Here is a 115,343-nt window from a genome sequence, read left to right as displayed (position 1 = left end):
GTGTCCAGTCCGTCGGGCAGTGCGGCCAGGAGGCTGCCGAAGCCCAACTCCTCGAAGGCGGCGATGAGTTCGATGTCATCGGCGTCCGGCCGGGCGAGCCGGAGGTTCTCGCGCACGCTGCCGGGGAGCAGGAAGCCCGGCTGGCCGACCCAGGCCACGTGCGCGGGAGTTGCCCGCTCGGGCCCGTGCAGGGCGCTGCCCCGGTCGGGCAGCAGCAGGCCCGCCGCCACGGACAGCAGCGTGGACTTCCCGGCGCCGCTGGGGCCGGTCACCACGACGAACTCCCCTGCCCGGACGTCGAGTCCGACCCGGTCCAGCGCGGGCCGCGCCCGTCCGGCATGGATGACGGACACCTCGCGCAGGCGGACGGACAGCGGGGCGGCATCGCGGACGGCCGGGCGGAGCCGACGCTCGGGGACGGCCCCCCGCATCGCCCCGGCGAGCAGGTCGGCCGCGGCCGCCGCCTGGGCGCGGGCGTGGTAGCCGCGGGCCAGTTCGCGGGCGGGCGCGAAGTAGGCGGGGGTGAGGGTGAGGACGAACAGGGCGGTGGCCAGGCTCATGTGGTCGGGTACGCCGGGCAGCCGCAGGTAGTCCAGGAGCACCAGGCCGCAGTAGGTGGCGACGACCGCGAGGGTGCCGGTGACGAGCAGCTCCACCCAGGCGGTTGAGAGGAACGCCACCCGCAGCACGAGGGTGGTGCGGCGGGCGAGTTCCTCGTCGTCCCGGCGCAGGGCCCGCGCCGCCTCCTCCTGTGCGCCGAGCCCGACCAGGGTGGGCAGCCCCCGCAGCTGGTCCAGGAGCCGGGCGTGCAGGGTACGGACGGCACCGAGCTGCGCCTGTACGGCCGCCTTCGTGCCCATCCCGATGACCTTGAGGTTGGCCGGCAGCAGCGGGGTGGCCAGCACCAGCAGGAGCGCCACGAACCAGCTGCGCAGGGCGATGGCGGCGAGGACGGCACCGCTGCCGATCAGCATGGCGCGGCGGGCCGGGACGTAGTCGGTGAGCCAGTCGTCGAGGCGGGCCGTCTCGGCGTCGAGGGCCTCGGCGTAGGCGACGTCCGCCAGTCCGCCGCGCGGTGCCCGCCCCGGCAGGGCCGCGCGCAGGACGCGGGCGCGCAGCGCGGACCGGACCCGGGCGGCGCCCGTCGCCGCCGCCCGGTCGGCCGCCGCCAGCAGTGCGGCGCGCAGCGCCAGGCCACCGGCCACGACCCCGGCGGCCGGCGCGACGGCCGCCGGGGCGGTGTGCAACTGCTGCGCGGCGAGCCCCCGTTGGGCCGCCCAGCCCAGGCCCGCCGCCCAGATCACGGTGCCGAGCTGGGCGAGACCGCGCAGGGTGCCCGCCCGGCGCAGCTCCGGTTCGCCGATCCGCGCCCAGGCGCGCAGCCGGCGCGTGGACGCCCGCTCGGCCGCGCTCTGGCCGTCCTCGTCGGCGAGCGCCGCCACCAGGGCCGCGGTGTCGCTCACGGGCGTTCGCCGCCGGGCAGGGCGCCCGGCAGATCACCGGGAAGGCCGCCGGACGGGCCGCCGGGCAGGTCGTACTCCCCGAGCCGCCCGGCCCGGCGGTCGCCGAGGATCCAGGCGACGAGGGCGGTACCGGACAGCAGGGCGACGCCGAGCGGGTCGACCCACGTGGACTCGCCGCCGAAGATGTCCTGGGAGACGGCCGCCAGCAGGATGCCGAGCAGGGTCAGCAGCGTCCGGCGGACGATGACGACGACCCGGGACTCCGGCCGGGATGTGAAGGGCGCGGCCGTGCCGTCGGCCGACCGGTCGTCCGAGGCCGTCGTCGCGGTCGGCGCCTGCCGCGCGGGCTCCCGGAACTTCCCCCGGAAGACCCACCAGGCGTAGATGTTGTAGGCCAGCACGAACGGCATGCACAGCCCGACCCCGACCACCAGGAACACCTGCGAGCCGTGCGGGCTGGACGCCTCGTGCAGGGTCAGGGACGGCGGTACGACGACCGGTACGGTCGCCGCCACCAGCGCCAGCAGTCCCGCCGCCTCGGCGCCCAGCACCGCCGCGAACGGCCGCCAGTCCGGCCGCCGTCCGAAGCCGTACCAGGCGACCGCGCCGCAGACCGCGGCGGCGGCCACCGCGAGCCAGAACAGCGTCGCGCGCAGGGGCTGTTCGAAGGGGAAGTGCTGCGGGTCGGCGACCTCCAGGCCGAAGCCGAGGACCAGCGCGGCCACGACGGTCGCGCCGAGCAGCGGACGGCCGAGCCGCCCCGCCCACGCGTGGGCCGTGCCCTCCGTCTTGTCCTGGAGCCAGGCGGCGCCCGCCAGCAGGTACACGCAGACCAGGCCGAGCGCGCACAGCACGCTGTACGGGGTGAGCCAGGCGAGCGCGTCGCCGGTGAAGTGGCCGCCCTGCTGCGGGAGTCCGGACAGGACCGCACCGATCACCAGGCCCTGGCAGAGGGTCACGGCGAGCGAGGCCCCGCCGAAGAGGCGTCCCCAGCCGCGCCGGTAGGTGCCGGCCGCGCTCTGGAACTCCAGGCCCATGCCGCGCAGGATCACCGCGAAGAGCATGGCGATCAGCGGCGGGTACACCCCGGGCAGGACGGTCGCGTACGCCCCGGGCAGCCCGGCCCACAGGGCCACGCCGGCCAGGATGATCCAGCTCTCGTTGGCGTCCCAGGCGGTGGCGATCAGTTCGTTGTACTCGCGGCGGCGCCGCTCGTCGCGGTCGAGGAGGCTCAGCATGCCGACGCCGAGGTCGTAGCCGTCCAGGACGACGTAGGCCCCGAGCGAGAGCAGGACCAGGGCGTAGGTCAGGTACTCAGGCAACGGAGGCCTCCGGAGCGGGGGTTCGAAGGTCCGTGACCGGTTCCGGACCGGCCTTGACGGTGCGGACGATGTAGCGGATCCAGAGGGTGAGCAGGGTCGCGTAGAGCAGGACGAACCCGGTGAGGCTGAGGGCCGCCTCGGTGAGGCTGAGGTGGGAGACGGCGTCGGCGGTGCGCAGCCTGCCGTAGACCACCCAGGGCTGGCGGCCGGTCTCGGCGGTGATCCAGCCGCCGGTGATGGCGATGATCCCGGCGGGGGTCATCCAGACCAGCCAGCGCAGGAAGCGCGGCGAGGTGAACAGGCGGCCGCGCAGACGCAGCACGAGCCCGGCGAAGGCGGTGGCGAACATGGCGAGGGCGGTGAAGTACATGGCCCGGAAGCCGTAGAAGGCGGCCCACATGTTGGGGCGTTCGGCGGGCGGGGTCTGGAGCAGGCCCGGGACCTGGGCCTGGCCGGTCAGGTCGTGGCCGATGACGGCGCCGAGGTGGGGTATCTCGACGCGGAAGTCGTTCTTCCCCTTGTCGGTGTCGGGGATGACGACGAGGTTGTAGCCGTTGTTGTCGGTCTTCCAGTTGCCCTCGAACGCCTGGAGCTTGGCGGGCTGGTGGCCGCCCATGAAGACGGCGGTGGCGTCACCGGCGTAAAGCTGGACGGGCATCAGGATCGCGAGCACGCCCAGGGCCACGGAGAGGGTGCGGCGGGCGAACGGCATGGCGGACGCCCGGCGTTTGACCAGGTACCAGGCGCTGATGCCGGCGACGAACCAGGAGGCGGAGATCAGGACGGCGATCAGCATGTGCGGGAAGCGGTAGCTGAAGGCCGGGTTGAGGAGCACCTGCCACCAGTCGGTGACGTGGAACTGCCCGTCGACCTCCGTATAGCCCGCCGGGTCCTGCATCCAGCTGTTGGCGGAGAGGATCCAGGTGGTGGAGAGCAGGGTGCCCGCGGCCACCATCCAGGAGGCCAGCGCCATGGTGCGGGGCTTCACCCGGCCGTCGCCGTACAGCATGATCCCGATGAAGCCAGCCTCCAGGAAGAAGGCGGTGATCACCTCCATGCCGATGGTGACGCCGATGACCGGGCCGACCGCGTGGGCGTAGATACCCCAGTTGAGGCCGAACTCGAAGGTCATCACGGTGCCCGCGACCACGCCGAGACCGAAGCCGACGGCGAAGATCTTCTTCCAGAAGCGGAAGATCTGCAGGTAGAGCGGGTTGCCGGTGCGGACGTACACGGTGTACGCGACCGCGAGGAGGAGGGACAGGCCGACGGTCAGCGCCGGGAAGGTCATGTGGAAGATCGCCGTGATCGCGAACTGCCAGCGCGACAGCTCCACGACGGAGGACGAGGCCATGAGGGGTCTCCAGGAGTTCGGTCAGCGGGTGCTGCTGCCCTGGTGCAGTTCGGCGACGTAACCGCCGGGGAACTGCACCATCGCGGTGTCACGGCCCTTGCCGTCGTACGGGCCCCACAGGACCCGGGCGCCCGCCGCCTCGGCCCTGTGCAGGGTGGCCGTCAGGTCGTCGACCGCGTAGCCGGTGGTCTCCCGTCCGAACGGGTAGGGCAGGTGGCCGTCGGTGACGCTGACGACCGTGTTGCCGAACGGGGAGGCCAGGGCGATCCGGCGGTAGGTCTTCCCGGTCAGGCCGAGGTCGCCGCCGTCCGCCGTACGGTCGTCGGAGACGATCCGGCCGCCGGTGAACCGCAGGTAGGAGCGGAGGAACGCGGACGCCGAGTCCGGCGTGAGGTAGACCCGGTTGTCGGGCACGGTCGCCAGGGGCGCGTACGAGGGGGCCTTGGTGTGCCAGTACAGCTGGGCGTCGATCCCGCCCGGGAACTGGACGACCGCGTCCTTCCCGATCGGGTCGTCGAACGGCGCCACGACGACGTCCGCGCCGCTCTGCCGGGCCAGCCGGACGCCCCGGTCGAAGTCGCTCATGAGCCAGCCGGTGCGTTCGCTGCCGAACGGATACGGCACGGGCGTCCTGAAGTCGAAGACGGACAGCGTGCCGACGGGCGAGAGCACCAGTTCCGACTCGGTCTCGCTGGGGGTCGGCGTGACGTCCGTGACGACCTTCGCGGTGTGGGTGCCGCCGAAGGTCGCCACCCAGCTGTCCGCGAAGGCGTCCTCCTGGCCGGGGGTGACGTACACGTGGGTGGTGTCGTACTGGGGGCCGACCGCGGTGGTCGAGGCCCGGGCGCCGGTGCCGCCGCGGGCCGAGGACGGGGCACCGGCGCCCACCACGCTCAGCGCCACCAGCAGCGCCGGGAGAGTCCATGCCATCGCCTTGCGCTTCATGCGCGTCCCCTTCCGTCGAAACCCGGTGCTCCGGACGGTAGGCGGGGAGGGCGGGGGCGACCGTTCCGAGAGCGCCCGGGGTGCGGTCCCTCAGGGAACAGCCCCGGTGTCAGTCCGCCCGGACCGCGCCCGCCGCCCGCCGCCACTGCGCCGGCGACATCCCGTACGTCTCGCGGAACGCCCGGCTGAAGTGGGAGGGGCTGGCGAAGCCCCAGCGGGCGGCCACCGCGGCGATCGACCGGTGGGCGGCGCCGGGCAGGGCCAGCTCCGCGTGGGCCGCCTCCAGGCGGCGCGCCCGGACCCAGGCGCCGACGGTGGTGCCCTGGCGCTGGAAGAGCCGGTGCAGGTAGCGCAGGGAGATGGCGTGCTGGTCGGCGATGTCCTGCGGGGCGAGTCCGGGTTCGCCGAGCCGGGCCCGGACGGACGCGGTGATCCGCTCCCACAGTGCCGACTCGGGCGGCCCGCCGATCCGCTCCAGGGCCACGGTCGCGAGGACGTCCACGACGGTCCGGGCGAGTTGTTCGCGCCGGGCCGCGGCGACCCGGGGGACCTCGTCGACGAGTCCGTCGAGCAGCGGCAGCAGCAGGGCCGCCGCACCCCCTTCGGCCTCGTCCACCGCCGTCGCCGTGAGGGCGTGCAACTGCCGTTCCTCCAGGCGCAGCAGCGCGCGGGGCACCATGAGGATCCGGGCCCGCTGCCGCTCGGGGAGCACGATCCGGAACGGGCGCCGCGCGTCGTGGAAGGCCAGGCCGCCGGGGTGGAGTTCGGCGGTGCGGCCGTCCTGGAGCAGCAGGGCGGTGCCGGTCAGCTGGCGGCGGACCAGGATGTGGGTGCGGGGATCGGCGGCGGCCGTGCGGGCGGCGCGCAGGATCGTGCCGGGGCCGAAGTCCTCGGTGGCGATCTGGAGGGCGCCGAGCCGTTCGGCGGCCAGTTCGCCGGTCCACGGGCGGTCCCGGTCGACGGTGACCTCGACGTCCACGAAGGTCCGGGACAGGACGCGCTGCCAGGCGTCGAGGCGGTCGCCGGGGGCCAGGTCCCGGGTGGCGCAGGACACCGCGGTCAGCACGGCGGACCGTCCGTCCGCGCCCGGTCCAGCCAGTCCGTCGGGGACAGCCCGAAGGAGCTGCGGAAGGCCTTGCCGAACCCGGCCGCGCTGGTGAACCCCCAGCGCCGGGCGACCTGGCCGAGGCTGACCGAGCCCGCCGGGCGGGCGGCGAGTTCCCGGCGGCACTCACGCAGCCGCAGGTCGCGGATCCACTGGCAGACGGTGGTGCCCTCGGCCTGGAACAGCCGGTGCAGATAGCGCACCGAGATGCCGTGCACGCGGGCGATGGCGGTCGGGGTCAGTGCGGGGTCCGACAGGTGCCAGCGGATGTACGTCCTGATGCGCAGCAGCAGCACGCCGTCGGCGCCGGGCAGGTCGGCGGGTTCCGCGCCGAGCTGGTCCGCGGCGGTGGCCGCCACCAGGTCGACGACGCTCTCGGCCAGCCGCTCGGCCGCCGGTGCGGTGTACGACGCGGAGGTGTCCGCGAGCCGTTCCAGCAGCGGCCCGAGCAGAGCGGGGAGCCCGTCGCCCGGGTGGACCGCGCGGCCGGTGAGCTGCCGTACGTCGGCCTCCGACAGTTCGAGGAGCGAGCGGGGCACCGCGAAGATCTTCAGCCGGAAGCGTTCCGGGAAGGTGGTGCGGAAGGGGCGCAGGGTCTCGAAGAACCCGATGTCGCCGGTGTGCAGCTCGGTGCTGCGGCCGTCCTGTTCGACCCGGGCGCGGCCGGTGCTCTGGACGGTCACGAAGATCTCCCGGCCGTCGCCGCGGGCGATGAACCTGGGCGCCCGGTGGACCCGGCCGGGGTCCGCCTCCACCGTGGTGATCCGCAGGCCCCCGAGGCGGTCGGTGCGCAGGGTGGCGTCGTAGGTACCGCCCTCGGCGGCGATGTCCATCCCCACCAGGGTGTCGAACACGGCGTCGTGCCAGTACTCCAGGCTCTCCTCCGGGGGAACCGAGCGCGTGGTGAGCACCCTGCTCCGTTCGCTCGTCGCGCCGGTCGGAGGCCGGCGTCTCTCCTCGTAGGAGCCGATCGCGGTTGCCATGCCGTCAGCCTCGCCGGACGACCGGTACCGGCGCATCAGTCGGCCGACTGGTCCTCGGCCGGTGCCGGGCCCGTCACCGCAGACGGGCCCGCAGAAAGGCACAACCGGTCAGCAGGGCCGCCCGGGTGGGCGCACTGTCGGCGAGGGCGTGCAGCGCCACGAAGTCGTGGATGGTGCCGAGGAACCGCACGGACAGCGCGTCGACACCGGCCTCGGACAGCCGCCGCGCGTACTGCTCGCCCTCGTCGCGGGCCACGTCCGCCTCCGCGGTGACGACCAGGGCCGGCGGCAGCCCCGCCAGCTCCTCCGGGTTGGCCCGCAGCGGAGCCGCGGTGGGCTCGCTCCGGTGCGCCGGGTTGGCGAGGTACCGCTGCCAGTAGGTGCGCAGCGCCCGGCGGGTGAGCAGGTAGCCGGTGGCGAACCGGTGCTGCGAGGGGCTGTCGCAGCGGTCGTCGGTGAGCGGGTAGTAGAGCAGCTGCGCGCTGATCCGGGGCCCGTGCCGGGTCTTCGCCAGCATGGTCACGGCGGCCGCCAGCGTGGCGCCCGCGCAGTCGCCGGCCACCGCCAGCCGGCCGGGGTCCAGCGCGAGCGCGTCGGCCTGGGTGGCCGCCCAGGCCAGCAGGGCGTAGCACTCCTCCAGCGCCACCGGGTAGCGGGCCTCGGGGGCGCGGCTGTACTCGGGGACGAGGGCGCACACCCCGGCGCCGGTGACGAGTTCGCTGATGAGCCGGGCGTGGGTCTGGGCGTCGCCGAGCGCCCACCGGCCGCCGTGCAGGTACAGCAGGGCCGGGAGCGGGCCGCGCGCCCCGGCCGGGCGTACGGTCCAGAAGCCGAGCAGCCGCGCGGGGCCGACGGGCGCCACGTGGAAGACCGCGTCCACGGCGAAGTCCTCGAACCGGTCGGCCTGGCTCTCCCGCAGCGCCTGCCGCGCCGCCTCCGGGCCGAGGTCGTCGAGGGCGGGCGGCACGGCGGCGGCGGTGACCAGGCGCTGCACCACGGGGTCGAGGACGACGGCGGTCCCCGGTCCTGCGGATGTCATGGGCGTTCCTCCGGCCGGCCCTCGGGTGTCCTCACCGGCCCTGCACCAGGTCGCGGAGCTGATGGCGGCTGCTGATGCCGAGCTTGGGATACACGTTGTACAGGTGCGAGCCGACGGTACGCGGCGACAGGAAGAGCCGCTCGCCGATCTCACGGTTCGACAGGCCGCTCGCGGCCAGCTGGACGATCTGCTGCTGCTGCGCGGTCAGTTGCTCCAGCAGCCCCGCGTCCGCCGGGGCGGGAGCCGCGCCGCTGGCGCGCAGTTCGCTGCCGGCGGCGGCCGCGAGGGCGCCGGCGCCGAGGCGTTCGGCGGTCTCCAGGACCGTGGTCAGCTGCTGGCGCGCCTCCAGGGTGCGGCGGCAACGGCGCAGCCAGATCGCGTAGTTGAGGCGGACGTGGGCGCACTCCCAGGGCCAGCGGTTCGCCCCGTGGTTGACGAGCGCGAGCTGGAAGTGCTGCTCGGCCTCGCAGTCCCGGCCGACCAGGGCGGTGGCGTGGTGCAGGAGCAGCGTCATCCGGGTGCTCGGGCGGTCCCCCTGCTCGGCGCGGACCCGTTCCAGGATCGGCAGCGCCTCGGCCGACCGGCCGGTGCGCTGGGCGGTGACGGCGAGTTCGGCGACGGCCCGCGCGGACAGGAAGGGGTGCAGGAGCGCGCCGTCGGCGGTGAACAGGCCGCGCAGCTGGCGCCAGGCGTCCTCCATGTCGCCGCGGGTGACGGAGGCGAGTCCGCGGGCGCGCAGCAGCCGGGCGTGGGTGGCCCGGTTCTCGTCCAGGCAGACGGCCCGCCACACGGAGGGGGTGAACCAGGGCTCCGGCGGCAGGGTGCCGCGCAGCGCCCGTACGGTCAGCGCCTGGGTCTCCAGGTCGGCGCGCAGGCGCGGCAGGCGCAGCACCGCAGCCTCCGTCAGGGCGTCCTCGACGACGCTGCCGGCCTCCGCGAACCGCCCGGTGGCCAGCAGGGTGTCCACCAGCGGCAGCACCGACCAGCCGCGCAGCCCGAAGGCGCGGGCGCCGCGCAGCCGTTCGTCGGCGGTCCGCGACTGCCCCAGGTCCACGTCCGCCTCGTCGGCCTGGTGGGCGACCGCGGCGAGGACCGCGTGGGCCGCGGGGGCGGGGCGGGTGGCGTGCGAGACGTCGGGCGGGGTGGCGTGGGGGGCGTCCTCCCGGTGGCCGGGACCGGGTGGGGTGCCGTGCGGGGTGCCGTGCGGGCGGCCGAGGACGGTCGGGGCGCCGGTGGCGGAGCGCGGCCGGGCCACCGCGGTGACCAGCGCGGCCATGGCCTGCCGGGTGTGCGGGGTGTCCAGGCGGGCCAACGGTCCGGCCGTGGCGGGCTGCCACCGCCCGGACGCCTCGGCCTGCCGGGCCCGGTCGAGCAGCGCGGGCAGGGCCGCAGTGTGCTCCGGCAGCCCGGACTGGGCGGCGATGCCCGCCGCCAGGCCGGCGAGGGCGAAGGCGAGGGACCGGTCGACGACGGGAAAGTGAGCCGAGGCGTCGGCCAGCAGCTCGAAGGCCTCGCGCTGGGCCGACTCGTGGGAGAGCGCGGAGGCCAGCGCACCGGCCGCGGCGCAGCCGAGCTCCGGCTCGGCCCCTTCCTGGACGAGCCGTTCGTACAGTTCGCGGACCCAGCCGGGGTCGCCCGTCGCGTGGGCCGCGGTCAGGGCCTCGGCCAGCCGGCGGGCGCGGTCCGACGGCCGTGGGCTGAGCCGGGCCGCCTGTTCCAGGGCGCGTGCGGCCTCCACCGCGTCCCCGCGCCGCCAGGCGGAGACCTCCAGGGCGGCGGCGACGAACGCGTTGGCGCCCACGGTGGCGGCGGCCAGGTGCCGGGCCCTGTCCTCGGGCTGCACGGCGACCCTGGCGAGTTCCCGGTGGGCCTCCTGGCGCTCGCCGGCCGGGCGCCCGAGGTAGGCGGCCGAGCGGGCCAGCGGATGCCGGAAGTCGAACCGGTCCTCGGCCAGCGCGATCAGCCCGGCCGCCTCCGCCGGCGCCCACACCGCCAGGTCGCCGGTGCCGAGGGCGGCCATGACGGCGGCGACGGTCCCGCCGGGGCCCGCGGCCGCCGCGTACAGCAGGGCCCGGCGGGTCGCGGCGGGAAGCGCGTCGACCCGTGCGCCGAAGACGTGCGTGTGCCGCACCGGGGTGGCGGGGCCCGGCGTACCGCGGCCCAGTTCCACGAGGGCCAGCGGGTTGCCCTCGGCCTCCGAGAGGATCTCCAGCCGGTGCCGGCCGGTGGGCGCGGCCGGCTGCCGGTCGAGGAGGGCCGCGGCCGCGGGGCCGCTCAGCGGGCCCAGCCGCAGGGTCTCGGTGCCGGGCGGCGGACCGGGCAGGGCCGCCTCGTGGCGGGCGGCGAGCAGCACCGTGAGCGCACGGCCGGCCAGCTGCCGGACCGCGGCGAACAGCGCCTCCGGGAAGGCGCGGCCGCACAGGTCGGCGTCGTCCACGCACACCAGCACCGGACCGGCCCCGGCGAGCCGGTCCAGCAGCGCCGTCACCGCCGCGTGCAGCCCGGCCTCGTCCGCCGGGCCGTCCACCCGCGGTACGGCCGTCAGCGCCCGTTGCCGGTCGGCGGGCAGGGCGGCCAGCTCGTCCCGCACCGGCGGTGTCAGCAGCTGCTGCAGGCAGGCGTGCGCATGCCGCGGGTCCTCGGCCCAGCCCTGTGCGGCCAGCACCAGCACGCCCTCGGCGGCGGCCCGGTCCCGGACGTGCCGGAGCAGTGCCGTACGCCCGGTGCCCTCCTCGCCGAGGAGCAGCAGGGTCTGGGGCGTGCCGGGCTCGCGCGTCGCGCACCGCAGGATCCGCTCGATCTCACCGTCCCGGCCCAGTACGGCGCTCTCGTCGCCGGTCGTGGACTGCTGGGGTGGGTGGACCGTCATGCACGTACTCCCCGGATGGTGCGCGTTTTCCCTGGCCGGGGCCATCATCGCGGACACCGGGGAGGGGCGCTTCTGTCACATGACCAGTCACCGGCGCCCGCGGCCCGGCCGGAGCGCGCGGGCCCGCGGTTCCGGTCCCGCCGCCGGCCGCTGGCAGGATTGCCGTATCAGCGGCTCGACGCCATCGCCGTTTCGGCGGCTGGACGCCATTGCCCTATCAGCGGCTCGACGACAAGGACGGTTCATGCACGCCGGCACCACCGACCACCCCTCCGATCCGGGCATCCTGGGCCGGGCCGCCGAGCTGGCCCGCCTCGACCGGCTGCTGGAGGCGGTGGACGGCGGCGGCCCGCAGGTGCTGGTGCTGACCGGGGAGCCGGGGACGGGCAAGAGCACCCTCGTGGACCGCGCGGCCGAGCGGGGCCGGGACCGGGGCCTGCGGATCCTGCGGGTGCGCGGCAGTGAGGGCGAGGCGGGTCTCGGGCTGTCGGGCGTGCACCAGTTGCTGCATCCGCTGCTGCCCGGCGAGGGCCTGGCCGCGGCGCACCGGGAGGTGCTGGACCGCGCCTTCGGACCGGAGGCGGCGGAGTACGAGCTGAAACTCGACCAGTTGTCCCTGTGCGTCGGCGTGCTCGGCCTCATCACCGAGGCCGCCGCACGCGGGCCGCTGCTCCTGCTGGTGGACGACGCCCAGTGGCTGGACCTCGGCTCGGTGGACGTGCTGGCCTTCCTCGCCCGGCGGCTTGAGGGCAGGCCGGTGGTGCTGCTGCTCGCGGCCCGCGAGGACGGCGTACCGGCCCGCTTCGACCGGGCCTTCCCGCAGATCACCCTGGGTCCGCTGAGCCGTTCCGCGGCCGGGCAGCTGCTTGACGCGCAGCCGGATCCGCCGCGCGGCAAGGCGCGGGCCGAGATCCTCCGGCAGGCGGCCGGCAATCCGCTGGCCCTGATCGAGCTGCCCCGCGCCCTGGCCCGGGGCCGGACCGGGGACATGGGGGCGGGCGGCGCCGGGGGTGCCACGCTGCCGCTCACCGCGCGTCTGGAGAACCTGTTCGCCGCCGACCTGCCCGGTCTGCCCGCGCCGACCCGGGCGGCCCTGCTCCTGGTGGCCGCGGCCGGCCCGGCCCGGCTGACGGACCTCATGCGGGCCGCCCCCGGGCTGGACGTCGTGGCGGCGCTGGACCCCGCCGAGCGGGCCGGGCTGGTGCGGGTGGCGGACGGCGGGGTGCTGCTGCGGCATCCGCTGGTGCGCTCGGCCGTCTACCACGCGGCCTCCTTCCACGAGCGCCGGCAGGCCCATCTCGCCCTGGCCGCCGCGCTGGCCGGGGAGCCGGACCGCCGGGCGTGGCATCTGGCCGCCGCGGCGACCGGCCAGGACGCGGAGGTCGCCGACGCGCTGGCGGAGAGCGCCGAACGGGCCCGGGGCCGGGGCGGCTACGCGGCCGCCGCGACCGCGATGGAACGCGCCGCCGAACTGACCCCGGCGCCGGACCTGCGGGCCCGGCGCCTGCTGACGGCCGCGCAGGCGGCGATGTTCGCCGGCCATCCGCAGTGGGTCGGCGAACTGAGCGGCCGCGTCGGCGGATTGACCGAGGATCCCCGGCCGCGCGCCGAGGCCTCGCTGCTGGGCGGCTGGGCCCTCGGGGTGACCCTCCGGCACGAGGAGGCGCTGGCACTTCTGCTGGGCGTCGCCGAGGCCACCGCCGCCTCGGCACCGGAACTCGCCCTCGGCGCGCTGAGCACCGCCGCCACGTCCGTCTACAACTCCGGTGCACCCCGCCACCGCGCCGAACTCGACCGGATCAGCGGCCTGATCGGCGGGGCCGACGACCCGGCCGGCCGCGTCTGGGCGCTGTCGGTCATCGACCCCGTTCACGAACGGCCGCTCCTGGCACGGCACTTGGCGGACGGACTGGCCGCCCTGGCGCGGGAGGAGTCGCTCGGCAACCTCACCGCGCTGGGCGGCGCGACCTGGATCCTGGACGAGACCGAGCAGGCCGTGCGCATCCTCGGGCTGACCATGGACCTGCTGCGGCGGGCCGGCAGCGCGGGCACGAACGCGACCGTGACCCAGGCGCTCGCCCTCGCCCTGTTCGAGAACGGCTCGTGGACGGCGGCCGAGGACGCGGCGCACGAGGCGTTCTGGATGGCCACGGAGGCGGGGGCGGACAACGTGACCGTGGGCGCCGGCCTCCTGCGGGCCACCCTGCGCGCGCTCCGGGGCGACCCCGCGACCGCCCGGGCCGAGGCGCAGCAGGCCGTGCGGGGCGTGGACCTGCGCCGCTCGCTGAGCCTCCAGGTCCGCCACCGGCACGCCATGGGCATGGCGGCGTTCGCCGGGGGCGACCACGCGGACGCCTACGACCAGTTGCGTGCGACCTTCACCCGGGACTTCCGGCCGGCCCCCGTCCATTACCACGCCTCGCTCTACTACCTGGGCGACCTGGCGGCCGCGGCGGTGCGCGCGGGGCGGGCGGACGACGCGCGGACGGTGGTCGACGCCGTGCGGCAGGACCTGAAGCCCGACCCGTCCCCGCGGCTGGCCGCCGTACTGCACCGGGCGACCGCCCTGCTGACCGAGACCGACGAAGCCGAACAGCACTTCCGTGCCGCGCTCGACGACCCGGCCACCGATTGCTGGCCGTTCGAGAAGGCCCTCGCCCACCTCGACCTCGGCGAGTGGCTCCGCCGGCGCCGGCGCAGCGCCGAGGCCCGCCCGCACCTGAACGCGGCCCTGGAGTGCTTCGAGCGGCTGGACGCCCGCCCGTGGACCGAGCGGGCGACGGCGGAGCTCCGGGCGGCCGGGGCGGCGACCGCCCCGGCCCCCTCCGGCGAACTCACCCCGCAGGAACTCCAGATCGCCGAACTGGCCGCCCAGGGCCTGACCAACCGCGACATCGCGGCCCGCCTCTACCTCTCCCCCCGCACGGTCGGCTACCACCTGCACAAGATCTTCCCCAAGCTCGGCATCACGGCCAGGGCCCAGCTCCGGGACGCCCTCACGCAGGGGGGCCAGGGCTGACCTACCGCTTCCGGGAACCCGTGGCGGGCCGGTCGCACAGGGCGTGGTCGACGAGGGTGCCCGTGGCGCGGTTGAGGGCGGCGAGGTCCGGCGGCGCGGTCGTGGTGGTGACGGAGACGGTCACCGCCCGCCTGCCGTCCGCGCTCACCGCGGGGCGGGTGTTGACGCCGGCCCCGTCGCCCTCGTGGGTGTAGTAGGAGCCGCCGCAGGAGAGCGGGATCCTGCGCAGCCCGAGGCCGTAGGTGCCCTCGGGCATCTCGGCGACGTCCTCCGGATCGTCGGTGCGCTCGACGGTCCGCCGCATCTCACGCCACTGCTCGGCGGGGAGCAGCCGGCCGCCGGCCAGGGCGCGGAAGAAGGTGTTCAGGTCGGCGGTGGTGCTCACCACTCCGGAGTCGGCGGTGTGCTGGAAGCTGTGCTCGGTGACGTCCAGACGGCTGCCGTCCGCGGTCGTCAGGTAGGCGCGCACATACGGGTCCGGGAGATACGGGTCGAGCCCGGGGACGGAGGTGTTCCGCAGTCCCAGCCTCGCGATCACCCGGTGCGCGACCAGGTCCTGCCAGCTCGCGCCGCCGGCCTTCTCCGCGATCATCCCGGCGACCAGGTAGTTGGTGTTCGAGTACGCCCACCGGGTGGCCCCGCCGGGCTGCGGCACGAACACCGGCCGGTGCCTCGTCGCCACCGCCACCAGGTCGGCGGCGGGAGTGGTGTCGTAGCGGTTCTCGTCGAAGTGGTTGATCAACCGGTCCTGGATCTCCGGGTCGTCGACATAGTCGTACAGGCCGCTGGTCTGGCGGAGCAGGTCGCGGACGGTGATCCGGCCGCCGTCGTTGCCGTTGCCGGCGACGACCCCCGGCAGCCAGTGCTCGACGGTGTCGTCCAGCGACAGCTTCTTCTCCGCGGCGAGCTGGAGGACGACGGTGGCCGTGAACGTCTTCGTCGTGCTCGCCACGCGGAAGTGCGCGTTCCACGGGACCGGGTCCGCGGAGTCGGCGCTCCGGGTGCCGATGCGTGCCATGAGCGGGGCGCCGTCCGCCCGGTCGACCCGGGCGAGCACGTTCACATCGCCTCCCCCGGCCTGCCGTACGGCCGCCAGGTCCTGGCGCAGGGCGGCCGCGTCGTAGGAGTGCCGCGCGGCCGGGCGGTGTCCGGCGGTGACGGCGGTCGCGGTCATCGGTGAGGCGAGCGCGAGCAGCGCTGCGGTCAGCAGGGCGGCTCCGGCCCTCTTCGACGGCGGCAGGTGCATGTTCGAATCCCCCGTTGCTTCTGGGTGTCCCGGTCGGTGACCACCACCAGCCAACCGGAACCAGAGGCGCGCGGGGATGGGACATCCCACCGGATGAGGGGTGTACATAACCCCCCCTGCCCACCGAACTGGAGATCGCATCTCCGCTTCATGCTACGGTGGCCGCGGAACGAAACGGAGATTCAATCTCCGTATCAGTCTGCATTCGAGATCGGCAACCGGCGGGAGAAGGCGCGATGCACGGACACGAAGCGGCCGCGGACCACGGCGAGGGAGAGCGGCGGCGACGGCCCCGGCGCCCGGGGCGGATCGTCGCCCTGGCGGTGGTCGCCCTCACGGCCGGAGCCGGCCTGACCGGCTGCGGGAACGACGGCTCCTCGGCCGCGTCGTCCACCGCGCCGGCATCGGCTTCGGCCTCCGCGTGCCCGGCATCCACGTCGGGCCCGGGAGCGGGAGCAGGCCCGGGCGGCGGCACGCAGTCCGCACCGGCAGGAGGCGGCACCACGAAACTCGTACAGGCATCGACGATCAAGAAGACCGACAACAGCACCAGCACGGTCATCGACCCGGCCGGCCCGGCGATCGCCTGCGACACGTCGGCGATCACCACCACCGACGACATCACCTACTCCTCACCCACCACCGAGGGCAGGAAGACCGACCTGAAGCTCGACATCCAGGTACCGAAGACCTCGGGCAAGAAGCCCCTGGTCGTCTATGTCACGGGCGGCGGCTGGGTGACGGCGGACCGCACCGGCAACCTGGACCAGCGCACCTACGTCGCCGACCAGGGCTACGTGGTCGCCAGCGTCCAGTACCGCACCACGACCGGCGGCGCCACCTACAAGGACGCCCTCGCCGACGTCAAGTCCGCCATCCGCTACCTGCGCGCCAACGCCGGCACCTACGGCATCGACACCGACCGCGTCTTCGTCTGGGGCCAGTCGGCGGGCGGATACCTGGCCGCCATGACCGGAGTCACCAGCGGCGACACGAAGTACGACGTCGGCGCCCACCTCGACCAGAGCAGCGCGGTCCAGGGAGTCGTGGACGAGTTCGGCCCCGCGAACCTGTCGGAACTCGCCGCCGACTACGACCGGGCCGCCCAGGACTTCAACTACGCCAAGGGCAACTCCGCCGCGCAGTGGGTCTACGGCCCCGGAACCACCAAGTCCGTCGCGCAGTACACCAGCCAGGTGGCCGCGGCCGACCCGGCCACCCACATCACCTCGTCGACCCCGCCCTTCCTCCTCATGCACGGCACGGCCGACCCCCTGGTCTCCCCCAGCCAGACGCTGAACCTCTTCACCGCCCTCAAGGACAAGGGCGTCGACGCCCAGCGCGTCGTACTCACCGGAGCCGGCCACGGCGACCTCAGCGTGGCAGCCCTCACCGGCGCCCCGTCCGGTACCCCGTCGAGCACCTCGTCGCCCGACAGCGCCACAGAGCCCTGGTCCACCGAGAAGACGATGAGCCACATCACCGGCTTCCTGTCGGCCCACAGCTCCTGACCCGCCGTCCGGGACACAGGAGCCGCCGGACACAGGAGGGCTCCCGCAGGCATCCGGCCCGCGGGAGCCCTCCCTTGTACCGCCTGCCGCCGTGAAGGGTGAGAAGACGATCACGAGGCAGGACGCCCAGGGTGTGTCACGGCGTCACGGGCGGAGCAGCAGGCTGTCGCCGCGCTCCTTGGCGGCGGCGTAACGGCGGGCCACGTCCTGCCAGTTGACGACGGCCCACATGGCGTCGATGAAGTCGACCTTCTGGTTCCGGTACTGGAGGTAGAAGGCGTGCTCCCAGGCGTCGAAGACGAGGACCGGGGTGGAGCCCTGGCCGACGTTGCCCTGGTGGTCGTAGACCTGCTCGACGATCAGGCGGTCACTGAGCGGCTCGTAGGCGAGGACGCCCCAGCCGGAGCCCTGGGTGGTCGCGGCGGCCTTGGTGAGCTGTGCCTTGAAGCCGGCGAAGGAGCCGAAGGACTCGGTGATCGCGTCAGCGAGGTCGCCCACGCCGTCGGCGGCCAGCGGCTCGCCGCCGCCGTCCTTCGGGCCGGTCATGTTCTGCCAGTAGATGCTGTGCAGGATGTGGCCGGAGAGGTGGAAGGCCAGGTTCTTCTCCAGGCCGTTGATCGAGCCCCAGGTCTCCTTGTCCCGCGCCTCCGCGAGCTGTTCGAGGGTGTCGTTGGCGCCCTTCACGTAGGCCGCGTGGTGCTTGTCGTGGTGCAGCTCGATGATCTCGGGGCTGATGACCGGGGCGAGCGCCGAGTAGTCGTACGGGAGCTCCGGGAGCGTGTACACCGGCATGTCCAACGTCCTCCGACATAATTGCGAATGATGTGCAACTGCACGCTAGCAGCAGGAAGGGCTTCTGCCGATGAGGCGTTGGACCCGGGTCTTCCCGCCGCGCTCGCCACGCCCCGACTCCACCGGCGCACCCCTCACCCACGGACGCCGCGCCGACCGCCACGTCCGAGACGGGTGCGGGGCGACCCTCTCCGAAGGGACGCTGTCAAGCGGAGCCACCCCGCACCCGGCGGGCCGGGTGCGGCCGCCCGCCCGCATGCTGCACTCTATTCGTTATTGCGACATCTATGCAATAAGCCGCCCCGTCCGCCAACTCGCCCGATCGGGGGAAAGCGGTCCGCCGCCCGCCCCTCAGGTCATCAGTAAGGGGAGAACTGGGATCATGGCCGTTACCGCACAGATCGACAGCGTCCGCCCCGTGGCGACGCTCATCAACGTCTTCACCGTCCCGCCGGACCGCCAGGCGGAACTCCTCGCGCTGCTCGCCCGCGCCACCGAGGAGACGATGAGGCACCAGCCCGGCTTCATCTGCGCCAACTTCCACGCCTCCCAGGACGGCGAGCGCGTCATCAACTACGCCCAGTGGGAGTCGGAGGAGCACTACCGGACGATGCTCGCCAACCCCGAGGCCCGCGTCCACATGGACCAGGCGGCGACGATCGCGACCGACGTGCAGCCGCGGCTGTTCAAGGTGCGGTCGACGCACGGCAGCGGCGCACGGTGACCCCCCGTGGCCTGCCGGGCCACTCGCCTCACCGCCGCCGCTGGTCGGCGCGCAGTTCGAAGTCGCCGTAGCTGTTGTCGACCGGGTTGACCGTGACACCGGGTGCGACGATCTCGTCGATGGCGTCGAGCAGGTCGGCCGGCAGCGTGACGTCTGCGGCAGGCAGGAACGCCTCCAGCTGTGCCATGGTGCGGGGCCCGATGATCGCCGAGGTGACGCCGGGGTGGTTGACGACGAAGGCGACGGCGAGCTCGATGAGCGTGAGACCGGCCTTCTCCGCCAGGACGGCGAGTTGTTCGACGGCGTCGAGCTTGCGCTGGTTGGCCGGGGTGCTCATGTCGAAGCGGGCCTGCGGACGGGCCGCGGAGGCGGGCCCCTCGGTGGCGTGCCTGCGGTAGCGGCCGGAGAGCCAGCCTCCGGAGAGCGGGCTGTACGTGAGGGTGCCCATGCCGTGGCGGCGCGCGGTGGGAAGCACGTCCTCCTCGATGCCGCGGACCAGGATCGAGTACGGCGGCTGCTCGGTCACGAACCGCTCCAGGTTCCGCTCGCGCGAGACCCACTGGGCCTCGACGATCTGGGAGCCGGAGTAGGACGAGGAGCCGAGGTAGCGGACCTTGCCCTGGTGGACGAGGTCGGAGAGGGCACCGAGGGTCTCCGAGACGTCGGTGTCGGGGCTCGGGCGGTGGACCTGGTAGAGGTCGATGTGGTCGGTGCCGAGCCGCCGCAGGGAGTTCTCGACCTCGCGGATGATCCAACGCCGTGAGCCGCCTCGCTGGTTGGGGTCGTCGCGGTCCATCGGCATGAAGAACTTGGTCGCCAGGAACACGTCCTCGCGGCGGTCCTTGAGCGCCTTGCCGACGATCTCCTCCGAGACGCCGGCGGAGTACACGTCGGCGGTGTCGACGAAGTTGATGCCCGCGTCGAGGGCGCGGTGGATGATCCGGATCGAGTCGGCCTCGTCCTCGTTGCCCCAGGGGCCGAACATCATGGCGCCCAGGCAGAGCGGGCTGACCCGGACGCCGGTGCGCCCGAGCGGTCGGTACTGCATGAAACGGTTCTCCTAGATCGTGTGGCGGTCAGTCGTCCACGGCGGGAACGGCGGCGCCGGAACCCGCCCAGCTGGCGAGCAGGCCCAGGGCCTCCCGCTCCCGGGAGTCCGGTTCCGGGGTGTAGAAGTTGAGGCGCAGGCCGGGATCGGCCGGCAGGTCCATCGCCTCGTAGGGCAGCGCGAGATCACCGACCAGCGGGTGGTGAAGGTGCTTGACGCCGGAGCGGTGGAACTTCACGTCGTGGCGGGCCCACCGGCGGGCGAAGTCGTCGCTCTTGGTCGTCAGCTCTCCGACCAGATCGGTGAGCACCTTGTCGTGGGGCGCCCGGCCCGTCTCGGTGCGCAGGAAGGCGACCGCGTCGTTGGCGCCCTTGTCCCAGTCCGTCCAGAACTCCTGGCTGGCCGGGTCGAGGAACATGAAGCGCGCGGTGTTGACCGGACCGCGCCGGGCGAACAGCGGCGAGTCGAAGACGGGTGCGTACAGCGCACGTCCCAGTGAGTTGGCGGCCAGGACGTCGAAGCGCGCGTTGCGCACGTACGCCGGCACGTCGGTCATCGAGTCGAGCAGCCGCAGGATCGTGGGCCGCACCCGGGACGCGGTCACCGTGGGCCGTCGGCCCGACGGCGTCGCCGCGCGGGCGAGGTCGTAGAGGTGGGTGCGTTCGGCCTCGTCCAGCTGGAGTGCCTGTGCGAGGGCGTCGAGCACCGAGTCCGAGGCGCCGGTGAGGTTCCCGCGCTCCAGCCGGATGTAGTAGTCCACGCTCATGCCCGCCAGCAGGGCGACCTCCTCACGGCGGAGGCCGGCGACCCGGCGGTTCCCGCCGTAGACCGGCAGCCCGGCCTGCTCCGGGGTGATCCGGGCCCGGCGGGTGCTCAGGAACTCGCGGACCTCGGCGGCCAGGGTCTTCCGGTCGGTGTCAGCCATGCTCGGGCCCCGGAGCTTCTGCGGTGGCAGCGCGGGCGGACATGCGGCGGCTCCTTCTGATCGTGGTGAATCCTGCGCCGGTCTCCTCACGGTAGATCCGTCGGCAGGCGCCTGCGAGGTACTGCCATTACCTGGAAGAGCAGTGACTCCCACCCGCGGCGCGGGGCGCGGTTCTCTGGAAAGGACCGAGGTCCCGGCCGGCCACGACCGGGCCCGGACCGGAGACCGACCTGTTCCGCCGACCTGTTCCGCCGACCTGTTCCGTCAGAAGGAGTTCCGTGCCCACAGCGTCCTTGTCCGCAACCGGCGGGGTCCACGCCGGGGACGCCCACGCCGCGGCTGTCCGTGCCGGGCGTGCGGCCGGCCCGAGTCCTCGGGGACACGCGACGGTGATCCTGACGATCATCTGCGTCAGCTATTTCATGGTCATCCTCGACAACTCGATCGTCTTCACCGGGCTGCCGCAGATCCGCTCCGACATGGGGTTCTCCGAGACGGGTCTGTCCTGGATCACCAACGCCTACGTCCTGGTCTTCGGCGGGCTGCTGCTCCTCGGCGCCCGGGCCGGCGACCTGTTCGGACACCGCAGGCTGTTCCTCTCCTCCCTGGTCGTCTTCTCGCTGTCCTCGCTCCTGGTCGGGGCCGCGCAGAGCCAGTGGTGGCTGATCGGGGCCCGGGCGCTGCAGGGCGTCGGGGCCGCGGTTCTGGCCCCCTCCGCGCTGTCGCTGCTCACCCGCAGCTTCCCCGAGGGCCGGGCCCGGGACCGCGCGATGGCCGCGTACAGCGCGGTCGCGGGTCTCGGTGCCTCCCTCGGCCTGGTCGTCGGAGGTCTGGTCGCGGACCTGGTCTCGTGGCGGGCCGGGTTCTTCCTGAACGTGCCGGTCGGCATCGTGATGATGGTGCTGGCCGTGCGTTTCCTGCCGGAGACCGACCGTCGGCGGGGCCGCTTCGACATCCCGGGCGCGCTCCTGGCGACGCTGGGTTCGACCGCTCTGGTCCTCGGCATCGTCGACGCGTCCGACCTCGGCCCGGCCGCGCCGGCCACCCTGGTTCCGCTGGTGGCGGGTGCGGGGATGCTGTGCCTGTTCGTCCGGGTGGAGCGGCGGGCCGCGCAGCCGATCGTGCCACTGCGGCTGTTCGCGAGCCGGGAGCGCAGCGGCGCGTACCTCACCCGGATGCTCTACATGGGCGCCATGATGGGGTTCTTCTTCTTCACGGCGCAGTTCGTGCAGAGCGTCTACCACTGGACGCCGTTGCAGGCGGGGCTCTCCTTCCTGCCGATGACGCTGGTCAACTTCGTCCTCGCGGTCCAGGTGCCGCGGTTGCTGGAGCGGGCGGGCAGACAGAGAGTGCTGCTCACCGGGGTCGTCCTGACCGCGGCCGGCCTGGCCTGGCTCAGCCGCCTCGGCCTGCACACCCCCTATGTGACGGGAGTGGCACTGCCCATGGCGCTCATCGGCGCCGGACAGGGGCTGGCGCTGGCCCCGATGACCTCCAGCGGTGTCGACGGCGTCGCGCCCGCGGACGCCGGCGCCGGCTCGGGCCTGGTCAACACCGTGCACCAGATCGGCAGCGCGCTGAGCCTGAGCATCCTGACCGCCGTGGCCGCCACCGTCTCCACCGGCCACGACGCCGCCGGCATCGCGGCCCGCTCGGGCGCCGCCCTGACCGGCTCCGCCGTCCTGCTCTCCCTGGCGGTCCTGGCCGTCGTGACCCTCGTCGTGCCCTCCCGGGCCACCCGTACCGAAAGGTCCCTGTGATGCAGACCCTCACCCTCAACAACGGCGTCGAGATGCCGGCCCTCGGACTCGGCGTCTTCCAGACCCCGCCCGACGAGACCCGGGCCGCCGTCACGGCCGCGCTCGACCTCGGCTACCGGCACATCGACACCGCCGCCGCCTACGGCAACGAACGCGAGGTCGGCCGGGCCGTCCGCGAGTCCGCCGTGCCCCGCGAGGAGATCTTCGTCGAGACGAAGATCTGGATCAGCGACTACGGGTACGACGAGACCCTGCACGGCTTCGACAAGAGCGCCGCCAAACTGGGCGTCGACCGCATCGACCTGCTCATCCTGCACCAGGCCCTGCCGTCGGACTTCGACCGGACCCTCGCCGCCTACCGCGCCCTGGAAAGGCTCCTGGCCGACGGCAGGGTGCGCGCCATCGGCGTCAGCAACTTCATGGTCGACCACCTGACCGCCCTCCTCGACGCCACCGCCGTCGTCCCCGCCGTCAACCAGCTGGAGATCCACCCCTACTTCCAGCAGCGCGCCCTCCTCGACTTCGACGACCGGCACGGCATCCTCAACCAGGCGTGGTCCCCCATCGGAGGCATCACCTTCTACCCGGGATACGGCGAGAGCCGCAGGAGTGTCCTGGCGGACCCCGTCGTCACCGGCATCGCCGAGGCGCACGGCAAGAGCCCCGCCCAGGTGCTGCTCCGCTGGGGCCTGCAGCACGGCCGCTCCGTGATCCCCAAGTCGACCAGGCGCCACCGCATCGCGGAGAACATCGACGTCTTCGACTTCGAGCTGACCGCGGACGAACTGAAGGCCCTCGACGCCCTGGAGACCGGCCGCCGCGGCGGCCCCGAGCCGGAGAACATCACCCTCGCGAACTACGGCCGTGCCATCCCCGAAGCCTGACACCACCCCGTAGCAGCCCGGCACCACCTCGTACCCGCGCAAAGGAACCACCATGCCCACCACCGTCAACGCGTTCGGCGCCCACGAAGCGGGCAAGCCGCTCACCGCCGTGGCCGTCGAGCGCCGGGACGTCGGCCCGCACGACGTCAGGCTCGACATCCTCTACTGCGGTGTCTGCCACTCCGACATCAACTTCGCCGGCGGCGCGTTCGGCCCGCTGCCGGTCAGCCCGCTCGTCCCCGGCCACGAGATCGTCGGCCGGGTGACCGAGACCGGGTCCGGGGTCACCCGCCACCGCGTCGGCGACCTGGTCGGCATCGGCTGCATGGTCAACTCCTGCCGCGCGTGCGAGAACTGCAAGGCCGGGCAGGAGCAGTACTGCCTCAAGGGCCACACCCTGGTCTTCGGCAGCCCCGACCCGGCCGAACCGGGCGCCCACACCCAGGGCGGCTACTCCGAGGCGATCGTCGCCCCCGAGGACTTCGTCGTCCGCGTGCCCGAATCCCTCGACCCGGCGGCCGCCGCTCCCCTGCTGTGCGCCGGCATCACCGTCTACGCCCCGCTCAGGCGGTTCGGCGCCCGGCCCGGCACCAGGGTCGCGGTCGTCGGCCTCGGCGGCCTCGGCCACCTCGGCGTGAAGATGGCCAAGGCCATGGGCGCCGACGTGACCGTGCTGTCCCGGTCCGGCGACAAGCGCGAGGCCGCCCTGGCCCTCGGCGCCGACCACTACGCCGTGACCGGCGACGGCTCGGCGTTCACCGAACTGGCCGACACCTTCGACATCATCCTGAACACCGTCAGCGCGCCGGTGTCCCTCCCCGACCACCTCGGGATGCTGCGGCTGCACGGCACCATGGTGAACGCCGGGGTGACGACGGAGCCGATGCCGGTGGACGTCCTCACCCTGTGCCAGAACGGCCGCTCCTACGCGGGCTCGCTGTTCGGCGGCATCGCCGAGACCCAGGAGATGCTCGACTTCGCGGCCGTGCACGGCGTGGGCGCCGACATCGAGCTGATCGCCGCGCGGGACATCAACACCGCCTACGAGCGGATCCTCGCCTCCGACGTCCGCTACCGGTTCGTCGTCGACGGCGCGACCTTCGCCGATCCGAAGGCATGACGCGCTCCTCCCTGCACGAACAATCGCCTCCCGTCCACGAAAGGTGCGAACCATGACCGCCTGGAACGCCTCCGACCTGAGCAGGATCGGCGCGGCGGAAGAACTGGACCTGGAGTCCGAACGCGCCGACGGCACCCTCCGCACGCCCGTGACCATGTGGGTCGTCCGCGCGGGCGACCGGCTCTACGTCCGCTCGGTCAAGGGCGTCGACGGCCCCTGGTACCGCGGCACCCGCTCCCGCCACCAGGGACGCGTCGAGGCCGCGGGCGTCCGGGCCGACGTCGCCTTCCACGACGCCGATCCCGGCGAGTACGCCGAGGTGGACGCGGCCTACCGGGAGAAGTACGGCCGTTACACCGGCATCGTCGGACACGTCCTGACCGACCGGGCCCACGCCTCCACCCTGCGACTCGAACCCCGCTGACCCCCGCCCCCGCCCACACCCGCCCACACTCACCCTCAAAACGGCCCCGCCAAGGCCCTCCAAGGAGCACCACCGTGCGAGCCACCCTGATGTACGCGGCCGAAGACGTACGCGTCGAAGACGTCGCCGACCCGAAGATCCAGCAGCCCACCGACGCGGTCGTCCGGATAGTGCTGTCCTGCGTGTGCGGCAGCGACCTGTGGCCCTACAAGTCGCTGGAGCCCACCGACAACCCCCGGCACATGGGCCACGAGTTCCTCGGCGTCGTCGAGGAGACCGGACCCGACGTGCGCACCCTCAGGCCCGGCGACGTGGTCGTCGCCCCGTTCGTCTGGGCCGACAACACCTGCGGGTACTGCCGCGAAGGCCTGCAGACGTCCTGCCCGCACGGCGGCCCGTGGGGCGTGAACGGTGTCGACGGCGGCCAGGGCCAGGCCGCCCGCGTCCCCCAGGCCGACGGCACCCTGGTCCGGCTGCCCGTCGCCGAGGACTCCGAGCTGCTCCCCGATCTGCTCACCCTCTCCGACGTGCTCAGCACCGGCTATCACGCCGCGTACACCGCCGGCGTCCGCCGCGGCGACACCGTCACCGTGATCGGGGACGGTGCCGTGGGCCTGTCCGCCGTGATCTGTGCCCGGCTGCTGGGCGCCGAGCAGGTCATCCTGATGGGCCGCCACCGGGCCCGCACCGACCTGGGCCGCGACTTCGGCGCCACCGACGTGGTCGCCGAACGCGGAGCCGAGGGCGTCGCCCGGGTCCGCGAGCTGACCGGCGGCGAGGGCACGCGGAAGGTACTGGAATGCGTCGGCCTGAAGGACGCCCTCGTGCAGAGCTTCGGCGTGGTCCGCGACGGCGGCACGGTCAGCCGCGTCGGCGCCCCGCAGTTCACCGACGTACCGTTCGGGTTCGCCGACTTCATGCGCAACATCACCCTCACCGGGGGCGTCGCGCCCGCCCGCGCCTACATCGGGGAGCTGATGCCGCACATCCTCGACGGCTCGATCCGGCCGGGCCGCGTCTTCGACCGCACCGTCGCCCTGGAGGACATCGCCGACGGCTACCGCGCGATGAACGACCGCGAGGCACTGAAGGTACTGGTGCGCCCGTGACCGCCCGCAGACCGGGACCGGCCGCCACGGCGCACGAGCGCCTGCGCCCGGGCCCTCTGGCCACCCTCGCCGTCACCGGCCCGGGACTCATCGAGTAGTCCGACGGGGCGGGACGGGGCATCGGCGTCGGAGGCGGTGGCCGGCGCACCCCGTGGGCTACGGGACGCGGACCGCTTCGGCGGTCTCCGACCCCGACTCCGCCTCGGCCGCCGCCAGTTGCCGGTTGCGTCGCACGGAGGACCAGAAGGACCAGCCGATCAGGACGACGCCGACCAGACCGGTGACGACCTCGTTGATCTGGTACTGGATGGTGACCATCAGGATCACGGCCAGCGCGCCGATCGCGTAGTGGGCGCCGTGCTCCAGGTAGACGTAGTCGTCCAGGGTGCCCTGACGGACGAGGTACACGGTGAGCGAACGGACGTACATCGCACCGATACCGAGGCCCAGGGCCATCAGCACGATGTCGTTGGTGATGGCGAACGCGCCGATCACGCCGTCGAACGAGAACGACGCGTCCAGGACCTCCAGGTAGAGGAACATGAAGAACGCGGCCCGGCCGGCCAGCAGCACCGCCGAGCCCCCGCGCCGCCGCTGGCTCTCCTCGTCCTCCTCCAGCTGGTTCTCGAAGTAGCCCGACAGGCCGCCCACGACCAGGTACGTGATCAGTCCGGCGATGCCGGAGACCAGCACCGTCTGCGCCTTGTCGGCGTGCGCGCCACCGTGCTGGTGGGCGTGGGCGGCGAAGGTGAAGGACGTGACGAGCAGGACGATCAGGGCGATGCAGACCGACAGCATGTCGACCTTGCCGAGCCTGGCCAGCGGGCGCTCGATCCAGCCCAGCCACTGCACGTCCCGGTCCTCGAAGACGAAGTCCAGGAAGATCATCAGCAGGAACATGCCGCCGAAGGCGGCGATCGCCGGGTGGGCGTCGGTGACCAGTTGCTCGTAGCGGTCCTTGTCGGTCAGCGCCAGGTTCACCGCGTCGTACGGATTGAGCTGGGCGGTGATCGCGACGATGACGACCGGAAAGGCGAGCCGCATGCCGAACACGGCGATCAGGACGCCCACCGTGAGGAAGACGCTCTGCCAGAAGGCGTTCATCTTCTTCAGGATCCCGGCGTTGACGACAGCGTTGTCGAACGACAGGGAGATCTCCAGGACGGCCAGGATCGCCACGATCCCGAGGGCGGTCCAGCCGTCGTACAGCACCCCGGCCGCCAGGCCGACCACGGTGACCAGGAACGCCCAGCGAAAGGTCCTCAACAGCACGGCTGCACTCTCCTGTCATCCCGCGAACGCCAACGGCCGCCCGTCACACCGGCGTTGTCTATCACGGCCAGCTGTCCTCGGGGTGTCCCGGCGGGTACCCGGCCGCGATCCGCCGGTGCACGTCGTGAACACGACGTTCCTCCGGTCCCGGGCCCGGGACACCTGTCCGGCCTCCTGTCGGGCGTGAGCCCTGCTCAGGCGGTGGCGGCGGCCGTTGCGAGGTGTATCGCGGTCAGGAGCGAGGCACCCGCGATCATCGTCCACTTCCTCGTGGCGACTCCGATGGCGGCGTCGCCCACCTGGGCCGCGGCGGCCGCGCAGAGGATGAGCGAGCCGGCCGGGCCCGACCACGCGAGCGGTGCGACGAGGGCCGCCGCCCCCAGGGGCACTCCCCTGGTCGCGTACATCCAGCCGTAGAAGCGTTCGCCGGCGGTCGGCGTACCGCTCTCGCTCAGCGCCGCCGGGCGCACCCCTCCCACCAGCGCGAAGACGATGCCGGCGACCGCACCGACGGTGTTGGCCCCCAGGAGAACGTTCACGGGGCGTACTCGGTCGACGGTTCGGTGCCGTACTTCGTCCAGACCTCTGCGACGGCTTCGGGTGACAGCGGCTGCCCGGACTCGACCATGGCCTTGAGGTCACGGAAGTACTGCACGTACAGGTCCGGAGTGAAGGTGTTGAGCATGACCGCCGTGTCGTCGGTGACGTTGGCGAACGTGTGCGGTGCACCCGGCGGGACCATGACCCACGTACCGGCTCCGGCGTCGTGGTCGTCCTGCCCGACGGTGAACCGCACGCTGCCCGAAAGTACGTAGAAGCCCTCGTCGTGCTGTGCATGGCGGTGCTGCGGAGGACCGGCGGTGTGCGGGGGGATGGTGATTTCACCCATCCCCAGGCGGTGGTCGGTGTTGCTGCCGTCCTCAAGGATCCGGATCGTCGACGGGCCGTTGACGATGAGCTCGCCCTCGCCGGGACCGGTGATCGACACCTGGGCCATGGGATCTCCCTGACTGGTGGGGTTGCCAACGCCAGGACCCTATGATCGATCCGAACCTTTATGCAAGTCGACTCTCAAAAAAAGAGTCGACTCTCATTCAATGTCCTCGCCCGATATGATTTCGGCCGGCACGGAAGGATGATCATGGCCGAGCGGAGTCGCCCGAGCGGGCTCAGCAAGACGATGGAACGGACCAGGTCGGCGATCGTCACGGCCGCCCGCGACCTCGCCGACACCGGGGCGGAGATCACGATGCCGGCGGTCGCGGCCGAGGCAGGGGTCTCCGAAGCGACCGCCTATCGCTACTTCCCCGACCTCGTCTCACTCCTGCGCGCCGCCGTGATGACGGACGATCTGGTCGCGGTCCTGCGAGCGGCGACGCACAGCGACGACCCGGTCGAACGGATCGGCCAGGCCGCGGAGATCCTCGGCCGGGCGGTGCTGCGCAGGCAGGGTGCCGTCCGGGTGGTCGTCTCCTCGGCCATCGCGAAGCCCTCGACGTCCAAGGACCGTCCCGCCCGCCGCTTCGGACTCATCGAGCACGCCCTTGCCCCGTGGGCCGACAGGTGCGGCTCCGCGCAGCGCGCGGACGTGGCACAACTGGTCCGCGGCCTCGCCCTCGTGATCAGCGCCGAGTCGCTGTTCGCCCTGCTGGACCTCTGCGGCCTGACCCCCGACGACGCGGTCGCCGGCCTCGTGACCACCGCACGGCAGATGACCGCGGCGGCAGTCGCGGCCATCCCCACGGGACCCGCCACCGGCTGAACCTCCGCAGGCCGGCCGTGCTTGCCGCACGGGAGGTTACTGGCACTGCGTAACCCCGCAGCCCGCAGCCCGCGCGGCAAGCGGCGAGCCGGAGGGGTCCGCGAGCGGCGTCCGGGACGCCCGGCCCAGCGGGTCGGCCCTGACGGCGTGAACCGTCCCGGCGGTTGAGGGCACCGGCCAGGCCCTCCTCCCCGCCGCCCCACGCAACCGCCGACGGGAGGTCCAGGAGGACTGTCCTGCGTCGTGGACGGCCCGGGGCACGGGGTTGTGCTGTTCGACAGCCGCCGCATCGGCGCTACCGTCAAGCAGTTCGCCACCGACGGCTTTCCAGTCACCGATGGCTTTCCCGTCACGGATGGCTTTCCCGTCACCGATGACTTTCCCGTCACCGATGAGCTGCTCACCCGGCCCGGGGCGCCTGGCCTGCGCCCGTCGCGTGGCCCCCGCGCCCACGACGAGTCGGACGACCAGACCGAGTAGCGGAGCTGCCGCACGAGGCTTGCCCGCTTCCACCAGTGCCCGGACTGTGGCCGTAGCCGTCCGGATTCTCCGCCCGGGTCCTGACCGGGCTCTCCCCGAACGCGCCCGGCGCCAGCAGGTGGCGGGCCAGGGCGAGTGCGGCAAGCAGCGCGACGAGTAAGCACACGCCCCACCAGCCGGCCCGGCTCCAGACGCGTACCCCGAGCCAAGAGCCTGCGCTGCCGCCCAGGTAGGCGCAGGTCATGTACGCGGTGTTGAGCCTGCCGCGGGCGTCGGAGCGCAGGGCGTAGACGCGGACCTGGTTGGCGACCATGCCGGACTGCATCGCGGTGTCGAGGAGCAGCGTGCCGAGTGTCAGGGCGGCCAGCCCCAGGGTGCCGCCCCAGGCACCGGCGGCGAGGATCGCGGCCGCGGCGAGGACGCCGAGCATGCAGACGAGGTTCACCGGATCGGGGCCGTGGCGGTCCACCAGACGGCCGGCGAGCGGGGTGCAGACCATGGTCGCCGTACCGGTCAGGGCGATCATGCCGACCGCCTGGGCACCCAGCCCGTAGGCCGGTCCGGTGAGCAGGAGCGCCAGGCAGGTCCAGACGGCGGAGAACCCGGCGAAGACGGTTGCCTGGTAGAAGCAGGAGCGGCGCAGTTCCGGCTCGGTGCGCAGCAGGCGCAGTGGCTCGGCCAGGAGTGCCGTGTACCGCTGGCGGGAGGACGGGGTCGTGACGGGCACCGCGAACGCCAGGACGGTGGCGAGGAGCAGGGCGAGGACCGCGGCGATCAGGTAGGGGGCCCGCCAGCCCAGCCCTTCACCGAGCGTGCCGCTGAAGGTCCGGGCCAGCAGCATGCCGCCGGTCGATCCGCTCAGCAGGGCACCGAGCACGGCTCCTTGGCGGTCGGCGGCCACGAGACCGGCCGCCAGCGGGCCGACGACCTGCGCGCCCACGGTGGTCAGACCGACCAGGGTGCTGGCGGCGATGAGGGCCGGCAGAGCCGGTGCGCAACCCGCGGCGAGCAGCGCCAGACCGGTCAGGACGAGAAGGGCGACGAGGAACGAGCGGTGCGGGAGCCGGTCGCCGAGCGGCACCAGCAGGACCATCCCGGCCGTGTAACCGATCTGCGTGGCGGTCACCACCGCGGCGGCCGAGTCCGGGGACACGTGCAGCCCGGCGGCGACCAGCGGACCGATGGCCTGCGGAAAGTAGATGTTGCCCACTGCCACGGCGCACGTGACAGCCAGTATCAGGACCATCCGGCGGCTCATTCTCGGTTCACCGGCCCGACCGCTACGCAGCTGACCCGGCCGGAGACGGACCCCGGCACGAATCCCGCCTTCGCGCCGGCGCGGTCCTCGCGGCCGGCATTTGTGGGGGCCTCCGCAGTGGCGACGCGGTCCGCCTCGTCCGGATCGACCACGCCGGACGCCGGGCCGTCGCCCGCCGGGCGCCTGGTCACCGCGGCGCCGGTGCCCCGTGCCGCACCGGCGACAACCGCCGTGCGCCGCACATGAGTTGTGTGTGTCATGAGAGGAAGTCCACGACATCGACGTGGCGCCGCCAATCGATGTAGCGTATGGCTTAATGATCAGCTTTGTGCTCGGCGTCGAGGACCTAGCGGACACCCGCTTCGCCCTTTCCCCCCTGCACGAAACCCTCTTCAGCCTGCGCGTGCTCCAGGACCCGGGCCTGTCCGCGCTGCACCTGCCCTGGCGCAGGTCCGTACTCGGCAGACTCGGCACGCTCGACACCGGGCTGCTGATGTCCCTGGTCGCCCAGCGGCGCACTCTCCCCGACTTCCTGACCCCGAATCCCGCGGGCTTCGCACCGGCCTTCGAGGAAGAACTCTCGGTCGTCCGCCAGGCGTCCTGCGCCCGGGTCCGCCACGACCTGCGCCTTGCGCACGCACCCGACCCCGTTCCCGAAGCCCTCCGCGACGCCACCGCCGACGAGGACGCACCTGTCGCCAGGCTCCGTGACGCCATCTGCGATCTCCTGCGGCGGTACTGGGAGGTGGCCGTCGAGCCGATGTGGCCGCAGATGCGGCTGGTGCTGGAGGCCGACATGACCTACCGTGCCCGCCAACTCGCCCTGGGGGGCGCCCGGCTGCTGTTCACCGACATGCACCCGAACCTGCGCTGGCAAGCCGGAGAGCTCCACATCCACCAGATGATCAGCAGGCACCGGGTCGCGGCCTCCGGCCGGGGGCTGTTGCTCATGCCGTCCGTGTTCGCGCACAAGCCCGCGCCCCCCGTCAGTCCGGACGAGCCGCCGAGCCTCGTCTATCCCAGCCGGGGAGTGGCCACGCTGTGGGGCTCGGAGATCCCGGTGGCCGACGCGACCGCCCTGGTGTCCCTGCTCGGCGCGTCCCGGGCCAGACTGCTCAGCCTCCTGGAAGAGCCGCTGCCCACCGCGGAGCTGGCCCGCCGGCTCGGGGTCACCCCGAGCGCCGTCTCCCAGCACCTGCGGGTCCTGCACGCCACTGGACTGGTCACCCGGACCCGTGACGGCCGGTATGTGCTGTACCGGAGAAGCACGCTCGGCGACCGGCTCACGGCCACCGCTTCCAGAGCGCGAACCCAGGACAGCTGAGGATCAGCAGTCCGCCGCCGCCCAACCCCACCCGGCCGGGCGCCTCGTCACTTCGCCGAGCCCCCTCGGCTCGTCCTGTCGGGGGCGGAGGCCGCGGGGGCGGAGGCCGCGGGAGCTGCCGGGGCGGCGCGGAGCATGGCCTTGTAGAGGGCCTCGTGCTCGGGTGAGGCGGGCAGCGGGCCCCGCGCGGGGGCCACGAAGGACTGGACGAACAGGGCAAGGACGCGGCGCCAGGCGTCGGGCGCGGCATCTCCGGTGGCGTTGACGACTCCGGCGTTCGCCATGTGCAGCAGGACCAGGTCGGAGGGGTCGAAGTCCGCGCGCAGCCGGCCTGCCTCCTTGGCGCGGCCGATGAGCCGCACCATGCCCTCGTACGCCGCGTTGCGCCGGGTCACGCCCGCACCCGAGGGACGTCTCGGGTGCGGGTCGCCCAGGGCCTCGCGCTCTACCGGGAGAGGTCTCGGCAACGTTTGCCGGCTTCGCCGGGTACGACGACCAGCTCCGGTATCTCGACCGCGGCCTGCTCCGCCAACTGTGGCCGGTGCTGCCCGAGATGCCGGGGCCGCACACGCGGCCCCGGCCGACGTGATCACGTCCGGCTGTCCCTGTCCCCTGGTTCCCACCGGCGGGTATGCCGTGCGGGCACACCGTCTCCTGAACCGCCACAGCCAGGGCCTCGATGTCGCTGTCGAGAACCCGGCACCCATGACCGGCATCGCCGCCGGGCTCCGCGCCGGCCGGAAGCCCGCAGCTGTGAGGAGCACACCCTGGAGACCGCCCCGCCGTCCCCCCTCTTCACCGTGGCCGCCCGGCCACCGGACACCTCAGGGGTTGTGGTCGTGCTGGATTCGGGGGAAGTGGCCGTTGTGGTAGATGAGGGGCGTGTGAGGGCTGTGACCGATCTGGTGGATTCGGAAGGTGATGATGGTGTGGTCGCCCGCCGGGAGCTCTCCGGTGATTTCGCAGTCCATCCAGGAGCTTGCGCCCTCGATGAAGAGCGGGCCGTGCGGGGTGGTGTGGATGTCGAGGTCGGCGAACCTGTCCACGCCCTTCGCCGCGAGCTGGTGGCAGGCCGCGCTCTGGTGTTCGGCGAGCACGGAGGCGCCGACCCGGCCGGCTGTCTTCAGGACGGGCCACGTCGAGGAGTCGTTGTGTGCGGAGAACAGGGCCATGGGCGGGTCGTAGGAGACACCTACGGTCAGTGATGTGGCGATCATTCCGTAGCGTGAGCCGCCGACCTCCGCACAGAGGGCTACGACCGCTGCGGGGAATCCGCCGAAGACGGCACGGATCTGGTCAGAGTGGGCGACCGCTGGTGCGAGGGCGGCGGCGTCGGTGCCGAACCGGCGGTTGAGGCCCGCGATCGTCATGGCGTGCCGGCCTTGGGGCGGGCGGTGGCACGGATGTGACGGGGCCCGGCGGCAGGTGCCGCAACCCGTGCGCCGGCCCTCTCGTGGGCGCGGTCCGTGAGCGGGAGCTCGTAGCGGAAACACCTGGCGGGTGCCAGGGCATCGGGTGCGACCAGGAGTGCGAGTGGGCGCGGGGGCATCTCGGAGGCCTTGGAGTGTCCCCCGTCTGCCCCCGTCATCAGCGGGATGACGTGCATGTGCTTCGGACCGGGGTCCGGGTGGCGGTCTGGGAAGCAGTGCGGCGGGCCGGTGCCGGTCGCCGCGCAGGTGGGCGGGGCGAAGATCTCCGCCACGTGCCCGGCCGGGCCGGTCGTCGTGATCTCGTCACCGGGAACGGCAACGGGGGGCGCAAGTGTGCGGGCCGGGCCGGGAGTTGGCGGACCTGCCGTGGGGATACCCGCGACAACGCTGACTGTCACGACCGCCTCCAATCGTCATCACGGTGTCGGCGAGCAGAACCCGTCGGCTGTCTGCTGTGCGAGGGAATCCGGCCGTGCGGCCGGCGCGGAGGGTGCCGGCGAGGCCGCGTGCTCCAAGGGGTGCAACTCGTCGGCCCACGGCGCCCCTTGGGACATCGGCCCGGGGCGCCGTCCGGTCGGCACCGGCACGTCGGCCGTGGACTGCGCCGACTCGCGACGCATCGTCGGCTGCCCGCCGCTCGCCGACCGGGTCCGGCTGATGCCCCGTAAGGTCTCCCACGCACGGGGCGACGGCCTGTGCTGCACGGGTTCGGCTTGCCGGGCGGCCTGCCTGACGGACCGAGGTCTTCGGCCGCGCCAGGCAGGCCGATTCGTTCACTGCCCGGCAGACCGAGGTCTTCGACCACGCCAGGCAGGCCGAGTGCACCTGCGGGGTACTGCGGGTGTGCTCCGAGGTCAGTCCCTGCCGGCCTGCCCGGCGGGCTGTGCCCCGGGAGCAGGGGCCGGAGCAGGGGCCGGGGCGGGGGCTGCCTTCACCAGGCCGAACAGCCCGATGAGCAGGAGGACGGCGATGAAGACCGCGCCGCCGCCCAGGGCCTGTCCCGCGGCGTCGGCGACCGCACCGTGCGCGGTGCTGCCGGTCGCGAGCGCATCGTCCAGCCGGGAGATGTAGACCGTGCCGAGGACGGCGATACCGAGCGCACCGCCGACCTGCTGCATGGTCTGCAGCATGCCGGCCGCGGCGCCGGCGTTCTGCGGTGGCAGGCCCGCGAGGACGGTGAAGTTCAGCGCCGTGAAGGCGATGCCGACGCCGACGCCGCAGAAGACCGTGGGGACCACGACGAATCCGTAGCCGGTGGAGGCGGACATCTGGCTGAGCCAGAGCAGGCCGACGATGATCAGTGCCGCCGCGGCCGTCACGAGGTTCTTCGGGCCGAACCTCTTCACCAGCGGCGGAAAGGTCCACCGGGAGGAGAGGACGCCCAGGGTAAGCGGGACGACCGCGAAGCCGGCCCTGACGGGGCTGTATCCCAGTGACTCCTGCGCGTACACCATCAGGAAGTAGAGACCGGCGAACATGGCCGCGGGCAGCATCAGCATGCCGCCGTAGGCGACGGCCCGGTTGCGGACGGAGAACAGTGCCAGCGGGATGATCGGCTGGGCCACCCGCTGTTCGCCGATCAGGAAGGCGACGAGCAGCACGGCTCCCACGGCGAAGGCGGTGATCGTCTGCGCGTCGCCCCAGCCCTTGTCAGCGGCATGGGTGAACCCGTAGACGATGCCGATCAGACCGGCGGTGCCGGTGATCGCGCCGAACACGTCGAGCTTGGCCTGGGTGTGCGCCAGGTGCGGGATGAACCGGATGGCGAGCACGATGATCGCGATGCCGATCGGCACGTTGACCAGCATCACCCAGCGCCAGTTGGCCCAGGAGGTGAGGATGCCGCCGGCCAGCAGACCGAGGGAGCCGCCCGCCGAGGACGCGGCGGTGTAGTAGCTGAGGGCCCGGGCCCGGGCGGCCGGTGCGGTGAAGGTGGTGGCGATCAGGGACAGCGCGCTCGGGGCGGCGACGGCCGCGCCGATCCCCTGGATCACCCGGGTGGCCAGCAGCCAGGTGGCACTCTGGGCGAGACCCCCTGCGAGGGAGGCGGCCGTGAACACCGCCACGCCGGTGAGGAAGACCGTGCGGCGGCCGAAGACGTCGCCGAGCCTCCCGCCGAACAGCAGCAGGCCGCCGAAGGCCACCCCGTAAGCGTTGATGACCCAGGTGAGGTTGGCCGAGGAGAAGCCCAGCGCACGCTGGATGGTGGGCAGGGCGGTGGTCACGATCGTCAGGTCCAGCATGATCATGAGCTGGCAGGTCACGATCACGAAGAGGGCTATCGATAACCGGCGCTCGGCTGACCGGTCGGCCGTCTGGGGCGGCGTGGTCGGGCTGTTCGACATTGCGTTCCTTCGGACAGGGGGACGGATGCCGGGTGACGGCCCGCCTTGCGGAGCCGGTCACCCGTCAGGAGCGGTGGCCAGGGGCCTGCGCCGAGGTCAGACGGCCCAGGGGATCGGGTTGGCTCCTTCGGTGCCGGGAATGCTCACCAGCGCCCCGGCCTGCATGGCGACCAGCGCCTCCAGCGGCTCACCGGTGCTGCGGAACCGGCGCACGGACCCGGCCGGTACCACGAGGGCCTGGCCGGCCGAGATCTGCTCGGTCTGGCCGTCGACCGTGAACTCGAACGAACCGGCGATCGGCATCCAGATCTGGTCCTTGTCGATGACGTGGACGGGGGACTCGCCGCCGTCGATCACCGAGACCTTCCAGGTCGCCACCTGCTCGCTGCCCTGGCTCGGTGCGGCGAGGGCGTACATCACGGCGGAAGCTGTCTTGATTGTCCGGTCTTCGGTGGGATTGATGATAATCATGCTACTCTCCCTGTGTCAACTTACTTGACACAAGTCTAATGGGGACGGGTGCTCGTGTGTCAATATGGACCCATGGAAAACGCGGATGACCTGACCGACTACGAGCTCATCTACCTTGTCGGGATGACGTTCCAGCTGTTGCTCGGGGAGTTCGTGGGCAGACTCAACGAACTCGGTTACGAAGACATCAGGCCAATCGACGGAATGGCCCTTCAGGTACTGAAGGGCGAAGGCGCCACCGGCACCGAACTGGCCGCCGCATTGGGAATTACCAAGCAGGCGGTCAGTGGAATGGCCACGCATCTTGAGGAACACGGCTATGTGGTGCGCGTGCAGCACCCGTCCGGCGGCCGCCGCCAGCTGCTTCAGCTGACCGAGAAGGCCTACGTGCACCTTTCCGAGGCCGGTGCCGTGCTGCACGATCTCGAAGCGGAAATCATCGGCCAGACCGGGAAGATCCCGATGTACACCCTGCGGATGACATTGGCCGAGATAATCAAGACGCTGAGCGGCGGCCATATTCCTCCGCTGCGGCCCACGTGGTGACCAGGGGCGACATTCTTTCCGGAGATTGCTGACCGCCGGCCGACGGGACCGCTCTCGCGTGCGGGCTGAAGTCGTCATTTTCACCGCCGACCGTACGACATGACCGGTTCGACGTCCCTGGCCCTGTCCCTGTCCCCGTCCCCGTCCCCGGATGTCACGGGCGCCGCTGTCTCACGGCGCAGCCCTGTCTCGATCGCGTCGATGATCGCGGGGCGCAACTGCGCCGCGCTGATGATCCTGTCGACGGAGCCGACCTCGACGGCCCGCTGGATGGTGTGGATGCCGTCGAACTCGGCGGCGACCTCGCTGAGCTTCTCCGCCCGGACGGCCTCGGTGATCCCGGCCAGTTCCTCGTCGAGCGCGGCGCGGTCGGCCGCCACCGCCCCGGCCGCCTTCGCGCGCAGGCCGGCGACGCGCTGGTCGGCCGCGGTGCGCTTGCCGACCTCGCCGGAGAAGACGACCGCGGCGGCGGGGGCGCCCCCGAGGACGGAGGCGTACGAGCCCTCGACGGCGAGGATCGTCATGTCCGGGTTGAGCGCCTTGGAGAACACCGCGAAGGTGCCGCCGTGGCAGCGGGAGACGACGCAGAACACGATCGGGCCCTCGAAGTTGACGACCGCCCGGCCGATCTCGGCGCCGTACTCCAGCTGAAGCCTGCGCATCGACTCCGGGGAGCCGTCGAACCCGGACATGTTCGCCAGGACCACGAGCGGCCGGTTGCCGGAAGCGGCGTTGATCGCCCGCGCCGTCTTCTTCGACGACATGGGGAACAGCGTGCCGGCGGTGTAGGTGTCCGGGCCGTCGGCGGGCGGGAAGCCCCGCCTGGGCACGGCGTGGGACTCGACGCCGAGCAGGCAGACCGGGCGTCCCCCGATGTGGGCGTCCTGGACCACGGAGGTCTCGGCGTCGGCCATGCCCGCCCACCGCTCCAGGACGGGGTGGTCCTGGTCGGCGACGGCCCGCATCACGGTGCGGATGTCGAAGGGCTTCTTGCGGTCCGGGTTGGACGCGTCGGAGAAGATCTCCCCGACGGTGGCGAAGTCGCTGCCGTCCGCCGGGTGCGGGTAGCCGCGGATGTCCCGCTCGGCCGGGTCGGTCGTCGGAGCCGGGCGCGGCGCCTTCTCGCCGGGCGCGATGTAGGCGTGGTCGTAGTGGGTCATGAGGAGCGCGGCCGCGGCGGTGAGGTCCGGGGCCCAGTACTGGGCCTGGCCGTTGGGGCCCATGATCCGGTCGTGTCCGCCGATGCCGAAGTTGTCCTCGGCGGACACACCGCCGGAGAAGTCGAGGGACTGCTTGCCGGTGAGGACCATCGCCGAGTCCGGGGTCATGACCAGGACGCCCTTGGTGTGCATGAGCATCGTCGCCTCGGCGTTCCAGTACGGCTGGCCGCCGACGGTGATCCCGGCGATGACGATGTTGATCTCGCCGCCGGCCTGGGTGAACTCGACGACCCGTTTGAGGGCGGCGGCGACCCAGTCCATGTTCTCCGAGCCCGACGTCATGGAGATCTGCGCCCCGGCGGAGATGGCGATCCACTCGATCGGGACCCGCAGCTCCTCGGCCAGGTCGAGGGCGGCGATGACGCGGGCGCACTCGGGCTCGGACAGGGCACCGAGGGACTTCGTCGGATCGCCGAGCAGCACCACGCGGGTGATGCCCTCCGGGTACACGGCGGTGGGCGTGCTGACGACGCCGACGACGATGCCCGCGGTGTTCCCGCCCTTCGGCCGGTCCACCGGGACCAGGCACCTGCGCCCGGCGCCGGGCCCGACGGCGCTGCCGGGCGCGCCCGGTTCGAGGTCGTACTCGGTGAAGACGCCCCTGTCCCCGGCGAGCAGGCCGGTGAGCTCGTAGGGGTAGACGGCGCCGCGGCGGGCCGCGGACAGGACCTTGCGCCGGTAGTCGTCCAGTGGCGGGACGACGTCGGTCGGCGGCGTTCCGGCGTGCAGCACCGGGGCGCCCTGGGTGTCGCCGGTGATCCGGAGGGACATCTCCGCCGGTTCCCCGGTCGCCCGGCGCTGCCGGACGACGAGCTCGACCTCCTCCAGGCCGGCGCCCGACACGGACGGGCGGAGCCGGCGGACGAGGCGGCCCAGTTCCGGCGCGCTGACGTCGCTGGGAGGCCACACGTACATCAGGATCCGGTTGGTCCCGGTGCCCCCGGCGCCGGGCTGCCGTGACCGGGCGGTGCGGAGCGCGTCGAGGCAGGCGGCGAGGGTGTTCTCCACCTCGGGCAGGGCAAGGAGCCGGCCCCCGGCGTCGCGCTGCGGGGTCAGCTTGCGGACCTGGCCCATCGCGATCAGCCGCTCGTCCCCGGCATCGGTCTTCGCGACGGCCCGGAGCAGGTACAGGTCCTCGTCCGTGCAGGGCAGCCGGGTGAGGCCGAACTCGCGGAAGCGGCCGAGCCGCAGGCGCTCGGCGAGCCGCGGGTGCAGGCCGCGGACCTGCCGGTCCTCGGCCGGACGGTCGTCGCCGGGCCGGAAGGTGAAGTGCTGGGACAGGACGCCGGCCGCGGTGGCGGCGACCGTGACGGTGATCCGGACGACCCCGGGGGGCGCCGGACGCGCCGCGACGGCGCCGGCGACCGCCTCGGCGAGTTCGTCGGCGGCTGTCCTGCCGGGCCAGGCGAGATGGATGTCGGCGGCCAGGCCGCCGCCGGGCGTCCGGCCGGCCAGGGCGCCGATGGCCGCGACCGCGTCGGACAGGCCGGCGAGGTCCGCGGTGGTGGCCGCGACGCGGGTCACGGCTCCGACGGGGGTGCCGACGTGCTCCGCGGTGACGAAGCGGTGCCCGGCAGCGTCGGCGACGGTGACGTTCGCCAGGCGGTCGTCGCCGTAGCGACGGCGGGTCAGGACCTCGACGAGCGGCGCGTGGTCCAGGCCGGGCCGGCCGACGGATGCCAGGCGCGCGGAGCGGGTGAGCCGCTGCCCGAGCAGCCGGACGAGGGGCTCGGGGGCGTCGGCCATCGCCCGGATGCGGTCGGCCCGGTCGGCCGCGTCCGGGTGCGCGTCGAGGTGGCGCAGGTCCGCGCGGACGGCGGCGTACACGCGGGCCCGGTCGCGGAGCAGCGATGGCAGGGTGAACCAGCGGAACACGGCGCCGCGGGCGAGATCGGAGACGGCGGAGAACTGGTCCCGGGCCGCTTCGACGAGCCGGTCCAGGGCCTGGCCCGCCCGCGCGCGGACGGGTCCGGCGGGCGGTGCGTCCGCCTGCCACCGCCGCAGCACCTCGCAGACGGTCCCGGCGCTGTCGGCCAGCCGCTGCTGCGCCAGGTAGATCCGGAAGACCGCCGTCTCGAGCTCCGGAGTCCGGTCCGGCCCCGTGACGCCGTAGTGGGCCAGGACCCGGTGCAGCACGGCCCGGACCGCCTCGGGGAGCCCGGCGCGGTCGGTGTCGAGGCTGCGCAGGTAGACGTGGAAGTGCTCGCGCGGGCTGTGCACGGCGCTCGCGGGGCCCGTCGCGGCCGGGTCCGCATCCGCCTGACCGGCATGCCGGACCGGCCTGCTCCGGCTCAGCTCCGCCAGGTCGGCGAAGACGGTGAGCAGGTCCAGTTCCGCGGCAAGGAGCTCGTCGCCAGGATCGGCGCGGGCGTCCAGGTACCGAGCGAGCAGGGCCTTACGGTCGTCGGCGTCGCCGTCGAACCCGAGCAGCAGGCCGCGCAGGTCCCGCAGGCACGCGCCGGCCGGATCCTCGGCCGGCTCCTCGTCGGCCCGCGCGGGCAGGCCGACGGCCTGCTCCCGCACGGTCGGCGCGGTGGCGGCGGAGCCGTCGCCGGGCGCACCGTCCCCGTCGGGCAGCGGCTCCAGGCGCAGCAGCGGCGCGCCGGTCTCGACCTGGGTGCCGACCGGGGCCGCGCACTCGCGGACCAGGGCACGGAACGGGGCCCGCAGCACCGTCTCCATCTTCATCGACTCCAGCACCAGGACCGGGGCCCCTTCGGCGACCTCGTCCCCGGCGGCGACCGGGGTCGCGACCACCAGGGCCGGGGCGGGAGAACGGACCACGCCGCCCTCGTCACGGCTGACCCGGTGCGCGACGCCGTCGACCTCGACCAGGTGCACGGGTCCGTGCACGGAGGTCGTCAGCCGGAACCGCTGCCCGTTGACCGTGAGCGCCCCGCTGTAGCCGTCGAACCGCTCGAACACGGCGTCGGCCACGGCGAGGTCGCCGCCGGCCCGGATCTCGACCCGGAACCGGTCCGGGCCGCGACGCGCGACCCGCACCCGGTAGGAGACGTCGCGGAGCTTGTAGTCGACGGCCTGCCCGGGGTTGTGGCGGACGTGCGGCCGCCCACCGCGGGCGGTGGCCAGCAGCGCCCGCCGGCCGGCCGCCTCCTCGTCCTCGTAGGCCCCGACGGCCGCGGCGACGAGGGCGATGCCGGAGTGCTCGCGGGCGGCCAGCCGGCCCTGCGCGCGGACCCGGTCGATCCAGCCGGTGTCGGCCCAGCCGGCCCCGGGGCTGCCGTCGGTCACCTCGGGCTGGTCCAGCAGGTCGAGGACGAAGGTCTTGTTGGTGGCACCGCCCTCGATGACGACGCTGGTCTCGGCCATGGCGCGCCGCAGCCGGGCCAGGGCCTCGTCCCGGTCGCGGCCGTAGGCGATGACCTTCGCGATCATCGAGTCGAAGTCCGCGGGGATCGTGTCGCCCTCGCTGACACCGGTGTCGACGCGTATCCCCGGCCCGGCCGGCAGGACCAGGCGGACGATGCGGCCGGGCGCGGGCGCGAAGTCGCGGTCCGCGTCCTCGGCGTTCAGCCGAGCCTCGACGGCGTGCCCGGACTCGGCCGGCCGGTCCCCGACGAGGCGCCCGCCGGAGGCCACGTGCAGCTGCATCCGCACCAGGTCGACGCCGGTGGTCAGTTCGGTGACGGGATGCTCGACCTGCAGGCGGGTGTTCACCTCCAGGAACGCGAACTGCTTGTCGTCCGGGTGGTAGAGGAACTCCACGGTCGCGGCACCCCGGTAGCCGACCGAGAGGGCGAGCCGCTCCGCGGCCGCCTTCAGGTCCGTGACCTGCGGCGCGGACAGCAACGGGGAGGCGGACTCCTCGATGACCTTCTGGTTGCGGCGCTGCACCGAGCAGTCCCGCACGCCCAGGGCCCAGGCCGTGCCCCGGCCGTCCGCGATGACCTGGACCTCGACGTGCCGCGCACCGGTCACGAGCCGCTCCAGGAAGACCGTGCCGTTTCCGAACGCCCGCAGCGCCTCGGAGCTGGTCCGCTCCCACGCCGCGGTGAGGTCGGCGGCCGAGGCGACGACCCGGATGCCGCGCCCGCCGCCGCCGGCGGTCGCCTTCAGCATCAGCGGGTAACCGATGCGCGCTGCCGCCCGGTGCGCCTCCTCCAGGGTGGCGACCGGGCCGCGGCTCCACGGGGCGACCGGCAGGCCGACGCGCTCGGCGATCAGCTTCGCGCCGATCTTGTCGCCCAGGTTCCGCATCGCCTCGGCGGACGGGCCGACGAACGTGACCCCGGCCTTCTCGCACAGCTCCGCGAACGCCGGGTCCTCCGCGACGAAGCCCCAGCCCGGCCACGCCGCGTCCGCGCCCGACTCCGCCAGAGCCCGCTCCAGCACCGCCAGGTCGAGATAGGGGCGGTCCGCGGCCGCGCCGAGGAAGACCCTGTGGTCGGCCTCCCGGACGAACGAGGCCCCGCGGTCCGCGTCGGTGTACAGCGCGACCGTCTCGGTGGTACTTCCGGTCTGTGCGGACAGGTCGCGGACCGCGTGGATCAGCCGCATCGCGGCCTCCCCGCGATTGACGATGGCAATACGCCTGAACACCGGCCAGGCCTCCTTACGGGTATGCGTGGGGCGCCGGGAAATGTTCTTCGCCGGCGAAATGAGAGAAAGAAGGGAGGGACGAGAAACAGGAGAGAGAGGAGGGGGAAAAGAAGGGGAAATTACCGGCGGCGCTCGAAGACGCCGAACTTCCACTCGATGTTGTAGCCGAGACCGGTTCCGGCCGGCCCCTTCGAGAGTTCCGGGAAGACACATTCGCGCATGATGAAGCGGATGACTTCCTCCCGGGCCGCCCGGTCGGTGATCTCGGAGAGGTATTCCGCCTGGTTCGACGGGACAAGGGCGGTCGCCAGGTTCTCCTCGGCCAGCAACTCGAAAGTCTGGCCGAACGACGTACCGGTCATGAAGGGTTCGAGAGCCTCGACAACGCCTTCGACGGACTGCGGCGTGGGCAGGATCCGGCGATCCGCACGCTTCTGGGCGTCCGCTCTGCCGGCGGAACGCGCGCGGGCGACGGCCTCGCGCAGCGGCTCGTGGCAATCGGCCGGGTCGGCCGCGTCCAGCGCCTCCAGCCAGTACTTCCTGAGCAACCGGTTGGGATCGTGGAAAAGGATGGAGTTCCCGGTGGCGGGTCCGAGGTCGGGCGCGTTGAAGACCAGTTTTCCGCCGGGCGCCAGCACGTCCGCGATCGACCCGGCCGCGTGCCGCATGGGGCCTTCACGGAGCAGGTGGAACACCATGTTGGCCATGACCACGTCGACGTGGTCGCCGCCCATGACGTCGAGAAGACCGCGGAATTCACCGCCCTCTCCCCGCAGGGAATGGAACCTGACCCACGGGACGTCCTTCAGGAGTTCGTAGCCCTGGGCGAACCATCCGGTCGGCAGGTCGACCAGGTGGAGCTGGAAGCCGATGCCGCGACCGGCGAGACGTTCGGGCAGGTCCTGCGCGATGCAGACCTTGGCGAGTTCGATCGACGCCAGGCCCGTGCCCGCCCCGTAGTCCAGCACCCGGATGACGTCGTCTGCGCGAGCCCGCTCGGCGCGCGCGTTGATCGCGGCCATGACCTCGCGGACCACGACCCCGGTCGCGCCGGCCGACCACCTGCGGGGCTGGGACAAGTCGCCGTCGAAGTAGAGCAGTTCGTGCAGGCCGCGGCCGTCGTCCAGGTCGGAACCCGGTGCCGGGCACCAGTCGCCCGCCCGCCTGGCCGTCGCGGTCCCCTGTTCCGTGCCCGTCCCCGCCCGGATCACCTCCAGGGGATTGGGCTGCGCGCACACGAAGCGGTTGACCGAGACCGCGACGAAGGGCCGCGTCGCCGGGTGGCGGCGTTCGAGGTGACTGCTCGCGGTCAGGCCGGCCCGCCGGCAGCAGGTCATGAACGTCGAGTACTCGACCGGATACCGGTGCGTCAGGCCGCGGTACGCGTCGAAGGCGGCCGCGTGCAGCGTGCCGAGGTGCCGGGACGCGACGTGCGTGGGCACGGTGTGCGCCTCGACGAGGACCATGCCGTGCTTGCCGATGTACGGCTTCCAGCGCTCCAGGTGGGCGACGAGGTCCGCCTCGACCGAGGCGGCGGACAGGGGCGTGCCGTCGGGCGCCACGTACGCGCCGGACGCCGTGGCGGGGACCTCGGACGGCGGTCCGCCGCGCAAGCCCGGGCCGTGGTCGGCGAACGCGCGGATGTGCAGGCCGTCCTCGATCGACAGGCCGTGCTCGGCCAGCCGGTCCCGCAGTTCCCCGGGCGCCGCCACGTCGCCCAGGAGCAGCAGCGGGTCGGGTACCCCGGCGGCCCGAAGCTTCCGCCGCGCCGCGTCGAGAGCGACCTGGTCGGTGTCGATTCCGACGTACCGGACGCCGTCCCCGAGCAGGGCGTGCAGGTGGACGAGCCAACTGCCGTCACCGCACCCCATGTCGGCGATGAACGCCGGCGGCCGGCCGTACGCGAACATCTCCCGGAAGATCGGGTCCGCGTCGGCGAAGTACCGTCGCCGGGCCGCCGAGCCGGTCTGCACCCGGAGCGCGCGCTCGCGGTGCCAGGCGTCGTCGCCGGGACTCACCACGAGTTCGCCGCGAAGCAGTTCCTCCAGGCGGGCCAGCAGGGGGAGGTACGAGGCCGCCAGGCCGAAGTGGTCCTCGAACTCCCGCAGGGCCCGGCCCTGCGGGGTCCACCGGCCCTCGGCGTCGGCAAGGCCGAGCAGGGCCAGGAAGCGCCCCGCGTCCGCCGGGAGCCGGTCGCCGTCCTCGCCGGCCTCGCCGGCCCGCAGGGACAGCATGACCGGTACCAGCAGCGCGCCTGCCAGACAGGCCCCGACGAACTCGTCCCGCCCGGTGTCCGCGTGCCATTCCTCGAAGCGTCCGACCCCGGCCGAGAAGGCGGCCGAGGTCTCGTCGTCCCACGGGGTCCGCCGCACGTCGGAGCCGTCGGCGAACCGGGCGAGGAGCCGGCCCGCCTCCACGAGGGAAGCGCGGTGGCGCAGCGCCGCCCGCCCGGACGACGTCCAGGTCGCCGGCCCGGCGTCGCCGCCGAACCAGCCGACGCCCGCGAGGCAGCGCCGTACGACTGCCAGGTAGCCGGTCCCGGGAAGGCCGCACCCCGGGCCGGGGCCGGCGTCCAGGAGGCCGAGCGAGTCGAGGGCGCGGATGACCGAGGAGACGACCACGCCGTCCTGGTAGAGGAATTGGCGGCGGCGCGCGTCGGCCCGGTGAGCTGCCGGCACCTCACTGCCGGTCGATGGGCGCGTGCTGGATATCGTCGTCCCAGAAAGCACTGAGGACCCCCCGTGGTCAGCTGATGAGGCGAGCCTGATAGCCGCATTGAGTCTGCTGCTTGGTGCGTGGGCGGGAAGGGGCCGCCAGGGGCCCTGCCCGTTCCCGGACCCGTCGTCCGAGGCCGGCGAGGTCCTGTCAGACCCTGGCGTTCGCCGCGGCCTTGGCCGCCTCGCGGACCTGCGCGGAGAAGTCGTCGCGGTGCGACGCCTCCCAGGCCTGCGAGTCGCGCAGGCTCTGCACCGAGCCGGTGAAGCGGGGCGCGACCTCGGAGGCGAACAGCTCGAAACTCTCCATGGTCTGGCGGCGGTTGGCCCAGTTCTGCACGGTCAGCAGCAGGCTGCCGAGGCCGCCGCTCTGCTCGACCAGGTGCTCGATCGCCTCGATCGCGTCCTGCGGGGAACCGATGATGGCGGTGCGCGTCTCCACCATGTGCTCCACCTCGCGGCCCTCCGGCAGGTCGCCGACGGCGCCGAGGGTGCCCTTGACGTAGCCGCGGAACCAGCTCGCGGCGCCCTCGCGCACCTGCCGGTACGCCTCCTCGCGGGTCTCCGCGACATGGGTGCAGATGGCCACGCGCCACTTGCCGCGGTCCACCGTCGTGCCGTTCTTCGCGGCCTCGTCCTCGGCGGCCTCCCACAGTTTGCCGAGCGGCGGGGCCTCGCGGCCGGCCAGTCCGGCGAAGGTCAGCGGGTTGATGCCGTACTTGCCGGCCAGCCGCATGCTGCGCTCGGTGCCCACGCCCGCGGCCATCATCTCGAAGCAGGGCTTGGTGTACGGCCGCAGCTGGAGCCGGGCCTCGCGCAGCTCGAACCAGTCGGTCTTGCGGGTCACCGGCTCGGTGCTGGTGAGCAGCTGGTGGATCGCGTCCAGCGACTCGGCCATCATCCGCCGCTGGTCGCCGGCGGAGATGCCCATCATGTACGCGTCCGAGGGGTGCACCCCTGCGCCCATGCCGAACATGATCCGGCCGCGGGTCTGGTGGTCGAGCTGGACCATCCGGTCGGCCGCGGTGAGCGGGTGGTGGTAGGGCAGGCTGACGACGCCGGTGCCCAGCATGATGCGCCGGGTGCGCTCGGCGGCGGCGGCCAGGAACAGCTCCGGCGAGGCGATGGTGGACCAGCCTCCGGAGTGGTGCTCGCCGACCCAGGCCTCGTCGAAGCCCAGTTCGTCGGCGCGGGTGATCAGCTCCAGGTCGTGCTGGAAGTTCGCGGTCGGGTCCTGGCCGAGCTTGTGGAAGGGAGGGAGAAACGCTCCGAATCGCATGCTTGGGTGTCCTCTCGGATTTCTTCTCGGATTGCGTGCGCCAGTTCGGTCAGGAGTGCAGGGCTCGACGGATCGCGTCCGCGACGACGTCCACGGCGGGCGGCGCGACGACGGAGTAGTGGTTGCCGGGGACGGCCTCGACGCTGGTGACGTCCGCGCCGAGGAGTTCCGTCCAGGCCGCTGCCGTCTTCTCGTCGGCGCCGCCGTCCGCAGCGCGCAGCAGCAGGGTGCGGACCCCGGACGGGGCCGGGCGGTGGGCCTCCAGGAGGCGTGAGTTGGCCATGAAGCGCTCGACGATCCGCTGGAAGGCCTCGGCGCCGATGTCCGCGGGCAGCACGCCGCCGCTCACCAGGGACTCGCGCAGGGACTCGACGCGGTCGGCATCGGACACCGCCCCGTCGTCGTCCGCCGCGGGGGACGGGATCCGGTCGAGGCCCGAGAGTCCGGCCAGGTCGCGGGCGAGCCAGTCGAGCAGCTCGCCGGTGCCGAGCGGTCCGCCGGCGGCCGGGCCCGGCTGTTCGAGCAGGTCCACCGCGACGACCAGTTCCGCCGTGCGGCCCGACTCGGCCATCAGCCGGGACATCTCGATGGCGACCACGCCGCCCATCGACCAGCCGCCGAGCACCCAGGGGCCGTCCGGCCGCACCGCGAGGACTTCCTGGACGTAGTGGGCGGCCAGTTCGGTCAGCGTCGGCGCGTCCGGGCCGTCCGGGGTCTGGAGCGCGTAGAACGGGCGGTCGCCGTCGACCCGCGCGGCCAGTTCCGCGTAGCAGAGCACGTCGCCGCCGACCGGGTGCACGAAGAACAGCGGCGGCAGCGCGCCTTGGGTACGCACCGGCACCAGGGCCTCACGGCGGGCCGTGCCGCCGGCGTCGGTCAGCGCCTCGGCCAGCTGGGCGATGGTGGGCCGGGCGAACAGCAGGGAGACGGGCAGCACGCGCTCCCACTCGGCCTCGATGCGGGCCATCAGCCGCACCGCGGTGAGCGAGTCGCCGCCCAGGGCGAAGAAGCCGGCGTCCGCGGTGACCAGCGCCGGGTCGAAGAACTCGGCCCAGATCGCGGCCAGCCGGGTCTCGGTCTCCCCTTCGGGCGCCCGGCCTGCGGCGTCGCCGAGGGCCAGGGACGGGTCGGGCAGCGCGCCGCGGTTCACCTTGCCGTTGGCCGTGAGCGGCAGCTCGTCGAGCAGCACGAACTGCCTCGGGACCATGTACTCCGGCAGCACGGCGCGCAGCGCCGACTCCAGCCTGCCGGTGTCCGGGTCGGCGCCGGGCCGGTGGACCACGTAGGCGACCAGACGCTTGGGGCCCTGCCGGGAGCCGAGCGCCTGCACCACGGCCGCGCGCACGCCGTCGCAGTGCGAGATCGCCGCTTCGATCTCGCCGAGTTCGATGCGGTAGCCCTGCACCTTGACCTGGTTGTCCTCGCGGCCGAGGAACTCGATCACGCCGTCGGGCCGGTAGCGGCCCAGGTCGCCGGTGCGGTAGAGCCGCTCACCGGTGGCCGGGTGCCGGACGAACGCGGCGCGCGTCTTCTCCCCGTCGGCGTGGTAACCGCGGGCCAGGCCCTCGCCGCCGATGTAGAGCTGACCGGGCACCCAGGCCGGGCGCGGGCGCAGCTGCTCGTCGAGCACGTGGAACTGCTGATTGCGCATCGGCGTTCCGTACGGAACGCTCGTCCACTGCGGGTCGACGCTCTCGATCGGGTACCAGATCGACCAGATCGCCGCCTCGGTCGCGCCGCCCAGGCTCCATGTCGCCGCGCCGGGCAGCACCCGCCGGATCAGCTCCGGCAGGGTCACCGGGATCCAGTCGCCGCTCATCATCACGACGCGGACCCCGTCCGCCGGCCGCGCGGTCGGCGAGGCGAGGTGCTGGGCGAACAGCTCCATCAGGGCCGGGACGCTGTTCCAGATCGTCACGCCGTGTTCGCGGACGAGTTCGGCCCACCGGGACGGTTCGTGCGCGGCGTCCGGCTCGGGCAGCACGATCGCGCCGCCGGCCGAGAGCATGCCGAACACGTCGTAGACGGACAGGTCGAAGTTGAACGCGGACAGGGCCAGCACGCGGTCCCGGTCGGTGACGGCGAATCGGTCGTTGACGTCCGCGACGGTGTTGCCGGCCGCCCGGTGTTCGATCATCACCCCCTTGGGGGTTCCGGTGCTGCCGGAGGTGAAGATGACGTACGCCAGGTCTCCCGGGTCCGCCGCGGACGGCGGGGGCGGCGCGTCGGAGAGCGCGGCGAGCGTCTCGTCGTCGATCACGAGCCGTGCCACGCCTTCGGGCCAGGACTCGCCGGCCGACCCGCCGGGCTGGGTGAGCGCCAGGGTGATGCCGGAGGTCTCGCAGAGCCTGCGGAGCCGTTCGGCCGGGACCGAGGCGTCGATCGGTACGTAGGCGGCGCCCGCCTTGAGGATGCCGAGGGCGCCGGCGACCTGCTCCCAGCCCTTGTGCATCACCACGCCGATCAGCTGCTCGGAGGTGGTGCCGCGGTCGAGCAGCCAGTTCCCGATCCGGTTCGAGAGGGTGTCGAGTTCACCGTAGGTGAGGCTGCGGCCGGGCGTGATCACGGCGACCCGGTCGGGCCGTTCGGCGGCGTTGGCGAGGAACCCGGCGTGCAGCAGCCCCTCGGGCCGGGGGCCGGTGGTGGCGTTGACCCGGTGGCGCGCGGCGAGGTCCTGCCGGCCCAGGAGGGGTGCGGTCGGACCGTGCCAGGCCGCGGGCGAGGCGGCCAGCTCGTCGAGGAGGCCTACGTAGGCGGCGTGCATCGCGTCGATCAGGCCGGCCGGGAAGAGCTCTTCCACCACGTCCCAGTTGACGATCAGCTCCCCGTCGTCCTCGATCACCTGGTGGTCGAGCCATACCTGCGGAGTGCGGATGGCGCTGGAGACCTCGTGTCCGCTGTCGCCGAGCGAGAGCAGGTGCTGGACCAGGCCGACTCCCGCGGCGCGCGTGTCGCGGGCGGCGAAGTTCACCGTGCTGGCGAACACGACCGGCACGGACGCGCGCACCGACTCGCCGCGCTGCTGGTTCATCTCGCGCAGCACCCGGACACCGCTCACCCGGCTGTGCCCGAGGTCCTGCCACAGCTGCTGCTGCACCTTGACGGCGCGGTCGGCGAACGGCGTGCCGCCGCCCGCGTGCACCTCCAGCAGAATCGTCGAGCTGAAGTTGCCGACGATCGAGTCCACCTGCGGGTGCAGCGGCATCCGGTTGAAGAAGAGCACGTTCAGGGTGAAGTCGGGGTTCGTGCTCCACTGCGCGATCACCTCGGTGTACGCGGCGCAGACGGCCGCGGACGCGGTGACCCCGGCCGCCTTCGCGTGCTCCCGGAACGCCGTCCAGGCCTCGCGGCCGAGCCGGTGCGAGCGGTGCACGAAGTGCGGCCGGCGCACGGTGGCGGGGTCGCGGGCCAGCGGCAGTTCGGGCGCGGGCGGCATGTCGGCGACCCGGTCGCGCCAGTATGCGAGGGAGGCCTCGTACTCGGGGCCCTGTTCCAGTTCCTTCACGGCGGTGACGTAGTCGCGGAAGGTGATCTCCGCGGGCTCGCCCAGGTCCTCGCCGTTGACGGACTGTGCCCACTCGCGGAACACCGTCGACGCGCCCCAGGCGTCGCTGATCAGCGCCTCGTGCGCGACGTGCAGACGGATGCGCCCCGTGCCGAGGACGGTGGCGCGGACGTCGAACAGCGGCCACACGGCCGGGTCGAAGACCTGGTCGCGCATCTCGTCGTGGACCGCGGTCAGCTCCCGGTCGCGCGCCTCGGCCGGGAGCCCGGACACGTCGTAGGTGCGGATCTCGTACCGCGGCACCTCGGGCAGCACCCGCTGGGTGCTGTCACCGTTCATCACCGCCCTGAGCATGTCGTGGCGGTCGATCAGGTCGTTGAGCCTGTCGGTCAGGAGGCCGAGGTCGGCGCCTTCGAGGTCGACCTCGGTGAAGAAGTAGGTCGAGACGTTGCCGAGTTCGAAGGCGTCCGTGCGGCCCATCATGTAGGCCTGCTGGAGGTCGGTGAGCGGGAAGGGTTCGAACCGCGCGGCCGGGTCGGGCACGATCCGCGGCGGCTCGTCCGCCCCGGCTTCGGGGCTCGTCTCCGCGCCCCGGGCGGCGTCCTGGACGGCTTCGGCGCCGGCCGGCTCGCCGAGCGCGTCGAGGACCAGCCCGGTCAGGCCGTTGATGTCGCTGCCCTCGATGAAGGCGACCAGCGGCAGCGAGACGGACAGCTGGCGGGTCAGCTGGTCGTTGGCCTGCAGCGCCATCAGCGAGTCGAGCCCCAGGGCGGGCAGCGGCTCGTCGAGGGCGAGGTCCTCGGCGCTCGCTCCGAGGACGCCCGCGATGGTTCCGGCGACCACCTTCAGGGTCTCGGCCGGGCGCTCGTCCGACGGCAGGGCGAGGATGCGGGCGCGTGCCGCACCGCTCGCTCCGGCCGGCCTGGCGGACGGCGCCGCGCCGGGGCGCGCCGCATTCGTCCTCGCGCCGGTCTGCTGCCGCGTGACCGCGTCCTTGTCGGCGCGCTTCATGTACACGCCGTCGGCCGACACCACCGGGTTGCCCTCGGCGTCCCGCACGTCGAGCGTCGCGGTGAGGACGTCCCCGGCGTAGCCGGACCGGGTCACGGTGGCACGGCAGTAGAGCGCGCCGCCGTCGTGGCCGTGGAAGGTGAGGCGGTCGATGCCGAGGAGCATGTACGCCTCGTCCGGCGCGCCGCCTTCGGGCATGCAGCTGATCAGCATCTGCAGCAGCGAGTCGGTCACGCCCGGGTGCAGCAGATACGGGTCGGCCTCGCCCGCCGCGGCCGGCCTGAGCCGGGCTACGGCCTCGCCGGGCCGGTGCCAGAGGTGGTCGATCCAGCGGGCCGCCCCGCCCAGGTAGATCTGGCGCTGCCAGAGCCGGGTGTAGTGCTCCTCGCCGGTGGTCTGCTGGGCGAACTCGGCGGCCAGCCGCGCCTCGTCGACGGCCTCGGAGGCGGTACCGGGCGTGCCGGGGCCGACGCGTCCCTGGGCGTGCAGCACCCAGGGGGCGGAGTCTCCGGCGCCCTCCGGGCGGGCGAAGAAGCGGTAGGAGTGGCGTGTCCCGTCGAGGGGTTCGAGCGCGAGCTGTCCGGCACACACCTCGTCGGCGATGAGGCTCCGGGGAACCGAGTAGTCCTCGACGGCGATCGGCCCGGTGACGCCTTCGCGCCGCGCGGCCGACATGGCCAGGTCGAGGTAGACACCGGCGTTGACCACCGGCAGCCCGTCCATGACGCAGTCGCGCAGGACCGCGTGGGCCGCGGGGTCGATCCGCGCGTCGTAGAGCCGGCTGTCCAGGGCGCACGGGACGGAGGCGCCGAGCAGGGCACCGCCCGCGCCGCCCGCCGAGGCCCCCGTCGGGGCCGGGGAGGCCGGGGCCGCCGCCGCGGCCCCGGTGCGCGTGCTCGGGGTGTACCAGTGCCGGTCGGCCCGGAACGGGTACGTGGGTACGGCGATCTTGCGCCGGCCCCGCCCCGCGTCGACCTTCTCCCAGTCGACCGGAACGCCGCGGGTGTGCAGCGCGGCCAGGCTGTTGAGCATCACCCGGTTGTCGTCCTGCCGCTGCCGCAGCGAGGGCAGGAAGAGGAAGTCGGGGCCGGAGTCGGACTGCGGGGCGAACCGCGAGGCCATCCCGCAGAGCACGGGGCTCGGCCCGACCTCGACGAAGACGGTGCAGCCGGAGTCGAACACGGCCTGCATCCCGCGCAGGAAGTCCACCGGGGCCAGCGCGTGGCGGCGCCAGTACCCGGCGCCGATACAGCCGTCTCCGTTGAGGGATTTACCGGTGACGTTCGAGAACAACGGGATCTGCGGAGTCCGGTACACGATCTTCTCGGCCTCGGCCTCGAACGCGTCGAGCATCGGTTCCATGAGCGGCGAGTGGAAGGCCTTGGCGGTGTTGACCGGCCGTGAGCTGACGCCCGCCTCGGCGAGGACCGGCAGGAAGCGTTCCATCGCTTCCGGCGCGCCGGCCACCACGATGCTCTGCGGGCCGTTGACGGCGCTGAGCGAGAGCCCCGGCCCGGCCTGCGCGAGCAGTTCGCGCACCCGCTGGTCGTCGGCGAACACGTTGAGCATCGCGCCCTCGGGGGTCAGCTCCTGCATGAGCCGGCCGCGGTGGGCGGCGAGCAGGGCGCCCTCGGTCCAGTCCATCGCCCCGGCCACACAGGCCGCGGCGAGTTCGCCGATGCTGTGGCCGAGCAGGGCGGCCGGCTCGACGCCCCAGGAGCGCCACAGCCGGGCGACGGCGTACTCGACGACGAACAGGGCCGGCTGGGTGAAGCGGGTCTCGTCGATGAGCCCGGTGTCGAGCGAGCCGTCGAGCAGCAGCGGCAGCAGGCGGCGGCCGAGCACCGGCTCAAGGAACTCGTCGGCCTGGTCGAACAGTTCGCGCACCAGCGGCTCGGTGCGGTAGAGCGTGGCGGCCATCGGCGCGTACTGCGAGCCCTGGCCGGTGAACAGGAAGGCGACGCGGGGCCGGCCGGAGGCGCTCACCCGGCCCGTGTGCACGTACGGCGACGCGTCCTCGTCCGGCTCGACCACCTCGGCGAGCCGTTCGCCCAGTGCCTCGGCGGTCGGGCCGACCACGGTGGCCCGGTGGGGCAGCACGGCGCGGCCCGCGGTCGAGGTGTGGCACAGGTCGGCCAGCTCGCCCTCGTCCACGGCCGCCAGCCGGTCCTGGTAGGCGCGCACCAGCTCGCCGAGGGCCGCGGGGCTCTTCGCGGACAGGGTCAGGACGTGGTCCTTGCGCGGCTCGGGCACGTCCGCGCTCGCTTCCGGCGCCGGCGGCTGGCCGACGACCACGTGCGCGTTGGTGCCGCTGACGCCGAACGCGCTGACGCCGGCGACGCGGGTGCCGGTCCCGGCGGGGAAGGCGGTCGGCTCGACCGGGATGCGCAGGTGCAGCTGGTCCAGGTCGACCGCGGGGTTGACGGTGTCCAGGTTCAGGTGCGGCGGCACGGTGCCGTGCCGCACGGCCATCAGGGCCTTGATGAGGCCCACGACGCCGGCCGCGGCCTCCAGGTGGCCGAAGTTGGTCTTGGCGGAACCGACCAGCGGCGGCTCCGCGCCGGCTGGCGTGCCGAGGGCGGCGCGCAGCGCCCGCAGTTCGATCGGGTCGCCGAGCGGGGTGCCGGTGCCGTGCGCCTCGATGTAGCCGACGCGGCTGCCGTCGACCCGGGCCGCGCGCAGCGCCGCCCGTATCACGTCGGTCTGGGCCGCCGGGTTGGGCACGGTGATGCCGCTGCTGCGGCCGTCCTGGTTGACGGCGGAGCCGAGGATCAGCCCCTCGATGCGGTCGTGGTCCGCGAGCGCGTCGGACAGCCGCTTGAGCACCACCACGCCGCAGCCCTCGCCGCGGCCGTAGCCGTCGGCGGAGGCGTCGAAGGTCTTGCACCGGCCGTCCCCGGCGAGCATCCCGGCCTGGGTCATCAGCAGGAACCACTCGGGGCTCAGCAGGACGTTGACGCCGCCGGCCAGGGCCATCGAGGTCTCGCCGGAGCGCAGGCTCTGGCAGGCCAGGTGCACCGAGACCAGCGAGGAGGAGCAGGCGGTGTCCACGGAGAGGCTCGGGCCGCTCAGGCCGAGCCAGTAGGAGAGCCGGCCGGCCGCGAACGTGGCGGCGTTGCTGGTGGTGCAGTACATCTCCAGCTCGTCCGGGACGACGTGCTGCATCTGGTTCTGGGTGTAGTCGTACGTGGTGACGCCCAGGTAGACGCCGGTGGGGCTGCCGGACAGGCGGTCCGGCGCCTGGCCCGCGTGCTCCAGGGCCTCCCAGGCCACTTCGAGGAACATCCGCTGCTGCGGGTCGAGTGCGGCGGCCTCGCGCGGGGAGATGCCGAAGAACCCGGCGTCGAAGCGGTCGACCTCGTCGAGGAAGCCGCCGCCCTGCACGCCGCCCCACCGCTGCGGGTCCCAGCGGTCCGAGGGGACCGGCCCGGTCCCGCTCCGGCCACGGAGCAGGAAATCCCAGTACTGCTCCGGGCTCCGCACTCCGCCGGGCAGCCGGCAGCCCATGCCGATCACCGCGATGGGCTCGGTCTTCGCCTGCTCGGCGGCGTCGAGGCGTTCCCGCAGCTTGCGGATCTGCACCAGGCTCCGGGCCAGCACCTCGCGGGCCTGGCTGGACTGAGCTGTGTCGATGGTCATAGCCCTTCGCCTAACCCTCACTGTCGATTTCCGCGTTCAGCAGAGAGATGAGTTCTTCTTCCGACAGGCCTTCGGCCTCGGCGAGATCCAGTGCCTCCACGTCCGGGGCTTCGGGAGCGGGCACCGGGACGGCCTCGGGAACGGCCCCGGCCGCGCCCTCGACCTCGCCCTCGGGAACGGCCACCTCGGCCAGGTGCCGGGCGAGCGCGTTGACGGACCCGTGCTCGAACATGACCGTCGCCGGGATCGGGATGCCGAGGGCGGCGACGATCCGCCTGTGCACGTTCGTCGCCATGAGCGAGTCCATGCCGAGCTGGAAGAAGCCCGCGTCCGGGTCCAGCTCCCGGGGGTCGAACTCCAGGGCCGTGGCCACCAGGCCGAGGACGAACTCCGCGGCGGCCGGCACCCGTTCGGCCGGCGGCAGGGTGCGCAGTCGCCCGCCGAGCCCGGCATGGGCGGCGGCACGGCGACGCTGCGGCGCGGCCGGTTCGGGCGCCTGCGCCACGGCCCGGGTGTCGCGCTCGCGGTACCAGAGCCGCTCGTGCTGCCACTGCTGGGGTACCGGCGGCACCGCCCGGGCGACCGGGCCGAGCAGCGTGTCGAACCGCATCGGCAGGCCTGCGCAGTGCAGCGCCGCGGCGCCCAGCAGCAGGGGTTCCCCGGCCGCCGGGCCCGAGTTGGGCGCGGGCACGGCCAGCCCCTGGACTCCGGCGTCGGCGAGGGCCCGCTGGAGGCTGCTGGCGAGCGGCTGGCCCGGACTCAGGTCGACGAACAGGCCGGCGCCGAGGCCGAGGGCGGTCTGCGCCGCGTCCCAGAAGCGGACCGTGCGCCGCATGTTCTCGAACCAGTGCCCGGGCCCGAAGTCGGTGCCTTCGCGGACCTGTCCGGTCACCGTGGAGACGATCTGCGGACCGGCCGGCCGCGGAGTCAGCCCGGACAGCGCGTCGAGCAGCCTCTCGCGCATCGCGTCCATGGCCGAGCTGTGGGTCGCGACCGCCTGGCTGACCAGCCGTGACGGGACGTTCTCCGCCTTCAGCTCGGCCGCCGCCTTCTCCAGCGCGTCCTGCGGGCCGGAGAGCGCGGCGGACAGCGGCCCTTCCGACGAGGCCACCACGAGCCCGTCGTGGCGCCGGACCAGATCGGCGAGCCGGTCGGCCGACGTGGCGACCGCGAGCATCCCGCCGTGGCCCCGCCGTGCCTCGACGGCGGCGCTCTGCGCGCAGATCACCCGGGCGCCGTCGACGCGGTCGAGTACCCCGGCGAACCGGGCCGCGGCCGCCTCACCGAACCCGTGCCCGACGACGGCCTGCGGGCGGACCCCCAGCTCCGTCCACCAGGCGGCCAGGCCGAGGGTGATCGCGTACCGCACCGGCTGCACCAGGTCGATCCGCCGCTCGTCGTCGATGCCCTCGATCAGGTCGTGGATGCTCCGGCCGAGCCACGGGCGCAGGGCGTCGTCGCAGTCGTCGAACGTCTCCCGGAAGGCGGGGCTCTCCTGCGCCAGCCGCCGCGCGGTCTCCGCCCAGCCGCCCTGCGCGTGCGCCGAGAAGGCGAACACCGTGCCGTTCGGCGCGTCGGCGGCCCGCCCGCTGGTCACTCCGGGAGCGAAGCCGGACTCCGACCAGTCGCCGAGCCGCTCCGCCGCCTCGCGCGCGGTGCGGGCCACCACGGCGAGGCGGTGCTCCTGGTGGGTGCGCCGGACGGTCGCCGTGTGCGCGACGGCCCGGTACTCCGCGTCGCCGGCCGGGGCCCCGTGCAGGAAGTCCTGGTGCGCCGCCGCGGTCGCGGCGAGGAGGTCCTCGGTGCGGGCGGACATCGCCACGACGTACGGGGGCGGCGGGGCGGGCGCTGCCTCGGGCGCCGGTGCCGGTGCGGGGCCGAGGATCGCGTGCGCGTTCGTCCCGCCGGCGCCGAAGGAGCTGACCGCCGCGTGCCGGAAGCGGTCGGGCACCGTCCAGTCCTGGGCCTTCTCGGCGATGGCCAGCCGCGTACCGTCCAGGTCGATGTTCGGGTTGAGGCGTTCGAAGTTCAGATTGCCGACGATCCGGCCGTGCTTGATGCACAGTGCGGCCTTCACGAGCCCGGCGAGTCCCGCGGCCGGCTCCAGGTGGCCGATGTTGGTCTTCACCGAACCGACCAGGCAGGGCGGCGCCCCGTCCGCGCGCCCGTAGGTCGCCGCCAGTGCCTCGACCTCGATCGGGTCGCCGAGCACCGTGCCCGTGCCGTGCGCCTCGACGAGGGTGATCTGGTCCGGCTGGAGGGCGGCGGACCGAAGCGCCTGGCGGATCACCTTCTGCTGGGCCCGGCCGTTCGGGGCGGTCTGGCCGTTGCTCAGCCCGTCCTGGTTGACCGCGGTGCCGTTGATCACCGCGATGACCGGGTCGCCCGCGGCCACCGCGTCGCCGAGCCGGCGGAGCGCGACCGCGACCACGCCCTCGCCTCGGGTGTAACCGCTCGCGGCGGCGTCGAAAGTGCGACATCGGCCGTCCGGCGAGAGCGGCATGCCCTTGGCATGGGCGATCGCCACCGAGGGGGACAGGATCAGGTTCACACCGCCGGCCACCGCCAGGTCGCTTTCGCCGCTGCGCAGGCTCTGGCAGGCCAGGTGCACCGCGACGAGCGAGGAGGAGCAGGCGGTGTCCACGGTCAGGCTCGGGCCGTTGAGGTCGAGCAGGTAGGAGAGCCGGTTCGCGATCAGCGAGTTGGTGCCGCCGGTGATCGTGTAGGTGTCCGCCCAGGACGGGTCGGCGACCTGGAGCTGGAGGTAGTCGGCGGAGTTCACCCCGACGAACACGCCCGTCGAGGTGCCGGCGAGCGTCTCCCGGGAGAGTCCGGCCCGGTCCAGCGCCTCCCAGCCGACCTCCAGGAAGAGCCGCTGCTGCGGGTCCATCCGGGCGGCCTCGCGCGGCGAGATACCGAAGAAGTACGGGTCGAACTCGTCGACCCCGTCGACGAAGGCGCCGTACCGCATCCGCATCCGGCCGGGCGTCTCAGGGTCGGGGTCGTAGTAGGAGTCCCCGTCCCACCGCGAGGCGGGGATGGGCGTGACGGCGTCCACACCGCCGGAGAGCAGGTCCCAGTAGTCCTCCATGGACCGGACGCCGCCGGGCAGCCGGCAGCCGATGCCGATGAGGGCGATCGGCTCGCTGCGGGCGCGCTCCAGCTTCTCGATGCGTTCCCGGAGGCGTGCGACGATGCGCGCAGCGTCGGGTGCCGGCGCGGGCCGAGCCGCGACGGTGGGGGAATCGGTCATGTCAGAGGTCCTCTATGCGTGCTTCGAGGAGTTCGAGCTCCCGCAACAGGCTGTCTGCGTCGTCCGCACCGGGCTGGAGCACGGGTCCGTCGGGTGGGCCGGGCGGCAGCGGCTCGGGCGGCCGCTGCGCGTCGGCGTCGTGCCGCGGCGTGTTCAGCCCGGCCTTGTCGATGAGGTAGGGCACGAGTTCCTGGACCGTCGGGTAGTTGAAGGCGAGGCTGGAGGACAGCTTCACGCCGAACTTCCGTTCCAGCCTCTTCCGGAGCTCGACCGCCATGAGGGAGTCCATGCCGAGCTCGCGGAACGGCTGGTCGACCCGGAGACGCTCGGGGCTCGTGTCCACGATCCGTGCGACGGCCGCCCGCACGACGGACTCCACCTCGGCCGTCGGGTCGGCCGCCGTGAACGGCTCCGGCCCGCTTTCGTCCGCCGCCGCGGGCCGCGCGGACTCCGGGGCCTGCGCGAGGCCCCCGGGTTCCGCGGCAGGTGAGGCGATCCGCAAGGCGTCGGACCGGCGCACGCGCAACCCGCGGAGCTCCATCAGCTCTCCGCCGGTGGCGTCCAGCACCCGCACGTCGGCCAGGGTCCCCGCGGGGCCGTCCGCTGCGAGCCGCACGTGCACGGAGACCGTGCCCGACGGCTTGCCGGAGAAGGAGATCGAGTCGGCTCCCTCGACCACCACCACACCCGTCCCGCCCGGGTCGCCGCCGAGGACGGCGGCGGTGGCGGTCTGGAAGGCGGCGTCGTGGACGGCGCGCGGCAGTCGCGTGCCCGCCATCGCGAGGTCCTGTGCCGTGAGCGTGGCCTGCGCGACGGCGCCGCCGTCGAGAAGCCGGAAGGCGGTCACCCGCCGGTACTCCGGACCGCACTCGACGCCGTGGTCGGCGAGCAGCCGGTAGAAGCCGTCCTCCGTGAGCGCGTCCGGCGCGGAGAGCGCCGTGTCGTCTCGCTTCGTGTCGTGGCGCCCTGTGTCGTGGCGCCCTGTGTCCTGGCGCCCCGTGTCCTGGCGCAGGGGGCCGTGCCCGTCCGGCGCGCGGTCCTCGGCCCGGAAGACGGCCTCGGCGAGCAGGACCGGGGTCGCGCCGCCGCGGTCGAAGACCCGGAAGCGGGCGCCGCCGGCCTCCTCGGCCAGCACCGACTGCACGAGCCGCGGCCGTCCCGCCTCCGGCGCGAGCGCGGAGGCGAACAGGAGGTCGCGGACACCGAGTTCCGTCCCCGGCAGCACCTCGTCGACCGCCGCCGCGGCCAGCGCGAGGTAGGCCGATGCCGGCACCACCGCGGTGCCCCGGACCCGGTGGTCCGCGACCTCCGGGAGCTCCGCGGACAGCCGCGTCTGCCAGTAGTGCACCCCGGGTTCGACCGCCGAGTCGAGCCGGGCGCCGAGCACCAGACCCGTACCGGCCGCGTACCCGGAGCGCGCCCCGCGATCGGCGGCGGACAGGCCGGGAATCGGGAAGTGCTCCCGCTGCCAGGGGTACGCCGGCAGGTCCGCCTGACGACGGGCGCCGGGTCGTAGCGCCGCGCTTCCGTCGACCTCGACACCGGCGAGATGGGCGGCGCCGAGCGACCGCAGCATGACCGTGCGTCCGTCCTCGCCGCGGCGCAGCGACGGGACGACCGTCACCTGCCGCCCCGCGTGCGCGGCGGCCTCGTCGATCGAGGTGGTGAGGACGGGGTCCGGGCTGATCTCGACGAAGAGGGTGCTGCCGTCGTCGAGCAGCGACCTGACACCGTCCGGGAACGGCCCGGGCTCGCGCAGGACGTCGCCCCAGTACGCGGCGTCCATGCCGGAGCCGTCGACGCGCCGGTTCAGCACGGCCGAGTGGATCGGGACCCGGCCGGCGGCCGGCCTGAGCTCGCTCAGCTCCGCCCGCAGCTCCTCCGGCGGGCCGTCCGGCAGAACCGTGCCCAGGCAGGCGATCCGCAGGCCGTCGTCCAGGGTGAGAGCCCCGCTCGTACACGCCGCCGCCACCTCGCCCGTGCCGTGGCCGAGCACCACGTCCGGCTCCACTCCCCAGGACCGCCACAGCGCGGCGAGTGCCACCTGGACGGAGAAGAGCAGCGGCTGGACAGGACCGTTCGGCTGCCCGTACGCCGTGCTGGAGTTCAGCTCGTCGAGGAGCGAGCGGCCGAGCAGCGGCGCCGCCTTCGCGTCGCACTCGCGCAGCACCGCCGCGAACACCGGCTCCTCGACCGGCAGGCTACGGGCCGTGGCGGACCACTGCGAGCCGGGACCGGGGAACACGAACGCGGTCCGGGGCCGGCCGGCCGCAGGCTGCCCGGAGGCCCATGCGGCCTGCGCGTCGCCGCTCCGGGCGAGCCGCTCCAGGTCGGCGGCCAGGCCGGGCAGATCGCACCCGACCGCGGCGAGCCGGTACGGGAAGGCGGTGCGGCGGGCGGTGGCCAGGCAGACGTCCGCCGCGGTGGTCTCCGGCGTGGCCGTGCGCAGCGCGTGGGCCGTCTCCCCGGCGTACTGGAGCAGCGCCTTCGGGCTTCGCGCGGAGAGGGTCAGCAGGTGCGCCGTCCGTTCGTCCCGCGCCGGCGGCCGCCGGCCGAGCGCCCGCAGCGCCGCGAGCGCGTCGGAGAGTCCGCCGCGCGGGTCGCCGCGCCGCATGGTGCCGAGTGCGACAGGGGTGCGGCCGTCGCCGGTGGCACCGGCCGTGGCCTCGTCGGTGAGCTGCGTCAGCGCGTGCAGCAGCACGGCATGGGCGGTGATCTCCAGGAGTACCGAGGCGCCGTCGGTCATCGCCCGGCGTACGGCGTCGTCGAACCGGACCAGGCGGCGGAGGTTCTGCGCGAAGTAGGCGCCGTCGACCTCACGCCAGTCGAGCGGTTCCGCGGTGACCGAGGAGATCAGCGGGATCCGCCCCGGGCGCGGGCGCAACTCGCCGATGTCGCGCACCAGGTCCTCGATGACCTGCTCGATCGCCGGGCCGTGTCCGGCCACGTCGACGTCGATCATGCCGGCCTGGGCACCGGCCGCCCTGGTCTCGGCGACCAGCTCTTCGAGCCGGGCGCGATCGCCGGAGATCACGGTGGAACGCGGCCCGTTGCACGCGGCCACGTGCACCCTGTCGTCGTCGCCGACGAGCGCGTACGCCTCGGCCGCCGTGTACTCCAGCGCGGCCATGCCGTGGTCGGGCCGGGCCATCTGGTATTGGTACCGGCTGTATTGGTAGACGAGCGCCGTCGCCTGCTCCACGTCGAGGATTCCGGCGATCACGGCCGCCGGGATCTCGCCGATGCAGTGTCCGACCACCGAGGCCGGGCGCACGCCGTGGTGCTCCAGCAGGCGGGCCAGGCCGACCTGCACGGCGTACAGCAGCGGCAGGACCACGTCCAGGCGTTTCCTGGACTCCGAGCCCGTGGCGAGCTTCTCGGCCAGGGACCAGCCGGCCAGCGGGACGAAGTAGCGGTCGCACTCCTCGACCGCGGCGCGGAAGACCGGCTCCGCGCGCATCAGTTCGACGCCCATCTCCGGGTACTGGTGCCCGTGCGGAGAGCAGACGAAGAGGATGTCCGGGTTCGGCCCGTCCGCGGGTGGGGCGGTAGGCCGCCCGACCGGCTCCTGGGTGCCGGCCGGGGGCAGTTCACGGAGCCGCGGCTCGTCGCGTCCTTCGAGAACGACGTGCACGTTCGTGCCGCCCCAGCCGAAGGCGCTGACTCCGGCGAGCCGGCGCGCGTTCCGCGGCCAGGCCTCGTTCTCGCGCGGGACGCGCAGGCGCATTCCCTCGAAGTCGATGTGCGCGTTCGGGATGTCGAAGTGCGGGTTCGACGGGATCCGGCGGTGCCACAGGCAGAGCGCCGCCTTCATCAGCCCCGCGATGCCCGCGGCGCCTTCGAGGTGGCCGATGTTCGCCTTCACCGAACCGAGGACCAGGTCGGGCGCGTCCTCCTGCCGCCCCGCGGTGAGCACCGCGCCGAGCGCCGAGGCCTCGATCGGGTCGCCGAGGGCGGTTCCCGTGCCGTGCGTCTCGACGTACGCGACCTCGCGTGGGTCGACCGCCGCCGTCGCGTACGCCCGGCTGACGACTTCCTGCTGGGCGACGGGGTTCGGCGCGGTCAGGCCGTTGCTCTGCCCGTCGTTGTTGGCGGCCGATCCCCGGATCACGCACCAGATCCGGTCGTTGTCGGCGAGCGCCCGCGACAGGGGCTTGAGGACGACGACGCCGCAGCCCTCGCCCCGGCCGAACCCGTCGGCACTCTCGTCGAAGACCTTGCACCGGCCGTCCGGCGCCAGAGCGCCGAAGCCCTGCAGCGCCTCCGTGGTCCGCGGGTCCAGAAGCAGGTTGACCCCACCGACGACGGCCACCTTCGACTCCCCGGTGGCCAGGCTCTGGCAGGCGAGGTGCACGGCCAGCAGCGAGGACGAGCACGCGGTGTCGACGACGAGGCTCGGACCGCGCAGCCCGAGTGCGTACGAGAAGCGGTTGGCGATCATGTTCAGGGAGCGCCCGCTCGCCAGGTAGGCCGAGGCCGGGCCGTCCGGCGCCGCACCGAGGTCGGCGTAGTCGTGCCAGATGGCGCCGACGAACACGCCGGTGCGGCTGCCGGCGAGGCTGCCGTCGCCGAGCCCGGCGGCGTCCAGCGCCTCCCAGGCCACTTCGAGGAAGAGGGACTGCTGCGGATCCATCTCCTGCGCCTCACGTGGGGAGATGCCGAAGAAGAGCGGGTCGAACCGGTCGACGGGGCCGCGGAGATATCCGGCTTCACGCGGCCCGGACCTGGGCGTGAGCCGCCCCGGCGGTACAGGTCCGGTCAGGTCGGCGCCGTCGCTGAGGAGCTGCCAGAACTGGTCGACGTCGTCGGCGCCGGGGAAGCGGCAGGCCATGCCCACGACGGCGACGGGCTCGCCGCTCACGGGTGCCCCGGATTCCTCCGTCCCGCCCAGGGCTGTCGAATCCGGTGCCGTCGAATTCGGTGCCGGTCCGCCGAGCAGCCGCGCGACCAGTCGCTCGACCGTCGGGCATTCCCACGGGAGCGTGGCCGGAAGCTTACGGCCCATCAGTTCGCCGAGTGCCTCGACGAATCCGACGGCCTTGAGCGAGTCGAGTCCATAGGAGGAGAACACGATGTCGTCGCGCAGAGCAGCGGGATCCATGCCGAGCCGGGCGGATAATTCGGCGCGCACCGCAGCGGCCAGGTCGGCAGACGGATGATCGGCCGACTTTGTCGCTTCCATTCAGAGCTACCCTTCCCCCGAAAGGTTGACCGGAATATGAAAACTTCTTTTGTGCGACCTCGTTCGGCTCACCAAATACGGGCGAGAGCCAATATGACCTGAAGAGGGGGTGTGCAACACTGCCGTTACAAAAGTGGCCGTGGCCGTCCGTAGATCCCCTGAAATTCGAATTCCCAGCTCTTGAGCCGTGACGCGACTGACCTTTGCAGGCCCCGCGTTGGCTTGTCAAGCTCCTTTACATGAGCATGGGACAGGCCCGCCGACCCCTGGCACGGAGGCCAATTCCGCTTGGTGACGCCGCGGGTGGGCCCGCACAGCGGCCGACGGAAGCCCCACGGCGGGTGGCCTGGAGTGGCCGGATGTCGCGCCCGGGAGCGACGTCGCTCGCGGCGGCCGCCGGGATCACTCCGCTTGATCGGGCGTGGGGCCGGTCCGGCGGCGGGAATTAACAATTCCGGTCCCGGCCGGGTCGAGGAGAGTGGCGAGCAGGTCCACCTCCTCACCGTCGCGTTCGGGCACGGCGAGCGCTTGCCCTACGGGATGCGCATATCAGGGCCGACAATTCTCGTGGATGCAGATCCACAGCACAGCCCTCGCCCGCGCGGGGGCGCCTTCCACCGCCGACACACCTGACACCTCATCAGACGATCGCCGCATGATCGTCAAGCTGCCTGGGCGAGCGTCGTTCCAGAGTCAGGACACCGCCCGTAACACCCACGACACACATCATGCGGGCCGCGACGAACGGCCGCGCACGGCGTCACGGACATTGATCACGCCGGTCCAGATCCGGGTCACCCGATCCGTCTTCCCGTGGGTACCAGCCGCGGCCGGGTCGTACGTTCCGCGGAACAACGCCGGTGCGCTCCAGGACGACCGCTGCCCTGGTCGATCGCAGCCCCGTCGTCTCCTTCCGCCGGGACGCCACTCGCTCAGCCCTCGCAGTGCGCGCCGGCCACCGGGAGGACGGTGACGGGGTCGCTGTCACGGGAACCGGTGTGCCGGACGAACCGGTAGCACTGCTGCTGCCCGGAGGCGTACACGAGGACGGTGACGGTGATGTCGGTGACCTGGCCGGTCACCCTGATCACGTCGTAGGCGTAGGCGTCGGAGGCACTGCCGGCCGACGCGAGGAGTTGCCGGACCTCCGAGCGGGTCGCGCCCGGTCGGACGAGGGCGCGCAGGGCTTCCTGGGCGGACTGGGCCGCGCCGGTGACCGGCTGCCGCCGCGCGCACTCCGCCTCGGGCCGAGCCGTGACGTCGGCCCGCCGGCCACCCGTGCCGCGCCGGAACGCCAGGGCCTGGCAGCGCGTCTCCGACTCCGTGCGGACGGCTCCCCACAGGGCGGGGCGTACCTCGTACCCGCCGGAGAACGGTGTGACGACGGTCAGCCGGCCTGTGCTGCGGTCGTACACGAGATCCGGTGCCACCGCACTCCCACCGGAGTCCGGGTCTCCTGCGTCGCGCAGCACGATGTCCTGCGCCGCCGCACCGCCTGCGGCCGTACGCGCCGCGGTCAGCGCCCGTACGGTCGCCGACACGGCCTGCCGGGCCTGCCGTTCCACCGCGGCACGTGCCTGCGTACGACGGTCCGCGTTGCCCTCTCCGACCCGGTGGAACGCGTACGCCGTCCAGGCGAGGCCGGTCCCGAGGACGAGGACCAGGACGACCAGCACGGCCAGGCAGCCGCCGGTCACCACGCGGGCTCCTCGCCCCGTGAGGTTCTGGTCCGTCACCCCGGCACAGGCGTTGGTCCCCCGGCCCTTGGGCAGCGCCGACTCCCGTACGAACAAAGGCAAGTTCACCCTCCCGTTCGGTGACAACTTCACCTATTTGCGCAGCGACGGCAGTTGGCGGGCCAGGTCGGCATGAACAACGCCGACGCGAAGCCCACACACATGTACAACGTAAGCCGGGCGAGCAGGACCAGGACGTCGCCTACGATGCCGTCGTCTTCCAGCCGACGACCCACCGCGGCGAGTTCGGACCACCGCTTCACCGACTCCTGATCTCTCCTGCCTCCTCACCCACTACGGCGATACACCCGCGCCCCGGCTCCGGCCGGCCCGCACGGCGCACCGCCGCCCCCGTCCTCGCCCCACCTCCCGGAGCCCCGACCATGCAGCTGCCCGCCAGCCGCCTCCGCCAACTCGCCTTAGCAGCAGCGGCGTTGGCCCTGCCCCTCACCGGATGTTCATCCGCACACCACAGCACCACCTCCGCGGCCGCCACCGGCCCGACGGCCGACTCCTCGCCCTCCTCCCCTGCCTCCGGCGAGCCGTCCGCGTCGCCCTCCGCGTCCTTCGACCTCTCGGCCTGGCCGACCGCGCCGACCGACGTCGACGAGACCGGGTTCCCCAGGGGCCACTCCTACGGGGTGCTGTCGCGGCACTACACGGGCAAGGACTTCATCGGCGCCCTGACCCGGCAGTGGCACATCAGCCTTGCCGCCCGAAAGAAGCTCGGCCCCATAGGAAAAGGCGCCGGGCCCGCTGTATGGCATGCCGCGGGAGCCACGCATCCGTCCAACGGCACCGAACTCTGGGTGGCTGGGCTGTGGGACCTGGCCGGCGATCTGGAGTACCTGTCCTGCGGGGCCACCGCGAAGGCACCCGGCCGGGCCGCCTTCCTGCACGCCTGCGCCCGGTTCGACCACATCGGCGCCCGCCCCGCCGCGGCGGTCCGCCGGCTCGACGGCGTCACCGGCCCCGTGGACCGGAAGTACCGCGAGGACCACCTGCCCGTGGACAGCCCCCTGTACCGGGCGGGACCGGCCGCCGCCTATCTCTTGGAGTACGGCGGCGGCCCGACCCCCGCCACCTACGAGCTCACCTTCTTCGGCGTCAGGAACTGACCGCGCCCGGGACGGCACCCGAGCCGGAGCCGACACAGTGGGCAGCCCGAGCCGGACTGGGCCGAACCGTCGAGCGGGTCGGTGATCCTTTTCCGAAGGCGCGAGGATCGCGACGCACTCCGCATGAGGCGTCATCGGAAGAGGGCCGGCTTGAACGGATCCCAGAAATTACCTGGTCAGAGCCGTTTCTCGACTCATCGTCCTTCGTGCAGGCGCCCAGACGTGCCGGCGGCAGCCGGCGGCGGTCAGGTCAGAATCCGATGGCCTCACGCAGCAGCAGGACAGTGCTGCGCCCGGACTGCGGCTCGGCGTTGAGGACCAGCAGACGGTTGACGGCGCTCGACTGCCCGTAGACCGCCTGGGCGCGCACGTTCTCCAGCGCGAGGGCGTGCTCCTCGACCCGGCGCAGTGCGGTGCTCAGGTCGGGCACCACCTTCTGCGCCCCGACGATCCAGATCGCCTTTGCGGCGCCGCCTGCGGCGGCGGGCAGCTGGCTGCCGCTGCCCGAGGCGATGACGAGCGAGCCGGTCTCGGTCACGGCCGCGACGCTGGCGACGAAGACGTCCGGAGTGGCCACCAGCCGGCGGATCCGGTCGAACTCGGTGGCGCGGTCCATCTTCAGGACGCGCGGCCGGATGGCCTGGCAGCGGTCGTCCTCCTCGATGTCCTGCGCGATGCCGGAGAGCCTAAGCGTCTCGCTGGCCCCGGTGAACACGCCCGCACCGTCCGGTATCAGTTCCTTGACGCGGGCGCGCGCCGCCGCGGCGTCGTCGAGCAGTTCGGCGGTGAAGCCGTTCGCCCGCAGCGCCGCCACCGCCCGGTCCAGCCGCTCGGCGGACGCCGGTGCGCCGAAGTCGTCGGCCGCACCGGCGGCCGACACGTCCGCCTCAGCGGCCGCCGCGGCCAGGACGACGTCCCGGACCTCACCGGAGCCGTGCGACCGGCCATCGGGGCCGGGCGCGGAGCCCCGCAGCGGGGTCGTGTCGACGTACCTGACCTCGTAGACCCGCTCGGCGAACTTCCAACCCTCCGGCGTTCGCCGGTAACTGTCGTGGTAGACGGCGAAGTTCAGGCCCGATCGGCCGTCGAGCACCCGCGCGATCTCCTGAATGTAGGTGCGGCCCGCGGCCGTGTCTCCGTCGAGACGGATCGTGCCCGGGTGGCTGTTCTGCACGAAGAAGTCCCACTGGGCCTGCAGGCGTTCGCCTCCGGTCCGGATCTCCTCGCGGCCCACGAACTCGACCGGGATGTCGGGCATGCGCAGCACGCCGTCGGGGGTGAACAGCGCGGCGAGGCGGGCACGGTCGCGCATCATCGCCGCGTCGGTGAACTCCCCGCGCAGCGCCTCGATCTCGACGCGGTCGGCGATCTCCTGGAAGTCGTTCATGTTCGGCGTCCTGTCCTGTGGCCGGTGTGTTCCTCTTCACCCGGTCCGACAACGCAGGCCCGCCGAATGTGAGGCGAGCCACCGACCTCACATTCCGCCGCGCTGATGTGTCGTCATGGAGAGGGACCGCGAACGAGGGAGCCGGAGAGCGTATGACCACCCCGTGGGAACAGTCACAGCGGCAGGCGGAGGAGCAACACGACCCGATCCTGGGCGCGATCATGAGCGAGCGGCGGCAACTGCTCAATCTCGCCTACCGACTGCTCGGGTCCCTGGCCGACGCGGAGGACGTCGTCCAGGAGACCTACATCCGTTGGTACGCGATGTCCCGGGCGCAGCAGGAAGCCGTCGAGTCCCCGGGCGCCTGGCTGACGACGGTGGCCAGCCGTATCTGTCTGAACCTGCTCGGCTCGGCGCGCAGCCGACGGGTGACCTACGTCGGGGAGTGGGTCCCGGAGCCACTGCCCGACCCGGCCGAGTGGATCGCCGGGGCGGCGGGCGGCGCCGGCGAGGACCCGGCCGACCGGATCACCCTCGACGAGTCGGTGACCATGGCCTTGCTGGTCGTGTTCGAGTCGTTGACCCCGGCCGAGCGCGTCGCGTTCGTGCTGCACGACGTCTTCCGCTACCCGTTCGCCGAGGTGGCCGAGATCATCGGCCGCAGCCCGGCGGCGTGCCGCCAGCTGGCGTCCTCTGCCCGCCGCCGCATCGCCACGCGCGCGGAGGCGAGCCCGGACGCGGCCCGGCAGGCGAGCGTCGTCCGGCGGTTCAAGGCGGCCTGGGAGACCCAGGACATCGACGCCCTGCTCGGCCTCCTCGACCCGGGCGCCACCGCGATCGCCGACGGTGGCGGCCGCGCCATCGCCCACCTGCTGCCGGTCGAGGGCGCGGAACGGATCGCCCACCTCTATCTCACGATCGCCCGGCTCGCGCCACACCGGACGATCCTCGAACGCACCGTCAACGGGCTGCCGGGCCTGGTGATCGAGTCCGAGGGCCGGGTCGAGACGGTGTTCGCGTTCGAGGTCGCCGAGGACAGCCGGATCACGCACATCTGGGCGGTACGCAACCCGGACAAGCTCCAGCCATGGCAGCCGACCTGACCATCCCCCGCCGACGCGGAGGTGCTTCCCTGCCGGCCCCCCCCCTCAAGAAGGAGGCCACCGACCGAACTCCCCTCGGGTTCACGCCCGGCCGCAGGACTGCCGGCACCGTCCGCCGAGGAGCACACCGCACGGTCTCCGGGCGACCGGCCCGTCGCCGTCCGAGACCGGCCCACACCCATGCCAGGCAGCCGGTCCCGTGCGCCCCTGGCAGGATCTCCCGCATGCTCGAAGAAAAGCTCGACGCGCTCTCGCAGCTGATGGCCAGGCACATGGCCGCCCCGTTCCCGCCGGGCTTCCGCAACCGGGATGTCGAGGACCAGGACATGGTGCTGCTCGACGCGGACGCCTACGGCTACGCTGCCGGCGCCCTCGAAGGCCCGCTCGACCAGCGGCGCCGCGCGGGCCTGACGAGAGTCACAGCGGTGCTCGCGAAGGTTCTCCCGGCGATCGACGACGAGTACGCGGCCAGGTACTTCACGCACGTGCGCGACATGGCCGCGCTGGCCGCCGAGATCGAGACCTTGCGCGACAAGCGGACCCCTGGATGAAGAGGTTCGCCAAGGTGACGGCCGGGCGGTCGAATGTGCGCTGACGTCCGCTCCGACAGGGGGCGAGGTGGCCGTACCTGTCCGTGTGCGCGGTCGAGGGTTCAGCACGTGGTTTTGACCGGGCAGCAACGCACTGCCCCTCTCGATTCCGCCAGACAGCAACGGCGTCCGGTCGCAAACAGGCGAGTACGGCCCTATCGGGGCCAGTAAGCGGCAGGCCGAGGCGGGCGTGACCGGGATGCGCTGGGATGGACCGATTCACCGCAACCTGACAGTCAGTTGGGGCCGCCATGAGCGACACGGTCACGTCAGAGCCGATAGACGGGGCAGGAGCTGCCCGGCGGGCCCACCGCCGACGCGGTACCCCGAGCCGAACGGGTGAGCCCGGAGCGGCCGAGGACCGGTTCCGGGGACTGCTGGAAGCGGCGCCCGACGCGATGGTCATCGTGGACGACACCGGAACCATCAAGCTCGTCAACGCCCAGACCGAGACCCTCTTCGGCTACCACCGCGACGAACTCCTCGACCGTCCCGTCGAGATCCTCATCCCCGGCCGGTTCCGCGACCAGCACGCCGCCCATCGCGACGACTACGCCACCACCCGTCAGGTGCGTCCCATGGGCGCCGGACTGGAACTGCACGGACTGCGCAAGGACGGCACCGAGTTCCCCGTCGAGATCAGCCTCAGCCCACTGGAAACCACCGACGGCCTCCTCGTCTCCGCCGCCGTACGCGACGTCAGCGAACGCAAGGCCGCCGAAGAAAGGTTCCGGGCGCTGCTGGAAGCGGCCCCCGACGCGATGGTCATCGTGGACGACACCGGAACCATCACCCTCGTCAACGCCCAGACCGAAGCCCTCTTCGGCTACCGGCGCGACGAACTCCTCGGCCGTCCGGTCGACTTGCTGGTTCCCGAACGGTTCCAGGTCAACCACACCCGGCATCGCGACGGATACACCACCAACCGTCAGGTGCGTCCCATGGGCGCCGGACTGGAACTGCACGGACTGCGCAAGGACGGCACCGAGTTCCCCGTCGAGATCAGCCTCAGCCCACTGGAGACCACCGACGGCCTCCTCGTCTCCGCCGCCGTACGCGACGTCAGCGAACGCAAGGCCGCCGAGGCGCGGATCACCGAGCTCGCCGCGCTCGTGGAGTCCTCCCAGGACGCGATCCTCGCCAAGACCCTCGACGGTCGCATCACCTACTGGAACACCGCCGCCCAGCGCCTGTACGGCTACTCGGCCGAGGAAGCCATCGGGCAGCACGTCTCCATGCTGGCGCCGCCGGAACGCAAGGACGAGATCACCCACTTGCTGGAGCGGTTGAGACAGGACGAGAAGATCGAGCACTTCGAAACGCTCCGGGTCACCAGTACCGGCGCCCTGCTCGATGTCGACGTCACCCTGTGGCCGACCCGGGACACCACCGGAACCGTCGTCGGCGCCTGCGCCATCGTCCGCGACATCAGCGACCGAAAGCGCGCGGAGGCCGAACTCACCGAGTTGTACCGGCAGCAGCAGCACATCGCCCTTACCCTGCAGCGCAGCCTCATGGGCACCCCGCCCGCCATTCCCGGCCTGGCCGCCGCCAGCCGCTACCGGCCCGCCACCCAGGGCGCCGGCGTGGGCGGCGACTGGTTCGACCTCATCCCGCTCGGCGCCGGCCGGGTCGGGGTCCTCATCGGCGACGTGATGGGCCGCGGTCTGGAGGCGGCGTCCGTCATGGGCCAGCTGCGCTCCGCCGCCCACGCCCTGGCCAAGACCGCCATGCAGCCCCGCCAGTTGATGCAGGCCCTGGACGCGGTCGTCGCCGACCTCGACGTCCCCGACCAGCTCGTCACCTGCTGCTACCTCGTCATCGCTCCGGACTCCGGATCCGTCACCGTGTGCTCCGCCGGTCATCTGCCCACCCTCGTCACCGATCCCGAAGGCGGCTGCCGCAGACTTCCCGCGCCGGTGAACGCGCCTCTCGGCGTCGGCGACATCCTCTATCAGCAGTCCAGCTCGGCCATCGCGCCCGGCGCCACGCTCGTGCTGTACACCGACGGGATGGTCGAGACTCCGGGCAGTGACATCGAGCACCAGATCGACAAACTCACCGCGGCTCTCGACGACGCCTTCACCCGCACCAGCAGCCTCGACGCCGCCGCCGACCACGTCCTCACCGCGCTGCTGCCCGATGCCGAGGGCCACGACGACGACGTCACCCTGCTCCTGACCCAGCTCCCAGCCGCCCCGCTGGAAACCGCCCGTACAGAACTGCCGGCCACCGCCTCCGCGGTGTCCGCGGGCCGCTCCTTCGTGGTCGAGACCCTTGCCACCTGGGGCTGCGGCCACCGGGCCGACGACGCGCGACTGCTGGTCTCCGAGATCCTCACCAACGCCGTCCAGCACGCGGAAGGTCCTGTCGTCCTCCGCCTCCGCCGCAGCGCCTCCGAGTGCGCCGTCGAGATCAGCGACCTCAGCCCACACCTGCCCCAACCGCGTCTGGCCGCCCACGACGACGAATCCGGACGCGGTCTCGTCCTCGTCGACACCCTCGCCGACACCTGGGGCGTCCGCCCCGACGAACGCGGGAAGACCACCTGGTTCACCCTCAGACTGTGACCGGCAGACCCCCAGCGCCCGGCACCTGAACGGCCGGCCCAGCACTCCGAAGGAGGTCGAGCAGACCTGCCAGATCCACGAAGGCGCGGGTCAGTGGCCCTTCGCTACCGGTTCGAGGATCGCCACGCACTCCACGTGATGCGTCGATGCGTCATCGGAAAGATGCCGGTCCAAGTGGGCCTCGAAAAAGGCCAGGTCAGATCCCATTTCCAGGCTCGCCGTCCCACGCACTGGCGCCCAGGGCGTCAAACGGGCGTCACGACCAGCCGCCTACCCGTCCTGCTCCAGCCTGCACACCCGGCCATGCGGCTCCCGATACCCGCACCGCCACACGGCTGCCCGGACAGCAGGCCAGTGGCCTGAGTGACTGCGGAACGACGCGTACAGAGAGGGCCGTCCACCAGAGGTACGGTGTCCGGCCCGGCCTCCTTGTACGCCTGAGTGCGTAGAACCGCGACTGCGCGCTCACCGCGTCGGCACCGAGGCCACGCCCAGCCCGTCGCCTTCGGCGCACCGGGGTGGCAGCGCACCAGTCCTGCCGCGCGACCGGCGACGAACGCGAAGCCCTCCTCGCGATCCGAACCGTCTTCGACCGCGAGAAGACCGCCGCTCGCCACCTGGCCGGACTACACAACGCAGGCGTCTTCCACCGGCCCGACCGCCGGCCCGAACGAAACCGCCTGAACCCGGGCTCACCGCGACCACCGCGCCGACGGCCGCTGTAGATCGTGTTGTTCATGTCTGGTATGCGGCTTGTCGCCGGCAATGGCTGGCGCGTGATCGCTCCTGATGGCGGCGGCGCCAGTGTGACCAGCTGAGCCGGTGGGCCGCGTCGTGGAGAGGCTGGACGACGACGGTGATGAACAGGCGCTGGATCTCGTTGCAGGACAGCGGAACCAGGCCGCCGTCTGTGGACTGGCGGGTGTGTTCGTCGGCACGGACTACGGCCAGGAAAGCGTGGGCGAGCATCGAGAGGGTGCCCCAGCGGATCCAGGAGGGGTAGCGGCGGACCTGGTGCCTTCACCAAGGTAGTCAGCGGTACGGGATCGGGTGAGTAGCAGCGGCAGTAGGCGAGTTCACGGGTGGTGCGGTTGCGGCGGATCAGTAGGTGACGGTGGCCCGGCGCCGGTGGTCGCTTCGGCCGAGCAGGGCACCGCGAGCACATGTCCCAAGCCACCTTCCTCCAAGGCGCCGCGCAACTTCGGGTTGCCGCCGTAGACCTCGTCCCCGGTGACCCAGCCCACGTGGTGTCCGGCGTCCAGGAACCGTTCGATCATCCGGCGGGCCAGTTCCGGCTTGGTTCCGAAGACGGTGTCCTCGCCGAGTCCCGCGGCCTGGCAGCGGGCCGGGGCAGACGTCCAGGAGCGCGGGATGTACAACTCCCGGTCGACCGCAGCGTGTCCGCGCGGGCTCGCGTAGACGAGACAGACGGCGATTTGGGAGTTCTCGATCCGCCCGGCCGTGCCGGTGTACTGGCGCTGGACTCCGACGGTGCGGGTGCCCTTCTTCAGGTCGCCGGTCTCGTCGACAACCAGTACCGCGGCCTTGTCGTGGAGGTGTTCTGTTCGACGATGTACTCGCGCACATCGTCGCGGACCGCGTCGGCGTCCCAGGAGACCCGACACAGAAGGTGCTGCATGCCGTGCGGAGTCGCTTCCCCGGCCCACTCCGCGATCGTCCAGCAGTTTTTGCGCGGGAGGTCGGACAGCAGGCCCAGCACCAACCGCCCGGCTCGCAGCCGGGGTTCGACCCGCACGAACCGTCCCGCGATCCGGCCCAGGGCCACATCGAACGCTTTCCGCCAACGGCCGGGATCTCTGCTGTGCCCTGCGGCCACCGTCTCGTCGTTTGTCCACACAACTCACGATGATCAACGGTGGCTGCACCCGTCTCCGCACCAGCCCCTGCACAGCACCTGATGATCACGCGGTGGCCGCGCCGTGCCCGGCCGCGACACACCGCCCGATCGCTTACCCGGCAACGGTTTCGTCGAAGAGCCGGTTCCGACCTGGTGGGTGGGGCGGGTTCAGTCGCGAGCGCCGATCGTACGGCCGGTGGCGTGGAACAGACCCATCGGCAGCGCACCGACGGCCATGCCGAGCAGCGCCCAGCCGGGATGCCGCACTGGATGCGCGCCCCAAAGACATAGCCCGGCAAGCGCCAGGCCAGACCAGCCGGCGAGCACGTTGACCACCGGGGAGGATCCGAACACGGTCGGGAACCGTTCCGCCGCGATGCCCTTGGCGAAGTGAGGATGCGCGTTGGCAGCCAGCATGCCGGCCAGGAACGCGAGCAGTACCGCCTGCCACATGCCGGTCTCCATCCCGTTGCCGTGGAATCCGTTGACCCTAGAATCGGACTTGTGACTCCGATTAGAGGATACGGACTGACCACTCCGGTTGCAAGGAACGGCCGATGACCACCGCCCGGCCCCTGCGCGCCGACGCGCAGCGCAACCGCGCACGGGTGCTGGCCGCGGCAGAGAAGGTCTTCGCGGAACGAGGTACGGCCGCCTCGACCGAGGAGGTCGCCCGCGCGGCCGGCGTCGGTGTCGGTACCGTCTTCCGGCATTTCCCGAGCAAAGAGGCTTTGCTGCGGGCACTTGTCGTGGAGCGCCTTGCCAGGATCGCCGCCGACGCCCGCGAACACGCCGCATCGTCCGATGCAGGGGCGGCCTTCTTCGACTTCTTCACCTCCGTCGTCCGTGGCTCGGCAACCAAACTCGAACTCGTGGACGCACTGGCCGAATTGGGCATCCACCCGAACGAGGCCGTCGCGACAGTCGCCGAGGAGGTGACCGAAGCCCTGTCCGCTCTGCTGCAGCAGGCGCAGCGGGCAGAGGCAGTGCGCACGGACATCGGAGTCAGTGATGTCATCGCGCTGCTCGCCGGCGCCTCTCAAGCCCGCCGGTACGCTCCCGACGACCGGCCGCTGGCCGTCATTCTCGACGGCCTGCGCGTTCCGAGCGCCCAGTAGCGCCAACCCCCCGACGATCCGATGCCGGGCTGTCAGCCACGGGAAGTCAGAGCCTCATAGATCTCGAACTGCGGCTGTCCTACTACTTCGGATCAGTCGGCACCGGTGTGGCGGGGGCGCGGTAAGCAGTTCGTGCGGGCCGCCCGGCGGCACGCGCGGCTTGTCAGGGCAGGGACGTGCCGCCGGACGGGGCGGGTGGGCAGCGGCTGTCGACGGGCGCTGCTCGATGTATGGCTGGGACCGTCCGGCGGTACGTCTTGGTGGCAGAACAGGGCGCGTACCGCCGGACGGAGAAGGAAGGGCCGCCTGATTAGCTTTCACACCGGCTGACCGGAACGGGAGTTATGCGCTCTTGGTACCCGGCCAGAGGCCGGAGTGTGGAGTGCCCGCTCTCCAGCGCCACGGACCACACCAGGTCGTCGGCCAGGGAGTTCCAACCATCCGCGGCAGGTTCTGGTACCAGGCCGGAGGAGACGACCGCCTCGAAGCCCGGGCGGCGGGTGTGCAGCATCGGGTGGTAGGGCGGCCAGGTCACGCCCGTGGCGCGTTCGTCGTCCGGCCAGACGCGGACGTGGCCGGTGCCGGCGGTCGGGTCGTGGTGGCTGATGACCGCCAGGATGTCGGGGCCGAGGAGGATCGCGTTGAGGCTGGAGGCGTGGAGTCCCGCGTCGGTGGTGCGGGCGATGACCCGGTCGGCCGCGGTCACGAGGTCGCCCGCGGTGTGGTCCATCTCCTCCAGGAGGGCGAGGAAGTAGATCTCGCTGTCGGTCTGGCCTTCCGGTTTTCGCTCGCTACCTGGTGGCAGCAACGCGTCGATGTGGCCGGCGGGCAGGATCGCGCCGTTGTGGGCGAAGGCCCAGCCGTCGCGGACGAAGGGGTGGACGTTGGCGAGGCCGGTGCCGTAGCCGGGGGTGCCGAGGCGCACGTGGACGAAGCAGGCCCGGGTCTCGGTGCCGGTCATGAAGTCCGCGAAGCCGGGGTCCGTGTGGGCGGGCAGCACGGAGCGGTGGGTGTGGTGTGCGCCGGCCGGATCGACCCATGCCGCGCCCCATCCGTCCGCGTGCACGGTGGAGAGGTGGGCGATACGGTCGACCACTTCGCGGCCCAGTGCGGTCACGGGGGTGGTGGCGCGGTCAGTGAACCATGCGGCCATGCGGCACATCGGTGGCTGCTTCCTGTCGTGCGGCGGGTTGGTTCGACGGGGCAGGGGTGTGCCGGTCCTCCGGTGGGTGGTCGGGGTCCTCGTCTCCCTCGTCCGGCAGGATTCCGGTGACGTCGGCGGGAGGGGTGACCACTCCGATACGGCCGCCGACGACTCGGTTGCGGGGGCCGGGCTGTTCGGTTGGAGGCGCCGGCCGGGGCGTGGTGCGTGCGCCGCCCCATTCCCTGTCTATGCCGCTGAGTGCCTTCATCGGTTCCTCCTTCGGTTGCGTCGTTCGTGGTGTGGGTTGCGACCCGCTGTCGGCTCAGCAGGTTTTGCGGGTGTGGTAGGTGGCCAGTCCCCACTGCTGGTCGACGACCAGTTCCAGGCCCTGGTCGGTGAGGGAGGGCAGGAGCCGCTGGAGTCGGGCCCTCAGTGCTCGGAGGGTCATGGGCAGGTCCGGGGTGCCGAGCAGGAGCCTGAGGTGGTGGCAGCAGACGGCCGACCGCGCACGGGAGAGGACGTCGAGCAGCAGTCGCTGGCTTGCGGTGCCCGTCGGCCCGTCCGGGTCCGCGAGCACGGGTGGACATCGTCTGAGGTCGGCGCGGATGCGCCAGGCGAGTTCGGCCGTGGGGGCGTCGGGGTCGAGGACATCGCAGGCTCCCGCGTCGAACGCGGCCACGGCGTCGCTCCCGCCGGGTCGCAGGACTGCCACCGGAGCGATGCGCGCGGCTGCCTTGATGAGGCGGGTGAGGGTCTCCGCGTCCTTGTCGGGAGCGCTCAGCACGATCATCGGCGGCCGCCGTTCGAGGAGGGCCGCGCACGCGCTCTCGCTTCCCCAGGGCAGGGGGCCGGTGACGAAGAGGCCGGTGCGCTGCAGCCGCATGACCACGTCGTGGGGTTGCGCGCCGACCGAGAGCATCAGCGGTGCGCGGGGAGAGGCGGGCTGCCCGTACGGGACGCTCCGCGCTGCGGAAGGGTGCATGCGTGTTCCTTGGTTCAAGGCGCCTGGCAATCCGTGTCGTCAGCCGCCGAGCTCCTGCCAGAGCAGTTCGCCGAGGCGGCCGAGCCCCCGTACGAGTGCCTCGTCGGGTACGCCGGAGAAGCTCATGCGGGCGTGGTTGGGTTCCTGCGTGCCCGGGAAGAAGGTCGCGCCCGGTACATAGGCGACCTTGGCCAGTGGGAGCAGGGTGTCCCGCATGAAGGACGCCGCGTCGAACCCGCCGGGGAAGGACAGCCAGGTGAACAGGCCGCCCTGGGGGCGGGTGAAGCCGACGGAGGGCGGCAGGACCTCGGCGAGGGTCTTGAGGGTGAGATCGCGCTTGTGCTTGTAGGCCGCGCAGGCGTCGACGATGTGCGCGTCGATGTCGTAGGCGTCCAGATAGGCCGAGGTCGCCGCCATGTTGAGGGTGCTGCACTGGGTGTCGGCGGCGAGCTTGAGCAGGCCGAGCTTCTCCAGGACGTCGGGCGCGGCGACGGCCCAGCCCAGGCGCATGCCGGGAGCGAGGATCTTGGAGAAGCTGCCGAGGTGCACGACGCGGCCCTCGGTGTCCAGGCTCTTCAGGGTCGGGACGTGGGAGCCCTCGTAGCGCAGGGACCGGTAGGGGGTGTCCTCCAGCAGCAGGAGGTCGTGCTGGTTGGCCAGCTCGATCATGCGGTGCCGGCGTTCGAGGCCGAGGGTGACACCGGTGGGGTTCTGGAAGTCGGGGACGGTGTAGAGGAGTTTCGTGCCGGGGTTGCGGGCGAGGGTCTCCTCGAGATGGTCCATGTCCATCCCGTCCTCGTCGATGCGTACGGGCGCGTAGCGCGGTTCGTACGGGGCGAAGGAGATCAGCGCGCCGAGGAAGGTCGGGTTCTCCGTGACGACGGTGTCGCCGACGTTGAGCACGAGCTTCGCCGCGAGGTCCATGCCCTGCTGGCCGCCCTGGACGACGAGCACGTCGTCGGCGCCGCAGTCGATGCCGTCCCGGGTGAGCCGGCGCGCGATGTGTTCACGCAGCTCGGGCAGGCCGCGGGACTCGGTGTACTGGAGCGCCTCGGCGTGTGCGCCGGTGAGGAGCTTCTGGAAGACCTCGCTCAGTTCGGTCATGGGAAACAGCGCGGGGTCGGGGTATCCGCCGCCGAAGGAGACGATCTCCGGGTCGGCGCCGAGCCGGAGCAGCTCGCGGATGGCGGACGGCCGGACTCCGCCCATGCGGTTCGCGTAGGGGATGGTCACTGTCTTGTCTCCTGCTCGGTCAGTCCGTGAGGTCGAGGACGGCCCCGACGATGCTGTCTGCGTCGATCCCGTGGGCGCGGTGGACGCTCTCCAGGTCACCGGACTGCCCGAACTGCGTGACACCCAGATGCGTCGCGCCACCCTTGGCCAGCCCGGCCAGGAAGGCGAGGGTGTGGGGATGTCCGTCCAGCACGGTGGTCAGGGGCGCGGCCCGGTCCGCCGGGAAGAGGGTGTCGAGGATCCAGCTGGGTGCGTCGCTCTTGCCGCGTCGTGCCTGGACGGCACGGAAGAGCAGGTCGGGGCTGGTGACGCAGATGACGTCGACGGCCGTTCCCAGTCGTTCGAGGCGCTCGGCTGCCTGGAGGGCCTCGGGGACGAGGGCGCCCATCGCGACGATGGTGGCGTCCGGTGTTCCCTGCGTGCGGCGCAGGGCGTACCCGCCGGCGACGACCTGGCGGCGGCGCCGCTCACGGGCGGCCGGGTCGGTGGGGATCGCTGCCAGGGCCTGGTCGACGGAGCGGGTGGACAGCCTGAGGTAGGCGGAAGTACCGCCGGGGCGGCCGAGCTGTCCCAGGGCGGCGAGCAGACACCACTCGGTGTCCAGGGCGAACGCGGGCTCCCAGGTGGTGCAGCCCGGCTGCTCGATGCCGACGGACGGGGTGATGATCGACTGGTGGGCGCCGCCCTCGGGGGCGAGGGTCACGCCGGAGGGGGTGCCGACCAGGATCGACTGACCGCCGGCGTAGATCCCGTACGACCAGGGCTCCAGCGCGCGGGTGACGAACGGGTCGTAGAGCACGCCGATGGGCAGCAGGGGCTGGCCCCAGCGGCTCCAGGTGGCGCCGAGCTCACCCAGCAGGCTGACCAGGTTGACCTCGGCGATGCCGAGCTCGATGTGCTGGCCGCTGGGGCGTTCGCGCCAGTGCAGGATCGTCTCGCGGTCGTCGGCGAACCAGTCGGTGCGCTCGGTGGTCGACCACACGCCCACCTTGTTGACCCAGCCGCCGAGGTTGGTGCTGGAGCTGACGTCCGGTGAGACGGTGACGACGCGGGCCCCGGCCTCGGGCGCGGCCCGGTTCAGGTCGAGCAGGGCCCGGCCGAGCGCGGACTGGGTGGTCGCGGATCCGGTGGGGGTACGGCCCAGGTCCGCGGGCACGGCAGGCGGTGGGGCGGTTGCTTCGGGTGCCCGGCGCAGGCGTGCGGCGGCACGTGAGCAGAGCTCGGCGGCGGCGCTGCCGGGGGCGAACCGCTGCCAGGGCTGGTCGGCCAAGACCCCGACGCGGGCGGCGAGTTCCTCGATCTGGTCGGCCTTGAGCAGCGCCGAGTGGTTCTGCGGGTGGCCGGCGGTGGGCAGGCCGTATCCCTTGACGGTGTAGGCGATGATGACGGTCGGCCGGGTGTCGTCGATCGCGTCGAACGCGCGGCGCAGCGCGGCGTGGTCGTGGCCGCCCAGGCTGCGGAACGCCTCGGTGAGGCGGTCGTCGTCGACGCCGGCGAGGACCGCGCCGATGTCGGCGGCCCGCGGCCCGGTGCCCGGGAGGAGTTCGCGCAGCCGGTCCGCGGAGTGGCGCAGCAGGCGCTGGTACTCCGGGTTGCTCATGGTGTCGATGCGCTCGCGCAGCGCGTCGCCGCCCGGGCGGGTGAACAACTCCTCCAGTACGGCGCCGTACTTGACGGTGATGACCTGCCACCCGGCGGCGGCGAAGAGCGATGCCGTGCGCTCGCCGCCCTGCACGGGCACGACGCGGTCGAGGGACTGCCGGTTGAAGTCGACGATCCAGACGATCTCCCCGAGGTCGGCGACCATCGGGTCGAGGACCGCCTCCCAGACGGCGCCTTCGTCGAGTTCGGCGTCGCCGACCAGCGAGTACTGGCGTCCGGTGGCCTGGGGGGTGAAGTGGCTGCCGACGTAACGGCGGGAGATCGCGCCCCAGATGGGGGCGGTGGCACCGATGCCGACCGAGCCGGTGGAGTAGTCGGCGGGGACCGGGTCCTTGGTGCGCGAGGGGTAGCTCTGCAGTCCGCCGAAGGCGCGCAGGGTGGTCAGGTACTTCTCGTCGAGGGTGCCGAGCAGGTACTCGATGGCGTGCAGGACCGGGGAGGCGTGCGGTTTGACCGACACCCGGTCCTCGGGGCGCAGGTGCTCGAACCACAGGGCGGTCATGATGCTGGTGATGGAGGCGCTGGACGCCTGATGGCCGCCCACCTTCAGGCCGGTGGGGTTGGGCCGGACCCGGTTGGCGTGGTCGACGATCGCGGTGGACAGCCACAGCACGCGCTGCTCCACCTCGCGCAGCGTGTCCAGGCCGGTACCGGTCAGCTCGTCCTGGTCGGTCGCGGGTGCGGTGATCTGGTCGGTGATCTGGTCGGTCATCACGTGGTCCTGGCGGTGTCGGTGCGGGTGGTGCCGGTGGGATCGGTGCGGGTGGTGTCCGTGGTGCGGTCGTTCCGCGCGCGGAGGGTGAGGGCGATGTCGAGGAGCATGTCCTCCTGACCGGCCACCATCGAGCGGTGCCCGGCCTCCACCAGCAGGTCGCGGGTGGACAGCCCGTAGGCGCGGGCCAGTTGCTCGGCGGGGCGCAGGAAGCTGCCGTACACGCCGGTGTAGCCGAGGGACAGGGTTTCGCGGTCCACCTGGACGGGGCGGTCCATGAGGGGGCGTACGAGGTCGTCGGCGGCGTCCATCAGGGCGAACAGGTCGCAGCCGTGCTTCCAGCCCTGGAGGTCGGCGGCGGCGATGAACGCCTCCAGCGGTGCGTTGCCGGCACCGGCGCCGAGACCGGCGAGGGAGGCGTCGACGCGGGTGACGCCCTCCTCGACGGCGATGATCGAGTTGGCGACGGACAGGCCCAGGTTGTGGTGGGCGTGGACGCCGATCTCGGTCTCCGCGTCGAGGCGGTCGCGCAGGGCCCGGACGCGGTCGCGGTAGCCGTTCATGGTGAGCTGGCCGGAGGAGTCGGCGACGAACACGCACTGGGCGCCCGCGGCCTCCATGATGGCCGCCTGGTCGGCCAGGTCGGCGGGGTCGGTGCGGGCGGACATCATCAGGAAGCCCGAGGTGTCCATGCCGAGATCGCGGGCCTTGGCGATGTGCTGCTGGGCGATGTCGGCCTCGGTGCAGTGCGTGGCGAGCCGCATCGACTGGACACCGAGGTCGCGGGCGGCCTTCATGTCGTCGATCGTGCCGATGCCCGGCAGCAGGACGGTCGTCAGCCGGGCCCGGGTGACCACCTCGGCGGCCGCGGCGATCCACGACAGCTCGCCGCCTGCCGGGGTCGGGCCGAAGTTGAGGCTGCTGCCGGCCAGGCCGTCGCCGTGCCCGACCTCGATCGAGGCGACACCCGCCGCATCCAGTGCGGCGGCGATGGCCTGTACGTCCTCCACGCGGAAGCGGTGTCGGATGGCGTGGCTTCCGTCGCGCAGGGTCACGTCCTGGATGAAGAGCTGCTCGTTCGTCACGCGGTCACCTTCTGGAGCATGTGTTCGGCGGTCCGCAGCGCGGCGGAGGTCATGATGTCGAGGTTTCCGGCGTAGGCGGGCAGGTAGTGGGCGGCGCCCTCGACCTCCAGGAGCACGGTGACCACGTAGCGGTCGGCCGGCGGCAGGCCGGGGACGAGGTCGGCCTCGAAGTCCTCGGGGCCGAACTTCCTGAAGTGCACGTCCTGCTTGAGCCGGTAGCCCGGCACGTACGCGTGCACGTCCTCGACCATCCGCTCCACGGCCCGGGAGACGGCCTCCTGGTCGCAGTCGTCCACGATGCACATGACGGTGTCCCGCATGATCAGCGGCGGTTCGGCGGGGTTGAGGATGATGATCGCCTTGCCCCGCCCGGCGCCGCCGACCTGCTCGATGGCGCGGGCCGTGGTCTGGGTGAACTCGTCGATGTTGGCCCGGGTTCCGGGGCCCGCCGAGCGGGAGGCGATGGACGCCACGATCTCGGCGTAGTGCACCGGCGTGACGGAGGAGACGGCGGCGACGACGGGGATGGTGGCCTGGCCGCCGCAGGTGACCATGTTGACGTTGCCGGCGTCGCGGTGTTCGTCGAGGTTGACCGGCGGCACCAGGAACGGGCCGATCGCCGCCGGGGTCAGGTCGATCAGGGTGACGTGGGTGTCGCGCAGTGCCTCGTGGTTGGCCCGGTGGGCCTCGGCCGAGGTGGCGTCGAAGACGACGCGGATCTCGTCGAAGTCCGGGAGGTCGAGCAGCCCCTGGACTCCGGTGGACAGCGCGGTCACCCCCAGCCTGCGGGCGCGGGCCAGTCCGTCCGAGGTCTCGTCGATGCCGACCATCGCGGCGACTTCGAGGGTGTCGGAGAGCCGCAGGATCTTGATCATCAGGTCGGTTCCGATGTTGCCGGACCCGATGATGGCCACCTTGGCCCTGGACCGGGCCTCGGGCTCGGTGCTGGTCATGTTCACTCCTTGGTTGCTGCTGCTGTCTGTGCGTCCGCGACCGCGTCGAGTTCGTCGGCCGCGGTGCCGCCGCCCTCCTCGCCGAGGATCGAGCCGATCCGCTCGATGGCGGCCGGGTTGCGTGCCTTGAGCGCCGCGATCACGGCGACGCCGAGGACGAGCCACAGGAGGGTCAGGTAGGGCGTGTAGTTCAGGGGGAAGGCCGGCACCGGGTAGACGGAGCCGTAGAGCGCGGCCGCGAACAGCGCGGCGCCCGCCACCGGCACGACGAGATGAGCGAGGGCGTTGTAGCGCTCGTGGGTGCGCTTGAAGAAGACCGCTCCGCCGAAGCACAGGCCGATGTAGACGAGGATGACGGCGAGCGTGCCGAGCGTGGCGAAGAAGTAGAAGACCGTGAACGCGGCGCCCCCGAAGGCCTTCTGGGCCATGCCGAAGCCGACGATCACGGCAAGGACGGTGGCGAGGGCGGCGACGGCGACGGTGGCGTTGGCCGGGGTCCGGAAGCGGGGGTGGGTGCGGCCGAGCCAGCTGGGCAGCACGCCTTCACGGCCCATGGAGAACAGGGTGCGGCTGACGGCGATGACACAGCCGACGCAGGCGAAGAACGCGGACAGCAGGGCGCCGAGCTCCAGCAGGTTCCCCAGCCAGCCGCCGACGTACCGGGTCGCCACGGCCTTCAGGGCGGAGGGCTCCGCGGCGAAGGCCGCGCCGTTGTCGTGCGTGCCGACGCCGATGTCGAGGGCGTAGGTGGTCCACACGTACAGGACGATCGCGAAGACCACCGTGGTGATGATCGCGACGGGGACGGCCTTGCGCGGGTTCGCGGTCTCCTCGCCGAAGTCGGCGGCGGTCTCGAAGCCGATGTACGAGGTGATGCCGAGGATGATTCCGTAGAAGACGCCGGAGAAGCCGCCCTTGAGGGTGTGGTCGAAGGTGAAGGGCTGGACGGTGTGCCCGGCGGTGCCGCCCTTGACGGTGACGACGACGTCGACGACCAGGATGAGCGCGACGGTCGCCACGGCCACCGCGATCTGGGCCTGGGTGGTCACCTTCACCCGGACCACGGACAGGGCGACCAGCAGGACCATCCCGGTCAGGAAGAACGGGAACCACCAGCCGGCGCCGACCTGGAGCAGGTCGACGAGCAGGTAGGCGACGCCCGCCATGAGCATCGGGGTGAAGCACACGAACCCGAAGGCGTACAGCCAGCCGGCCAGGAAGCCGGCCCGCTTGCCCAGGCTGCGGCTCGCGTAGCTGTAGGCGTACCCGGCTGACGCCATGCGCCGGGTGAAGCCGACGACCACGAAGGCCAGCGCCAGGCAGGCGACGCCGCCGAGCAGGAAGGCGAGCGGGGTCGAGGCGCCGGCGACGACCGACACACCGGCCACGTTGAGGAACATGGCGAGCCCGGGGGCGAGGAGCGAGACGGATATCGCGATCGCGTCGGTGACGCTCAGGCTGCCCCGGGCCAGGCGGGGCGCGGGGGCGGTGCCGTCACTCGGGGGTGCTGCTGACGTGCTCTCGGACATGGGGCTTCCTTCATGAGCGGGAAGGGAGGGGGACGGGCTAAACCGGAGGGCATACGGCGGCTTCCACGGGGGCTTTCGCGGGGACTGTCGCGGGGACTTCGGGGACTTTCACGGGGAGCGGGGGTGCGGTCGGCGTCGGGGCCGGGTCAGAAGAACTCGAAGTACTCGCGCATCTGCCACTCGTTCCTCGCGGCGGCGGCGCTCTGTTCGTCCTTCGCGTCCGTGCCGGCGGCCTCGTACCGGGCGAGTTCGGCGCGCTTCAGCATCAGGAAATAGTCGACGAAGCCGTCACCGAAGGCGCTCCGGAACACCGGGTCGCCCTCCAGGGCCGCGATGGCCTCGCCCATGCTCGCCGGCAGTGAGGGCGCCTCCAGCGCATACGGGTCCGCGCCGGCGGGCGGCGGCGGGGTGAGTCCGCGTTCGATCCCGGAGAGGCCGGCGGCGATGTCCGAGGCCAGGTAGAGGTAGGGGTTGGCGGCGGGTTCGCCGAGCCGGTTCTCCAGGTGGGTGCCACTGTCTCCGGGACCGCCCTGGACCCGGACGAGCGCGCCGCGGTTGTCGACGGCCCAGCAGATGCGGTCCGGGGCGAAGGTGTAGGGGGCGAACCGCTCGTAGCCGTTGACGGTCGGGCTGGCGAACAGCGTCATGGCGGGTGCGTGGTCGAGGAGCCCGGCCAGGTAGTTCATGCCGAGCGGCGAGAGCAGCGCGGTGTCGTCCGCGTAGGCGTTGCGACCGGCCGCGTCCAGCAGCGAGCTGTGCAGGTGCCAGCCGGACGAGCCGAAGTTCGGCAGCGGCGGCTTGCACATGAACGTCGCCTGGAGCCCGCGCCGCTGACAGATCTGCTTGACCGCGCTGCGGAACAGGATCATGGCGTCGGCGGTGCCGAGGCCCGGCATCGGGCTGAAGCTGAACTCCAGCTGGCCCGGCCCCCACTCGTCCTCCATGGACCGGGGCAGCAGCCCCACGCCGTCCAGTCCGTCCCGCAGGGCGTTGACCGTGTCGAGCACTCCGTCGAGCCGGACCTCGGACAGGAACTGGTATCCCTGCTCGAACACGTCGACCGCGGGCGGGGCGGGCGGCTGGCCCGTCTCGTCGAGCCCGATCACCAAGGTCCGGCGGCGGGTGACGTAGAACTCCACCTCAAGGCCCGACAGGTAGGTCAGGCCGCGGTCCGCGAGCCGCCGCAGCTGCTCGCGCAGGAGCCTGCGGCCGTCGAGCGGCAGCGGGGCGCCGGAGGCGAAGTAGGCGTCGCACAGCACCCATCCCGTGCGGTCCGCCCAGGGCAGGACCCGGAAGGTGTCCGGGTCGGGGACGATCACGATGTCGGGAAAGCCGGTGAACTCGGGTATCCCGAAGCCCCCGCCCTCGGCGAAGGCGGGCGGGAAGACCCGGTTGCCGGTGTCGAGGCTGTAGACGGCACCGGAGAAGTCCACGCCGTTGCGGAATGCGGCCGCGGCGGCCTGCGGGGAGAGGAACTTGGCGCGCGGGACGCCGTGCTGGTCGACGACGACCACCCGGATCGTGCGCAGGTCGAGCTCCTCGATGCGGGCGATCACCTTCTCCGCCGCTTCCTGCTGCTCGGGCGTGTGCAGCCCGTGCTCGGCGACGAATCCCGGGCGGCCGACGCCCGCGGGGTTGGGAACAGCTGTCATCGGGAGGGTTCCTCACACTCGGATTTTCCATTAGGAAGGTGAAAAATCGATGATGTCTTACAATTGGAAGCCGATAGCGATGAGTGTCCGGTCGCTTGTAAGGTATGTCAAGGTCTTCACTTGGAGGCGATGTGATCGACGACCACTGCCACACCTTCGGGCTGAACGCACAGCCCCTCGACCTGGCGGACATCTCGCTGTGCGTGGGCGACAGCCCGCCCGCGGTCGCCCGGCGCAAACAGGCGGGGCCGCTGCGCGCCGGCCAGGAACTGATGCGGCGGCGCCTGGCCACCTATCTGAAGTGCGCCCCGGAGGAGGTCGAGGCCGCGCGCGCCGAGGCGGCGCGGGACTGGCCCGCCCATGTGCGGGCGCTGCTCGCCGACGCCGACATCGATGAGCTGGTCTTCGACATCGGCTCCATCGACGCGGACGCGGAGGCGTCCGTCGTCGGCCCCTACACCGCGCTGACCGGCCGCCCCGTGCACTGGCTCGCCCGCTTCGACCCGCTGGTCGACCGGCTCATCGCGGCCGGGGCCGATGCCGGGACGATCGTCGCCGAGGTCGAGGAGCACTGCGAGCGGGCCGCTCGGGCGGGGTGCGCCGGCTTCAAGACCATCGCCGCCTACCGCACGGGGCTCGCCGTCCGGGCGGACGTCACCCTGGACGAGGCCCAGCGGTCACTGGCCGGCGACGAACCGGTGCGCCGGCGCGGCAAGGCGTGCCGGGACCTGGCACTGCGCCGTGCCTTGGGCGTCGCGGCACGCCATGACCTGCCCGTCCAGTTCCACACCGGGTTCGGCGACTCGGATCTGCGGCTGTCCGGATCGAACCCGCTGCTCCTGGAGGACCTGCTGCACACCGAGGAGGGAACAGCCGCGACCGTCGTCCTGATCCACGGCGGCTTCCCCTGGACCGAGGAGCTCGGCTACCTGGCCCTGAGCAGGCCCAACGTGTACGCCGAGCTGTCCCTGTCCAACCTCTTCGCGCCGCTGACCCTCGCCGACCGGATCGTCCGGCTGCTGGACCTGGTCCCTGCGGACCGCCTGACGATCGGTACGGACGGGCACGGGCAGCCCGAGACGCTGTGGTTCGCGGCGTGCGCGGTACGGGACGCCTGGCAGCAGGCCGAGGAGACGATGACGGCCGCGGGAATCGGGGCCGAGTGGCTCGCGCGGACCCGCGAGCGGGCCTTCGACGGGAACGCGCGGGAGCTGTATGTCCGCAGGCAGCCCGCATGATCGCAGGGCCGCCGGACGGGCGCGTCCTGCTGTTACGGTGTGCGATGTCGTACGGCCGTCCGGTCCTGCGCCGCATCGGCGCCCGGGAAGGAATCGGACATCAGGTCCGGGGAAAGAGGGGGCATGCCGCCCGAGAAGGATGAGGCCGAACCCACGAGCGAACGCCCGGCCAGGCGCCACCCCGGCACTCGCCCCGTTGCCGGCCCTCCCCCACTGGACTCGACGGACCTGCAGATCCTCACGTATCTCGCGACGGACGCCCGGATGTCCCAGCGGGCCATCGCCCGCGCCATCGGCATGTCGGCCCCGGCCATCGCCGACCGGATCGCCCGCCTGGAGTCGACCGGGGTCATCCAGGGCTACCGGGCAAAGATCGACTACGCCCTCCTCGACCGAGGGCTGACCCTGCTCGTCGGCATCACCTCGGAGCGCAGCGCCGACCAGCGCGAAGTGGCCCAGGCCATCCTCGGCATACCCGAGGTCGAGCAGGTCGACGTCGTCACCGGGTCCTCCGACCTCCAGGTCCGCCTGCGGGTCAGGGACCAGGCCCACTTCAACGAGGTGTACTTCGAACGGCTGCTCGCCTTCGAGGGGATCCGGCACACGGACACGGCGCTGGTGCTGTACTCGTACGAGCCCGGGAACTTCGCCCAGCAGATGCTGGGATCCCTGCCGCAGTCGGACGAACCGGACAGCGCGCGAGGCGCATAGCACCTGCTGGTCGGGCAGGACAGCCCGGCCGGCGCCGCGGTCCGGACAACGACACCCTGCCGCACAGTGGCTCGATTACCGGTGCAGTGGAGGAAGCCGGGGGCGTTGCCCTCGAAGCAAAGAATTGATCCGGTGTGCCGCGAGCTCGGGCACGTGTCCGGTGCATCCGGCTGCGGCGTGCTCCGGCGCCCTGGCCGGGCAGTCGCTTCCCAGGGCATGCGGGTCCGTGCCGTTGCACACCGCTGCGGCGCCGACCCCGGATGCCCACCTGTCTCTCCCGTATCCGTCAACGACACACCAGACCAACGACCCGACGACGCAGTGGGCGCGGACCAAGCCGTCTGTTCCCGGACTGGACGCCGATGCGGGCTCCGTTCGGTCGCCGATGAGTTTCGGTGTGCCGGACGGTCCAAGCCGGCGCACCTGACATAGGGAGGACCCCATGGGCACGACGCGCCCGCACCCGACGACTCACCTCGCCCGTCGCATGTTCGAGCTCCTGGAGCCGATCTGCCTGGTCACCTTCCTCGCCGACGAGTGCAACGAGGAACTGGCCGCACTCGGCCACCGCACCTACTGGGACGGCTACTTCGCCAGCCGGGCCGCACCACTGGGACGGGTGCCGGCCCAGGTCGTGCACGCGGCCTTCTACAACTTCGCCGACGGGGAAGCCGCACGGCACATCCCCAGCGCCTGGGAGACCATCCCGCCCGAGGCCTCCGTCGCCGCGCGGCAGCGGGGCAGCGCGGCCTCCCTACGGCGCATCCTCGGCGACGAGCTGGCAGGCTCCCCGGGCCTGGTGCGCTCCGCGGACCTGACCACCAGGGCCGCGACGAGCGCCCCCACCGAAGGCCGCGTGATGTACGCCGGCATGCGCACCCTGGAGGTGCCCGGCGACCCCGTCGCCCGGCTGTGGCATTCCGCGACCATGCTGCGCGAGCACCGTGGCGACGGGCACATCGCCGCTCTCGTCGGCGCGCGCATCGGCGGCACCGAGGCCCACGTGCTCTCCGCCCTGGAACAGGGCATCCACCCCCCGGAGTCGTTCGGACGCATCCATCACCTGCCGAAAGCGCGCCTGGCCGCGGTCATGGACGGCCTGCGCGAACGCGGACTCGTCGACACCGACGGCCACTTCACCGACGCCGGCCGCGCGACCAAACAGCGCGTCGAAACCCTCACCGACGAACTCGCCGCCCCGCCCTACGACGCCCTGTCCCCCGCCGAACTCGACGAACTGATCACCGAGCTCGAACCCATCACCGCGACCCTGGTGGCCGCAGGTTCGCAGTGACACGCAGGAATCGCCACAGATCTTCATGATCAGACGCCCGGCAATGTGGTCGACAATGACCCCATGGAAGTCACCGAACTACTCGAAGCGGCTTGCCTCCTGATCCCGGAAGAGATCGCTACCGAGAACGACATCACAGCGCGAGACGTCTGGGACTATCTGGCCCACGACGAATGGGAGATCGCGCTGGGCCTGCTGGAGGAGCTCGGGGACGGACATCCGCTGCCTTTGACGTTCTGGGAGCAGCTTGCAGAGGCAGCCGAGCAACTCCGCCTTGAACGGAGCGCGGCCTGGTGCCACTGGCGGTGTTCCGAGATCCGAAACGGCATGATCCGAGCCGATCTGACGCTCCGTCCGGCCACGGAGACGCGACGCAGGACACCCATCTCCGGTCACGGTGTTCTGCAGCCCATGTGGAACATCGGGAACTCGTCACCCGCCGGGGGTACTTCGCTGAACATCGCCAGGCTCTGGGTCGAAGACATGGCCGTCCTAGAGCCCGGCGGCCGGGCCACTGTCCGCCTCGTTCCCTTCACCCCCTCTCACTGGGCGCACATCGAAACCGGCCAACAGATCTATATGCACGAGGATCGAACGGTGGCCGGCACCGCAGTCGTGCTGGAAGTTCACCTCCCTGCCACTGCCATGCCCAGGAGATGACTCCGTCTGCCCCGACCTCTCCCCGGTGCAGAAATCTCCGATCAGGTGGAGTAGTTCTGAGAAGTACGTCGACAGGTGGCAAGGGAGTGCTGAAGCTTGGAACGAAAGCAGATCGACGCTTCCAAACCTTGCTGCGGCGGCCCCCGCCGGACGGCGGAGAGGTACCGCGCCGCGTCCGGATCGCCTGCCTTCCGGGCCGGCGAGGAACACCGCGACGCGCCCCATGTCCGGGGAACTCATAAAGCCCCCACGCCGTCCAGTCACGCCCCCTCCTCCACGCCGCCGAGCAGGAGGTACCCCGAAGCCCGGCTGAAGTACGGGACCCGTGTCATCAGCTCGCCTCCATAAAGATGGTGGCAATAGCAGCAACCACACTGAGCTGAACCGGACCTTCGGCGCGAACCCAGATCAGCGTCGGGAGCGAGGCCGAGCGCACAAGATCCATGCTGAGCCCGTCCGGCCAAGGCTGGTCCTGCGGCTGCAGAACTTGCGCCGCCAACCTGTCCAACGGTTCAGCCCCCGGCCCGGGAATCCTCCCGATCGTGAAATAGAAAACGTCCCGGAAGGACAGCGTTACATCCGGCTTCCCGGGCCCCCAACGCAATCCGATATCGAGCGCATCAGCTTCCTCGATACGTGACATGGACAGCCGATCAATGACGTATCCCGCGAAGTCCGGCACCTTTTCACAAAGCCGTGCGAATTCGTTCACCGAATTACCGTCCCCCCTGCCGAGCGTTCCGATGTCACGTTTCCATCCGGCCCAAAAAGTAGACTGTAATTCTTCCGATTCGGGCCTGGATTGATCTTGGGTCCAATACGCTGAACCTCTTCGTTCGGCCTGATCCAAATCACGCTACCGTCCGGGAGGACGTAGCAACGATAGCAACCAGCGGTCTACGAATTGAAAGTGAACCCCCCTGGTTGGAAATTTCCGTCTCAGCGTCTGACAGAGACTTGCCGTCAAGGTCAGGGACCCGAAAACGCCCACGCTCGGCAGGCTTCCGCTTCCGGAGGACGCCGAATCTTCAGCTTCGTTGAATACTTTGTTGATGTCGTCGGCGAGGCCCTTCGTGCCGTAGCCCGCCAGCCCGGCGCCGCCTGCGGCTGTGGCGACTCCGGCCGCTGCGACCGGGGCTCCCACGAGGCAGCCTATGCCGGAGAGACAGATGACGACCCCGCCGCCGGCCACGTCGGCCCCGACGTTGGTGATGAAGATCCCCAGGGCCGTCTCACCTGCGTGGATGACCAGGTTCGGACCGTTGTCGAGGATGGCGTGGCCGTAGTTCTTCAGGCTCTGCCACCACTGGTGCAGCTTCGACTTCTGCTGCTGTTCCTTGCGCTCGTAGTCCTGGATCGCATTGATGAGCTTGCGCTTGAAACTGGGCTTCTTGTACGGCGAGTAGTCGGAGCAGTTGTGCGCGTTGCAGAGGTCACCGAAGCCCTGGGCATTGGCGAGGTCCTGTGAGATGGGCGGAGCGCCAGGCATCACGGGCTTGTTCATGGTGGGGTCGGCCCACCAGTTGTCCAGGCCGGTCGGGTCGGACCCGGTGGTCGGGTTGTTGCCGGAGTAGTCGTACCCGGCGAGCTGGGTGGGATCGGTGGACTCCAGGACCGGGTCGGCGGACAGGAAAAGGATCACCAGCCCGGTCTGTTGATCCGAAACGGTAGCTGTGTGAGTGAACTGGTGGGAGATGCACGGCAGTTGTCGCCGTCGGCCCACGAGGCCCTGCGGATGCGGACGGTGGCCGCGCTGGCGGCGGGCCGCACTCGCGAGGATGTCGCGGCGGTATTCCAGGTCTCGCTCAAGGCGGTGGACAACTGGTGGGCGAAGTGGCTGGCAGGCGGACGCCAGGCGCTCGTGGCCCAGCCGCGTGGGCGCCGGCTCGGCGAACATCAGGTTCTCGATATGGTCGAGCAGCAGGCGATTCGGCAGGCCGTGCTGGATCACCTTCCCTGCGACCTGGGGCTGGCCGGGCAGCTGTGGACACGTGCAGGCGTGGGGAATCTGATCGCGAAGCTGTACCGGGTGCGGCTGACCGAGCACGGCGTGGGCAAGTACCTGCGCAGCTGGGGGCTGTCGTTCCAGCGCCCGGACAAGCGGGCGGTCGAGCAGGACGCGGAAGCCGTCCTCGTCTGGCGGGAGGAGACCTGGCCGGCGATCCGCGCGAAGGCGGAGGCCGAGGGCGGGGATGTGCTCTTCGCAGACCAGGTCGGCATCCGCTCCGACCAGGTCACAGGCCACACCTGGGGCGCCAGGGGGTGCACCCCCGTCGTGCGCCACACAGGCAACAGGTTCTCCGTGAACGCGATGTCAGTGATCAGCACCAAGGGCCGGATGCACTTCATGGTGTTCACCGAGACCTTCGACGCCGACGTGATGTGCCGTTTCATAGACCGCCTCGCCGGCCACTTCGACCACAAGGTGCACCTCGTCCTGGATGGCCACTCCGCCCACCGCTCCCGCAAGGTCCGCGCCTGGCTGGTCGACCACCAGGACTGCATCGAGCTGCACATTCTTCCGGCATACTCGCCGGAGCTGAACCCCGACCCCGGGACCAGGCTCAACTGGCTGCCGAAATGCACAGGTTCTTCTACCGGCGCCAGCGCCAGCCGCACATCGTCCGCGGGTACTTCGGCGGCCCGCACGTCCACTGCAGCCTCGAATAGAACCCTTTGAGTTTCGGGTAAATAGGCCGTGGCAGCCCTTACCGAAGCAACCAAGACAGGAAGTTAAAAAGACTCACTAATTAAGAAGTCGGCAAAATCGAGCGATTTCAAAATACCAAAGAGAGAGTCGGCTACGACCTCACTACTTCGACTCTCGCACCCGAAAAGATCTCCATAATTATATCCAGATAAGATGCCCGACCATCGCCAGTCTCCACAAATCTCCCCGCAAGGAACCTTTGGGCCACCTCAAACCTCTCCCATACGAGCGTGAACGGTGCGCTCGCGCCGTACCCTCCCATCAAGCAATCCTCAAGGGCCATAAGCGTCGACCCAAAGTATCCCCCTGCCCCATTTACAGCTTCTCCGACCGCCAAATAAAAACTAGCCAGGTCCTCCACATATCTACCATCGAGCACGAATGCACCCGTTGCAGGATTATCCGACACCCTGGTCGAAGTATTCGGATGATACATCCGCACTACTTCAAGCCATCCTTCTCGCTCCCCTACAGGCAGGTCGGACCAAGCATTCTTGAACTCCGGCGGATGCTGCCGCCAGATGTCCCATACTCCTCCGGCGCCAACACTCGGAACTTTGTCGACCGTTCCCGTGATGGCTGCACGAACAGCACCTCCCTCAGTAGCCGAAAATCCACCGATCTCCGCCGAGCCTACAAAATACTCACCAATACCATCCCCGTCAGATCCAAGAACCCGAATCATAACGTTGCCGATTTTTCTCTTTCTGTGCGAACCGCTCTCCGCCCCGCGGAACAAAGGATGATTCAGAATCAATCCGATAACTTCGAAATTCAACCTATTAATGGATTCACCGTCCCACTCTTCAAAATCAGCATAAGCGCTCCTATTCCCTACGAAGAAGCCATCCAACTCGGCAAATCTACCCAATTCTGAACCATCTTCATCGTCAACAATAGAAAACCTCTGGAGGCTTCCGCGAGGGCTAGTCATACCTCTTACTCCAATACGAACTCAGGATAACAATCAAGATAACACGCGGCCGCCTGCGCTAGAAGCAGACGACCGCTTGCCTTGCTAGCGAGCCAATACCCTACACAAGAATCCGGTGGGTCCTTGCATGCGGCCGTCAGCCGCCATCCGGATACCACGGGCCGGGGAATAGCTTGATACTTGAATAATGGTCCGTGGTGTAACCAAGTTGCCCACTTGGATTTCGAAGGATTCTCCATTCATCACTCGGTGCACCAGGGACCTCCCATTCCGTAGATCCACCCCATCTCCGTTTCACGGCTGGGGGGACATTTTTCCTGTTGCCCGTCCAAATTTTTTGTACCCCATCATCGTCAAGTCGAGGCGTTCCTCCACCTGTAATTATCTCTTCATATTGTTCACGGATCTTCGCCGGTACAGGATTAGGGTCTGAGAGTCTGGGCCCGCTCGCCGAACTATCGGCTTCGTTGAATACTTTGTTGATGTCGTCGGCGAGGCCCTTCGTGCCGTAGCCCGCCAGCGCGGCGCCGCCTGCGGCTGTGGCGACTCCGGCCGCTGCGGCCGGGGCTCCCACGAGGCAGCCTATGCCGGAGAGACAGATGACGACCCCGCCGCCGGCCACGTCGGCCCCGACGTTGGTGATGAAGATCCCCAGGGCCGTCTCACCTGCGTGGATGACCAGGTTCGGACCGTTGTCGAGGATGGCGTGGCCGTAGTTCTTCAGGCTCTGCCACCACTGGTGCAGCTTCGACTTCTGCTGCTGTTCCTTGCGCTCGTAGTCCTGGATCGCATTGATGAGCTTGCGCTTGAAACTGGGCTTCTTGTACGGCGAGTAGTCGGAGCAGTTGTGCGCGTTGCAGAGGTCACCGAAGCCCTGGGCATTGGCGAGGTCCTGTGAGATGGGCGGAGCACCAGGCACCACGGGCTTGTTCATGGTGGGGTCGGCCCACCAGTTGTCCAGGCCGGTCGGGTCGGACCCGGTGGTCGGGTTGTTGCCGGAATAGTCGTACCCGGCGAGCTGGGTGGGATCGGTGGATTCCAGGACCGGGTCGGCGGACAGGAAACGGCCGTTGGCCGGGTCGTATTCGCGGGCGCCGAGGTTCTCCAGGCTCGTGGCCGGGTCCGGGGTGCCGCCGATATAGCCCTTGTCGCCGGGCCAGGTGGTGGGTGCGGTACCGCGGGTGCCGCCGAAGGGCAGGTACTGGCGGCGGGTGGCGGTCAGGGTCTGGTAGTCGACGGCCAGGCTGTCCGTGCCCTGCCGGTCGGGGATCAGGTACTGGATGTCACCGGTGCTGGACCGCTCGGCGACCGTCGTACCACCGATCGAGTAGTAGCGGGTGCCGGACAGGGCCGAGGTGGAGGTGTTCTCCACGAGTTGCTCGTCGCCCAGGAAGAGCGTGGCCTGCCCCGGATCGGTGCGCAGCACCACATTGCCGTCGGTGTCGTAGAGGTAGCTTGTGGTACCGGCGCTGGTGGTGTCGGTGGCCAGCTTGCCCTGGTCGTTCCAGACCAGGCTCTGGTCACCGGTAGCGCCCCCGGTGATGGTGCCGGTGTCACCGGACAGGTCGTAGGTGTAGGACGCGGTGTTCCTGGCGGCGTCGGGACCGGTCGCGGTGGTGCTGGTGAGGGTGTGGGGCTGGTCGGTGGCCGAGCCCTGGGGCGGGTAGTTGTAGGTGGTCGTGGTGTCGTCGGCCGTGGTCCCCGAGGTGTCGTGGTCTGTCTGGGTCTTGCGGTCGCCGGCCTCGTCGTAGGTCCAGCTCTGCCAGTACGCGTTCGGGCCGCCGACGGACGCGCTGCTGCCAGGGGTGGGAATGGCGGCGCACTGGTCGGTCGCGGTCCAGGCCGCGGACAGGCGGGTGGCGTAGTCGTGCTGGTAGCACTGGGTGTCGGTGACGGCGCCACCACTCTGCTTGTCGGTGGTGGAGGTGACCAGGCCCGCTCCGGCGGACACGCCGCTGCCGCTGTAGGTGTAACTGGTGTCGTCGACGACCGTGGCGGCGGTGGCGTCGGTGGTCTTGGCGTCGGTCAGCGCCCGGGTCTGTGGGTCGTAGGTGAGGGACAGCGCGACCCAGGAGCCGGAGGGGCCCATGGTGTACTGGAGGGGCTGGCCGTACTCGGAGTAGCCGACGGCCGTGACGTAGTCCCAGGAGGCGGTGGCACCGTCGCTGCCGGCGCTGGTGGGCCGGCCGTAGGTGTCGTATCCGTAGTTGACGGTCTCGGCGGGCAGGCCGCCGGAGGCAGGGTCGCCCTGGGAGGCGACGTTTCCGGTGAGGGTGTAGCTGTAGCTGGTGGTGTAGCCGGCGGCGGGGGCGAGGGCGGCCGTGTTGGAGGGCAGGTTCGCCAGAGTCTCCTTGCTGGCCGCGGGTTTGGCCAAGCCGTTGTAGGCCAGGACCGCGTTCGCCACCGACGGGCTGGTGGTGCCCTTCTGGTAGGAGACTGACGAGGTCGGGTACCCCTTCTTCAGGGTGTCGTAGGTCCAGGCAGCGATCTCATCGCCGGTGGAGGTGGCCGCGCCGCCGGTGGTGTCGTAGGCGAAGGTCTTCCGGCCGTCCTTGTCGTAGGTGTACGTGGTCTGCTTGCTGCGGGCGTCCGTCACCGTCAGGAGCTGGCCGGCGTTGTCGTACGTCGAGTGCGAGGTTCCGGTGTCCGGGTCGGTGGCGGAGGTCTGGTTGCCGAGCAGGTCGTACGTCCAGGACCAGGAGTTCCCGGCGGCATCGGTCTCGGTGGCCTGCTTCCCGCTGGGGAAGTAGGTGTAGTGGGTGTCGGAGTAGTCCGAGGCCGGGTCGTTGACCGGGTCCGCCGCAGCGCCTGCGTGGTACTCGTACAGGTCCGTGGTCCTGCCGCGCGCATCGGTCAGGACGCTCTTGGCGGTGCCGCCGGCCGGGGGGACGGTGGTGGTGACGTTGCCGCCGTAGGCGGTGGTGGTCCGCCATGTTTCCGTGCCGAGGGCGTAGGAGACGGCGGCGGTCTGACGTCCCGCGCCGTCGTACGCGAAGCCGGTCTCGGAGGGGATCTGCCCGTCCTGCGCCTGGACCAGGGTGGAGCCGGGGGCGCCGGTGGTGTAGTAGGGGTCGGTGGTCTTGGCGGTCAGGCCATCGGTGTTGTAGACGGTGTCGGTGACGAGCCGGCCACCGTCCACGGTTCCGGTCTGGGCCTCCCGGGTACGCAGCAGTGCGTCGTAGAGGACTTCGCTGGTGCGGTAGGTGCCGTCGTCGTTGAGGGTCTGGGTGGTGACCACCGAGGGCGCGCTGTTGGACAGGCCGTAGGAGTCCTTGTAGATAGCTGATGATATGCCCGGCTTGAACACGGCGGTCAGCCGGCCCAACGCGTCGTACTGCTCCGTCGTCACGTATCCGCCGGCGTCGGTGGACTTCAACGGCAGCTCACGAAGTGCGTCGTAGGTGGTGGTCGTCGTGTAGGTGAGCGGGTCGGTGACGGTGACCGAGGTGGGCTCCGCGCCGGTGGTCGGGGTGTAGACGGTGGAGGTTTTGCGGTTGTCCGCATCGGTGGCCGTCAGGGTGCGCCCGTACTGGTCCACCGTGCTGGTGGCCATCGTGGTGAAGGTGGGCGTGGAGCCGGTGTAGGCGGTGGCCTGCTGCACCATGGTGGTGTCGCCGGTGGTGGGGGCGGTACCGAACGCGGTGGAGAGGTCGTAGTAGGTACGGGTGTCGGAGACCGCGTCGGCCGGCAGCGATGGAGTGGCCGAGCACTTCACCGCGACCGTCGTTTCCTCGTCCGGCGCGTTCAGGATCCATGCGGTGGTGTTGTCCGCGAAGGTGGTCGTGGAGCAGAGGTCGTCCGCGGCGGTGGAGACGTCGCCCAGGTCATCCGTCTGGTTGACGCGTCCGCGAGAGTCGTGGGTGTAGTCGGTCTCGGTCTCCCGGGTGCCGCCGGAGGACAGGGAGGTGTACACGCGCTGCTTACTGTCGCCGGTGAAGTAGGCGTGCTGGACCGGGAGGCCGCCGCCCACCGTGTGGGTGGCGGTCGCGGCGGACGTCCAGGGGTCGGCGATGGTGTCGGTGACGACCTTGCCGCTGCCCGAGCCGTTGTAGCCGATCGTCTCGTACGTCGTTCCCGCGTACTGGTCGAGATCGGCGATGCCCGTGTCGCCCCGGGAGTCGGTGACCGTCGCCGACCGGGTGCCGCCGCCCGGCAGGGTGTCACCGTCGATGCCCCGGAAGTAGGTGTAGTCGGTCTCGGTGACCGGGTCCGGTGCGGTTCCGGTGGTGACCTTCATGCCCTGGTAGCCGCGCCACTGGTTCCAGGTGCGCTGGTCGGACGGGGTGAGCGGGTTGTCGTCGTAGTGCCAGGCGGGGGTGCCCACGGGGGTGTAGTGGGTGGCGATGGTGTCGTTGACGCCGCCGCCCGTCGGGTCCTGTTGGGTGACGCCGGTGACGATGTACTTGTTGAACCAGTCCTGGATCGGTGTGGTCTGGCCGTCCGGGGTCCAGTAGGCCGGGTAGCACAGCTTGGTGTTCTGGCTCGGGTCGCTCGGGGTTCCGGAGGCGCAGGCCGCCGAGGAGTAGGCGACGTTGATGATGCCGCCCGTCTCCGTGGTGATGGTGTTGAGCCGGTGGCGGGTGATCGGCGGATAGCCGTCGGTGACGTTGACGCGGTTGGACAGCGCCGTGCCGGTGAGGGTGACAGCGGGGGTGGAGATGGAGGCGGTAGAGCCTCCGGCGCTGGTGTCCTGCCCGGTACGGACGATCGAGGACAGCCACAGGGAGGCGGTGGTGGAGTCGCCGGTGGCCGGGAAGGAGTGGGTGAAGGTCCAGGAGTCGACGTTGGTCTCGGTGGTGCCGACCAGGGCCTGGGTCTGGATGCCGGTGAGTTCGTACTCCGACCAGAAGGTCGGGGAGTTGACCGAACACGACGCGCCACTCGCGCAATTGAGGTCGTACGGGACGTCGGGCCAGTTGGCCGCGGTCGAGGAGGACAGGCCCGAGGTCGCACAGCCGGCGGCGGAGGTGGAGCAGCGGCCGTTGACGGAGAAGGTGACCTGGCCGGCCGGTGAGGTGGAGTACACCGCACCGGCCCGCTGCCCGTACATGATCTTGTTGAGGTAACCGCCGCGAATGTAGGAAGTGTTGGCGGTGGTGCCCAGGTCGCGGGCGTAGTAGTTGGTCTCGGTGGTGTAGAAGTACGAGACCGTGTCCTGGTGGGCGTCGACAACGTAGTCGAGGTTCCAGCGGTAGGCCTGCTGGCACCAGGAGTTGGCGAACGTCGCGTTGTAGCAGGGCTGGCCGGAGGCGGTGGCGTAGACCGGCTCGGTCCATACCGAGTTGGTGGCCGTGTTCCCGCTGGCGTAGCCCGGCAGTTGATTCTGCCCGAAGTAGTACTGGGTGCCATCGTCCGTGGTGACGACCCAGTACTCGCCGTTCTGGGCCCCGTTGGTGGCTCCGGTCTTGTACTGCACCCGGTCGCCGGAGTCGTCCTGGGCGTGCCAGTCGCCGGTGGTGTCGTCCTTGACCAGGGTGGTGGACTGGCCGCCCAGGGACAGGGTGATCGTGTTGTTGCTGGACCAGCAGTTGTCCTGGGTCTTGGTCGTGCCGGCCGGGTTCTCGTGGCACGACTGGTACGACCGCTCGATGTAGCCGGGGCTGTACTCGAAGCCGTCGCCGATCCAGGAGGCCTGGTTGTTCGTGGAGGAAGTCAGACCGTCCTGGGACTGCGAGTTGTAGTCCAGCGAGATCTTCGGTTCGAGCCCGCCCGGTACCGCCGGCGTGTCGATGGGGTAGGACCAGTTGAAGGCGTCCGTGCTGCCGCCCGCCTGCCACGTTCCGGACGGCTTCAGCGACGTCGCCGAGTAGTCGCCGCCACCTCCGCCCGCCGACGAGGTCGCCGCCACCACCACCGACGCCTGTTCCGTCACGGTGCTGCTCTTCGCCGCGGGGAAGGTGACGTCCGCGCTCAGCCGGTGCGCGGTGCTGTCGTTCGCGGACGTGAGCGGTGTCTCGGTGCGGCAGCGGGCCAGCCGGGGCGTGGTCAGAGCGCACGCGGGCAGCGTGACCAGGTGCAGGCGGGAAGCCCAGTCGGCGCCGAAGGCGGCAGTGAACGCCGAGTAGTCCAGCTTGAGGCCGACCCGGCTTTCGACGTTGCTGCCGTCGTTGCGATCCAGGCCCAGCAGGACGCCGTTCACGCCTGCGGCGCTCGCCTTGCTGCGGGTCAGCACTCGCACGCCGACGGCCGGTGGAGTGGCGGCCGTGGTTCTCCCGGCCTGCCCGGCGTTGCGCTTCGCCGCGGCTGCGGTCTTCGCCGGGCCTATCCACACCGGGAGCGACCCGGCACGTATCGCCGCGCCGGATGCCTGCTTCGATTTCGTCCCGGCCCCGCTCAGGGTGACCTTCGCCGTACCGGAGGGCCATGAGATGTGCGGGGGCCGGTAGGCCGGCATGGGTTTGGGCTGGTGGTAGCGCGAGGCCACAGCGGTGACCGGCACCGGTTTGTCATGGGCGGGGGTGGGCGCCTGATGCTGACTGGCCGCGGCGGCCGGGGTTGCCTGTAGGACTCCGGCGCATAACGCCATCGTGGCGAGAGCCGCGGTGGGGGCGCGCAGTGCAACGCGGCCCAGCCACGCGCGTGCGGCCAGGCTCGCTCGGACCGCCTTGCTGCCCCGGCGTCTACCAGAAACCACAGCGTCCCGCCCCTCGGTGTCCACAAAGATCACTCGATCCGAGCGGACGCTACCCACCCATTGACCTTCAACGAACCCTTCAATCAAGTCATGACTGGACCTTTACGTCGCTTACATGACAACATTCCGCGGCCAATTGGGCGGAATGATCGCCTCCAGCCACCCCGCCCCTCTGTTCACGGACAACGGCGGACTCCTAGCGTCGTGAAGCACTGGATCTTCAGGTCATCAGACAGAGGTGGATCTCCCCATGCGATGGCACCACATACCCGCCGCACGCAGAACCACCGGCCGGAGCAGAGCCGCGGTTACCGCCGTGCTTGCCCTGGTCGCCGCCACAGCAAGCCTTTCCCCTGCGTATGCCGACGCCCCTGGGGGCACGGCCGTCTACTCCTCCGGCGCATCCGCCCCGGTCGCCGAAGACACGCCCGAGCCATCGGATCTGCCGCAGCTGCCGAACGGTTACGGCCCGTCAGCCGCTCAGCTCGAAGCGATGGAGACCGCTGCGGCGACCGCCCGGGAGACCGGGAAGGCCGTCATGGTCAGCTCGTTGACGACCCCCGTCCAGCAGGTGACCGCCAGTCCCGGCGGCGGATTCCAGTTGTCGGCCAACCCCGAGCCCGTGCGGACCCAGCAGCGCGGCAGCTGGGTCGCCGTCGACATGACACTGCATCACAACGGTGACGGCACCTGGTCCCCGGCCGCGACCGCGTACGGCACGGTGTCCTTCTCCGGCGGCGGCCACGCCCCATTAGCCACCACCCATTACGACGGCGTGAGCATGGCCGTCTCCTGGCCGGGCACGCTGCCCGCTCCCGTCGTCAAGGGCGGATCAGCGACGTACCGGTCCGTGCTGCCCTCGGTGGACCTGGTGGTCTCAGCCACCGCAGCAGGAGGCTTCACCGACACCCTGGTCGTCAAGTCCCCTGCCGCCGCCCGGAACCCGGCGCTGGCCACCTTGCGTCTGGGCACCCAGGTGACCGGCGGCCGCCTGACCAGGGGCAGCGCGGACAACCTCGCACTGCGGGACACCCGCGGCCGGAACCTCATGGACGCTGCCAGCCCACTGATGTGGGACTCCAACACCGTGCTGCCGAAACCGGCCGCCAAGAAGGCGCGTACGGCAGGCACGGCCAAGGTCGCCGCGGACTCCTCGGACGCCGCACACCCCGGACTGGCCGCGCGTGAGGCGCCGGTCGCCACGAAGGTGTCCGCCTCGCAGCTGTCCCTCGTGCCGGACGCGCGGATGCTGAAGGCCCACTCCACGGTGTTCCCGGTCTATATCGACCCCACCTTCAACTGGCATCCCTACGATCCCGCCGCCCCGGCCTTCGACGAGGTCAAACAGGGCTGCCCCAACAAGTCCTTCTACAACCAGACCGGCGCACTCGCCGACGACGGATACCTGGGGGTCGGCTACAACGGCTGGCAGGAAGGCTCCTGCTACACAGGCAAAGAACACGCGATCTACCAGTGGAAGCTGTCCTCCACCATCTTCGGCGCGCACATCAACAGCGCCACCGTCAACGCCACCGAGATCTACTCCGCGTCCTGCTCCAGCTCCTACACCGTCAACCTGCACTGGTCCGGAGGCATCGGGTCGGGCACCGACTGGAGCAACCGGCCCGGCTACAACAGCTACTCCACCTCCGCCGGCTACGCCCGCGCCTACAACCCCACGTACTGCCCCTCGAACGGTTCGGTGACCCACGGGCTGAACGTGCTCACGCCGATCAAGCACAACGCCGCCGGTCACTCCGCCACCTTCACCGCCACACTCAGCGAGGACTCCGCCGAGGCCGGCCACGACGACGGCGGCTTCTCCCGCTTCTCGCACAACCCCAGCCTGGAGATCTTCTACAACCTCCCGCCGTCCGTGCCCTCCAAGTCGACGATGGCAGCGGTCGCCGGCGCGGACGACGCGGCGTGCGACACCACCGGCCCCGACTACCCGTTCATGGGCAAGACCATCGCCAGCACCCCACCCGTACTGCGGGCGAAGGTCTCCGATGCCGACAGCGACAAACTGCAGGCGACCTTCCAGTACTGGATCAACGGCTCCACCACCCTGCACACCGGACTCAGCGGCGACAACCTGGCCAGCGGCTCCTACGCCGCCTACAGCCTGCCGTCGAGCTTCATCAACTCGCTGACCAGCGGCCAGATCGTGGACTGGCAGGTCAAGGTCACCGACGGTGAGGACTCCACCTCCTACACCCAGTCCCCGACCTGCCACTTCGTCGCCGAACCCACCGCGCCGAGCGCCCCCACCGTCACGTCGAAGAACAACCTCTACCCCAACACCGACAACGACGGGAGCGCAGGCGCCGCGGCTGGCACCACTGGCACCTTCAACCTGGCCACCAGCGGCGGGGCCGCCGCGACGAAGTTCGTCTACTCCGTCGACGTACCGCCCGCCACCAGCACCCCGCCCGCTTCCCAGGTCGTCACCGCTTCGAGCAACGCCGCCGCGGTGACCATCACCCCCTACTCCCCCGGCCCGCACACCCTGTGGGTGTACGCCGTGGACGCCGCGGGCGACGACTCCGGCGCCACCGGCTACCCGTTCCTGGCCACCGGAGACCCGAACAGCACCACCTGCACCAGCCTCTCCGCGTGCTTCAACAACACCGCCATCAGCGCCGACGCCAACCCCGGCCAGGCCGACATCGACGGCGTCGGCGACAGCTTCTCCGCCACCGACCTCACCACGGCAGGCTGGGCCAGCGGCGGCAAAGTCACCGTCAACGGCGCCACTTTCACCCTGCCCGCGTTCGGCTCCGGACAAAAAGACAACGTTCTGGCCGCCAACCAGACCATCCCCTACAGCGGATCCGGCAGCGCCCTGAACTTCCTCGCCACATCCACCTACTCCGGCCTGTCCACGCCCGGCGCCATCGCCAATGACGACACCGCCCCCTACGTCCCGGCCGGCACCCCGGTGAGCGGTTCCTACTGCTTCAACGGCACCGACCCGGCGGGAGCCTGCGCGGCCACCGGCACCATCACCTACACCGACGGCACCACCGCGAAATACGACCTGACCGTCCCCAACTGGAGCGTCAGCAACGACGTCATCGCCGCCGTGGTCCTGCCGCACCGCAACGACGTCGCGGGACAGGCAGCCTCCCCGCACCGGCTCTTCGCCTTCTCCGTACCCATCGACCCGGCCAAGACCATCGCCTCGGTGACGCTGCCCGATGTGGGCAATCACATCGGCTACCACACCCAGTCGCTGCACATCTTCAGCATGGCCACCCGCAACACCACCACCGGCACCCCTGAGGCCACCGGCACCACCGCCGCCGCACCGGCCAGCCAGAGCTGGACCGGCGCCTGGGCCAACCCCAACGAGGGCCAGTACAACTTCCAGGGCGCCAACTTCTCCAACCAGACGTTCCGTATCGCCCTCCCCGCCTCGATCTCCGGCAACACCGTCCGCATCAAGCTCGACAACGCCCTCGGCACGAGCAAGCTGTCCATCGGCCACGCCACCATCGCCCAGGACTCCGCGTCCGGTGGCCCCTCTGCCGTACCCACCGCCACCCCCACCACCCTCACCTTCGGCGGCAGCCAGTCGGTCACCATCCCCGTGGGCGCCTCCGTCTACAGCGACCCGCTCACCTTCCCTGTCACCGCCAACCACTACCTCCTGGTCTCCTACCAACTCAGCAACTCCGTGCCGTATCTGGTCCAGCACTCGTTCGCCAACAACGCCTACCAGTACGTCACCACCGTCGGCGCCGGGGACAAGACCACCGACACCACCGGCACACCCTTCGACGGCAGCACCGGAACCCTCCAGGGCTGGTTCACCGACCTCGTCACCAACGTCGACGTCACCACCAGCCACACCCCGACCCAAGCAGTGCTCGGTGACGGACTCGTCGACGCCTTCCAGCCCAACACCACCCCCGTCGCCAGCGGAAGCCGCGTCTCCGACACCCTGGAAGGCGCCGAACCCACCACCCCCAGCCCCTACGGCACCATCGCCGAGGGCATCGAGTCCAACGACCTCATGACCGACAACCCCCAGACCTACAACGCCAAAACCCTCGGCGGCCCCTCAGCACTCTCCCGCATCGACCGCGACATCCTCGACCAGCCCGGCATCAGCAGCGTCGTGGTCTACGAAGGGCTCGAAGATCTCCTCGGCGGCAGCACTCCGGACGACCTGGAAGCCAACGGCTACACCGCCCTCGTCCAACAACTCCAGGGCTGGGGCATCTCCACCACCCTGACCTCCCTCACCCCCTGCGATGGCTTCGCCGGCGACGGTGCCGCCGCCAACGACCCCTGCACCAGCACCGTCGACGCCAACCGCACCGACGTCAACGGCTGGCTCGACGACATGGACCTCGGCAGCCCCTGGTCCACCCCGCCGGTCTACTTCGCAGACTTCGACACCGCCCTCGCCGTACCCGACACCGGCAACGGCGAGAACAAACTCGCCACGGCCGCCGACACCGGAGACCACGTCAACCTCACCAACTCCGGATACGCCGCCGAAACCCTCGCCATCCTCTCCCCCCACGACACCTGGGCCCTCGACGACGGCGACGGCTTCACCATCGCCAACGACACCGCCCCCACCGACACCCCCTACACCGTCAACGACACCACCGGCGTCGGCAGCAACACCCTCACCCTCAACGGCACCACCACCTGGACCAACGACACCACCCGCGGCGAAGCCCTCACCTTCGACGGCACCACCGGCTACGCCGCCGGCAGCGGCCCAGCACTCAACACCACCGGCAGCTATTCCGTCTCGGCATGGGTGAAACCCTCCTCACTGCCCACCCGCAACGCCACCGTCGCAGCCCAGGACGGCACCCAGAACAGCCCCTTCTCCCTCCAGTACGACTACGCGGACACCGACAGCCCGCGATGGGCCCTCACCTTCGCCAACACCGACACCGCCAACCCGGCCTTCACCGTCGCCGAGTCGACCACAGCAGCCGCCGCCAACACCTGGACCCACCTGGTCGGCACCTACGACGCCACCACAAAGACCGCCCAGCTCTACGTCAACGGCACCCTCGCCGCCGCTGCCACCGGCGTCACCTCCTGGAACGCCGCCAACACCTTCACCATCGGCCGCAGCCTCTACAACGGCAGCAACACCGACTTCTTCCCCGGCCTGATCAGCACCGTCCAGGCCTGGAACTACGCCCTCACCCCCAACCAGGTGACCGCCCTCTACCAACAAATCCCCTGACCGCTCCCGCCGTGGGTGCTCCCGGCCCGACAGCCAGGAGCACCCACGGCGGTGAACCACATGAGCCCCAAGTTCTGCTGAGGCCTCTGCTCGTCCTGACTGGCCTCCTGACCATCACGCAGAGCCGGTATCTTCGGAAGCTGGCTCAAGGGGTCGATCGCCCGCACATTGCCATGCGTCCACGCCGGCCAACGCCGAGCTGCCACCAGCCCGCTTCATCCGGGATGCCGGGTCGATCTATAAGACAGCGCTCCGGAGCATCGGGCGACGGGTTCCGAGATCGTCACGCACTCCAGGTGATGCCTCATCACCCTCGCATCGGTGACAGGTTCAGGCACTACACCGCACTCCACACGGTGCACCCGCTCGGCACTCCACAAGAGGTCGAGCAGACCTATCGGATCCACGAACGCGCAGTTCAGATGGCCTTTGCTGCAGGCTCCAGAATCGCCACGCACTCCACGTGATGCGTCATCGGAAACAGGTCGAACGCCCGCAGTGTCCGCACCCGGTACCCCCCGTCCCGGAAGTACGCCAGGTCGCGGGCGAGTGCTGCCGGGTCGCAGGCCACGTAGGCGATGCGGCGGGCGCCCAGCGACGCCAGGTGGGCGACCGTGTTGCGGCCGGCGCCCGCGCGGGGCGGGTCGAGGACGATGAGGTCGACCTCCGTGATGCCCGTGCGCGGGAGGACCGACTCGACCTTGCCCTGTTCGACGCGGACCCGCGGGAAGTCGGCGAGGTTGTGGCGGGCGTCCTCCACCGCGCGCTTGCCGGACTCGATGCCGAGGACCGCGCCCTTCTCGCCGAGGCGGTCGGCGAGGGCGCCGGCGAAGAGGCCGACGCCGCAGTAGAGGTCGAGCGCCATCTCGCCCTTGCGCGGGAGGAGGCCCTGCATGACGGCGGTGACCAGGGTGTCCGCCGCCTTCGGGTGGACCTGCCAGAAGCCGCCGCTGCCGACCCGGTGGGTGCGGCCGTCGGCGCGTTCGCGGACGAAGGCGCGGCCGTGGACGCGGTGGATGCCGCCGTCGTGCTCGTCGACCCGCATCACCGAGACGGGCCTGTCGAGTTCGACGAGGGGGAGGCGGGCGCCGGGCCGCGGTTCCAGGATGACCATGCGGTCCTGGGAGCCCGTCGCGGCGATCGCGTCGACCGAGACCATGCCCGACCAGTCGCGTTCCTCGATGCCCAGCTCGGTGATGCCCGGTGCCGCGATCATGCAGTGCTCGATCGGCTCCACCTCGTGCGAGCGGTGCCGGCGCAGTCCCGCGTTGCCGTCGGCGTCGACGGCGTACTGCACGCGCGTGCGCCACTGCGGCACCTCGCCGGCCGGCAGCTTGTCACCCTCGGCGGGCATCACCGTGCCGTCCCAGCCGACGTCCTCGGGCGTGAGGCCCGCGAGCCGCTGGAGCTGCTCGGCGATCACCTCGCCCTTGAGCCGGCGCTGGGCGCCCGGCTTGGCGTGCTGCCAGTCGCAGCCGCCGCAGCGGCCGGGGCCGGCGTAGGGGCAGGGGGCCGGCACCCGGTCCTTGGACGCGTCCAGGATGTCCACCGCGTCCGCGCGCAGGAAGCGGGCCCCCTCCTCGCCCTCGGTCACCCGGGCCACGACCCGCTCACCGGGCAGGGCGTGCCGGACGAACAGCACCTGGCCCTCGGCGGTCCTGGCGATGCAGTGCCCGCCGTGCGCGACCGGGCCGACCTCGACCTCGTACTCCGTCCCCACCAGCGATTTCTTCGGTTCTGCCTGCATGGCGGGGTGACTCCAGATCAAGGGGGAGGGAAACGGCCCGGGCGGGGGCCGACGACAGCCCACCAGTCTACGTGGTCGCCGGTGCCTGCCGTGTCCGCACCGGGGGGGGCGGAGACGGTCCCCCTCGGAGACGGCCCCTCCACCGGAGACGGCCCCTCCGCCGGAGACGGCCCCTCCGCCGGAGACGGCCCCTCCGCCGGAGACGGCCCCTCCGCCGGAGACGGCCCCTCCGCCGGAGACGACCGCCCGCCGTCGGAAACGACCGCCCTCCCTCCGTGCGGCCCGCGCTCCCCGCCCCGTCAGCCGCCGCTGTGCTCCTTGGGCCGGTGCTCCGCCGGACCGCGCCGGACCGCGCCGGGCGCGTTCCACTCCTGGCGCTTGCGCGCCCGGTTCTTCGCCGCCTCCGAGGACACCAGCTGGTAGGGCACCGACGTCACCATCACGCCGGGCGTGAACAGCAGCCGGCCCTTGAGGCGCAGCGCGCTCTGGTTGTGCAGGATGTGCTCGTACCAGTGGCCGACCACGTACTCCGGGATGATCACGGAGACCGCGTCCCGCGGGGACTGGGCGCGCAGGCCCTTCACGTACTCGATGATCGGCCGGGTGATCTCGCGGTACGGCGAGTCGAGGACCTTCAGCGGTACGTCTATCCCGCGCCGCTCCCACTCCTCGCGCAGCGCCTTCGTCTCCGCCGGGTCGACGTTGACGGTGAGCGCCTCCAGGGTGTCCGAGCGCATGAGCTTGGCGTAGGCCAGGGCGCGCAGGGTGGGGCGGTGGATCTTGGAGATGAGGACGACCGAGTGGACGCGGGACGGGCGGACGAGGTCGTCGTCGGGCTCCTCGGGGGCCGAGATCTCCTCGGAGACGCGGTCGTAGTGCTTACGGATCGCGGTCATCGTGGCGTAGAAGATGCACATGCCGAGCAGCGCCACCCAGGCGCCGTGGGTGAACTTCGTGACCAGGACGACGACCAGGACCAGGCCGGTGAAGAAGGCGCCGAACGCGTTGATCGCGCGGGAGCGGATCATGTGGCTGCGCTTGGCGGGGTCCTTCTCCACCGCCAGGTGGCGGTTCCAGTGCCGGACCATGCCGGTCTGGCTGAGCGTGAAGGACACGAAGACGCCGACGATGTACAGCTGGATCAGGCGGGTCGAGTCGGCGCCGTAGATGACCGTGAGCAGGGCGGCGGCGCCGGCGAGGAGCACGATGCCGTTGGAGAAGGCGAGGCGGTCGCCGCGGGTGTGCAGCTGGCGCGGCAGGTAGCGGTCCTGGGCGAGGATCGAGCCGAGCAGCGGGAAGCCGTTGTACGCGGTGTTCGCGGCGAGGAAGAGGACCAGGGCGGTGGCCGCGGCCAGCACGACGAACAGGAAGCTGCCCTTGCCGAAGACGGCCTCGGCGACCTGGGAGATCACCGGGTTCTGGACATAGCCGGAGCCCAGCGCGACGCCGTTGTGGATCAGGTCGGTGGCCGGGTTCTCGGCCATGCGGACCTTGGTGACCGCGGCGAGCGCGATGATGCCGCAGAACATGGTGACGGCGAGCAGGCCCATCGCGGCCAGCGTGGTCGCCGCGTTCTTCGACTTGGGCTTGCGGAAGGCGGGGACGCCGTTGGAGATCGCCTCGACACCGGTGAGCGCCGCACAGCCGGAGGAGAAGGCGCGCAGGAGGAGGAAGACCAGGGCGAAGCCCGCCAGTCCCTGGTGCTCGGCCTTGATGTGGTAGTCCGCGGTCGGGGCGCGCATCGTGTCCCCGAGGACCAGCCCCCGGAACGCACCCCACGCGATCATGATGAAGACGCCGCCGACGAACACGTACGTCGGGATCGCGAAGAGCTTGCCGGACTCCTTGACGCCGCGCAGGTTCATCAGCGTGAGCAGCACGATCACGGTGACCGCGCACAGCACCTTGTGCTCGACGACGAAGGGGATCGCGGAGCCGAGGTTCTCGATGCCGGAGGCGATGGAGACGGCGACGGTCAGGACGTAGTCGACGAGCAGCGCGCTGGCGACGGTCAGGCCCGCCTTGGGGCCGAGGTTGGTGGTGGCGACCTCGTAGTCGCCGCCGCCGCTCGGGTAGGCGTGCACGTTCTGCCGGTAGGAGGCGACCACCGTGAACATCAGCACGACGACCGCGACGGCGATCCAGGGGCTGAAGTGGTACGCCGACACGCCCGCGATGGACAGGACCAGCAGGACCTCCCCCGGCGCGTAGGCGACGGAGGACAGCGGGTCGGAAGCGAAGACGGGGAGGGCGATGCGCTTCGGCAGGAGCGTTTCGCCCAGCCGGTCACTGCGCAGAGCCCGCCCGATCAGGATCCGTTTGGGCACGTCGGTCAGTTTGGACACGAGAGAGGATCGTAGGCCTTCCACCTGGCAGGTCTCCAGCCGCAGTACGGGATCTGCCTCCCGAGTGAAAAAGGTGACGGCTGGAACTGCGGATTCCGCAGCTTACGTCCGATCCGTGCCTAGATGGCAGACCCCGCCTGTCTTCGCACTTCGGAGGTCCCATGCCCGCGACCGCAGAGCTGATCGGTGCCACGGTCGCCCTCGTCGGCCTCGGAATCCTCACCGCGTGGAGCGTGCGCAGCATCACTAGGCGATGAGCGGGGCACAGGGGTGCCCGGCTCGGACGGTGCGTGTGTAGCTTGGGCCTCGGTCTGAGAACCTGATGGGGCTGAGCAGTAACTTTTGGACACCGGAAGGACGGTCGTGCACATCGTCATCATGGGCTGCGGCAGAGTGGGTTCCGCTCTCGCCCAGACCCTGGAGCAGCAGGGGCACACGGTCGCCGTGATCGACCAGGACCCCACCGCCTTCCGCAGGCTGGGCCCCGGCTTCGGCGGCCGTCGGGTCACCGGAGTCGGCTTCGACCAGGACACCCTGCGCGAGGCGGGCATCGAGGAGGCCGGCGCCTTCGCCGCCGTCTCCAGCGGTGACAACTCGAACATCATCTCCGCGCGCGTCGCCCGCGAGATGTTCGGCGTGGAGAACGTGGCGGCCCGGATCTACGACCCCCGGCGCGCCGAGGTCTACCAGCGCCTGGGCATCCCGACCGTCGCCACGGTCCGCTGGACCGCCGACCAGATGCTGCGCCGGCTGCTGCCCTCGGGTGCCGAGCCGCTGTGGCGCGACCCCACCGGCGGGGTGCAGCTCGCCGAGGTGCACGCCTCCCCGAAGTGGGTCGGGCACAAGATCAGCAAGCTCCAGGAGGAGACCGGGGTCCGGGTCGCGTTCCTGACCCGGCTCGGCGAGGCCATGCTGCCCACCTCGCAGACGGTCCTGCAGGAGGGCGACCTGGTGCACGTGATGATGCGGACGGACGACGTCGACAAGGTCGAGGCCGCGTTCGCCGGGGGTCCGGAAGAGGAGGGCGGTCACTGATGAGGGTCGCCATTGCCGGGGCCGGTGCCGTCGGCCGCTCGATCGCGGGCGAGCTGCTGGAGAACGGCCACGAGGTCCTGCTGATCGACAAGGCCCCGACCGCCATCTCGGTGGAGCGGGTCCCGCAGGCGGAGTGGCTGCTGGCCGACGCCTGTGAGATCACCTCCCTCGACGAGGCGGCGCTGCAGCGCTGCAACGTCGTGATCGCCGCGACCGGCGACGACAAGGTGAACCTGGTCGTCTCGCTGCTCGCGAAGACGGAGTACGGAGTTCCGCGCGTCGTCGCCCGGGTCAACAACCCCAAGAACGAGTGGCTGTTCAACGAGGCCTGGGGCGTGGACGTCGCCGTCTCGACGCCGCGCCTGATGTCGGCCCTGGTGGAGGAGGCGGTGTCGGTCGGCGACCTGGTGCGCCTGCTGCGCTTCAGCCACGGCGACGCGAACCTGGTGGAGCTGACGCTGCCAGAGGAGTCGGCCCTGGCCGGCACCCAGGTCGGCGACGTGGAGTGGCCCGAGGACACCTCCCTGGTCACGATCATCCGCGGCACCCGGGTCCTCACCCCGTCCAAGGAGGACTCCCTGGAAGCGGGCGACGAGCTGCTGTTCGTGGCGGCCCAGGCCCGTGAGGAGCAGCTGGAGGACCTGCTGTCGGTACGGCGGGAAGACGGCTGACGCGGGCGTGAACGTCAAGAAGGGCGCCCTCCGCTGCGGAGGGCGCCCTTCTCACGTGCGGGGCTACTTGCGGTGGCGCCCGGCGGACGGCTCACCGCTCTCCGCGGCGAGCGCCGCCTTGCGCTCCTCCTCGGCCTTCTCCGCCGCCTCCATCTCCGCGAACACGTCGATAGGCGCCGGCGCCTTGGCGAGGAAGACCCAGGTGAGCCAGACCGCGAGCAGGAACGGCGGGATCTTCAGCGCGACGAGCACCCAGCCGAGCTGGGCGGTGTTCGCCCACCAGTAGAGCGGGAAGAGGATCGCGCACTTGGCGAGCAGGATCAGGCCCCACGCCCAGCTGGCCTTGGCGTACGCCTTCTTGCGGCCGGGGTTGCGGGTGCGCCAGGAGAGGTTCTCCTTGAAGACCGGGCCGAGGATCAGGCCGATCAGCGGGACCCCGCACAGGGTCGTGATGATGTACGCCAGCGCCAGGCCCAGCGTGTAGAGCATGCCGGGGAGGTAGAAGTCCTTGGCGTTGCCGGTCATCATCGCGAAGACGACACCGAAGGCGACGCCGAAGACGCCGCTGAAGGCGTGCTTGACGGTGTCCCGCATGGCGAGGCGGACCACGACCAGCACCACGGAGACCGCGAGGGCGGCGATCGCCGACCAGTGCAGGTCCTTGTTGATGGTGAAGATCGTGACGAAGAGCAGGCCGGGCAGGACCGTCTCGACCATGCCCCGGACACCGCCGAACGCCTCGAAGAGCGCGGCCTCGGTCACCGCCCGCGCGTCCTCCGCCCGGGCGTCCTCCGCCTGCGTGTCTTCGGTCGGCTTGTCGAGCGACGTCACCGGCTACTCCCTACCGAGGGGTCTCAGTTCGTACTTGGGATTGAACAGCACCCGGCGGCCCCGGCTCAGCGAGATCCGGCCCGATGCGATCAGCCTGCGCCCCGGTTCTATGCCGACGATGGAGCGCCTGCCGAGCCACACCACGTCCAGCGCGGCGGAGCCGTCGAACAGCTCGGCCTCCAGGGCCGGGACTCCGGCGCGCGGCCGCAGGGTGACCGTGCGCAAGGTACCAGTAACGGTGACGATCTGCCGGTCGTGGCAGTCGCCGATCCGGACGCAGCCCGCCGTGTCGGCGTCCTCGCGCAGCTCCTCCGACTCCAGGTCCTCCTGGGACGAGGAGAGCCGGTCGAGCATGCGCCGGAACCGGCCGGCCGGCTTTTCCGAACGGGGAACAGCACTCATGTCTGAAGCGTACCGGGGCACACCGACACCGCCGTAGTCCAGCTCACTTCGCGACCCGCCTCACTTTTCGAACCGGTACCCCATCCCCGGCTCCGTGATGAAGTGCTTCGGGTGCGACGGGTCCGCCTCCAGCTTCCGGCGCAGCTGTGCCATGTACACGCGCAGGTAGTTGGTCTCCGTCCCGTACGACGGCCCCCACACCTCCTGCAGCAGCTGCTTCTGGCTGACCAGCCGCCCGGTGTTGCGCACCAGCACCTCCAGGAGGTGCCACTCGGTCGGGGTGAGCCGGACGTCCCGGCCCGCCCGGTTGACCTTCTTCGCGGCCAGGTCGACGGTGAACCCCTCGGTCTCCACCAGGACGTCGTCCTCGGCGCCCCCGGCGACGGGCTCGGCGCGGCGGACGGAGGCCCGCAGCCGGGCCAGCAGCTCGTCCATGCCGAAGGGCTTGGTGACGTAGTCGTCGGCGCCCGCGTCGAGCGCCTCGACCTTCTCGTCGGAGGAGTGGCGGGCGGAGAGGACCAGGATCGGCACCCGGGTCCAGCCGCGCAGCCCCCTGATCACCTCGACGCCGTCCATGTCGGGCAGGCCGAGGTCGAGGACGACCACGTCGGGGTGGCGGGAGGCGGCCAGTTCGAGGGCGGTACGGCCGTCGGGGGCCGCGTCGACCTCGTACTTGCGCGCCTTGAGGTTGATCACGAGGGCGCGCACGATCTGCGGCTCGTCGTCGACCACGAGCACACGGGTCATGAGGCCTGCCTTTCCGGTTCTGCCAAGGGTTCTGCCACGGGTTCCGCCACGCGTTCCGCCACGGCTCGTGCCGCTTCGGTGACCGATCCTGCCGCGCGGAGGCTGAGGACCATGGTGAGCCCGCCGCCGGGCGTGTCCTCGGCGTTCAGGGTGCCGCCCATCGCCTCCGCGAAGCCCCGGGCGACCGCGAGTCCGAGTCCGACCCCGGCGCCGCGCGGAGCGTCACCGTAGCGCTGGAAGGGCTCGAATATGCGTTCCTTTGCCTCGTCGGGCACGCCCGGCCCGCGGTCCACGATCCGCACCTCCACCCGGTCCGCGATGGCGCTGGCGGAGACCAGCACGGGCCGGTCGGGCGGGCTGTACTTGACGGCGTTCTCGACCAGGTTGGCCACCGACCGCTCCAGGAGTCCGGCGTCGGCCTCGACCATCGGCAGGGTCTCGGGGACGTCCAGGTCCACGCTGCCGTCCGGTACCCCGACCAGCGCCATCGGGACCACCTCGTCGAGGTCGGTCTCGTGGACGATCGGGGTGACGGTGCCGGTCTGCAGCCGGGACATGTCGAGCAGGTTGCCGACGAGGTGGTCCAGCCGGTCGGCGCCCTCCTCGATGCCTTCGAGGAGCTCGGCCCGGTCCTCCTCGGACCAGTCCACGTCGTCCGAGCGCAGCGACGTGACCGCCGCCTTGATGCCGGCCAGCGGGGTGCGCAGGTCGTGGCTGACGGCGGCCAGCAGGGCGGTGCGGATCCGGTTGCCCTCGGCGAGCGCGCGGGCCCGCTCGGCCTCCTCCTGGAGGCGCCTGCGGTCCAGTACGACGGCGGCCTGGGCGGCGAAGGCGGCGAGCACCCGGCGGTCCTCGGCGGGCAGCACCCGGCCGGTCAGCGCGAGGGCCATGTGGTCGCCTATCGGCATGTCGACGTCGGCGTCCTCGGGCCGCTCCAGCGCGGGTCCGAAGCCGGCCCGCCCGGCGCAGCTCCACGGCTCGACGTCGCCCGCCCGCTCCAGGAGGGCGGCGGACTCCATGCCGAAGGTCTCCCGGACCCGTTCGAGCAGCTCCTCCAGGCTGGTCTCGCCGCGCAGCACGTTGCCGGCCAGGAAGGAGAGGATCTCCGACTCGGCGCGCAGCCGGGCCGCCTGGTGGGTGCGGCGGGCGGCGAGGTCCACGACCGAGGCGACGGAGAGCGCGACCCCGAAGAAGATCACGATGGCCACGATGTTCTTCGGGTCGGCGATGGTCAGCCGGTGCAGGGGCGGGGTGTAGAAGTAGTTCAGCAGCAGCGACCCGAAGGCCGCCGAGGCCAGTGCCGGGAAGAGCCCGCCGAGCAGCGCGGCCGCGACCGTGAGGGTCAGGAACAGCAGCATGTCGTTGGCGAGGCCGAGGTCGACGGTGTTCAGCAGCAGCGCCATGGCGACGGGGCCGGCCAGTCCGACCAGCCAGCCCGCGATGATCCGGCCCCGGCCGAGCCGGGCGCCCCGGGCCACCGGCAGTCCGCGGCCCTTGCCGGCCTCGCCGTGGGTGACGATGTGGACGTCCAGGTCGGGTCCGGACTCGCGGGCGACGGTGGCGCCGACGCCGGGTCCGAGGACGTACTGCCAGGCCTTGCGGCGCGAGGAGCCGAGGACGATCTGGGTGGCGTTGACGCCGCGCGCGAAGTCGAGCAGGGCCGCGGGTATGTCCTCGCCGACGACGTGGTGGAAGGTGCCGCCGAGGTCCTCGACCAGGGTGCGCTGGACGGCGAGTTCCTTCGGGGAGGCCGAGGTCAGGCCGTCGCTGCGGGAGATGTAGACGGCGAGCACCTCGCCGCCGGCGCCCTTCTCGGCGAGCCGGGCGGCCCGCCGGATCAGCGTCCGCCCCTCGGGTCCGCCGGTGAGCCCGACGACGATCCGCTCCCGGGAGCCCCAGATCGCCGAGACCTGGTGCTCGCTGCGGTACTGCTTCAGGTACTCGTCGACCCGGTCGGCCACCCACAGCAGCGCCAGCTCGCGCAGGGCGGTGAGGTTGCCCGGCCGGAAGTAGTTGGACAGGGCCGCGTCGACCTTGTCGGACTGGTAGATGTTGCCGTGCGCCATGCGCCGGCGCAGCGCCTGGGGCGACATGTCGACCAGCTCGATCTGGTCCGCGCGCCGTACCACCTCGTCGGGCACCGTCTCGCGCTGGCGCACGCCCGTGATGGACTCGACGACGTCGCCGAGCGATTCCAGGTGCTGGATGTTGACGGTGGAGACGACGTCGATCCCGGCGGCGAGCAGCTCCTCGACGTCCTGCCAGCGCTTGGCGTTGCGGGAGCCGGGGACGTTGGTGTGGGCGAGTTCGTCCACCAGGGCGACGGCCGGGGCCCGGTGCAGGACGGCGTCCACGTCCATCTCCGTGAACACGGCACCCCGGTACTCCAGCTCCTTGCGCTGGATCTGCTCCAGGCCGTGCAGCATCACCTCGGTGCGCGGCCGGTCGTGGTGCTCGACGAAGGCGACCACGCAGTCGGTGCCCCGCTCCACCCGCCGGTGCGCCTCGGAGAGCATGGCGTAGGTCTTGCCCACGCCCGGTGCCGCACCGAGATAGATTCGAAGCTTGCCGCGTGCCATGGTCCTATTGTCTTCCTGCAACTGCCGTCAACGCAGCGTCGACCTTACGGCCAACAATCCGGGCGAACGGCGCAGGGACCCCGGCGGCGGGCATCTTTGACGCAACCCTGATGGGCGCCGGTGCCGCGGCTCCGGCGCCCGCCACCGTGCGCTCAGTTGGGGTTGTCGCCGTGGGTGAGGGTCTCCCAGGCGACGAAGAGGTTGTTGCTGCCCGCGGGACGGTTGTTCAGCGTGAGCGTCTGGGTGTTGGTCATGGCGA

The 115,343-nt window shown here is 71.6% G+C and carries 72 protein-coding genes and 3 pseudogenes (2 of these 75 running past the window's edge); 25 read left to right on the top strand and 50 right to left on the bottom strand.

What is annotated here, in order from left to right; translation table 11 throughout:
- The 8 genes from ACFZB3_RS36690 to ACFZB3_RS36655 form a co-directional block, all read right to left on the bottom strand.
- Positions 1-1,463, bottom strand: the 5' portion of a protein-coding gene (locus ACFZB3_RS36690) for an ATP-binding cassette domain-containing protein (protein WP_391383676.1). It extends 259 nt beyond the left edge of the window; the window shows 1,463 of its 1,722 coding nt (coding positions 1-1,463); it begins with the start codon at positions 1,461-1,463; the stop codon falls past the left edge of the window.
- Entirely contained in the window at positions 1,460-2,785 is a 1,326-nt protein-coding gene (locus ACFZB3_RS36685; protein ID WP_391383673.1) for a cytochrome d ubiquinol oxidase subunit II, read from the bottom strand. The genes ACFZB3_RS36690 and ACFZB3_RS36685 overlap by 4 nt, the downstream gene beginning before the upstream one ends.
- Positions 2,778-4,139 (bottom strand): cytochrome ubiquinol oxidase subunit I, encoded by a 1,362-nt coding sequence (locus tag ACFZB3_RS36680; RefSeq protein ID WP_391383670.1) that lies wholly within the window; start codon positions 4,137-4,139, stop codon positions 2,778-2,780. Before ACFZB3_RS36680 ends, ACFZB3_RS36685 begins: the two co-directional genes overlap by 8 nt.
- A 21-nt stretch (positions 4,140-4,160) precedes the next feature.
- Positions 4,161-5,084 carry a VOC family protein gene (locus ACFZB3_RS36675; protein WP_391383667.1) on the bottom strand — a complete coding sequence of 308 codons (924 nt, stop codon included), beginning with the start codon at positions 5,082-5,084 and terminating at the stop codon, positions 4,161-4,163.
- Between the two features lie 109 nt (positions 5,085-5,193).
- Entirely contained in the window at positions 5,194-6,150 is a 957-nt protein-coding gene (locus tag ACFZB3_RS36670; RefSeq protein ID WP_391383664.1) for a helix-turn-helix domain-containing protein, read from the bottom strand.
- Complete coding sequence (locus ACFZB3_RS36665) at positions 6,144-7,172, bottom strand: helix-turn-helix domain-containing protein (protein ID WP_391383661.1); 1,029 nt, start codon at positions 7,170-7,172, stop codon at positions 6,144-6,146. Before ACFZB3_RS36665 ends, ACFZB3_RS36670 begins: the two co-directional genes overlap by 7 nt.
- A 73-nt stretch (positions 7,173-7,245) precedes the next feature.
- Positions 7,246-8,211, bottom strand: coding sequence for an alpha/beta hydrolase fold domain-containing protein (locus ACFZB3_RS36660; RefSeq protein WP_391383656.1), 966 nt, complete (start codon positions 8,209-8,211; stop codon positions 7,246-7,248).
- A gap of 31 nt (positions 8,212-8,242) precedes the next feature.
- Positions 8,243-11,080, bottom strand: coding sequence for a LuxR C-terminal-related transcriptional regulator (locus tag ACFZB3_RS36655; protein ID WP_391383653.1), 2,838 nt, complete (start codon positions 11,078-11,080; stop codon positions 8,243-8,245).
- A gap of 244 nt (positions 11,081-11,324) precedes the next feature.
- Between ACFZB3_RS36655 and ACFZB3_RS36650 the strand changes: the two genes are divergently transcribed.
- Positions 11,325-14,099, top strand: coding sequence for an AAA family ATPase (locus ACFZB3_RS36650; RefSeq protein ID WP_391383650.1), 2,775 nt, complete (start codon positions 11,325-11,327; stop codon positions 14,097-14,099).
- 1 nt (position 14,100) lies between these two features.
- On the opposite strand, the gene ACFZB3_RS36645 is transcribed toward ACFZB3_RS36650, so the two are convergent.
- The gene (locus tag ACFZB3_RS36645; protein ID WP_391383647.1) at positions 14,101-15,345 is read right to left on the bottom strand and encodes a serine hydrolase; all 1,245 of its coding nucleotides are present in this window, start codon (positions 15,343-15,345) and stop codon (positions 14,101-14,103) included.
- Between the two features lie 236 nt (positions 15,346-15,581).
- Here ACFZB3_RS36645 and ACFZB3_RS36640 point away from each other — a divergent pair, with 236 nt between their 5' ends.
- Positions 15,582-16,856: an alpha/beta fold hydrolase gene (locus ACFZB3_RS36640; RefSeq protein ID WP_391383642.1), complete on the top strand. Its 1,275-nt coding sequence runs from the start codon at positions 15,582-15,584 to the stop codon at positions 16,854-16,856.
- A 144-nt stretch (positions 16,857-17,000) separates the two neighbouring features.
- On the opposite strand, the gene ACFZB3_RS36635 is transcribed toward ACFZB3_RS36640, so the two are convergent.
- Positions 17,001-17,648 (bottom strand): Fe-Mn family superoxide dismutase, encoded by a 648-nt coding sequence (locus tag ACFZB3_RS36635; protein WP_391383640.1) that lies wholly within the window; start codon positions 17,646-17,648, stop codon positions 17,001-17,003.
- A 382-nt stretch (positions 17,649-18,030) separates the two neighbouring features.
- Between ACFZB3_RS36635 and ACFZB3_RS36630 the strand changes: the two genes are divergently transcribed.
- Complete coding sequence (locus tag ACFZB3_RS36630) at positions 18,031-18,372, top strand: antibiotic biosynthesis monooxygenase (RefSeq protein WP_391383637.1); 342 nt, start codon at positions 18,031-18,033, stop codon at positions 18,370-18,372.
- A 28-nt stretch (positions 18,373-18,400) separates the two neighbouring features.
- On the opposite strand, the gene ACFZB3_RS36625 is transcribed toward ACFZB3_RS36630, so the two are convergent.
- Positions 18,401-19,420, bottom strand: coding sequence for an aldo/keto reductase (locus tag ACFZB3_RS36625; protein WP_391383634.1), 1,020 nt, complete (start codon positions 19,418-19,420; stop codon positions 18,401-18,403).
- 28 nt (positions 19,421-19,448) lie between these two features.
- Positions 19,449-20,345 carry a helix-turn-helix domain-containing protein gene (locus tag ACFZB3_RS36620; RefSeq protein ID WP_391383630.1) on the bottom strand — a complete coding sequence of 299 codons (897 nt, stop codon included), beginning with the start codon at positions 20,343-20,345 and terminating at the stop codon, positions 19,449-19,451.
- A 389-nt stretch (positions 20,346-20,734) separates the two neighbouring features.
- Here ACFZB3_RS36620 and ACFZB3_RS36615 point away from each other — a divergent pair, with 389 nt between their 5' ends.
- The 5 genes from ACFZB3_RS36615 to ACFZB3_RS36595 all read left to right on the top strand — a co-directional run bounded on the left by ACFZB3_RS36615 (position 20,735) and on the right by ACFZB3_RS36595 (position 25,642).
- Positions 20,735-22,105, top strand: a complete 1,371-nt coding sequence (locus ACFZB3_RS36615; protein WP_391383627.1) for an MFS transporter — start codon at positions 20,735-20,737, stop codon at positions 22,103-22,105.
- Entirely contained in the window at positions 22,105-22,989 is an 885-nt protein-coding gene (locus ACFZB3_RS36610; RefSeq protein WP_391383623.1) for an aldo/keto reductase, read from the top strand. The genes ACFZB3_RS36615 and ACFZB3_RS36610 overlap by 1 nt, the downstream gene beginning before the upstream one ends.
- A 52-nt stretch (positions 22,990-23,041) precedes the next feature.
- Positions 23,042-24,109, top strand: coding sequence for an alcohol dehydrogenase catalytic domain-containing protein (locus ACFZB3_RS36605; protein WP_391383620.1), 1,068 nt, complete (start codon positions 23,042-23,044; stop codon positions 24,107-24,109).
- 52 nt (positions 24,110-24,161) lie between these two features.
- The gene (locus ACFZB3_RS36600) at positions 24,162-24,533 is read left to right on the top strand and encodes a DUF2255 family protein (RefSeq protein WP_391383617.1); all 372 of its coding nucleotides are present in this window, start codon (positions 24,162-24,164) and stop codon (positions 24,531-24,533) included.
- Positions 24,534-24,607: 74 nt separating this feature from the next.
- Complete coding sequence (locus tag ACFZB3_RS36595) at positions 24,608-25,642, top strand: zinc-binding dehydrogenase (protein ID WP_391383615.1); 1,035 nt, start codon at positions 24,608-24,610, stop codon at positions 25,640-25,642.
- Between the two features lie 156 nt (positions 25,643-25,798).
- Here the strand turns inward: ACFZB3_RS36595 and ACFZB3_RS36590 are convergent, their stop codons facing one another.
- From ACFZB3_RS36590 to ACFZB3_RS36580, 3 genes are all read right to left on the bottom strand, one after another.
- Positions 25,799-26,914, bottom strand: coding sequence for a DUF475 domain-containing protein (locus ACFZB3_RS36590; RefSeq protein ID WP_391383612.1), 1,116 nt, complete (start codon positions 26,912-26,914; stop codon positions 25,799-25,801).
- Positions 26,915-27,108: 194 nt separating this feature from the next.
- The gene (locus ACFZB3_RS36585; protein WP_391383607.1) at positions 27,109-27,453 is read right to left on the bottom strand and encodes a hypothetical protein; all 345 of its coding nucleotides are present in this window, start codon (positions 27,451-27,453) and stop codon (positions 27,109-27,111) included.
- On the bottom strand, positions 27,450-27,911 hold the full coding sequence (locus ACFZB3_RS36580) for a cupin domain-containing protein (protein WP_391383604.1): 462 nt from the start codon (positions 27,909-27,911) through the stop codon (positions 27,450-27,452). The genes ACFZB3_RS36585 and ACFZB3_RS36580 overlap by 4 nt, the downstream gene beginning before the upstream one ends.
- Positions 27,912-28,055: 144 nt before the next feature.
- Here ACFZB3_RS36580 and ACFZB3_RS36575 point away from each other — a divergent pair, with 144 nt between their 5' ends.
- Complete coding sequence (locus tag ACFZB3_RS36575) at positions 28,056-28,676, top strand: TetR family transcriptional regulator (RefSeq protein WP_391383601.1); 621 nt, start codon at positions 28,056-28,058, stop codon at positions 28,674-28,676.
- A gap of 400 nt (positions 28,677-29,076) precedes the next feature.
- Here ACFZB3_RS36575 and ACFZB3_RS36570 read toward each other — a convergent pair whose 3' ends face one another.
- Together ACFZB3_RS36570 and ACFZB3_RS36565 are read right to left on the bottom strand one after the other, a co-directional pair.
- Positions 29,077-30,402, bottom strand: coding sequence for an MFS transporter (locus ACFZB3_RS36570; RefSeq protein ID WP_391383598.1), 1,326 nt, complete (start codon positions 30,400-30,402; stop codon positions 29,077-29,079).
- 8 nt (positions 30,403-30,410) lie between these two features.
- Positions 30,411-30,674 carry a hypothetical protein gene (locus ACFZB3_RS36565; protein ID WP_391383595.1) on the bottom strand — a complete coding sequence of 88 codons (264 nt, stop codon included), beginning with the start codon at positions 30,672-30,674 and terminating at the stop codon, positions 30,411-30,413.
- A gap of 56 nt (positions 30,675-30,730) precedes the next feature.
- On the opposite strand from ACFZB3_RS36565, the gene ACFZB3_RS36560 reads away from it, so the two are divergent.
- On the top strand, positions 30,731-31,738 hold the full coding sequence (locus tag ACFZB3_RS36560) for an ArsR family transcriptional regulator (protein ID WP_391383592.1): 1,008 nt from the start codon (positions 30,731-30,733) through the stop codon (positions 31,736-31,738).
- Between the two features lie 47 nt (positions 31,739-31,785).
- Here ACFZB3_RS36560 and ACFZB3_RS36555 read toward each other — a convergent pair whose 3' ends face one another.
- On the bottom strand, positions 31,786-32,133 hold the full coding sequence (locus ACFZB3_RS36555; RefSeq protein ID WP_391383587.1) for a hypothetical protein: 348 nt from the start codon (positions 32,131-32,133) through the stop codon (positions 31,786-31,788).
- 158 nt (positions 32,134-32,291) lie between these two features.
- On the opposite strand from ACFZB3_RS36555, the pseudogene ACFZB3_RS36550 reads away from it, so the two are divergent.
- Positions 32,292-32,541: pseudogene (locus tag ACFZB3_RS36550) on the top strand (hypothetical protein); the annotation flags it as partial.
- A gap of 21 nt (positions 32,542-32,562) precedes the next feature.
- Here ACFZB3_RS36550 and ACFZB3_RS36545 read toward each other — a convergent pair.
- The 3 genes from ACFZB3_RS36545 to ACFZB3_RS36535 form a co-directional block, all read right to left on the bottom strand.
- On the bottom strand, positions 32,563-33,108 hold the full coding sequence (locus ACFZB3_RS36545; protein ID WP_391383584.1) for a flavin reductase: 546 nt from the start codon (positions 33,106-33,108) through the stop codon (positions 32,563-32,565).
- Positions 33,109-34,022: 914 nt separating this feature from the next.
- A complete protein-coding gene (locus tag ACFZB3_RS36540) occupies positions 34,023-35,513 on the bottom strand; it encodes an MFS transporter (protein ID WP_391383581.1) in 1,491 nt (496 codons plus the stop codon).
- A gap of 96 nt (positions 35,514-35,609) precedes the next feature.
- A complete protein-coding gene (locus tag ACFZB3_RS36535; protein ID WP_391383576.1) occupies positions 35,610-35,984 on the bottom strand; it encodes a cupin domain-containing protein in 375 nt (124 codons plus the stop codon).
- A gap of 72 nt (positions 35,985-36,056) precedes the next feature.
- On the opposite strand from ACFZB3_RS36535, the gene ACFZB3_RS36530 reads away from it, so the two are divergent.
- Positions 36,057-36,530, top strand: coding sequence for a MarR family transcriptional regulator (locus ACFZB3_RS36530; RefSeq protein ID WP_391383573.1), 474 nt, complete (start codon positions 36,057-36,059; stop codon positions 36,528-36,530).
- Positions 36,531-36,610: 80 nt separating this feature from the next.
- Here the strand turns inward: ACFZB3_RS36530 and ACFZB3_RS36525 are convergent, their stop codons facing one another.
- From ACFZB3_RS36525 to ACFZB3_RS36495, 7 genes are all read right to left on the bottom strand, one after another.
- A complete protein-coding gene (locus ACFZB3_RS36525) occupies positions 36,611-42,310 on the bottom strand; it encodes a carboxyl transferase domain-containing protein (protein WP_391383568.1) in 5,700 nt (1,899 codons plus the stop codon).
- 119 nt (positions 42,311-42,429) lie between these two features.
- Entirely contained in the window at positions 42,430-44,988 is a 2,559-nt protein-coding gene (locus tag ACFZB3_RS36520; protein ID WP_391383561.1) for a methyltransferase domain-containing protein, read from the bottom strand.
- Between the two features lie 187 nt (positions 44,989-45,175).
- The gene (locus tag ACFZB3_RS36515) at positions 45,176-46,303 is read right to left on the bottom strand and encodes an LLM class flavin-dependent oxidoreductase (RefSeq protein WP_391383557.1); all 1,128 of its coding nucleotides are present in this window, start codon (positions 46,301-46,303) and stop codon (positions 45,176-45,178) included.
- A gap of 49 nt (positions 46,304-46,352) precedes the next feature.
- The gene (locus ACFZB3_RS36510) at positions 46,353-54,458 is read right to left on the bottom strand and encodes an amino acid adenylation domain-containing protein (RefSeq protein WP_391383553.1); all 8,106 of its coding nucleotides are present in this window, start codon (positions 54,456-54,458) and stop codon (positions 46,353-46,355) included.
- A 10-nt stretch (positions 54,459-54,468) separates the two neighbouring features.
- A complete protein-coding gene (locus ACFZB3_RS36505; protein ID WP_391383549.1) occupies positions 54,469-57,711 on the bottom strand; it encodes a beta-ketoacyl synthase N-terminal-like domain-containing protein in 3,243 nt (1,080 codons plus the stop codon).
- Position 57,712: 1 nt separating this feature from the next.
- Positions 57,713-62,893 carry an acyltransferase domain-containing protein gene (locus ACFZB3_RS36500; RefSeq protein ID WP_391383545.1) on the bottom strand — a complete coding sequence of 1,727 codons (5,181 nt, stop codon included), beginning with the start codon at positions 62,891-62,893 and terminating at the stop codon, positions 57,713-57,715.
- A 932-nt stretch (positions 62,894-63,825) separates the two neighbouring features.
- Positions 63,826-64,692 (bottom strand): hypothetical protein, encoded by an 867-nt coding sequence (locus ACFZB3_RS36495; RefSeq protein WP_391383537.1) that lies wholly within the window; start codon positions 64,690-64,692, stop codon positions 63,826-63,828.
- A 320-nt stretch (positions 64,693-65,012) separates the two neighbouring features.
- Here ACFZB3_RS36495 and ACFZB3_RS36490 point away from each other — a divergent pair, with 320 nt between their 5' ends.
- The gene (locus ACFZB3_RS36490) at positions 65,013-65,747 is read left to right on the top strand and encodes a hypothetical protein (RefSeq protein ID WP_391383534.1); all 735 of its coding nucleotides are present in this window, start codon (positions 65,013-65,015) and stop codon (positions 65,745-65,747) included.
- 250 nt (positions 65,748-65,997) lie between these two features.
- On the opposite strand, the gene ACFZB3_RS36485 is transcribed toward ACFZB3_RS36490, so the two are convergent.
- Positions 65,998-67,134, bottom strand: a complete 1,137-nt coding sequence (locus ACFZB3_RS36485) for an LUD domain-containing protein (protein WP_391383531.1) — start codon at positions 67,132-67,134, stop codon at positions 65,998-66,000.
- 152 nt (positions 67,135-67,286) lie between these two features.
- On the opposite strand from ACFZB3_RS36485, the gene sigJ reads away from it, so the two are divergent.
- From sigJ to ACFZB3_RS36470, 3 genes are all read left to right on the top strand, one after another.
- Positions 67,287-68,237, top strand: a complete 951-nt coding sequence (gene sigJ / locus ACFZB3_RS36480; protein WP_391383526.1) for an RNA polymerase sigma factor SigJ — start codon at positions 67,287-67,289, stop codon at positions 68,235-68,237.
- A 224-nt stretch (positions 68,238-68,461) separates the two neighbouring features.
- Positions 68,462-68,788: a hypothetical protein gene (locus tag ACFZB3_RS36475; protein WP_391383522.1), complete on the top strand. Its 327-nt coding sequence runs from the start codon at positions 68,462-68,464 to the stop codon at positions 68,786-68,788.
- 317 nt (positions 68,789-69,105) lie between these two features.
- Complete coding sequence (locus ACFZB3_RS36470) at positions 69,106-71,397, top strand: PAS domain S-box protein (protein WP_391383757.1); 2,292 nt, start codon at positions 69,106-69,108, stop codon at positions 71,395-71,397.
- Between the two features lie 735 nt (positions 71,398-72,132).
- On the opposite strand, the pseudogene ACFZB3_RS36465 reads toward ACFZB3_RS36470, so the two are convergent.
- Positions 72,133-73,177: pseudogene (locus ACFZB3_RS36465) on the bottom strand (IS701 family transposase).
- 246 nt (positions 73,178-73,423) lie between these two features.
- Positions 73,424-73,720 (bottom strand): hypothetical protein, encoded by a 297-nt coding sequence (locus tag ACFZB3_RS36460; RefSeq protein ID WP_391383515.1) that lies wholly within the window; start codon positions 73,718-73,720, stop codon positions 73,424-73,426.
- A 92-nt stretch (positions 73,721-73,812) separates the two neighbouring features.
- Between ACFZB3_RS36460 and ACFZB3_RS36455 the strand changes: the two genes are divergently transcribed.
- Entirely contained in the window at positions 73,813-74,373 is a 561-nt protein-coding gene (locus tag ACFZB3_RS36455) for a TetR family transcriptional regulator (RefSeq protein WP_391383512.1), read from the top strand.
- Positions 74,374-74,683: 310 nt separating this feature from the next.
- Here ACFZB3_RS36455 and ACFZB3_RS36450 read toward each other — a convergent pair whose 3' ends face one another.
- The 8 genes from ACFZB3_RS36450 to ACFZB3_RS36415 all read right to left on the bottom strand — a co-directional run bounded on the left by ACFZB3_RS36450 (position 74,684) and on the right by ACFZB3_RS36415 (position 85,325).
- Positions 74,684-75,526: a class II glutamine amidotransferase gene (locus ACFZB3_RS36450; protein ID WP_391383505.1), complete on the bottom strand. Its 843-nt coding sequence runs from the start codon at positions 75,524-75,526 to the stop codon at positions 74,684-74,686.
- A 313-nt stretch (positions 75,527-75,839) separates the two neighbouring features.
- A complete protein-coding gene (locus tag ACFZB3_RS36445) occupies positions 75,840-76,499 on the bottom strand; it encodes a hypothetical protein (protein WP_391383501.1) in 660 nt (219 codons plus the stop codon).
- A gap of 39 nt (positions 76,500-76,538) precedes the next feature.
- A complete protein-coding gene (locus ACFZB3_RS36440; protein ID WP_391383490.1) occupies positions 76,539-77,732 on the bottom strand; it encodes an aminotransferase class I/II-fold pyridoxal phosphate-dependent enzyme in 1,194 nt (397 codons plus the stop codon).
- 19 nt (positions 77,733-77,751) lie between these two features.
- On the bottom strand, positions 77,752-80,106 hold the full coding sequence (locus ACFZB3_RS36435) for a pyruvate dehydrogenase (RefSeq protein WP_391383487.1): 2,355 nt from the start codon (positions 80,104-80,106) through the stop codon (positions 77,752-77,754).
- Positions 80,106-81,191, bottom strand: coding sequence for a 4-hydroxy-2-oxovalerate aldolase (dmpG, locus tag ACFZB3_RS36430; RefSeq protein ID WP_391383482.1), 1,086 nt, complete (start codon positions 81,189-81,191; stop codon positions 80,106-80,108). Before dmpG ends, ACFZB3_RS36435 begins: the two co-directional genes overlap by 1 nt.
- Positions 81,188-82,144, bottom strand: a complete 957-nt coding sequence (locus ACFZB3_RS36425; RefSeq protein WP_391383480.1) for an acetaldehyde dehydrogenase (acetylating) — start codon at positions 82,142-82,144, stop codon at positions 81,188-81,190. Before ACFZB3_RS36425 ends, dmpG begins: the two co-directional genes overlap by 4 nt.
- A gap of 2 nt (positions 82,145-82,146) precedes the next feature.
- Positions 82,147-83,673, bottom strand: a complete 1,527-nt coding sequence (locus ACFZB3_RS36420; RefSeq protein WP_391383475.1) for an amino acid permease — start codon at positions 83,671-83,673, stop codon at positions 82,147-82,149.
- Positions 83,674-83,819: 146 nt separating this feature from the next.
- Positions 83,820-85,325 (bottom strand): glutamine synthetase family protein, encoded by a 1,506-nt coding sequence (locus ACFZB3_RS36415; RefSeq protein WP_391383472.1) that lies wholly within the window; start codon positions 85,323-85,325, stop codon positions 83,820-83,822.
- Positions 85,326-85,456: 131 nt separating this feature from the next.
- Between ACFZB3_RS36415 and ACFZB3_RS36410 the strand changes: the two genes are divergently transcribed.
- The 4 genes from ACFZB3_RS36410 to ACFZB3_RS36395 all read left to right on the top strand — a co-directional run bounded on the left by ACFZB3_RS36410 (position 85,457) and on the right by ACFZB3_RS36395 (position 89,228).
- Positions 85,457-86,563 carry an amidohydrolase family protein gene (locus ACFZB3_RS36410; RefSeq protein ID WP_391383470.1) on the top strand — a complete coding sequence of 369 codons (1,107 nt, stop codon included), beginning with the start codon at positions 85,457-85,459 and terminating at the stop codon, positions 86,561-86,563.
- Positions 86,564-86,686: 123 nt separating this feature from the next.
- Entirely contained in the window at positions 86,687-87,274 is a 588-nt protein-coding gene (locus tag ACFZB3_RS36405; protein WP_391383468.1) for an Lrp/AsnC ligand binding domain-containing protein, read from the top strand.
- Positions 87,275-87,716: 442 nt separating this feature from the next.
- On the top strand, positions 87,717-88,568 hold the full coding sequence (locus ACFZB3_RS36400; protein ID WP_391383465.1) for a MarR family transcriptional regulator: 852 nt from the start codon (positions 87,717-87,719) through the stop codon (positions 88,566-88,568).
- A gap of 63 nt (positions 88,569-88,631) precedes the next feature.
- Positions 88,632-89,228 (top strand): hypothetical protein, encoded by a 597-nt coding sequence (locus ACFZB3_RS36395; protein WP_391383463.1) that lies wholly within the window; start codon positions 88,632-88,634, stop codon positions 89,226-89,228.
- 331 nt (positions 89,229-89,559) lie between these two features.
- On the opposite strand, the gene ACFZB3_RS36390 is transcribed toward ACFZB3_RS36395, so the two are convergent.
- The gene (locus ACFZB3_RS36390) at positions 89,560-89,940 is read right to left on the bottom strand and encodes a hypothetical protein (protein WP_391383460.1); all 381 of its coding nucleotides are present in this window, start codon (positions 89,938-89,940) and stop codon (positions 89,560-89,562) included.
- 144 nt (positions 89,941-90,084) lie between these two features.
- A complete protein-coding gene (locus tag ACFZB3_RS36385) occupies positions 90,085-90,870 on the bottom strand; it encodes a hypothetical protein (RefSeq protein WP_391383457.1) in 786 nt (261 codons plus the stop codon).
- A gap of 93 nt (positions 90,871-90,963) precedes the next feature.
- On the opposite strand from ACFZB3_RS36385, the pseudogene ACFZB3_RS36380 reads away from it, so the two are divergent.
- Positions 90,964-91,898 (top strand): annotated as a pseudogene (locus ACFZB3_RS36380) (IS630 family transposase).
- A 131-nt stretch (positions 91,899-92,029) separates the two neighbouring features.
- On the opposite strand, the gene ACFZB3_RS36375 reads toward ACFZB3_RS36380, so the two are convergent.
- Positions 92,030-92,872, bottom strand: coding sequence for a hypothetical protein (locus ACFZB3_RS36375; protein ID WP_391383454.1), 843 nt, complete (start codon positions 92,870-92,872; stop codon positions 92,030-92,032).
- Between the two features lie 136 nt (positions 92,873-93,008).
- Entirely contained in the window at positions 93,009-99,311 is a 6,303-nt protein-coding gene (locus ACFZB3_RS36370; protein WP_391383453.1) for an RHS repeat-associated core domain-containing protein, read from the bottom strand.
- 688 nt (positions 99,312-99,999) lie between these two features.
- Between ACFZB3_RS36370 and ACFZB3_RS36365 the strand changes: the two genes are divergently transcribed.
- Positions 100,000-104,727 carry a LamG-like jellyroll fold domain-containing protein gene (locus ACFZB3_RS36365; RefSeq protein WP_391383451.1) on the top strand — a complete coding sequence of 1,576 codons (4,728 nt, stop codon included), beginning with the start codon at positions 100,000-100,002 and terminating at the stop codon, positions 104,725-104,727.
- 418 nt (positions 104,728-105,145) lie between these two features.
- Here ACFZB3_RS36365 and ACFZB3_RS36360 read toward each other — a convergent pair whose 3' ends face one another.
- Together ACFZB3_RS36360 and ACFZB3_RS36355 are read right to left on the bottom strand one after the other, a co-directional pair.
- Positions 105,146-106,474, bottom strand: a complete 1,329-nt coding sequence (locus tag ACFZB3_RS36360) for a TRAM domain-containing protein (protein ID WP_391383448.1) — start codon at positions 106,472-106,474, stop codon at positions 105,146-105,148.
- Between the two features lie 299 nt (positions 106,475-106,773).
- A complete protein-coding gene (locus ACFZB3_RS36355; RefSeq protein WP_391383446.1) occupies positions 106,774-108,819 on the bottom strand; it encodes an amino acid permease in 2,046 nt (681 codons plus the stop codon).
- Positions 108,820-109,182: 363 nt separating this feature from the next.
- Between ACFZB3_RS36355 and ACFZB3_RS36350 the strand changes: the two genes are divergently transcribed.
- Positions 109,183-109,854, top strand: a complete 672-nt coding sequence (locus tag ACFZB3_RS36350; RefSeq protein WP_089104280.1) for a TrkA family potassium uptake protein — start codon at positions 109,183-109,185, stop codon at positions 109,852-109,854.
- A complete protein-coding gene (locus tag ACFZB3_RS36345) occupies positions 109,854-110,525 on the top strand; it encodes a TrkA family potassium uptake protein (protein WP_093498623.1) in 672 nt (223 codons plus the stop codon). Before ACFZB3_RS36350 ends, ACFZB3_RS36345 begins: the two co-directional genes overlap by 1 nt.
- A 63-nt stretch (positions 110,526-110,588) precedes the next feature.
- On the opposite strand, the gene ACFZB3_RS36340 is transcribed toward ACFZB3_RS36345, so the two are convergent.
- The 5 genes from ACFZB3_RS36340 to ACFZB3_RS36320 all read right to left on the bottom strand — a co-directional run.
- Positions 110,589-111,356, bottom strand: coding sequence for a DUF3159 domain-containing protein (locus tag ACFZB3_RS36340; protein WP_391383443.1), 768 nt, complete (start codon positions 111,354-111,356; stop codon positions 110,589-110,591).
- Positions 111,357-111,359: 3 nt separating this feature from the next.
- Complete coding sequence (locus ACFZB3_RS36335; RefSeq protein WP_391383441.1) at positions 111,360-111,758, bottom strand: OB-fold nucleic acid binding domain-containing protein; 399 nt, start codon at positions 111,756-111,758, stop codon at positions 111,360-111,362.
- A gap of 60 nt (positions 111,759-111,818) precedes the next feature.
- Positions 111,819-112,505 (bottom strand): response regulator, encoded by a 687-nt coding sequence (locus ACFZB3_RS36330; RefSeq protein ID WP_391383439.1) that lies wholly within the window; start codon positions 112,503-112,505, stop codon positions 111,819-111,821.
- On the bottom strand, positions 112,502-115,084 hold the full coding sequence (locus tag ACFZB3_RS36325) for an ATP-binding protein (protein ID WP_391383438.1): 2,583 nt from the start codon (positions 115,082-115,084) through the stop codon (positions 112,502-112,504). The genes ACFZB3_RS36330 and ACFZB3_RS36325 overlap by 4 nt, the downstream gene beginning before the upstream one ends.
- 152 nt (positions 115,085-115,236) lie before the next feature.
- A protein-coding gene (locus tag ACFZB3_RS36320) for an alginate lyase family protein (RefSeq protein ID WP_391383436.1) crosses the window boundary here: on the bottom strand, positions 115,237-115,343 show its final stretch. 1,063 nt of this gene lie beyond the right edge of the window; the window shows 107 of its 1,170 coding nt (coding positions 1,064-1,170); its start codon lies beyond the right edge, outside the window; it ends in the stop codon at positions 115,237-115,239.

The sequence above is a fragment of the Streptomyces sp. NPDC008092 genome, assembly GCF_042957285.1.
GTDB lineage: Bacteria > Actinomycetota > Actinomycetes > Streptomycetales > Streptomycetaceae > Streptomyces.
This window is presented reverse-complemented; position numbering and strand designations above follow the sequence as displayed.

What these genes read in the sequence shown, in the direction of transcription:
- ACFZB3_RS36680 (WP_391383670.1), bottom strand. Translation starts at nt 4,139, where the DNA reads ATGGCCTCGTCCTCCGTCGTGGAGCTGTCGCGCTGGCAGTTCGCGATC.
- ACFZB3_RS36675 (WP_391383667.1), bottom strand. Translation starts at nt 5,084, where the DNA reads ATGAAGCGCAAGGCGATGGCATGGACTCTCCCGGCGCTGCTGGTGGCG.
- ACFZB3_RS36665 (WP_391383661.1), bottom strand. Translation starts at nt 7,172, where the DNA reads ATGGCAACCGCGATCGGCTCCTACGAGGAGAGACGCCGGCCTCCGACC.
- ACFZB3_RS36660 (WP_391383656.1), bottom strand. Translation starts at nt 8,211, where the DNA reads ATGACATCCGCAGGACCGGGGACCGCCGTCGTCCTCGACCCCGTGGTG.
- ACFZB3_RS36655 (WP_391383653.1), bottom strand. Translation starts at nt 11,080, where the DNA reads ATGACGGTCCACCCACCCCAGCAGTCCACGACCGGCGACGAGAGCGCC.
- ACFZB3_RS36650 (WP_391383650.1), top strand. Translation starts at nt 11,325, where the DNA reads ATGCACGCCGGCACCACCGACCACCCCTCCGATCCGGGCATCCTGGGC.
- ACFZB3_RS36645 (WP_391383647.1), bottom strand. Translation starts at nt 15,345, where the DNA reads ATGCACCTGCCGCCGTCGAAGAGGGCCGGAGCCGCCCTGCTGACCGCA.
- ACFZB3_RS36640 (WP_391383642.1), top strand. Translation starts at nt 15,582, where the DNA reads ATGCACGGACACGAAGCGGCCGCGGACCACGGCGAGGGAGAGCGGCGG.
- ACFZB3_RS36635 (WP_391383640.1), bottom strand. Translation starts at nt 17,648, where the DNA reads ATGCCGGTGTACACGCTCCCGGAGCTCCCGTACGACTACTCGGCGCTC.
- ACFZB3_RS36630 (WP_391383637.1), top strand. Translation starts at nt 18,031, where the DNA reads ATGGCCGTTACCGCACAGATCGACAGCGTCCGCCCCGTGGCGACGCTC.
- ACFZB3_RS36625 (WP_391383634.1), bottom strand. Translation starts at nt 19,420, where the DNA reads ATGCAGTACCGACCGCTCGGGCGCACCGGCGTCCGGGTCAGCCCGCTC.
- ACFZB3_RS36620 (WP_391383630.1), bottom strand. Translation starts at nt 20,345, where the DNA reads ATGGCTGACACCGACCGGAAGACCCTGGCCGCCGAGGTCCGCGAGTTC.
- ACFZB3_RS36610 (WP_391383623.1), top strand. Translation starts at nt 22,105, where the DNA reads ATGCAGACCCTCACCCTCAACAACGGCGTCGAGATGCCGGCCCTCGGA.
- ACFZB3_RS36605 (WP_391383620.1), top strand. Translation starts at nt 23,042, where the DNA reads ATGCCCACCACCGTCAACGCGTTCGGCGCCCACGAAGCGGGCAAGCCG.
- ACFZB3_RS36600 (WP_391383617.1), top strand. Translation starts at nt 24,162, where the DNA reads ATGACCGCCTGGAACGCCTCCGACCTGAGCAGGATCGGCGCGGCGGAA.
- ACFZB3_RS36580 (WP_391383604.1), bottom strand. Translation starts at nt 27,911, where the DNA reads ATGGCCCAGGTGTCGATCACCGGTCCCGGCGAGGGCGAGCTCATCGTC.
- ACFZB3_RS36575 (WP_391383601.1), top strand. Translation starts at nt 28,056, where the DNA reads ATGGCCGAGCGGAGTCGCCCGAGCGGGCTCAGCAAGACGATGGAACGG.
- ACFZB3_RS36570 (WP_391383598.1), bottom strand. Translation starts at nt 30,402, where the DNA reads ATGGTCCTGATACTGGCTGTCACGTGCGCCGTGGCAGTGGGCAACATC.
- ACFZB3_RS36565 (WP_391383595.1), bottom strand. Translation starts at nt 30,674, where the DNA reads ATGACACACACAACTCATGTGCGGCGCACGGCGGTTGTCGCCGGTGCG.
- ACFZB3_RS36560 (WP_391383592.1), top strand. Translation starts at nt 30,731, where the DNA reads ATGATCAGCTTTGTGCTCGGCGTCGAGGACCTAGCGGACACCCGCTTC.
- ACFZB3_RS36545 (WP_391383584.1), bottom strand. Translation starts at nt 33,108, where the DNA reads ATGACGATCGCGGGCCTCAACCGCCGGTTCGGCACCGACGCCGCCGCC.
- ACFZB3_RS36540 (WP_391383581.1), bottom strand. Translation starts at nt 35,513, where the DNA reads ATGTCGAACAGCCCGACCACGCCGCCCCAGACGGCCGACCGGTCAGCC.
- ACFZB3_RS36535 (WP_391383576.1), bottom strand. Translation starts at nt 35,984, where the DNA reads ATGATTATCATCAATCCCACCGAAGACCGGACAATCAAGACAGCTTCC.
- ACFZB3_RS36530 (WP_391383573.1), top strand. Translation starts at nt 36,057, where the DNA reads ATGGAAAACGCGGATGACCTGACCGACTACGAGCTCATCTACCTTGTC.
- ACFZB3_RS36515 (WP_391383557.1), bottom strand. Translation starts at nt 46,303, where the DNA reads ATGCGATTCGGAGCGTTTCTCCCTCCCTTCCACAAGCTCGGCCAGGAC.
- ACFZB3_RS36510 (WP_391383553.1), bottom strand. Translation starts at nt 54,458, where the DNA reads ATGACCATCGACACAGCTCAGTCCAGCCAGGCCCGCGAGGTGCTGGCC.
- ACFZB3_RS36505 (WP_391383549.1), bottom strand. Translation starts at nt 57,711, where the DNA reads ATGACCGATTCCCCCACCGTCGCGGCTCGGCCCGCGCCGGCACCCGAC.
- ACFZB3_RS36500 (WP_391383545.1), bottom strand. Translation starts at nt 62,893, where the DNA reads ATGGAAGCGACAAAGTCGGCCGATCATCCGTCTGCCGACCTGGCCGCT.
- ACFZB3_RS36490 (WP_391383534.1), top strand. Translation starts at nt 65,013, where the DNA reads ATGCAGCTGCCCGCCAGCCGCCTCCGCCAACTCGCCTTAGCAGCAGCG.
- ACFZB3_RS36485 (WP_391383531.1), bottom strand. Translation starts at nt 67,134, where the DNA reads ATGAACGACTTCCAGGAGATCGCCGACCGCGTCGAGATCGAGGCGCTG.
- sigJ (WP_391383526.1), top strand. Translation starts at nt 67,287, where the DNA reads ATGACCACCCCGTGGGAACAGTCACAGCGGCAGGCGGAGGAGCAACAC.
- ACFZB3_RS36475 (WP_391383522.1), top strand. Translation starts at nt 68,462, where the DNA reads ATGCTCGAAGAAAAGCTCGACGCGCTCTCGCAGCTGATGGCCAGGCAC.
- ACFZB3_RS36460 (WP_391383515.1), bottom strand. Translation starts at nt 73,720, where the DNA reads ATGGAGACCGGCATGTGGCAGGCGGTACTGCTCGCGTTCCTGGCCGGC.
- ACFZB3_RS36455 (WP_391383512.1), top strand. Translation starts at nt 73,813, where the DNA reads ATGACCACCGCCCGGCCCCTGCGCGCCGACGCGCAGCGCAACCGCGCA.
- ACFZB3_RS36450 (WP_391383505.1), bottom strand. Translation starts at nt 75,526, where the DNA reads ATGGCCGCATGGTTCACTGACCGCGCCACCACCCCCGTGACCGCACTG.
- ACFZB3_RS36445 (WP_391383501.1), bottom strand. Translation starts at nt 76,499, where the DNA reads ATGCACCCTTCCGCAGCGCGGAGCGTCCCGTACGGGCAGCCCGCCTCT.
- ACFZB3_RS36435 (WP_391383487.1), bottom strand. Translation starts at nt 80,106, where the DNA reads ATGACCGACCAGATCACCGACCAGATCACCGCACCCGCGACCGACCAG.
- ACFZB3_RS36425 (WP_391383480.1), bottom strand. Translation starts at nt 82,144, where the DNA reads ATGACCAGCACCGAGCCCGAGGCCCGGTCCAGGGCCAAGGTGGCCATC.
- ACFZB3_RS36420 (WP_391383475.1), bottom strand. Translation starts at nt 83,673, where the DNA reads ATGTCCGAGAGCACGTCAGCAGCACCCCCGAGTGACGGCACCGCCCCC.
- ACFZB3_RS36415 (WP_391383472.1), bottom strand. Translation starts at nt 85,325, where the DNA reads ATGACAGCTGTTCCCAACCCCGCGGGCGTCGGCCGCCCGGGATTCGTC.
- ACFZB3_RS36405 (WP_391383468.1), top strand. Translation starts at nt 86,687, where the DNA reads ATGCCGCCCGAGAAGGATGAGGCCGAACCCACGAGCGAACGCCCGGCC.
- ACFZB3_RS36400 (WP_391383465.1), top strand. Translation starts at nt 87,717, where the DNA reads ATGGGCACGACGCGCCCGCACCCGACGACTCACCTCGCCCGTCGCATG.
- ACFZB3_RS36395 (WP_391383463.1), top strand. Translation starts at nt 88,632, where the DNA reads ATGGAAGTCACCGAACTACTCGAAGCGGCTTGCCTCCTGATCCCGGAA.
- ACFZB3_RS36375 (WP_391383454.1), bottom strand. Translation starts at nt 92,872, where the DNA reads ATGACTAGCCCTCGCGGAAGCCTCCAGAGGTTTTCTATTGTTGACGAT.
- ACFZB3_RS36365 (WP_391383451.1), top strand. Translation starts at nt 100,000, where the DNA reads ATGGAGACCGCTGCGGCGACCGCCCGGGAGACCGGGAAGGCCGTCATG.
- ACFZB3_RS36360 (WP_391383448.1), bottom strand. Translation starts at nt 106,474, where the DNA reads ATGCAGGCAGAACCGAAGAAATCGCTGGTGGGGACGGAGTACGAGGTC.
- ACFZB3_RS36345 (WP_093498623.1), top strand. Translation starts at nt 109,854, where the DNA reads ATGAGGGTCGCCATTGCCGGGGCCGGTGCCGTCGGCCGCTCGATCGCG.
- ACFZB3_RS36335 (WP_391383441.1), bottom strand. Translation starts at nt 111,758, where the DNA reads ATGAGTGCTGTTCCCCGTTCGGAAAAGCCGGCCGGCCGGTTCCGGCGC.
- ACFZB3_RS36330 (WP_391383439.1), bottom strand. Translation starts at nt 112,505, where the DNA reads ATGACCCGTGTGCTCGTGGTCGACGACGAGCCGCAGATCGTGCGCGCC.
- ACFZB3_RS36325 (WP_391383438.1), bottom strand. Translation starts at nt 115,084, where the DNA reads ATGGCACGCGGCAAGCTTCGAATCTATCTCGGTGCGGCACCGGGCGTG.